Source organism: Aquirufa sp. A-Brett2-15D, assembly GCF_054558735.1.
Genome location: NZ_JBSKFT010000001.1, coordinates 173,015 through 288,357, shown reverse-complemented (window position 1 = coordinate 288,357; position 115,343 = coordinate 173,015). Strand labels below are relative to the sequence as shown.

The 115,343-nt window shown below is 38.2% G+C and carries 101 protein-coding genes, 1 tRNA gene and 2 other RNA genes (2 of these 104 running past the window's edge); 43 read left to right on the top strand and 61 right to left on the bottom strand.

From position 1 onward, the window contains the following. Both ACST14_RS01295 and ACST14_RS01290 read right to left on the bottom strand, forming a co-directional pair. Positions 1-2,774, bottom strand: the 5' portion of a protein-coding gene (locus ACST14_RS01295) for a SusC/RagA family TonB-linked outer membrane protein (protein WP_459459774.1). 253 nt of this gene lie to the left of the window's left edge; the window shows 2,774 of its 3,027 coding nt (coding positions 1-2,774); it begins with the start codon at positions 2,772-2,774; the stop codon falls past the left edge of the window. Between the two features lie 228 nt (positions 2,775-3,002). Further along, the gene (locus ACST14_RS01290; RefSeq protein ID WP_459459772.1) at positions 3,003-3,572 is read right to left on the bottom strand and encodes an RNA polymerase sigma factor; all 570 of its coding nucleotides are present in this window, start codon (positions 3,570-3,572) and stop codon (positions 3,003-3,005) included. 241 nt (positions 3,573-3,813) lie between these two features. Here ACST14_RS01290 and ACST14_RS01285 point away from each other — a divergent pair, with 241 nt between their 5' ends. Next, positions 3,814-5,211, top strand: a complete 1,398-nt coding sequence (locus ACST14_RS01285; protein WP_459459770.1) for an APC family permease — start codon at positions 3,814-3,816, stop codon at positions 5,209-5,211. On the opposite strand, the gene ACST14_RS01280 is transcribed toward ACST14_RS01285, so the two are convergent. The 10 genes from ACST14_RS01280 to ACST14_RS01235 all read right to left on the bottom strand — a co-directional run bounded on the left by ACST14_RS01280 (position 5,199) and on the right by ACST14_RS01235 (position 14,840). Continuing rightward, on the bottom strand, positions 5,199-6,101 hold the full coding sequence (locus ACST14_RS01280; RefSeq protein ID WP_459459768.1) for an alpha/beta hydrolase: 903 nt from the start codon (positions 6,099-6,101) through the stop codon (positions 5,199-5,201). The two genes, ACST14_RS01285 and ACST14_RS01280, sit on opposite strands and share 13 nt — an antisense overlap. Then, positions 6,098-7,012, bottom strand: a complete 915-nt coding sequence (locus ACST14_RS01275) for an EamA family transporter (RefSeq protein WP_459459766.1) — start codon at positions 7,010-7,012, stop codon at positions 6,098-6,100. Before ACST14_RS01275 ends, ACST14_RS01280 begins: the two co-directional genes overlap by 4 nt. Position 7,013: 1 nt before the next feature. Continuing rightward, positions 7,014-7,688, bottom strand: a complete 675-nt coding sequence (gene trmD, locus ACST14_RS01270; RefSeq protein WP_459461233.1) for a tRNA (guanosine(37)-N1)-methyltransferase TrmD — start codon at positions 7,686-7,688, stop codon at positions 7,014-7,016. Continuing rightward, positions 7,678-8,214 carry a ribosome maturation factor RimM gene (gene rimM, locus ACST14_RS01265; RefSeq protein WP_459459764.1) on the bottom strand — a complete coding sequence of 179 codons (537 nt, stop codon included), beginning with the start codon at positions 8,212-8,214 and terminating at the stop codon, positions 7,678-7,680. The genes trmD and rimM overlap by 11 nt, the downstream gene beginning before the upstream one ends. Positions 8,215-8,277: 63 nt before the next feature. Next, complete coding sequence (locus ACST14_RS01260) at positions 8,278-9,075, bottom strand: 30S ribosomal protein S16 (protein ID WP_459459762.1); 798 nt, start codon at positions 9,073-9,075, stop codon at positions 8,278-8,280. A gap of 90 nt (positions 9,076-9,165) precedes the next feature. Continuing rightward, an RNA gene (gene rnpB, locus ACST14_RS01255) (RNase P RNA component class A) lies at positions 9,166-9,522 on the bottom strand. A gap of 21 nt (positions 9,523-9,543) precedes the next feature. After that, positions 9,544-10,800 carry a DUF4403 family protein gene (locus ACST14_RS01250; protein WP_459459760.1) on the bottom strand — a complete coding sequence of 419 codons (1,257 nt, stop codon included), beginning with the start codon at positions 10,798-10,800 and terminating at the stop codon, positions 9,544-9,546. Between the two features lie 58 nt (positions 10,801-10,858). After that, complete coding sequence (gene fabG / locus ACST14_RS01245; RefSeq protein ID WP_459459758.1) at positions 10,859-11,605, bottom strand: 3-oxoacyl-[acyl-carrier-protein] reductase; 747 nt, start codon at positions 11,603-11,605, stop codon at positions 10,859-10,861. Between the two features lies 1 nt (position 11,606). Further along, positions 11,607-14,180 carry an ATP-dependent Clp protease ATP-binding subunit gene (locus ACST14_RS01240; protein ID WP_459459756.1) on the bottom strand — a complete coding sequence of 858 codons (2,574 nt, stop codon included), beginning with the start codon at positions 14,178-14,180 and terminating at the stop codon, positions 11,607-11,609. Between the two features lie 63 nt (positions 14,181-14,243). Beyond that, on the bottom strand, positions 14,244-14,840 hold the full coding sequence (locus ACST14_RS01235; protein WP_459459753.1) for a WbqC family protein: 597 nt from the start codon (positions 14,838-14,840) through the stop codon (positions 14,244-14,246). A gap of 51 nt (positions 14,841-14,891) precedes the next feature. On the opposite strand from ACST14_RS01235, the gene ACST14_RS01230 reads away from it, so the two are divergent. Beyond that, complete coding sequence (locus ACST14_RS01230) at positions 14,892-15,776, top strand: lysophospholipid acyltransferase family protein (RefSeq protein WP_459459751.1); 885 nt, start codon at positions 14,892-14,894, stop codon at positions 15,774-15,776. On the opposite strand, the gene ACST14_RS01225 is transcribed toward ACST14_RS01230, so the two are convergent. The 5 genes from ACST14_RS01225 to ACST14_RS01205 all read right to left on the bottom strand — a co-directional run bounded on the left by ACST14_RS01225 (position 15,773) and on the right by ACST14_RS01205 (position 19,835). Then, on the bottom strand, positions 15,773-16,396 hold the full coding sequence (locus ACST14_RS01225; protein WP_459459749.1) for an L-threonylcarbamoyladenylate synthase: 624 nt from the start codon (positions 16,394-16,396) through the stop codon (positions 15,773-15,775). The two genes, ACST14_RS01230 and ACST14_RS01225, sit on opposite strands and share 4 nt — an antisense overlap. A gap of 1 nt (position 16,397) precedes the next feature. After that, positions 16,398-17,228 carry a YihY/virulence factor BrkB family protein gene (locus ACST14_RS01220; protein ID WP_459459747.1) on the bottom strand — a complete coding sequence of 277 codons (831 nt, stop codon included), beginning with the start codon at positions 17,226-17,228 and terminating at the stop codon, positions 16,398-16,400. Between the two features lie 76 nt (positions 17,229-17,304). Continuing rightward, positions 17,305-17,718, bottom strand: a complete 414-nt coding sequence (locus tag ACST14_RS01215; RefSeq protein WP_459459745.1) for an acyl-CoA thioesterase — start codon at positions 17,716-17,718, stop codon at positions 17,305-17,307. A 1-nt stretch (position 17,719) separates the two neighbouring features. Continuing rightward, positions 17,720-18,754 (bottom strand): endolytic transglycosylase MltG, encoded by a 1,035-nt coding sequence (gene mltG, locus ACST14_RS01210; protein ID WP_459459743.1) that lies wholly within the window; start codon positions 18,752-18,754, stop codon positions 17,720-17,722. A 1-nt stretch (position 18,755) separates the two neighbouring features. Further along, positions 18,756-19,835, bottom strand: coding sequence for an Ldh family oxidoreductase (locus tag ACST14_RS01205; RefSeq protein WP_459459741.1), 1,080 nt, complete (start codon positions 19,833-19,835; stop codon positions 18,756-18,758). A gap of 90 nt (positions 19,836-19,925) precedes the next feature. Here ACST14_RS01205 and ACST14_RS01200 point away from each other — a divergent pair, with 90 nt between their 5' ends. The 3 genes from ACST14_RS01200 to ACST14_RS01190 are packed head-to-tail and all read left to right on the top strand — an operon-like array spanning position 19,926 to position 24,584. Continuing rightward, a complete protein-coding gene (locus ACST14_RS01200) occupies positions 19,926-21,485 on the top strand; it encodes an FMN-binding glutamate synthase family protein (RefSeq protein ID WP_459459739.1) in 1,560 nt (519 codons plus the stop codon). 1 nt (position 21,486) lies between these two features. Then, the gene (locus tag ACST14_RS01195) at positions 21,487-23,352 is read left to right on the top strand and encodes an ABC-F family ATP-binding cassette domain-containing protein (RefSeq protein WP_459459737.1); all 1,866 of its coding nucleotides are present in this window, start codon (positions 21,487-21,489) and stop codon (positions 23,350-23,352) included. Between the two features lie 5 nt (positions 23,353-23,357). Continuing rightward, positions 23,358-24,584: a type IX secretion system plug protein gene (locus ACST14_RS01190; RefSeq protein WP_459459735.1), complete on the top strand. Its 1,227-nt coding sequence runs from the start codon at positions 23,358-23,360 to the stop codon at positions 24,582-24,584. 16 nt (positions 24,585-24,600) lie between these two features. Here ACST14_RS01190 and ychF read toward each other — a convergent pair whose 3' ends face one another. Beyond that, positions 24,601-25,704, bottom strand: a complete 1,104-nt coding sequence (gene ychF / locus ACST14_RS01185; protein WP_459459733.1) for a redox-regulated ATPase YchF — start codon at positions 25,702-25,704, stop codon at positions 24,601-24,603. Between the two features lie 91 nt (positions 25,705-25,795). Then, positions 25,796-26,113 (bottom strand): DUF3276 family protein, encoded by a 318-nt coding sequence (locus ACST14_RS01180; RefSeq protein WP_459459731.1) that lies wholly within the window; start codon positions 26,111-26,113, stop codon positions 25,796-25,798. A gap of 153 nt (positions 26,114-26,266) precedes the next feature. Between ACST14_RS01180 and ACST14_RS01175 the strand changes: the two genes are divergently transcribed. After that, positions 26,267-26,800 carry a septal ring lytic transglycosylase RlpA family protein gene (locus tag ACST14_RS01175; protein ID WP_459459729.1) on the top strand — a complete coding sequence of 178 codons (534 nt, stop codon included), beginning with the start codon at positions 26,267-26,269 and terminating at the stop codon, positions 26,798-26,800. 2 nt (positions 26,801-26,802) lie between these two features. On the opposite strand, the gene ACST14_RS01170 is transcribed toward ACST14_RS01175, so the two are convergent. Then, positions 26,803-28,191, bottom strand: a complete 1,389-nt coding sequence (locus tag ACST14_RS01170) for a DUF4369 domain-containing protein (RefSeq protein ID WP_459459727.1) — start codon at positions 28,189-28,191, stop codon at positions 26,803-26,805. Positions 28,192-28,342: 151 nt separating this feature from the next. On the opposite strand from ACST14_RS01170, the gene ACST14_RS01165 reads away from it, so the two are divergent. Beyond that, positions 28,343-28,978 (top strand): YdcF family protein, encoded by a 636-nt coding sequence (locus tag ACST14_RS01165; protein ID WP_459459725.1) that lies wholly within the window; start codon positions 28,343-28,345, stop codon positions 28,976-28,978. Here ACST14_RS01165 and pfkA read toward each other — a convergent pair. Further along, entirely contained in the window at positions 28,975-29,949 is a 975-nt protein-coding gene (gene pfkA, locus ACST14_RS01160) for a 6-phosphofructokinase (protein WP_459459724.1), read from the bottom strand. The two genes, ACST14_RS01165 and pfkA, sit on opposite strands and share 4 nt — an antisense overlap. 137 nt (positions 29,950-30,086) lie before the next feature. Here pfkA and ACST14_RS01155 point away from each other — a divergent pair, with 137 nt between their 5' ends. Then, the gene (locus ACST14_RS01155; RefSeq protein WP_459459722.1) at positions 30,087-31,151 is read left to right on the top strand and encodes a M42 family metallopeptidase; all 1,065 of its coding nucleotides are present in this window, start codon (positions 30,087-30,089) and stop codon (positions 31,149-31,151) included. A gap of 130 nt (positions 31,152-31,281) precedes the next feature. Here ACST14_RS01155 and ACST14_RS01150 read toward each other — a convergent pair whose 3' ends face one another. The 6 genes from ACST14_RS01150 to rhaT form a co-directional block, all read right to left on the bottom strand. Then, positions 31,282-33,381 (bottom strand): S9 family peptidase, encoded by a 2,100-nt coding sequence (locus ACST14_RS01150; protein ID WP_459459720.1) that lies wholly within the window; start codon positions 33,379-33,381, stop codon positions 31,282-31,284. Positions 33,382-33,453: 72 nt separating this feature from the next. Further along, positions 33,454-34,524, bottom strand: a complete 1,071-nt coding sequence (gene leuB / locus ACST14_RS01145; protein ID WP_459461231.1) for a 3-isopropylmalate dehydrogenase — start codon at positions 34,522-34,524, stop codon at positions 33,454-33,456. Positions 34,525-34,538: 14 nt separating this feature from the next. Further along, on the bottom strand, positions 34,539-36,032 hold the full coding sequence (locus ACST14_RS01140; protein WP_459459718.1) for an alpha-isopropylmalate synthase regulatory domain-containing protein: 1,494 nt from the start codon (positions 36,030-36,032) through the stop codon (positions 34,539-34,541). A 25-nt stretch (positions 36,033-36,057) separates the two neighbouring features. Next, positions 36,058-36,648: a 3-isopropylmalate dehydratase small subunit gene (leuD, locus tag ACST14_RS01135; protein ID WP_459459716.1), complete on the bottom strand. Its 591-nt coding sequence runs from the start codon at positions 36,646-36,648 to the stop codon at positions 36,058-36,060. A gap of 21 nt (positions 36,649-36,669) precedes the next feature. Next, positions 36,670-38,073 (bottom strand): 3-isopropylmalate dehydratase large subunit, encoded by a 1,404-nt coding sequence (gene leuC / locus ACST14_RS01130; protein ID WP_459459714.1) that lies wholly within the window; start codon positions 38,071-38,073, stop codon positions 36,670-36,672. A 151-nt stretch (positions 38,074-38,224) separates the two neighbouring features. Then, positions 38,225-39,277, bottom strand: a complete 1,053-nt coding sequence (rhaT, locus tag ACST14_RS01125; RefSeq protein WP_459459712.1) for an L-rhamnose/proton symporter RhaT — start codon at positions 39,275-39,277, stop codon at positions 38,225-38,227. Positions 39,278-39,409: 132 nt separating this feature from the next. Between rhaT and ACST14_RS01120 the strand changes: the two genes are divergently transcribed. Then, positions 39,410-41,464 (top strand): c-type cytochrome, encoded by a 2,055-nt coding sequence (locus ACST14_RS01120; protein ID WP_459459710.1) that lies wholly within the window; start codon positions 39,410-39,412, stop codon positions 41,462-41,464. Here ACST14_RS01120 and ACST14_RS01115 read toward each other — a convergent pair whose 3' ends face one another. The 3 genes from ACST14_RS01115 to ACST14_RS01105 all read right to left on the bottom strand — a co-directional run bounded on the left by ACST14_RS01115 (position 41,465) and on the right by ACST14_RS01105 (position 43,402). Further along, a complete protein-coding gene (locus ACST14_RS01115; protein ID WP_459459708.1) occupies positions 41,465-41,980 on the bottom strand; it encodes a T9SS type A sorting domain-containing protein in 516 nt (171 codons plus the stop codon). A gap of 3 nt (positions 41,981-41,983) precedes the next feature. Next, on the bottom strand, positions 41,984-43,126 hold the full coding sequence (locus tag ACST14_RS01110) for a hypothetical protein (RefSeq protein ID WP_459459706.1): 1,143 nt from the start codon (positions 43,124-43,126) through the stop codon (positions 41,984-41,986). Between the two features lie 202 nt (positions 43,127-43,328). Beyond that, a tRNA-Ile gene (locus tag ACST14_RS01105) sits at positions 43,329-43,402 on the bottom strand. Between the two features lie 88 nt (positions 43,403-43,490). On the opposite strand from ACST14_RS01105, the gene ACST14_RS01100 reads away from it, so the two are divergent. The 5 genes from ACST14_RS01100 to ACST14_RS01080 are packed head-to-tail and all read left to right on the top strand — an operon-like array spanning position 43,491 to position 48,577. Continuing rightward, a complete protein-coding gene (locus tag ACST14_RS01100) occupies positions 43,491-44,735 on the top strand; it encodes an HD domain-containing protein (RefSeq protein WP_459459704.1) in 1,245 nt (414 codons plus the stop codon). 40 nt (positions 44,736-44,775) lie between these two features. After that, positions 44,776-45,783, top strand: coding sequence for a UDP-3-O-(3-hydroxymyristoyl)glucosamine N-acyltransferase (gene lpxD / locus ACST14_RS01095; RefSeq protein WP_459459702.1), 1,008 nt, complete (start codon positions 44,776-44,778; stop codon positions 45,781-45,783). A gap of 8 nt (positions 45,784-45,791) precedes the next feature. Next, on the top strand, positions 45,792-47,186 hold the full coding sequence (locus tag ACST14_RS01090; RefSeq protein ID WP_459459700.1) for a bifunctional UDP-3-O-[3-hydroxymyristoyl] N-acetylglucosamine deacetylase/3-hydroxyacyl-ACP dehydratase: 1,395 nt from the start codon (positions 45,792-45,794) through the stop codon (positions 47,184-47,186). A gap of 11 nt (positions 47,187-47,197) precedes the next feature. After that, the gene (lpxA, locus tag ACST14_RS01085; protein ID WP_459459698.1) at positions 47,198-47,968 is read left to right on the top strand and encodes an acyl-ACP--UDP-N-acetylglucosamine O-acyltransferase; all 771 of its coding nucleotides are present in this window, start codon (positions 47,198-47,200) and stop codon (positions 47,966-47,968) included. Positions 47,969-47,974: 6 nt separating this feature from the next. Continuing rightward, positions 47,975-48,577, top strand: a complete 603-nt coding sequence (locus ACST14_RS01080; protein ID WP_459459696.1) for an ABC transporter ATP-binding protein — start codon at positions 47,975-47,977, stop codon at positions 48,575-48,577. On the opposite strand, the gene ACST14_RS01075 is transcribed toward ACST14_RS01080, so the two are convergent. The 11 genes from ACST14_RS01075 to ACST14_RS01025 form a co-directional block, all read right to left on the bottom strand. Then, positions 48,570-49,259, bottom strand: coding sequence for an ABC transporter permease subunit (locus ACST14_RS01075; RefSeq protein WP_459459694.1), 690 nt, complete (start codon positions 49,257-49,259; stop codon positions 48,570-48,572). The two genes, ACST14_RS01080 and ACST14_RS01075, sit on opposite strands and share 8 nt — an antisense overlap. Position 49,260: 1 nt before the next feature. Continuing rightward, positions 49,261-49,806, bottom strand: coding sequence for a DUF4199 domain-containing protein (locus tag ACST14_RS01070; RefSeq protein WP_459459692.1), 546 nt, complete (start codon positions 49,804-49,806; stop codon positions 49,261-49,263). 2 nt (positions 49,807-49,808) lie between these two features. After that, entirely contained in the window at positions 49,809-50,330 is a 522-nt protein-coding gene (locus tag ACST14_RS01065; protein WP_459459690.1) for a hypothetical protein, read from the bottom strand. A 3-nt stretch (positions 50,331-50,333) separates the two neighbouring features. Beyond that, positions 50,334-51,611 carry a dihydroorotase gene (locus tag ACST14_RS01060; protein ID WP_459459688.1) on the bottom strand — a complete coding sequence of 426 codons (1,278 nt, stop codon included), beginning with the start codon at positions 51,609-51,611 and terminating at the stop codon, positions 50,334-50,336. Between the two features lie 44 nt (positions 51,612-51,655). After that, entirely contained in the window at positions 51,656-52,036 is a 381-nt protein-coding gene (gene gcvH / locus ACST14_RS01055; protein ID WP_459459686.1) for a glycine cleavage system protein GcvH, read from the bottom strand. A 60-nt stretch (positions 52,037-52,096) separates the two neighbouring features. Further along, a complete protein-coding gene (gene sov, locus ACST14_RS01050) occupies positions 52,097-58,969 on the bottom strand; it encodes a T9SS outer membrane translocon Sov/SprA (protein ID WP_459459684.1) in 6,873 nt (2,290 codons plus the stop codon). Between the two features lie 225 nt (positions 58,970-59,194). After that, a complete protein-coding gene (ruvA, locus tag ACST14_RS01045; protein WP_459459682.1) occupies positions 59,195-59,782 on the bottom strand; it encodes a Holliday junction branch migration protein RuvA in 588 nt (195 codons plus the stop codon). Between the two features lie 2 nt (positions 59,783-59,784). Continuing rightward, positions 59,785-61,110 carry a lytic transglycosylase domain-containing protein gene (locus ACST14_RS01040; protein ID WP_459459680.1) on the bottom strand — a complete coding sequence of 442 codons (1,326 nt, stop codon included), beginning with the start codon at positions 61,108-61,110 and terminating at the stop codon, positions 59,785-59,787. Then, positions 61,100-62,515 (bottom strand): Asp-tRNA(Asn)/Glu-tRNA(Gln) amidotransferase subunit GatA, encoded by a 1,416-nt coding sequence (gene gatA, locus ACST14_RS01035; RefSeq protein ID WP_459459678.1) that lies wholly within the window; start codon positions 62,513-62,515, stop codon positions 61,100-61,102. Before gatA ends, ACST14_RS01040 begins: the two co-directional genes overlap by 11 nt. 77 nt (positions 62,516-62,592) lie before the next feature. After that, on the bottom strand, positions 62,593-62,799 hold the full coding sequence (locus ACST14_RS01030) for a Sec-independent protein translocase subunit TatA/TatB (protein WP_201737841.1): 207 nt from the start codon (positions 62,797-62,799) through the stop codon (positions 62,593-62,595). 58 nt (positions 62,800-62,857) lie between these two features. Continuing rightward, on the bottom strand, positions 62,858-63,277 hold the full coding sequence (locus ACST14_RS01025; RefSeq protein ID WP_459459675.1) for a YkvA family protein: 420 nt from the start codon (positions 63,275-63,277) through the stop codon (positions 62,858-62,860). A gap of 97 nt (positions 63,278-63,374) precedes the next feature. Between ACST14_RS01025 and mdh the strand changes: the two genes are divergently transcribed. After that, positions 63,375-64,310 (top strand): malate dehydrogenase, encoded by a 936-nt coding sequence (mdh, locus tag ACST14_RS01020; RefSeq protein WP_459459673.1) that lies wholly within the window; start codon positions 63,375-63,377, stop codon positions 64,308-64,310. 106 nt (positions 64,311-64,416) lie between these two features. On the opposite strand, the gene ACST14_RS01015 is transcribed toward mdh, so the two are convergent. Continuing rightward, positions 64,417-65,652 (bottom strand): ABC transporter permease, encoded by a 1,236-nt coding sequence (locus ACST14_RS01015; protein ID WP_459459671.1) that lies wholly within the window; start codon positions 65,650-65,652, stop codon positions 64,417-64,419. 137 nt (positions 65,653-65,789) lie between these two features. Here ACST14_RS01015 and ACST14_RS01010 point away from each other — a divergent pair, with 137 nt between their 5' ends. Further along, on the top strand, positions 65,790-68,732 hold the full coding sequence (locus ACST14_RS01010; RefSeq protein WP_459459669.1) for an FAD-binding and (Fe-S)-binding domain-containing protein: 2,943 nt from the start codon (positions 65,790-65,792) through the stop codon (positions 68,730-68,732). Next, positions 68,729-69,025 carry a DUF4286 family protein gene (locus ACST14_RS01005; protein WP_459459667.1) on the top strand — a complete coding sequence of 99 codons (297 nt, stop codon included), beginning with the start codon at positions 68,729-68,731 and terminating at the stop codon, positions 69,023-69,025. The genes ACST14_RS01010 and ACST14_RS01005 overlap by 4 nt, the downstream gene beginning before the upstream one ends. A gap of 119 nt (positions 69,026-69,144) precedes the next feature. On the opposite strand, the gene ACST14_RS01000 is transcribed toward ACST14_RS01005, so the two are convergent. Beyond that, positions 69,145-69,831 (bottom strand): uracil-DNA glycosylase, encoded by a 687-nt coding sequence (locus ACST14_RS01000; protein ID WP_459459665.1) that lies wholly within the window; start codon positions 69,829-69,831, stop codon positions 69,145-69,147. 15 nt (positions 69,832-69,846) lie between these two features. On the opposite strand from ACST14_RS01000, the gene apaG reads away from it, so the two are divergent. Continuing rightward, positions 69,847-70,233 carry a Co2+/Mg2+ efflux protein ApaG gene (gene apaG, locus ACST14_RS00995; RefSeq protein WP_459459663.1) on the top strand — a complete coding sequence of 129 codons (387 nt, stop codon included), beginning with the start codon at positions 69,847-69,849 and terminating at the stop codon, positions 70,231-70,233. Beyond that, positions 70,233-70,601 (top strand): hypothetical protein, encoded by a 369-nt coding sequence (locus tag ACST14_RS00990; RefSeq protein WP_459459661.1) that lies wholly within the window; start codon positions 70,233-70,235, stop codon positions 70,599-70,601. Before apaG ends, ACST14_RS00990 begins: the two co-directional genes overlap by 1 nt. A 32-nt stretch (positions 70,602-70,633) precedes the next feature. On the opposite strand, the gene ACST14_RS00985 is transcribed toward ACST14_RS00990, so the two are convergent. After that, positions 70,634-72,469: a DEAD/DEAH box helicase gene (locus ACST14_RS00985; protein WP_459459659.1), complete on the bottom strand. Its 1,836-nt coding sequence runs from the start codon at positions 72,467-72,469 to the stop codon at positions 70,634-70,636. A 152-nt stretch (positions 72,470-72,621) separates the two neighbouring features. Continuing rightward, the gene (locus tag ACST14_RS00980) at positions 72,622-73,833 is read right to left on the bottom strand and encodes a hypothetical protein (RefSeq protein WP_459459658.1); all 1,212 of its coding nucleotides are present in this window, start codon (positions 73,831-73,833) and stop codon (positions 72,622-72,624) included. Positions 73,834-73,890: 57 nt separating this feature from the next. On the opposite strand from ACST14_RS00980, the gene hisB reads away from it, so the two are divergent. Continuing rightward, positions 73,891-75,003 carry a bifunctional histidinol-phosphatase/imidazoleglycerol-phosphate dehydratase HisB gene (hisB, locus tag ACST14_RS00975; protein WP_459459656.1) on the top strand — a complete coding sequence of 371 codons (1,113 nt, stop codon included), beginning with the start codon at positions 73,891-73,893 and terminating at the stop codon, positions 75,001-75,003. Positions 75,004-75,150: 147 nt separating this feature from the next. Here hisB and radC read toward each other — a convergent pair whose 3' ends face one another. Both radC and rpsT read right to left on the bottom strand, forming a co-directional pair. After that, a complete protein-coding gene (gene radC, locus ACST14_RS00970) occupies positions 75,151-75,825 on the bottom strand; it encodes a RadC family protein (protein WP_459459654.1) in 675 nt (224 codons plus the stop codon). Positions 75,826-75,899: 74 nt separating this feature from the next. Then, positions 75,900-76,157: a 30S ribosomal protein S20 gene (gene rpsT, locus ACST14_RS00965; protein WP_223130782.1), complete on the bottom strand. Its 258-nt coding sequence runs from the start codon at positions 76,155-76,157 to the stop codon at positions 75,900-75,902. Between the two features lie 51 nt (positions 76,158-76,208). Between rpsT and ACST14_RS00960 the strand changes: the two genes are divergently transcribed. Together ACST14_RS00960 and ACST14_RS00955 are read left to right on the top strand one after the other, a co-directional pair. Continuing rightward, entirely contained in the window at positions 76,209-77,093 is an 885-nt protein-coding gene (locus tag ACST14_RS00960; RefSeq protein ID WP_459459652.1) for a zinc dependent phospholipase C family protein, read from the top strand. Between the two features lie 18 nt (positions 77,094-77,111). Continuing rightward, positions 77,112-78,293 carry a class I SAM-dependent rRNA methyltransferase gene (locus ACST14_RS00955; RefSeq protein ID WP_459459650.1) on the top strand — a complete coding sequence of 394 codons (1,182 nt, stop codon included), beginning with the start codon at positions 77,112-77,114 and terminating at the stop codon, positions 78,291-78,293. Between the two features lie 32 nt (positions 78,294-78,325). On the opposite strand, the gene lepB is transcribed toward ACST14_RS00955, so the two are convergent. Genes lepB through ACST14_RS00930 form a run of 5 tightly spaced genes read right to left on the bottom strand, consistent with a single transcriptional unit; the run spans position 78,326 to position 82,501 of the window. Further along, positions 78,326-79,480: a signal peptidase I gene (gene lepB / locus ACST14_RS00950; RefSeq protein WP_459459648.1), complete on the bottom strand. Its 1,155-nt coding sequence runs from the start codon at positions 79,478-79,480 to the stop codon at positions 78,326-78,328. Position 79,481: 1 nt separating this feature from the next. After that, the gene (dapB, locus tag ACST14_RS00945; protein WP_459459646.1) at positions 79,482-80,195 is read right to left on the bottom strand and encodes a 4-hydroxy-tetrahydrodipicolinate reductase; all 714 of its coding nucleotides are present in this window, start codon (positions 80,193-80,195) and stop codon (positions 79,482-79,484) included. A 2-nt stretch (positions 80,196-80,197) separates the two neighbouring features. Next, positions 80,198-80,737 (bottom strand): DUF5683 domain-containing protein, encoded by a 540-nt coding sequence (locus tag ACST14_RS00940; RefSeq protein ID WP_459459644.1) that lies wholly within the window; start codon positions 80,735-80,737, stop codon positions 80,198-80,200. Positions 80,738-80,790: 53 nt separating this feature from the next. Continuing rightward, a complete protein-coding gene (locus tag ACST14_RS00935; RefSeq protein WP_459459642.1) occupies positions 80,791-81,711 on the bottom strand; it encodes a ParB/RepB/Spo0J family partition protein in 921 nt (306 codons plus the stop codon). 10 nt (positions 81,712-81,721) lie between these two features. After that, on the bottom strand, positions 81,722-82,501 hold the full coding sequence (locus ACST14_RS00930; RefSeq protein ID WP_459459641.1) for a ParA family protein: 780 nt from the start codon (positions 82,499-82,501) through the stop codon (positions 81,722-81,724). Between the two features lie 107 nt (positions 82,502-82,608). Between ACST14_RS00930 and ACST14_RS00925 the strand changes: the two genes are divergently transcribed. Together ACST14_RS00925 and ACST14_RS00920 are read left to right on the top strand one after the other, a co-directional pair. After that, entirely contained in the window at positions 82,609-84,195 is a 1,587-nt protein-coding gene (locus ACST14_RS00925) for a peptide MFS transporter (protein WP_459459640.1), read from the top strand. A gap of 3 nt (positions 84,196-84,198) precedes the next feature. Continuing rightward, positions 84,199-84,900, top strand: coding sequence for a VIT1/CCC1 transporter family protein (locus ACST14_RS00920; protein WP_459459639.1), 702 nt, complete (start codon positions 84,199-84,201; stop codon positions 84,898-84,900). On the opposite strand, the gene ggt is transcribed toward ACST14_RS00920, so the two are convergent. Then, positions 84,894-86,576 carry a gamma-glutamyltransferase gene (ggt, locus tag ACST14_RS00915; RefSeq protein ID WP_459459638.1) on the bottom strand — a complete coding sequence of 561 codons (1,683 nt, stop codon included), beginning with the start codon at positions 86,574-86,576 and terminating at the stop codon, positions 84,894-84,896. The genes ACST14_RS00920 and ggt overlap by 7 nt on opposite strands. 127 nt (positions 86,577-86,703) lie before the next feature. Between ggt and ACST14_RS00910 the strand changes: the two genes are divergently transcribed. Together ACST14_RS00910 and ACST14_RS00905 are read left to right on the top strand one after the other, a co-directional pair. Further along, positions 86,704-87,942, top strand: a complete 1,239-nt coding sequence (locus ACST14_RS00910; protein ID WP_459459637.1) for an aminotransferase class I/II-fold pyridoxal phosphate-dependent enzyme — start codon at positions 86,704-86,706, stop codon at positions 87,940-87,942. A 176-nt stretch (positions 87,943-88,118) separates the two neighbouring features. Next, a complete protein-coding gene (locus tag ACST14_RS00905; RefSeq protein ID WP_459459636.1) occupies positions 88,119-88,298 on the top strand; it encodes a histone H1 in 180 nt (59 codons plus the stop codon). Positions 88,299-88,358: 60 nt separating this feature from the next. Here ACST14_RS00905 and ACST14_RS00900 read toward each other — a convergent pair whose 3' ends face one another. After that, positions 88,359-88,763, bottom strand: a complete 405-nt coding sequence (locus ACST14_RS00900; protein ID WP_459459634.1) for a MaoC family dehydratase — start codon at positions 88,761-88,763, stop codon at positions 88,359-88,361. A 69-nt stretch (positions 88,764-88,832) separates the two neighbouring features. Between ACST14_RS00900 and ACST14_RS00895 the strand changes: the two genes are divergently transcribed. Together ACST14_RS00895 and dnaA are read left to right on the top strand one after the other, a co-directional pair. Then, positions 88,833-89,672: a diacylglycerol/lipid kinase family protein gene (locus tag ACST14_RS00895; RefSeq protein WP_459459632.1), complete on the top strand. Its 840-nt coding sequence runs from the start codon at positions 88,833-88,835 to the stop codon at positions 89,670-89,672. 271 nt (positions 89,673-89,943) lie between these two features. After that, positions 89,944-91,368 (top strand): chromosomal replication initiator protein DnaA, encoded by a 1,425-nt coding sequence (gene dnaA, locus ACST14_RS00890; protein ID WP_459459630.1) that lies wholly within the window; start codon positions 89,944-89,946, stop codon positions 91,366-91,368. A 50-nt stretch (positions 91,369-91,418) separates the two neighbouring features. Here dnaA and recA read toward each other — a convergent pair whose 3' ends face one another. Beyond that, a complete protein-coding gene (gene recA, locus ACST14_RS00885; protein ID WP_459459628.1) occupies positions 91,419-92,477 on the bottom strand; it encodes a recombinase RecA in 1,059 nt (352 codons plus the stop codon). A 126-nt stretch (positions 92,478-92,603) separates the two neighbouring features. On the opposite strand from recA, the gene ACST14_RS00880 reads away from it, so the two are divergent. Then, positions 92,604-93,395, top strand: coding sequence for a DUF3108 domain-containing protein (locus ACST14_RS00880; protein WP_459459626.1), 792 nt, complete (start codon positions 92,604-92,606; stop codon positions 93,393-93,395). On the opposite strand, the gene ACST14_RS00875 is transcribed toward ACST14_RS00880, so the two are convergent. Then, a complete protein-coding gene (locus ACST14_RS00875) occupies positions 93,371-94,660 on the bottom strand; it encodes a cryptochrome/photolyase family protein (RefSeq protein WP_459459624.1) in 1,290 nt (429 codons plus the stop codon). The two genes, ACST14_RS00880 and ACST14_RS00875, sit on opposite strands and share 25 nt — an antisense overlap. 120 nt (positions 94,661-94,780) lie before the next feature. Between ACST14_RS00875 and queA the strand changes: the two genes are divergently transcribed. The 5 genes from queA to ACST14_RS00850 all read left to right on the top strand — a co-directional run bounded on the left by queA (position 94,781) and on the right by ACST14_RS00850 (position 102,004). Beyond that, complete coding sequence (queA, locus tag ACST14_RS00870; protein ID WP_459459622.1) at positions 94,781-95,833, top strand: tRNA preQ1(34) S-adenosylmethionine ribosyltransferase-isomerase QueA; 1,053 nt, start codon at positions 94,781-94,783, stop codon at positions 95,831-95,833. Positions 95,834-95,853: 20 nt separating this feature from the next. After that, on the top strand, positions 95,854-96,519 hold the full coding sequence (locus ACST14_RS00865; protein WP_459459620.1) for a 2-C-methyl-D-erythritol 4-phosphate cytidylyltransferase: 666 nt from the start codon (positions 95,854-95,856) through the stop codon (positions 96,517-96,519). 2 nt (positions 96,520-96,521) lie between these two features. Beyond that, on the top strand, positions 96,522-98,897 hold the full coding sequence (locus tag ACST14_RS00860) for an efflux RND transporter permease subunit (RefSeq protein ID WP_459459618.1): 2,376 nt from the start codon (positions 96,522-96,524) through the stop codon (positions 98,895-98,897). Further along, positions 98,898-100,082: an MFS transporter gene (locus tag ACST14_RS00855; protein ID WP_459459616.1), complete on the top strand. Its 1,185-nt coding sequence runs from the start codon at positions 98,898-98,900 to the stop codon at positions 100,080-100,082. Positions 100,083-100,381: 299 nt separating this feature from the next. Beyond that, positions 100,382-102,004 carry an NADP-dependent glyceraldehyde-3-phosphate dehydrogenase gene (locus tag ACST14_RS00850; protein ID WP_459459615.1) on the top strand — a complete coding sequence of 541 codons (1,623 nt, stop codon included), beginning with the start codon at positions 100,382-100,384 and terminating at the stop codon, positions 102,002-102,004. 65 nt (positions 102,005-102,069) lie between these two features. Here the strand turns inward: ACST14_RS00850 and ACST14_RS00845 are convergent, their stop codons facing one another. Further along, on the bottom strand, positions 102,070-103,683 hold the full coding sequence (locus tag ACST14_RS00845) for an ABC-F family ATP-binding cassette domain-containing protein (protein ID WP_459459613.1): 1,614 nt from the start codon (positions 103,681-103,683) through the stop codon (positions 102,070-102,072). Positions 103,684-103,770: 87 nt separating this feature from the next. Between ACST14_RS00845 and ACST14_RS00840 the strand changes: the two genes are divergently transcribed. Both ACST14_RS00840 and coaD read left to right on the top strand, forming a co-directional pair. Continuing rightward, on the top strand, positions 103,771-104,376 hold the full coding sequence (locus ACST14_RS00840; protein ID WP_459459611.1) for a DUF3822 family protein: 606 nt from the start codon (positions 103,771-103,773) through the stop codon (positions 104,374-104,376). After that, positions 104,363-104,821 (top strand): pantetheine-phosphate adenylyltransferase, encoded by a 459-nt coding sequence (gene coaD, locus ACST14_RS00835; protein ID WP_459459609.1) that lies wholly within the window; start codon positions 104,363-104,365, stop codon positions 104,819-104,821. The genes ACST14_RS00840 and coaD overlap by 14 nt, the downstream gene beginning before the upstream one ends. On the opposite strand, the gene ACST14_RS00830 is transcribed toward coaD, so the two are convergent. Next, positions 104,813-105,490, bottom strand: coding sequence for an NUDIX hydrolase (locus tag ACST14_RS00830; protein WP_459459607.1), 678 nt, complete (start codon positions 105,488-105,490; stop codon positions 104,813-104,815). The genes coaD and ACST14_RS00830 overlap by 9 nt on opposite strands. Positions 105,491-105,582: 92 nt before the next feature. Here ACST14_RS00830 and pyrE point away from each other — a divergent pair, with 92 nt between their 5' ends. Next, positions 105,583-106,221, top strand: coding sequence for an orotate phosphoribosyltransferase (gene pyrE, locus ACST14_RS00825; RefSeq protein ID WP_459459605.1), 639 nt, complete (start codon positions 105,583-105,585; stop codon positions 106,219-106,221). Here the strand turns inward: pyrE and dprA are convergent, their stop codons facing one another. Then, entirely contained in the window at positions 106,222-107,289 is a 1,068-nt protein-coding gene (gene dprA, locus ACST14_RS00820; protein ID WP_459459603.1) for a DNA-processing protein DprA, read from the bottom strand. Between the two features lie 25 nt (positions 107,290-107,314). Beyond that, on the bottom strand, positions 107,315-107,677 hold the full coding sequence (locus ACST14_RS00815) for a MerR family transcriptional regulator (RefSeq protein ID WP_459459602.1): 363 nt from the start codon (positions 107,675-107,677) through the stop codon (positions 107,315-107,317). An 83-nt stretch (positions 107,678-107,760) separates the two neighbouring features. On the opposite strand from ACST14_RS00815, the gene alaS reads away from it, so the two are divergent. From alaS to ACST14_RS00795, 4 genes are read left to right on the top strand one after another with little or no spacing between them, the layout of a single operon-like run. Beyond that, entirely contained in the window at positions 107,761-110,385 is a 2,625-nt protein-coding gene (gene alaS / locus ACST14_RS00810) for an alanine--tRNA ligase (protein ID WP_459459600.1), read from the top strand. A 5-nt stretch (positions 110,386-110,390) separates the two neighbouring features. After that, positions 110,391-111,359 carry an aminodeoxychorismate synthase component I gene (locus ACST14_RS00805; protein WP_459459598.1) on the top strand — a complete coding sequence of 323 codons (969 nt, stop codon included), beginning with the start codon at positions 110,391-110,393 and terminating at the stop codon, positions 111,357-111,359. A 1-nt stretch (position 111,360) separates the two neighbouring features. Beyond that, a complete protein-coding gene (locus ACST14_RS00800; RefSeq protein ID WP_459459596.1) occupies positions 111,361-111,960 on the top strand; it encodes an aminotransferase class IV in 600 nt (199 codons plus the stop codon). An 8-nt stretch (positions 111,961-111,968) separates the two neighbouring features. Then, positions 111,969-113,399 carry an ATP-dependent DNA helicase gene (locus tag ACST14_RS00795; protein ID WP_459459594.1) on the top strand — a complete coding sequence of 477 codons (1,431 nt, stop codon included), beginning with the start codon at positions 111,969-111,971 and terminating at the stop codon, positions 113,397-113,399. On the opposite strand, the gene ald is transcribed toward ACST14_RS00795, so the two are convergent. Further along, the gene (ald, locus tag ACST14_RS00790) at positions 113,396-114,481 is read right to left on the bottom strand and encodes an alanine dehydrogenase (protein WP_459459592.1); all 1,086 of its coding nucleotides are present in this window, start codon (positions 114,479-114,481) and stop codon (positions 113,396-113,398) included. The two genes, ACST14_RS00795 and ald, sit on opposite strands and share 4 nt — an antisense overlap. Positions 114,482-114,686: 205 nt before the next feature. On the opposite strand from ald, the gene ACST14_RS00785 reads away from it, so the two are divergent. Both ACST14_RS00785 and ssrA read left to right on the top strand, forming a co-directional pair. Next, positions 114,687-115,157, top strand: a complete 471-nt coding sequence (locus ACST14_RS00785; RefSeq protein WP_459459590.1) for an Lrp/AsnC family transcriptional regulator — start codon at positions 114,687-114,689, stop codon at positions 115,155-115,157. 25 nt (positions 115,158-115,182) lie between these two features. Then, positions 115,183-115,343, top strand: a transfer-messenger RNA (tmRNA) gene (gene ssrA / locus ACST14_RS00780); it runs 208 nt beyond the window's last position.

The following is a 115,343-nucleotide window of genomic DNA, read 5'->3' as shown; positions in this document are numbered from 1 at the left end:
AATGAACCTTCAAAATAAGTTAAAGCACTACCATACTTAGGGAATTCCTGTGTAACAACTGGTTGAGGGAATTCATTCGTTGGATTATTAGGTGTCCAATAATTCAAATTCAAGTTATTATAACGACCAGCTAACTGATTAACGTTATCATGGAAACGGCTACGAATTAATTGGCCTACACGCGCAAAAATAAAGAAGGAAAGATCAAACCCTTTATAAGAGAAACGGTTAGTTAAACCGGCCGTAAAGGCTGGCACAGCAGAACCTAATATCTGACGATCATCCGCATTAATCTTACCATCGCCATTGAAGTCTTCTACTCTAATTTGACCCACTTTATCACCAAATGCCTTTGCAGCATCCGCTTCATTTGTTTGCCAGATTCCAATTTTCTTGTAATCGAAGAATACACTTAGTGGCTGACCAATAAAACGACCTGCACCCACATCATCTACTTTGCCGTTCGCAAGGGAAACAATTGATTCTCTATTGCGGTTGAAAATAAAATCAGATGTCCATTGGAATCCACCACGGTCCATATTAACTGTATTTATAGTTAATTCGATACCTGTATTTTGAGTCTCTCCTACGTTCGTTGTAAATCCACCAAAACCAATAGAGGTAGGAAGTGGCTGTGGAGCTAACAAATTAGTTGTGTTTGTTACATAGTATTCTGCAGAACCAGAAATTTTACCGCGGAAAAAGCTAAAATCTAAACCAACATTGGATGTTGTAGAAGTTTCCCAGCGTAAATCAGGGTTACCAATTGAATTAGGACGATAACCATAAGCAGCCGTATTATCCCAAGCATAAGCCGTACGACCTAACAAAGCTTGCGTTTGATAAGGCGTAATCGCTTGGTTACCAATGGCTCCCCAAGAAGCACGTAACTTCATTTGATCAATAGCAGAAATATTTTTGATAAATGGCTCTTCAGACATATTCCATCCTAAAGCGAATGAAGGGAAAATACCAAATTTCGTATTTGTACCAAAGCGAGATGAACCATCCATACGAACAGTAGCCGTAAATAAATACTTCTCTTTGTAATCGTAGTTAACACGACCCATGTAAGAAAGTAGCGTCCACTCAATCAAATCAGTATTTGCACCCGTAATTTGATTCGCATCACCTAAGCGATGATATAAAGCTGATTCAGCTGGAATACCATTTACCGAAATAGATGTACGCTCATCACGATCACGTTGAATAGATTGTAAACCTGTTAAATTCAAGTTATGAACATCTTTGAATTTCTTATTGTACGTTACGATATTCTCTAACGTCCAGTTAAACAAGAATTGCTCATTAATGCTACCTGTTGCATTACCACCACGGTTATTATTTGTAAAAGCCCCGATGAAACGACCAGCTCTACCTACTGTTAAATCTGGACCAAAGTTCACACGGTATTTTAAACCTTTCGCAATGTCCCACTCACCAAATAAGCTATTGAAAGTTCTGTAACGCTTATTATCATCCAGATTCGCCCCCGGAACTAATTCAGAAAATGGATTCGTACGTAAACCATCGTTTGTAGGTAAGAAAACTAAATTTCCATTTGCATCATAAGGTTCTCCTAATGGATTCTCCTGCATTGCACCCGCCAAATGATTTAAGTTTTCTCCATTACGAATCGAGTTAACGATTAAAGTTGATAAACCAATTTTGACTTTATCATTAAACTTATGATCTAAATTAACGCGGAATGTGTAACGAGAAAAATCCTGAGATTGAACAACACCAATATCTTGGAAGAAGTTACCCGAAATATTGAAAGTTGTCTTATCACTACCACCAGAAACGGAAACTTGGTGACTTTGAATAGCCCCCGTGCGCAACATCCCATCCACATAATCAGTTGAACGTCCTAAAGCCATACTGGCTAATTCACGTGGTTCGAAAATCTTTGCATCATCTGCAGGTGTAGCAGCTCCTAATGGATACTGACCTACTGCACGACGAGACTCGCGCTTATATTCAGCATACTGAGAACCGTTCATCACACCAATTTTTCCTAACTGTTGGTTAAAGCCATAATACGAATCTACCGAAACAACAGTTGCACCAGCCTTTCCACGCTTGGTCGAAATGATAACAACACCATTAGCTCCTCTTGAACCATAAATAGCTGTTGCAGACGCATCCTTTAATACCTCCATCGAAACAATGTCGTTCGGGTTGATATCATCGATACCACTTGATAATGGAATACCGTCCACTACATATAATGGATCATTGGATGCGTTGAATGAACGACGACCACGAATACGAATTTGTGGACCAGCCCCCGGCTTAGAACCCGGCTGAACTACGTCCACACCTGCTGCTCTACCTTGTAGGGCTTGACGCGCATTTGTGATAGGTAATTCCTGAATCTCTTTAGCTCCGACAGAAGAAATAGCTCCCGTCATTTGACTTTTCTTTTGCGTACCATAACCTACGACCACTACTTCTTGTAATGATTTCGTATCAGTACTTAAAGCCACATTAATTTGTGATTTAGATCCTACTGCTACTTCTTGTGAGTTAGATCCCACAGCAGAGAAAACTAAAACAGCAGAACTACCCACTGTGATTTTAAAGTTTCCATCCGCATCAGTTGTCGTTCCTTTAGAAGTTCCTTTAACTGATACACTTGCTCCTGGAATTCCAGAACCATCGTCAGATGACGTTACTTTACCTGAGACCGTCCGATCTTGGGCAAAAATTTGAATACTCAATAACAGCATTACACAGCTAAGGAGCACTTTAGAAAGTAATTTTTTTCTCATTGGGTTAAAAAATTAAGTTGTTTGCAAAGTCTTTTGTATCCTATCCCACAAGGCTTTGCATTCTTGATGAGATAATCTTAAGGGTTTAATTGGGTACTTATTTACTATTTTTAATCTCTTTATCCAGCTCATTCTTTTCGATAACATTTCAATCTTATTAAGATTCTATATGCCGAAAAGCAAAAATACTATACGATTTACTCAAATATTTCTTATAATTATTCAATATTAACAAGCATAAGCTTTTGAAGTCATGTGCTCTTTCATAACTCTGAGTGCCCCAAAAATCAAATTATAAACGGATTGCGTGTTAATTTTCATTTGCTCAGAAATTTGATCCGTATCCATATTTTCAAAATACTTCAAGGTAATCGCTTCTCTTTGACGCTTACTTAATTTACTTAAGCTTTGATACATCGTTTTATGAGACATATGCTCCTCTTCTACCATAACTAATTGTCTTTCGGGCGAAGGCATATCTTCCATAAATTGATATTGGTAAAGATCATGGTGATTTTGATTCTTTAATTGTGATTCTAAAGAGCGAATAATCTTTCGTTTAATAGAAGCCATCAAATAAAATTTTACACTTGTCGTAGGCCCAAGACTTGCATGATTCTTCCAAATCTCTACAAACAAATCATGTAAGCTATCTTTAATCAAATCTTTATCACTAGTAATCCCCATACAGTAAGTATAAAGAGGTTGAACAAAATGGGAATATAAAATGGTAAACGCTTGTTGATCACCAGATCTAAACTGATCCCAAACCTCTACTTCATTAATGGACTTCTTCATAAATTTGATCTAAAATTGTACAATAGTATTATCTTTTATAAATACGGATATACTACTCGAGTAATATAAAAGAATATTGTATAAAATATTGAAGAAAATATTAAATTATTTCCCGTAAACGTTTACGGAAACGTTTACATTTTAAAAAAGTTTAAAAGACATCGAGTAAATCAGAAATTTAAATCGTTTCTTTGAACAAATGCTGAAAATCAAGAATTGCATTTAATCAATATATACCTCTATGAATAAAAAATTAAATACCCTAGATGCCTCGATGTTAGTGATGGGGTCTATGATCGGCTCCGGTATCTTTTTAGTAAGTTCAGAAGTCGCAAGATCTGTGGGCTCCCCTATTTATTGGATTGGCACTTGGCTATTAACAGCTTTTTTAACCATTACAGGTGCTTATGCCTACGGAAAACTTAGTTCAGTTTTCCCTAAAACAGGTGGACAATATATCTATTTGAAAGAGTCTTATAATCCATTAACTGGGTTTTTATTCGGTTGGACGACCTTTTTAGTTATACAAACTGGTACAATAGCTGCAGTAGCTGTTGCGTTTGCACGTTATGCAGGATTTATTTTTCCTGGGATTTTAAATGATACTCCATTGATTGGTGATTTTATCACTACCCAGCAAATCTTAGCTGCCTCACTAATTGCTTTATTGACTTATGTGAATAGCAGAGGGGTACAATTTGCTTCTTTAGTGCAGAATATATTTACTATTACTAAAATCGGAGCCATCATCATACTGATCATAATAGGATTGTATGTCGGAGTTCAAAATGAATGGATTCACTTCGAAGGTTTCTTTGCCAAACCATTTACAGTGGATGCAGCTACCAATACCACACACGCGATCGGGGGATGGGAATTAATCTCTTTGTTTGGTGTAGCAATGATAGGGCCCTTATTTTCCTCTTCAGCTTGGAATAATGTCACCTTTGCTAGTGCGGATTTTGAAGATCCTAAGAAAACCATTGCTAAAGGATTAGTATATGGTTCTGCCTTAGTTTGCTTATTATATTTTTTAACTAATATGGCCTATTTAAGCATTCTACCATTACAAGGGGAAGCTGACGGAATCAATTCGTATGCCCGAGGTATTATGTTTGCCACACAAGATCGTCTGGGTGCTGCTGCTTTGGAAACCGTATTAGGTGGAATCGGAGCACTAGTAATGGCTGTATTTATTATGATTTCCACTTTTGGATGTAATAATGGAATCATTTTAGCCGGAGGACGTTTATTTCAAGCGATGGCAAATGATCGCTTATTCTTTAAGAAAGCAGCAGATACAAATGATAAAGATGTTCCGGTCTATTCTTTAGGAATTCAAGGGATTTGGGCTATCCTGTTGTGCTTCTCCGGATCTTATGGAGCACTCTTAGACTTTACGGTGTTTGCGATCTTGATTTTCTACTTCTTAACCGTAGCCTCTGTTTTCAAAACTAGAATCATGCAAAATGAATTACCACTTTTACAGAAGTTGTTATTTAGCGGATACCTAGTATTACTTGTAGGTATCGCTGGAAACCTTTTATGGGTAAAAACCATTTCCTCTTCCATTGGACTAGGAATCGTACTTTTAGGTATTCCGTTTTACTATGTCATGAAGAAAACTCAAAGCAATTGATTTGCTTTCATCCACGTAATTAGACGATCGAACCACAAGTCCCCACTTGTGGTTTTATTGTTTAGTCCAAAACCGTGACCACCTTTTGCGTACACGTGTAAATCAACCGGTACTTTATTAGCCGTTAATTTCTCCGCATACAATAAAGAGTTTTTTAATGGAACCGCATTATCATCAGCGGCGTGAACAATAAAAGCTTTTGGAGTTTGAGCAGTAACCTGCTCTTCATTAGAGAATAAGGCTAAATCTTCTTCTGAAGGATTCTTACCTAAGAGACTTTGAGAACTTCCTCCATGTCCAAAAGGTCTGAAAGAAATAACAGGATATAATAAAATAGAGAAGTCTGGTCTCAGATTAGCACCCGCCTGAATGCCCGTATAATCTTTATTAAAATGGGTTGACGCCGTTGCCGCTAAATGCCCTCCAGCTGAGAAGCCCATAATACCCACTTTGGCAGGATCAACATTCCATTTAACTGCATTCTTACGAACCAAAGCAATAGCTGATTGTGCATCCTGGAGGGGAGCATACTTCTTTTCAATTTGAGCTGAATCTTCAGGTAAACGATAATATAGCACCAAAGCAGAAACACCAATTTCATTAAATTTAGCCGCAATATCATAACCTTCATGCGATGAGGCGAGAATTCGGTAACCGCCACCTGGACAAATCACCACGCAAGCTCGAGGCTCCTTTGCGCTAGACGCAGGAAAGAATCGATAAGTAGGAATTGTTACCTTGTAGATGCGTTCTATTCCATCAGCACCTTTTACAGCTGTTTGCCTATTTGCCATTCCTTTATAATTCGGAATACCAGCAGAATACAAGGGAAGAAAATCTTGAGCCATAATAGGTGAGGCTAACAATAAAAAGAGAATAAATTTTTTCATGAGGTTGAGGTCTTTTCAGTAGTAATTAACAAGACAGCAGATAAAATCAAACTACTTGCGAACAACAATATACTACTTAAAGACTCCCCTAGAATAATATTACCCAAAAACAACGCAATTATTGGATTCACATACGTATAAGTGCTGACAAGAGTAGCATCCAAAACTTTAGATAGATATCCAAATAATCCAAAACCAACCATCGAACCAATTAAGGCTAAATAAGCAAAAACAGCTATCGCTTTAAAAGGCAAATTAACCAGAACGACTTTCTCTAAATCCCCTTGTGAAAAAGAAATTAAAAGTAAAATAAGACCTCCAGTTAACATTTGAATAGCACAAACTTGCGTAAAATGATACGCATTAGCTTTTGTAAATTGAATATAAAAGACGCCCAAGTTCCAGGCCACCACCGCTATTAAAAGAAATCCCATTCCACGGTAAAAGTCAATTTCTCTACCTGGAATTGCTAGATTTTTTTGAGAGGCCAGTAGTATAATTCCGACAAAGCCTATAAGCGTCCCAATCAACTTACGCTTACTGGGTTCTCTGCCAGAAATCCAGAAAAATAGCACTAAAAGTAAGGGGCCAAAAGCCATGAAAACAGAAGATAAACCAGAGGGAATTGTTTGGCCAGCTAGCGCCATAAAACCGTTTCCGAATGTAATAAGTAAGACCCCTGCTATCAGATGTACTTTCCAATGCTCAAGAGGCAATTTCTTCCAATGTCCACCTAAAATAGACCAAAGTAGAAATAAACCACCGGCTACTAAATTACGAGAAAATGAAATGACCAGTGGTGGAACAAATTCTAACAGGATTCGAACACTCAGAAAGGTACTACCCCAAATAAGATAAAGGCCCCCAAGCGCTAAAATAGTTACCAACGATATAGCGTCTTTCTTACTCATTTTAGTCTAATAAATCGGGTCTTCTTGCCTGCGTACGCATAACGGCTTGCTCATGTCGCCAATCTTCAATCTTTTTTTCATGTCCCGATAATAAAACATCGGGCACATTCATGCCATCAAAACTGGCAGGGCGCGTATAGACAGGTGGAGCTAATAATCCATCTTGAAATGAATCAGTCAAAGCGGAGCTTTCGTCACCAATAGCGCCCGGTATTAATCGTATAATGGCATCTGCCGTAACAGCAGCAGCTAATTCGCCACCAGATAACACATAGTCTCCAATAGAAATCTCTTTCGTCACATACTTTTCACGAATGCGCTCATCGATTCCTTTATAATGACCACAAATAAATAAAAGGTTTTCGCCCAAACTCAATTGATTCACTAAACTTTGTTTTAATACGATTCCGTCGGGGCTAAAATAAATGATCTCCTCATAGACCCTTTCACCTTTTAATGTCTCAATACATTTAGCTAAAGGCTCCACCGCCATCACCATCCCTGCTCCCCCACCAAATGGATAATCATCTATCTGCTTATGCTTCTTTTCTGAATAATCGTGTAGATCATGAAATACTACTTCAACTAATCCGGCTTTAGCCGCACGCGCGCAAATAGAATGCTCAAAAAAGCTATTCATTAAAGCTGGAACTACCGAAATAATATCAATCCGCATCATTCTCTGTATAAACTTCTAATAATCCATCCGGCAAAATACTATGTACTATTTGATTCTTTTTATCCACTTTAGGAATAATCGCATCGATTAGTGGGATTAATACTTCATGATTTTGGTAAATCATCACCACCACATCCTGAGCTCCAGTACTATAAATCTCTTTCACCGTACCTAATGTACCTAAATTAGCATCAACTACCTGATATCCAACCACTTCATGGTAAAAATACTGATCATCTTTCAGTGTAGGCAAAGCTGAGACGGGTAAAAATACTTTTAAGCCAACAAAGTCCTTTGTCGCATCTAAACTAGATATACCCTCGAGGGTAATTAAGTTTAAATTATCTCGAATCTGGATGTCTTCCACAAAATAAGGAACCATTTCATTGCCTTGTTGCAAGAATATGGCATCCAGATCTTCGTAGTCATACGGATCATCAACATCTAAATAAAGATGAAAAGCTCCCTTTAATCCATGTGGTTTAGAAAGGGTGCCTAATTCGAAATATTCTGTCTTTGCCATAGGTACAAAAAAAATCATACAAACTTGAGAACAAATTTGTATGATTTTACTTAAATCTAAAAATTATTCTGCTGCTGGAGCTTCTTCTGCTGCTTCTTCTGCTGCTGGAGCTTCCTCAACTGCAACTTCTTCAACTGCAACTTCCGCTACTGGAGCTTCTTCAACTGCAACTTCCGCTACTGGAGCTTCTTCAACTGCAACTTCCGCTACTGGAGCTTCTTCAACTGCAACCTCCGCTACTGGAGCTTCTTCAACTGCAACCTCCGCTACTGGAGCTTCTTCAACTACTGCTTCTACTGCTGCAGGAGCCTCAGCTACTACATCGTCAATTTCTACACCTGTTGCTTCTTCCTCCGCTTCGTTGATAGCTTCTACTACGCTAGCTACTAATGCTTCTTCAGCTACTTTATTTTTCGCAGCAATATTATCTGCACGAGTATTAGATACTTTAGCCTCAGCTTCTAAACGAGCCGCTTTAGACTTCGCTTTCGACTGTTGTAAAGTAGATGATTTCGTCTGAATCTTAACTTCTTTCTCTGCTTTCCATGCTTCGAACTTCGCATCTGCTTGTTCTTGCGTGATAGCACCTTTGTTCACACCTACTTGTAAGTGTTTTGCATACATGATTCCTTTATAAGAAAGGATAGCACGAACAGTGTCAGTAGGCTGAGCACCTTTCAATACCCATTGGATTGCTTGTTTCTCGTTTAAAACGACAGTTGCTGGGTTGGTGTTAGGATTGTATGTTCCGATTTTTTCTACAAAACGTCCGTCACGTGGTGCACGAGCATCCGCAACTACAACATCGAACATTGCTAACTTCTTGCGTCCGCGACGCGCTAATCTGATTTTAACAGCCATTATACATGGGTTTATGAGGGATCTCGTCCCTCGGGTTTATAAATAGTCTGCAAAATTAAGCTTTTTTGCAGTCATATCAAAAAAAGAAATAGAGAAAATAAACCGATAAGCCGAATTCTGTCGATAGTTACCCACCGTCCTATCATTTATCTTCGATAAACATCACTGTTTATCTGTAGCAATCTACCCACTAGCATCGGACGAGCCACCCTTTTGCCTTACGGCAGCTAGCCTATTTGATCTTGCAACGTGTGAGGTTTACCTATGCCTGATTTGTCACCAAACCAGCGGTGGGCTCTTACCCCACCTTTTCACCCTTACCCCGAAAGGCGGTTATTTTCTGTGGCACTTGCTGTAGAATCCGAAGACTCCCCTTCCAGTTAGGAAGCACACTGCTCTATGTTGTTCGGACTTTCCTCTTTAAAAAGCGATAGGATAGTCTATTTTCTCTGCGACAAAGGTAGGATTTTATTTGGCCAAAGACCAATTTCCCTCAAATGCACCTTCAATTAACACTGAACTCGTATCAAAATAAATCTTTTGAAAATGAACACGACCATTCTTAGCTAGCGAAATAGAACTAGGTAAACGCTGTAAAATTTGAGAAGGCTGAAAACGAAACGCAGCAGCTTGTGCCTGCATTTTTTGTTGAATTTTACGCTTAAATAGAGAAGCAGGGAATGACAATCCTTCCATTCGAGTTTCTTTCAATTGGAAGCCTAGCGAATTGTCAGGATAGAGTACAAAATCAAAATCCACCTCTATTCGAGACGATTTACCTTTAAATTGACTTAATTGAAAACGTAAACCTGAAGATTGAAACGTAAAATCGCCTTTGCCTTTCAATTGAGGATTGGAAGCCCTCATTAATTCCATTAATTCTGGACCAGATAATTGAAATTGAAAAGGAAGACTTGGCTTGCCTACGGTAGGTAAATCTCTCACGGGAATAAATAAAGGAACCTTATTCATTTTACCTGCACTGACCTTGAAGCCGCCTGAATACCTTAATTGACCCTTTATACTTGTTTGGTCAAATGATAAATCGCGCATATCTAGCGCTGAGCCAGCATGAGGTTCTATCCGATAGCCATCAGGAGAATCAGTAAAAAAGGATTGAAATAAAAATGGTTTGGTGACGGTGGCAGTAATTTTAGTATTTAGTTGATTCTGCAATAGGGATAAAATGTCCATCTTTTTTTGACTCAATAACTGATCCACCACGGTGGTCACATTAACAGGAAATCCCAACACCTTGACCGACGGTTTCTGTATCCATTGGTAATCATAGGCCACCTCTTTTATTTGCAAGGAACTCAAACTCGATAAATTCCATTTTAATTGAACCTTCATGGCTAAATCACCCGTAATCGTTCCTGCAGAAATACCGGCAATGGCTGGTTTTGCTTGTAGACGAATGGGTAACGATAAATTTATTTGTTCTTTATTCATCGTTTGCATCGAAATAGGTGCAATCAACCTAACGTCTAATGGGAAATCAACAACTGCGGAAGCCTCTTCGTTAGAATACAAAACCGAACCTGCCTTAAGTTGACTCAAAGTAAATAAACTATCAAAAGAGAGCGAGAAATCGATAGTGGTTAGGCCTGGCTTTATAGCAGGAAAGCGATCCACATAAACCGACTTCTGACTAATAACAGCCGGAGCAATTGTTTTAGAACAAGAGACGAATAAAACAGCTAGGAAAAAAAGTAAAATCCTCATAAATAAATAGGCCTCAATCTTAAACTTTAAGACTGAGGCCGTGTGTGTTATAAAAAGACTAGGTTAATAAACCACCATTCACTGAGATAACTTGTCCTGTGACATAAGAACTCATATCAGAGCCTAAAAACAAGCAAACATCAGCCACTTCAGTTGCCTGACCCCCTCTTTTCATCGGAATGGCTTTTGTCCACTCTTCGATAGCGGCCTCATTTAATTCCTCTGTCATCTCCGTCTCAATAAAACCTGGAGCGATGGCATTACAACGGATATTACGGGAGCCTAATTCAAGAGCTATTGATTTAGTAAAACCAATAATTCCAGCCTTAGAAGCCGCATAATTTGATTGCCCTGCATTTCCTTTAATTCCTACGATAGAGGTCATATTGATGATAGAGCCTGATCTTGCTTTCATCATCGGTTTGGTTACCGCTTTCGTTAAATTGAAAATAGATTTCAAATTCACCCGAATAACTTCATCCCATTGCTCCTCTGACATACGCATTAATAAACCATCTCGCGTAATTCCGGCATTATTAATTAAAATATCAATAGTACCAAAATCAGCTAAAACGTCCTCTACTAATTTCTCCGATTCTGAATAGGACGAGGCATCTGAACGATAACCCTTAGCAACAATACCAAAAGCACCTAATTCTTTTTCTAATGCTTGACCCTTTTCAACAGATGATAAATAGGTAAATGCAACGTTTGCGCCAGCTTTGGCAAAAGTAGTCGCGATAGCCCGACCGATACCTCGAGAGGCACCCGTCACTAAAACGACCTTATTTTGTACTAAAGACATATTATTTTTTTTGTTTAGCTACTGCTTTTCTTGTTTTTCTAGCCAAAGTCAAGACATCAGCTCCCTCCTCAAAATCAGCTAAAATATATTCCCCATCGGCTAAAGCACCTTTCAATATCTCTTCTGCCAAAGCATCTTCTAAATATTTCTGAATCGCTCTATTCAAAGGTCTAGCTCCATATTGAGGATCATAGCCCTTTTCAGCCATAAAGTCTTTCGCTTTTTCCGTTAATTCCACCTCAAAACCTAGATTAACTAAACGAGTTTTTAACTTCGTTAACATTAAATCAATTATCTGGTGAATCGCAGGACGTTCTAATGAATTAAATACGATTATATCATCTAAACGGTTAATAAACTCAGGCGCAAAAGCCTTTTTCAATGCATTTTGAATAGTCGTTTTCGCATATTCATCTAAATTATCCACCTTCGATTTAGTAGAGAATCCAATACCAGAACCAAAATCCTTCAAATCACGCGCCCCAATATTAGACGTCATAATGATAATCGTATTTCTGAAATCAACTCGACGGCCTAGACCATCTGTTAAAATACCATCATCTAAAACTTGAAGCAATAAATTGAATACATCAGGATGAGCCTTCTCAATCTCATCTAATAAAACCACGGCATAAGGCTTGCGGCGAATTTTCTCCGTTAATTGTCCACCTTCTTCATAACCCACATAGCCCGGAGGCGCTCCTACTAAGCGCGATACACTGAATTTCTCCATGTATTCACTCATGTCAATACGCACTAAAGCATCCTCTTTATCGAATAAATAAGTAGCTAATACTTTGGCCATCTCCGTCTTACCTACACCTGTAGGGCCTAAAAAGATGAATGAACCAATCGGCTTTTTCGGATCCTTTAAACCTACACGCGTACGCTGAATAGCTTTTACTAATTTTTTAATGGCGTCCGTTTGACCAATAACTTGCTTCGCAAGCTCATCCTCCATTTGCAAGAGCTTCTCCCCTTCTTTTGCAGCCACCCGATTAACTGGGATACCTGTCATTTGGGCGATAACCTCTGCTACGTGTTCTTCCGTCACAGTAAACTTCTGCTTCTTCGAATCTTCCTCCCAAGCAGCCTTTGATTGCTCTAATTGATCAATTAATTTCTTCTCACGATCTCTTAATTGAGCCGCTTCTTCATATTTCTGAGATTTAACCACTTGGTTCTTCTCTTTCTTTACAATCTCTATTTGAGCCTCTAAAGCAACTATATCTTCTGGGACATTGATATTAGAAATGTGCACGCGAGCACCCACTTCATCTAACACATCTATCGCTTTATCTGGCAAGAAACGATCTGAAATATAGCGATCAGATAATTTAACTGATGATATGATAGACTCATCCGTATAAATTACATGGTGGTGATCTTCGTACTTATCTTTGATATTATGTAAGATTTCAATCGTTTCATCGACAGTAGTTGCATCTACCATAACCGTTTGAAAACGACGAGCTAAAGCGCCATCTTTTTCGATATACTGACGGTATTCGTCTAAAGTCGTAGCACCGATAACTTGAATGTCCCCACGAGCTAAAGCGGGCTTGAACATATTGGAAGCATCTAATGATCCAGAAGCACCACCAGCACCTACAATCGTATGCAATTCGTCAATAAAAAGAATTACGTCCGTCGATTTTTCTAATTCATTCATCACCGCTTTCATTCGCTCCTCGAATTGACCACGGTATTTAGTACCTGCCACTAAAGAAGCAATATCTAGGGTAACGACTCTTTTACCAAAAAGAACTCGGGATACTTTTTTCTGGACAATACGCAAAGCTAAACCTTCCGCAATGGCCGTTTTACCCACACCGGGTTCTCCAATTAATATCGGATTATTTTTCTTACGACGTGACAAAATTTGTGCTACGCGTTCGATTTCTTTTTCACGACCTACAATCGGATCTAACTTGCCATTTTCAGCTATCTTAGTCAGATCACGTCCAAAGTTATCTAAAACAGGAGTTTTACTTTTTTCGCCTGGTTTCGTTCCTGTCGTGCTACCCGAACTTGTGCCGCCTGTAGAACCAGAACCTGCACTATATAAACGAGAATCATCGTCGTTATCATCTGTATCTGAACCAGCTTTAGGATTAGAGCCTTGACCATTTCCGGATTGAAATTCTACCATTTCTTTAATTAAATCATAGTAAACTTGGTATTTCTCTAAAACTTGAGTTGCCACATTATCTTCATCCCGTAAAACAGCCATCAATAAATGATCTGTCTCCACCACATTCGTCTTAAAGTATTTCGCTTCTAAATAAGTTAAGCGCAATACTTTTTCGGCCTGCTTTGTTAAAGGGATATTTAACATGTTTTCCCGATCAAAAGTCGAACGCGTAGTAGAAGCAGTGGAATGTTCAATGCTTTGGCGTAATGAATCCAAAGAAACACCGGAACGTAATAATAAATCGATCCCAGGACCTTGTCCATCCCGAATCATTCCTAACATCAAGTGCTCGGTACCGATATAATCGTGACCTAAACGTAATGCCTCTTCTCTCGCTAGCGAGATGACTTCCTTCACTTTATTCGAAAATTTAGCCTCCATATCGTTCTATTTATTAAAACCATTTAGATGATTCAACCATTTGAACACCTAAATTGTTCCTTTTTATTTTAAAAAAGTCAATGACTCTTTTCCGTAATTCATTAATAAATCAATTACAGACAAATTAGGGACAAATTCAGCCCCAAAACATTGTCTATACGGTCTATTTGAATAGATTAATCGCTCTGACGAATCTTTTTTTGCACTAATTAAATTGTAAGCACTTTTGCCATTAAATAAGTTAAACTCCTGTGTAACACTATATTCTAAAGGCGAATCAACTATTCGATAAATAAATGTTAAGAGATCAATATTTAAATCTACTAAAAAAAACCTTTTTTTCGCAAAGATTTGACTTAAATATGGCTCAAAAAATTCGTAGTAGGGAGCATTACCATAAGCTGCTTGAATAGCACCCTGATGTTGTTTAACCCAATTTTGGGAATAATCAATCTTCGTATCTTTCGTTTTAATTTTTTCGCCAGAGAGGTGAATAACCGGAACAGTCAAACGCTCTACCCCATTTGCCCCCAAAATCATACAACGATTACGGTAAGTTTGTTTAGGAAAATTCTCCTCTACTTCAAAAACCAAGGACGGATTCTGAAGTAAAAGCGTCATATATTCTAAACTAGGCAAATAATGGGTCTCAATGTGCATTCCCAAAAATTAATCGGATATTTGTACAATTAAAGAACAAAGATAATAAGAATGAAAGCGTCTCCCCTGTTTCTGTACAAACTATTTGGAAGATTACCTCTACCTGTACTTTACGGTTTCGCCTCCTTTTTAGCTTTTTTATTCTATTATATCATTCCATACCGGAGAAAAGTCATTCAAAGTAATTTAAAGAATTCATTCCCGAATGCTACTGAAAAGGAGTTAAGCAAGCTTATCTATCAATTCTATGGCTATTTAACTGATCAATTAGTAGAGTTTTTCAAAGGTGTCTCTATTACAAAAGATGACATGCTAGACCGTTTTGAGATCAAAAACGAAGATATAGTGACAGATTTTATTAAAAAAGGTGTTCCAGTCATTTTAGTAGCTGGACATCAAGGCAATTGGGAATGGGGTATCCACCGATTAGCTTTGAGTAAGAATCCGCATGATGTTATTTACCAAAAACTGAATAATCCCACTTTTAATGAATTCACCAAACAAGTTAGATCACGTTTTGGTCATGTGGTATTACTAGAAAAAAGAGAATCTGTCTTATTAACTCGAGAACGAAAAGATATTCCTCGCGTTATCTGTTTAGCATCTGATCAAGCGCCTCAAAAACCAGAATCGGCTTATTGGACAACATTTTTACACCAAGAAACCGCCTTCTTTACGGGCATGGAACGCTTCGCAAGAGACTATCAATATCCTGTCGTATTTGCTGAAGTAATACGAAAGAAAAGAGGTAATTATACCATGACCTATGAATTATTAGCGAACGTTCCTTTTGACGATTTAGCCCCAGGCGAAATTATTGAACGTTTTGCCCGTAGATTAGAGAAATCAATTAATGCGTATCCAGAACAATATTTATGGTCACACCGACGCTGGAAGCATACAAAGCCGGATAAATTAAGCCTTAAATGGTCTTAATTAAAGGCTGAACAATCACCCGCACCTTCCCGAATAACATCAAATTCATCGTCTTTAATTTCAATGACGCTAGATGGACTATATCCGCCTATTCCGCCATCAAGGACAAAATCGACCGCATGACCCATTCGTTCAAAAATCAAAGTAGGATCGGTATAATCTTCCACCTCTAATCCTTCCTGAGGCAAAGAAGTAGTCAATAAAGGAAAACCCAATAGTTCTACTATCGAAAGTATCGGTTCGTATTCTGGTATGCGAATTCCGACCGTTTTTTTACCTTGAGCTAAAATAGAGGGAACTTTAGAACTAGCAGGCAAGACAAAAGTGTAAGCACCTGGCAAGTATCTTTTTAATGTTTTAAAGGCAAAATCAGAGACTTTAGCATAATTAGCTATCGAACTTAAGTCAGCACAAATAAAAGAGAAGCGATTCTTAGATGCCTGAATACCTTTGATTTCACAAATCCGAGAGACCGCTTTCGTCGAATTAATATGACAGCCTAAAGCATACATAGTATCCGTTCTAAAGATAATAACGGCATCCTTCACTAAAGCTTTAACAATCCCTTCCAGGCTAGATTGGCTATTATTTTTATCATACAGTCGAATCAATTCTGCCATCTTATTCAAAGAAATAATCTGTTTCGGCGTCTTCTTTTTCTTCTTTTACCTGATCAATACTCGCATTTATTTCAAACCCTACTAAAAGAATTAAGGCGATAAAATAAAGCCAAACCATCAAAGCAATCAAAGATCCTATCGAACCATAAACTTTATTATAACTCGCAAAATTGACTAAATAATAGGAGAAAATATTAGTCACTAAAATGGTTAAAATAGAGGCAGTAATAGAACCCGCATTAAAAAATTTCCATCGTTTCGTAATGGCAGGGGCATAATAATATATAATCGAAATGGTCAAAAAGAAAATGGCAAATAATAAGAAGTAGGTCAAAATATTCAACATGTAAAAATTGAAATCATAATCAATCAAACCCTTCCCTTTCAAATACCCAATCACTAATTTTCCTACGATAAAAACCGAAAATGCCGTAATAAGAACGAAAGTCAACAAAAAATTCAAAGAGACGGCAATCAAACGCTCTCTAATTATACCTCTATTCTCCTTCGTTCTATACGTTAAATTAAAGGAACGAATCAAGGCTTGAATTCCACTAGTAGAGGCATATAGCGCAAATAAGAAACCAAAAGACAATACTCCACCTGATTTCTTTCGAATCAAATCAAGCAGTAATTCGCTGAAATCCTGTTGTAGATTTTTAGGGATAGATGACTTTAAAAAACTGACCATCTTGATATCAAAATTATCTACCGGTATATAGGCTAATAAAGAGAATAAAAAAATGATGGTAGGAAATACCGCTAGCGTAAAATTATAGGCCACAGCAGCAGCCCGAACATCAATATCAAAATGAAATATCTTTTTATACAAAATCGACAGAATTCTGACTAGGACATAATGTTCTTCGCAGTCTTTCCAAAATAATTGTATTTCCCTCGATACCCTTCTAATCATCGTTCTTATGTTTTAAAATGGCTGAAATTAACCACACGGGCGCCTTCACAACCTTTTTACTTGCTAAATCCATAAAAACCAAAGTCGTCCTACCCTCATGCAGCAATTGCTCGGATTGATTATAAATTCTGTATTCAAATTCAATTCGAGCAGAAGGCATTTTTAGTAAGGAACAATCGACACGCAATAAATCATCATACAGTGCCGGCGCATGGAATTTAGAATAATTCTCATAGACTGGAAGTCCAATTCCAGCATCCTCTAAAACCTTATAACTTACATTAATATGACGCAAAGTTTCTACTCGAGCAATTTCATAAAAACGCGCATAGTTTCCATAATAGACATAGCCCATTTGGTCCGTATCCGCATAACAAACTCGATAAAACACACTATGTTTTAGCATTCTAATGGATGTTACGTTTATCTAATGCTTTCTGGTAATTAGCTGCATTCTCCCTATGCTCCGCATAAGTAACAGCAAAAGCATGGTTTTCAGAAAAATCTTCCTTGGCGCAGAAATAGAGAAACTGGTGACGCTCTAAATTTAACACTTTGTCTATCACGTCTGATGATACAATTGAGATAGGTCCTGGAGGAAGACCCGTATTTCGGTAAGTATTATAAGGGGAATTTAAAGCGGTGTACTTACCTGTCACCCGCTTAATTGTAAAATCCTTCCAAGCAAATACCACCGTAGGATCAGCCTGTAAAGGCATTTTTACCTGCAGTCTATTCCAATAAACACCAGCTACACGAGACTGCTCCTTTGAATTCTTCGATTCACCGTAAACGATACTTGCTAAAATAGATACCTCCACCGGTGTTAAACCTAATTTCTCCGCTTGTGATTTTCTCTTAGATGTCCAAAACTTCACATAAGCCTTGTTCATTTTTTCCAAAAACTCCGGAAATGAAGTCGTCCAATTAACCTCATAGGTATTAGGTACGAAAATAGCAGGACTAGTTTCAGCATTAAATCCCCATTGTTGCATTAATTCCGATGAATCTAAAACCGCATAGATAGCAGCTGAATCATAAGCCGTCTGATGTGCTATACGACCAGCCATGTCTTCTTTAAGTCGAAAATTGTTTATTACCACTTTATAGGCATCCTGACGACCATTTCTTAATTTCCGCAACAACTCCCAGTTACCCATTTCACTATGAATGATATAACGACCTGGGCGGACTTTTTCGGGGTAGTTTAGGACTTTGGCCAAAAAACGGAAACTCAATTGATCCCTTACCAAATCGTGTTTCTTTAAGGTGTCTAGCACAGATTCATACGTAGCCTTTTCTGGAATAAATAATTCAAAAGGTTGCTTCGCCTCAACTCTAAAATTAGGTGTTTTAAAAACCTGCCATACATAATAGGAAAACATGGCAGATACCAGACTAAATAATAAAATAAAAATCTTTAATTTCTTATTCAAAACCATATTAATCAATTTTAAAATCTAAAGTAAAACGCGTGGCTAACGATTTTAAATCTTCTACCACTGGGAGTAATAAAGGAATTCCTTCCACTCGACGAATGGCCTCTAATTCACGCTCTGGATCACCTGGGATCAAGACTTGCTTACCTTCTACGGCTTCTGCAGATCTAAATCTACGAATCCATTTGTCCATATCTCTCGTAAAATCTTCGGCAGGCCGAAAAGCATCAACCCGCATCGCCCCTAAAAAATGTCCTGTACCATTACCCACCGTTTCACCTGCTTGCATAAAGCCTGCTGTTGCAAATGGGGGTACCCAGGGCCCAAAATTAGCACCAGATAAAACGCCAGATAAAATATCCACAATAGCTCCTAAACCATACCCTTTATGCGATCCATGTTCTCTATCTCCTCCTAATGGCAATAAAGCTCCCCCATTTTTAATGGCAAATGCATCATTACAAGGATCTCCATTCACATCCTGAACCCATCCATCTGGAGTATTCAATCCTTTTCTTTGTAAAATCTCCAATTTGCCGTAGGCAACCGCTGTGGAAGCAAAATCTGCTACAAAAGCTGGCTCCTCATACGCTGGAATTGCCACAGCAATCGGATTAGTGCCTAATAACTTCTCTTTAGAAAAAGTAGGTGTAACTAATGGCGCAGCGTGCGTCATTGCCCAACCGATCATTTGGGAAGGCAAAGCTTTCATTGCATGGTAGCCAGCAATGCCAAAGTGATTTGAATTCTGAACTGCTACCCAACCTGTTCCAGCTAAAGCCGCTTTTTCGCAAGCAATTTCCATGGCTTTAGGTGCCACTACTAAACCTAAACCGCGATCGCCATCTAAAGTCGCTGTAGACGGAGTTTCGTGAAGTATTTTAATTTGTGGTTTAGTGTTTAATCTGCCCAAATCAAAAAGTCGAACATATCCGACTAAGCGAGCTACTCCATGGGAATCAATTCCTCTCGCATCAGCAGAAACTAATACATCGGACGCTAAAGCAGCATCTTGTTCGCTACAACCTATGGCTGTAAAAACAGAGGCTACATATTTTTTCAATAAATAATAATCTGCTTGCATAGTATAAACTAAACCACAAAGATAATTAGAACAATTGGTAATAATATTGATAAAAGACACCTAAATTTGAATCACATTTCATCACAAATTATGAACTTATTAACTTCAGTTTGGTTTTGGCTAGCATTGATTATTGTTCTAGTCATTATTCGCGATATATTTCTTCAAAAAAGTCACACTATATCGCATAATTTCCCAATCGTAGGACATTTAAGGTATTGGCTTGAGACCATTGGGCCTGAATTAAGGCAATACATTGTGGCAAATAATCGAGAAGAATTGCCTTTTAATAGGCAAGAACGCTCCTGGATTTATGCATCATCGAAGAATGAAAATAATTTACAAGGCTTTGGGACAGATCAAGATTTTAGCGCTCCTGGTTATATATTTATTAAAAATGCCATGATGGGTTTTAATCCATCGGCTGATCATCTTTTTTCTAAAAATCCCGGAGTTTTACCAGCTGCGAAGGTTATTGGTTTATATCATCAAAGAGCAAAACCATTTCGCCCCTATTCCGTAATTAATATTTCAGGTATGAGTTATGGTTCTTTATCTGCCAAAGCCATCGAATCATTAAATAAGGGTGCTCTTATAGCCGGTTGTTACCATAATACAGGAGAAGGATCCTTGTCTCCTTACCACCAAAATGGGGCAGATGTGATGTTAAATATAGGTACGGCCTATTTTGGTGTGAGAGAACTTGATGGCCGTTTTTCGATGGAAAAACTAAAACAAAAAGTAAATGAAAACCCTTACATCAAAGCTATTGAATTAAAATTATCACAAGGTGCGAAACCAGGTAAGGGTGGTATGTTGCCTAAATCTAAAATCAACAAAGAAATTGCAGAAATACGTAATATCCCCATGGATAGGGATGCCATGTCCCCTGCTTTTCATTCTGAATTTTCAAATGTTCCAGAAATGGTTGATTTCATCGAAGCTATGGCAACTGAAACGGGTTTACCTGTAGGTGTAAAATCAGCCATCGGAAAATTAGAACAATGGGAAGAGCTGGCAGCCTACATGGAAAAAAATGAAAAAGGACCAGATTTCATTACCATAGATGGAGGAGAAGGCGGTACAGGCGCAGCTCCCCATGCTTTTGCTGATCACGTTTCCATGCCATTTACTTTTGCCTTTGCCAAGATTTACCAAATATTTCAGCGCCATAATCTAACAGATAAAATCTTTTTCATTGCTTCTGGTAAATTAGGTTTCCCTGAGAAAGCCTTGATGGCTTTTGCGATGGGTGCAGATAGTATTCATATCGCTCGTGAAGCCATGATGTCAATTGGATGTATTCAAGCACAAAAATGCCATACAAATCATTGCCCTACGGGTATTGCCACTTCCAATAAATGGCTTCAAGCTGGAATCGATGTAACTCTTAAAAGTGAGCGCTATTACCGGTATCACTACACATTGGTGAAAGAAATTGCGGAGATTACACATGCTTGTGGGTACGAACACCCTAGTCAAATGACTATGGATGACATTGAATGGTCCATGGGAGATAATAATCGAACGATGGCTTTATCCAAGGCTTTGGGCTATACAAAAACAGAGACTACCTATGCTGGCTTAGAAGAATTAGTCAAATGTCCGTATTTAGGTGGTCTAAATGCAAGAAAACGGCTATCTTTGTAAAATGTTATCAATATCTAATTTAAACTTCTATTTCGGAAGTCGCGCTTTGTACGAAGGCGCAAATTTACACATCAAGCCTAAGACTAAAATCGGTTTAATCGGTGCTAACGGTACGGGTAAATCAACTTTATTACGTCTCATTTCAGGAGAATATACCCCAGATGGCGGAACCATTTCAAAATCTGGTGGTTGTACCATCGGCTTTTTAAATCAGGATTTATTGTCTTATCAAACAGACGATAGCATCCTAAATGTAGCCATGCAGGCTTTTGAAAGGCAATTAGAGTTGCAACATGAAATTGATAAGGTACTTCATAAAATGGAAACAAATTATGAAGACAAAGACATTGATTTATTAGCTAAACTTCAAGAGGATTTTGAGCGATTAGATGGTTATACCATTCAATCACGAACAGAAGAGATTCTGGAAGGTTTAGGATTTAGCACGGAAGATTTAAGCCGTCCATTAAAATTATTTTCTGGAGGATGGCGCATGCGGGTTATGCTAGCTAAACTTTTATTACAAAAGCCAGCCCTACTCCTGCTTGATGAGCCCACTAACCACTTGGACTTACCTTCCATCGAATGGGTAGAAAAATATATTCACGATTATGAGGGTTCCATTGTGGTGGTTTCCCACGATCGTTACTTCTTAGATAGAACGATTGATAGTATTGCTGAAGTTTCTGGTGCAAAAATAACCTTGTATCCAGGCAATTATTCCTTCTACATGGAGGAAAAAGCGTTGCGAAATGAAATTCAAAAAGGAGCTTTTGAAAATCAGCAATCACAGATTCGTCAGACGGAGAAATTTATTCAGCGTTTTAAGGCCAAAGCCTCAAAAGCAAAACAGGTGCAATCTCGCGTTAAAGCACTAGACCGCATCGATATGATTGATGAAGTTGTTGATGAAAAAGCGAAGGTGAATTTCAAATTTAACTTTGGTACAGAACCGGGTCGATTTATCTTATTTTTAGAACATATTTCGAAGGCCTTTGGTGAGAAGGTTATCTTAAAGAATACCTCAGCTACAATTAATAGAGGCGATAAAATTGCGTTAATCGGTGCAAATGGAAAAGGTAAATCCACCCTACTTCGAATTATTTCAGGAACTGAAAAAATACAAGGAGAAAGACGCACAGGACATAATGTGATTGAATCCTTCTTTGCACAGCATCAATTAGAGAGTTTAACCGTAGAAAATTCCTTGATAGATGAACTAAAGGGGACTGGTACGGCTAAAACAGAAATGGAATTACGTTCAGTATTAGGTTGTTTCTTATTCTCAGGTGAGGAAGTATTCAAAAAGATTAAAGTCCTTTCCGGAGGCGAAAAATCCCGCGTTGCTTTAGCTAAAGTATTAATCTCCGAAGCTAACTTCCTTTTACTCGATGAGCCTACCAATCACTTGGATATGCAGTCGGTTAATATCTTAATTCAAGCATTACAACAATACGAAGGCACCTACGTGGTCGTATCCCACGATCGTTATTTTGTGAGTAATATTGCGAACAAGATTTGGTATATAGAAGATCACGAGATTAAGGAATATCCTGGATCATTCGATGAATACGAAACATGGATGGCTACAAAGGAATCAGCAAAGCCAGCAGTCGTAAAGTCTACCGCTAAGCCTAAAGCGGAATTAGCTCCCGTAGAGGCAAAAAGCCCTAATCAAGCCAAACAAATTGAAAAATTAGAGGCTGAAATAATAGAGATAGAAAATAGTATTTCGGCTATTGAATTACAGATGGTGGAATTAGCGAATCAAGCTGATTATGCGGGCTTAAAAACTTTAGAAGAATCGATGGCTGCTGAAAAGGAAAAATTAGCTGCTACCACAGCCTCCTGGGAAGCATTAATCTAAACCACATGAAGACCTATTTTTCGCTTTTGCTGATTTTAAGTCTTCCTTTTTGTGCAGATAGCCAAATACAGTCAAGGATTCACCATCCAGCTATAAAGACCGTATTCATTCAAAATGAAAGTGCTTTTCAGCATCCAAATGTCGTTTTAAATAGAGGGTCTGAAAGCAAATCAAGTCTTCAATTTGATGATTTAGGGTTAAATTATCCGAACTATTATTTTAGATTAATTCACTGCCAAGCGGATTGGAAACCGTCATCTTTAGCAGAAATAGAATATTTACAAGATTTCAATGATTTCCCACTTAGAAATCCAGAATCCTCACTAGGAACTAAAGTCCCATATCTTCATTATTCTGTCCCTATTCCAACCGTAAAAGTAAGTGGTAATTATATTGCCATGGTATATAACAAACGGAATAAGCGTGATACGGTACTTTCCGTACGCTTCTCTGTAGCTGAGCAGATCATACAACTACAAACTCAATTCTCCTTTGCTAGGACAAATGCTTTGCGCCCAAGTCACCAAAGCATTAATTTTAAGTTAAACATCCCTCCTAACCTAAACTTCACAGGTGATGATCAACTTCATATTGAAGTTCGCCAAAACCATCAGTCCGAAAATCTGTTACTGAAATTACCAGCAGGACAATATAATAGCCAAGAAAACAGCCTTGTCTTTCCTTTCTTTAATCAAGAAAATGCATTCGCAGGTTCTAATGAATTCAGACTCATAGATCTTAGAAGTTCCCAACAAAAACTATCATTTGTAGAACATATTGAAACTGCTGAAAAAATAAACCGAATTAGCACGCAGCTAGAACAAGCGCAAGGAATGTTTCCTTATGTACAGAGAAATGACTTAAATGGATCCTACGTTATCGAATCATATGAAAATCGCGATAATCCCTTGCAGGCTGATTATGTTCAATGTACTTTTCGATTAAAACCTGTAGATACGACAGATGAAATTTATGTGGTGGGCGGATTTAATGAGTTTAAGATGTCCTCCGTTTTACTATTAAACAAGGAGACCGGCTACCTTGAAAATACACAAACTTTGAAGCAGGGAATTTATAATTACCAGTTCAAAAGCAAAAATCCCTCTAACGTGACATTAGAGGGAAATTATTCTCAAACAGAAAATATATACGAGTTACTTATTTACTATCAAAAGCCAGGTACTAGGTACGATTCGCTCGTAGGGTATACAACAGTGATCAGTGGGCAGTAGACAGTGGGCAGTTATGCTAGACGTTGAAGCGGAAGTGCATGATGTCACCATCAGAAACCGTATAATCTTTGCCTTCCACACTTAATTTTCCTGCCTCTTTACAACCGGCTTCCGTTTTATATGCCACATAATCGGCTAATTTTATCACTTCTGCGCGAATAAATCCTCGCTCGAAATCGGTGTGAATAACACCTGCCGCAGCTGGCGCTTTCCAACCCTTTTGAATCGTCCAAGCTCTGACCTCTTGCACTCCTGCAGTGAAATAGGTAATCAGATTTAATAAATGATAAGAACTACGAATTAATTTACTTAATCCAGATTCTTTTAGGCCGTATTCCTCTAAGAACATAGCGCGATCATCCATATCTTCCATCTCTGCGATTTGGGCCTCTAAGGCTGCACAAACAACCACCACTTCCGCATTCTCTGCTGCCACATTCGCTTTTAATGCGTCCACATATTCATTTCCTCCTGCTGAAATGGATGCTTCATCCACGTTAGCCACATAAATCACGGGCTTATCAGTTAATAAATATAAATCTCCAATAGCTGCCATACGAAGATCTTCGTCCATAACAACCGTACGAGCCGAATTGCCTTTTTCTAAAGTGACTTTAAATTGCAACAACGCAGCTAATTCAGCCTTCGCTTTCGCATCCCCTGCCTTTGCAGCCCTTTCAGTCTTAGATATCTTTTTATCTATTGATTCTAAATCCTTAATTTGAAGTTCAAAATCAATGATTTCTTTATCACTTACTGGATTTACTCGTCCTTCCACGTGAATAATATTTTCATCTTCAAAACAACGTACTACGTGAATGATAGCATCCACTTCTCTAATATTAGCTAAAAATTTATTTCCCAAACCTGCTCCCGTAGAAGCTCCCTTCACTAATCCAGCTATATCTGTGAACTCAATTACGGTAGGTAAAATACGATTAGGCTTAACTAATTCAGCTAAAATATTTAAACGATCATCTGGTACCGTAACAATACCCACATTGGGTTCTATCGTACAAAACGGATAATTTGCTGCTTCTGCTTTATTAGAAGAAATAGCACTAAACAAAGTTGATTTACCTACATTAGGCAATCCGACGATTCCACAAGTTAATCCCATAGTTATTTTAAAAATGAAAGGACAAAAGTACGGCTAAAAATCAAAAAGCCCCTGATTTCTCAGAGGCTTTTTCAAATAATTTAGATAAGAACTATTCCCATTTTAAATCAGTCCCACCAAACTCATCTTCATCACGATTAAAAGAGGTAAAATCAACGTCTGGCATTAATTCTGTCTTCACATGATTAACTGCCTCATTCAAACCCTCTATAAATTTATCGAAATCCTCTTTGTATAAAAACATCTTGTGTTTTTCATACACGACACCATCTTCTTTTTGATGACGACGACTTTCTGTTATGGTAATGTAATAATCTTGAGAACGGGTTGACTTTACATCAAAAAAATATGTCCGCTTTCCTGCCCGAATACGTTTAGAAAATAATTCTTCTCTATCTCTTTCTTCCACTAGTATATAAATTATGGTTTCACAATTTGTAAATCTACTATTTATTCTGATTCACTCAAAAAAAATCAAAAAATTTAAGCAAAGCAGCTCAAACCCTACATTTTTTTATCCCGATTTAAAACTACACCTTTAAAATCTCAACGTGTTTTGTGAATGATAAAATCACCTATTTTACTACTATTTCTGACACTATTTTTACCTTTATTAACTAAAGGGCAAGATTTAGGATATGAAAAAGTAGGGATTGCCTCTTTTTATGCTAACTCATTTTATGGCAAAAAAACGGCCAGCGGTGAACGGTTAAACAAAACAGCATTAACAGCTGCACATAAAAAATTCCCATTTAATACCTTAGTGGAAGTAACTAATCTAGCAAGTCGCAAAAGCGTTATCGTACGAATAAATGATAGAGGGCCTTATCTAAAAGGAAGAGTAATTGATTTATCAGAGGCAGCAGCAAAAAAATTAAACCTGAAGAAAATAGGACTTGTAAAAGTTAAGATCAAGATCGTTGGATTCGAGAATGAATTAATGCTTATCCCTTACCAAAAACTTTCACTGGAGAGTAATCCTAAGTTTAGCAGAAATTACTACCAAGAGTCCCGTCTAAAATACAAGACTCATTACAAAATGAAGAAGAACGTAAAAAACAAAAAGTATATCAATAAAAAGTATAACAAACGATAGACTTATTTACGCTTATTCTCTACATATTGAATAAAATCCTTCAAATTTTCCACAGAAATACGCTTACCCACAATTTTCTTTTGCTGATCTAATACATAGACTATCGGCGTAGAATAAACATCGAAAGTATTCTTAAAATCGGTGTAATATTCATCTTTACCTGTTGTGGGATTCGTATGTATATCTATCCCATTGATCCAAGAACTAATTTTAAATTCCTTTATAAAATTCTTCCAAGCTTGTTTATCGCGCACAATGGAACTGGCCACTACACCTATATTTTTAGATTTAAAATAATCATTTAAGGCAAACAACTTCGGAGTCTCTTCCTTGCAGTGGCTGCAATCTGGATCATAAATAAAGACAATGGTGTATTTAAAGGGCAAAGTCGCTATATTTAATTCCTTCCCAGAAACATCGGTTAAACTCATCTTAGGAAAAGGTTTTCCAATCAATAAAGGCTTAATAATTGCTACCCTTTCTTTCATCCGTCGAACTGTACTCGAATCCCATAAAGCTGGTTCTCCGATATAATATTTCTCAGCCAAATGTACGAAAGCTCCTTCTGTGCCTAAAATGGGATTATTCTCGTAGGTACTTGCAATTTTGTAAATGATGTACCGACGAATATCGGTATCCTTTGCTTTGGCCAAAATAAAATCAGATTCCCTTGCAATCGAATCAGGATCCTGAACGACTAAATCCTTAAAAAACCGTTCTAATTTTCTTTGCAAAAAAGGCGTCCTGACCATTCGCTCATCGGTTAAATCTAAACCATCAAAGTAATGTTTCTTATAATACTGGTACTGATACAGTTGCATTTTAGTAGTATCCGCTTTTGATTTTAAAGAACCTGTATACACAGGAATTTCAGGGTCAAAAGATGATTCAATTAACTTAGTCACAAACAATCCGGAATTTTCGGACTTCCATATATTTTGAAAAGCTTGAATTTCTTTATTTAAAATTTGCTTCTGAACAGGAGCTAAATTAGGTTGATTTATTGCGGTGTATAAATCATTCATCTTACGTTGAAAAGCATAAAATGCGGTATTTTCGGAGGAATTAACGAAAGAGATGGATTTTAAAATATCGGTAGTATCAAGTGAAAAAGAAAAATTAGCTTCCTCCAAAACCACATCGATATACTTAGATTTGAGAAACGATATCAGGTATAAACCTTTAGGTAATGACTCATTGCCTTTAAATTGAAATTCACCTAATTCGTTAGCCATTACTGTGTCTTTAATGACTTGTTGGTTATAACCAAAATAATGAGCTAAATACACTTCCGATTTAGACAAACCGGTAATTTTTCCCTTAATATCGTACTGTGCAAACGAACACGTACCGAATAATAAAATAAAAAGAAGAGAACCGACTACTTTCATAAGATTAGAATAAATTTGTATTAACACATTCAAATTTACAATGTTTTTTATCCTTTCTAAAATACTTGACTTTTTACTTCAACCAATTTGCTGGATATTTATCCTACTTGGCTTTGCTTACTTTAGTCGCTTTTCAAAACGATTTATTGCTATGAGCATAGCTATGTTATTACTATTCAGTAATGGCTGGTTCGTTAATCAATGCTATTTAGCCTATGAAAGCCCGCAAACCAACTTAAATAAGCCCTATCAATGGTGTATTATCTTAGGGGGTGGAATGATGCGCGCTGGAAATGGATATCGCACAGGAGAAACCGCAGATCGATTTATTCAACCGCTATTATTATATAAACAAGGAAAAGTTAAGCGACTATTAATTACGGGAGGGAACGTAAATATCAAAGGTTTAAAAGTTGATGCAACTAAAGAAAGTAAAAAAGTAAAAGAAGTATTAATCGCCATGGGCGTAAATGAAAAAGATATTTTTTTAGAGGAAAATGCCAGAAATACACATGAAAATGCAGTGAATACAAAGAAAATGCTTCAACCTTATTTGAGTGAACGAATGGTTTTAGTTACCTCTGCCATGCATATGCCTAGGGCAAAAGCCTGCTACACTAAGGAAGGTTTCCTCATCGACGAATTCCCTGCTGATATAAAGAAAAAGGATACCTATTCGGGTATCCTTGATCGAATTATTCCTGAAGAAAGAAATCTGACTAAGTTCGCTGAATTAATCAGAGAAATCGCGGGTTATGTTATTTATAAGATCGTAGGTTTTGCCTAAGTAGACAAAATTTCTACCATCCGAATTAAATCTTCTGAAACGGGCTTTTTCTTAGTAATCGTATCATGGAATGGGGTATAAATTAATTGATTATTCACAACACCCGCCATCACGTTTTTCTCACCACGTAATAAACCTTCGAGAGCGCCTAAGCCTAGTCTACTAGCCAAAATACGATCAGATGCGGTAGGTATTCCACCACGTTGAATATGTCCTAAAGTGGTCACACGAATATCTAAATTTTCGCCCATCTTGTCTTTGATTTTCTTAGCTATGATTTGGGCATTACCTTCTTCATCCCCTTCCGCTACAATCACAATAGAAGACGATTTTTTCTTATCAAATCCTTTTTGAAGAATAGCTGTCACTTCATCCACTGACGTCAAATTCTCTGGAATCATAACAGACTCCGCACCGCCTGCAATAGCGCATTGTATCGCAATATAGCCAGAATCACGGCCCATTACTTCGATAAAAAAAACACGATCATGCGAATCTGCTGTGTCCCGGATTTTATCCACTGCATCTAGGGCGGTGTTAACCGCTGTATCAAAACCAATGGTATAATCTGTTCCGAATAAATCATTATCAATAGTACCTGGAGCACCTACAGTAGGAATTTTAAATTCATTATAAAAAATCTCCGCACCGGTAAATGTACCATTACCCCCTATCGCCACTAATCCTTCAATACCTAATTCTTGTAATTTATCGTATGCTTTTAGGCGACCTTCTGTGGTCATGAATTCCTTAGAACGAGCAGATTTCAGAATAGTGCCACCACGTTGAATAATATTACTAACAGATTGAGAGTTTAAAGGAATAATATCCCCTTTAATCATACCATTATATCCACGTACAATTCCAAAGACTTCAACCTCATGGTAAGCAGCCCCCCGAACAATCGCGCGAATACATGCATTCATTCCCGGCGCATCTCCACCTGATGTAAATACAGCTATTTTCTTCATCTCTTGTAAATTAAATTTTCTTAGACCTCTTAATCATTCAAAAATACAATCTTTCTGTCTTTTTACCTTCCTTTTTACTATTTAAAAAGCAATAAAAACGTAAATTTGGGAAGATCAAATTAAATTTTATTCCGCATATGAACGCAAATGAATTTTTATACGCTTATTTAAATAACGCATCCCCTACTGGATTTGAGGCAAGTGGCCAAAAAATTTGGTTAGATTATATTCAACCTTTCATCGACGAAAAAATCATAGATACCTATGGTACTGCCGTAGGGGTTATAAATCCAGGTCAACCTTACAAGGTTGTTATCGAGGCGCATGCGGATGAAATTTCTTGGTTTGTCAATTATATTGATGATAATGGTTATTTATTCTTACGCCGAAATGGTGGTTCGGATGCCTTAATTGCTCCGTCTATGCGAGCTAATATTCATACGAAAGATAAAGTGGTGAAAGGTATTTTTGGATGGCCTGCTATTCATGTGCGTGATATTGCCAAAGACAAAGCACCAGCCATCGCTGACATCTTCATCGACTGTGGGGCGGCAAATAAAAAGGAAGTAGAAGAAATGGGAATCCACGTAGGAACGGTAGTTACGTTTGAAGATGGGTTAATGGAATTAAACGGCAAATACTTAGTAGGTCGTGCTTTAGATAATCGCATCGGTGGTTATATGATCGCGGAGGTGGCTCGAAGATTAAAAGAGAATAAAGTAAAATTACCTTTTACTCTTTACGTGGTCAATTCTGTTCAAGAAGAAATAGGCTTGCGTGGTGCTGAAATGATCGTTCGTCGATTAAAACCGGATTTGGCATTCATTACTGATGTTACCCACGACACGCAATCCCCTATGTATAATAAGAAAACACAAGGCGATATGTCCTGTGGTAAGGGTCCCGTTATTTGTTACGGACCAGCGGTACAGAATAATGTGCGCGATTTCATCATCGATGTAGCGCAAGAAAATAAGATTGAGTTCCAAAGACAAGCCGTATCTCGTTCCACCGGCACAGACACCGATTCGTTTGCCTATGCAACGGAAGGTGTTGCTTCGGCATTAATCAGCTTACCTTTGAAATATATGCATACCACCGTTGAGACCATTGCAAAGGATGATATGAATGCGGTGATTGATTTGATTTATCAGTGTTTGTTGAAGTTGAAGGGTGGGGAGGATTGGCGTTATTTTAATTAAAAACGGTTTAAATTGTGCTACGCAATAATTTATAACCGTGATTTAATTAAAATCCTCTGTGAAAGAAACAAAAAAAGTGAGCAATGCTCCCTTTTTTTGTTATCCAACTTTATTCTTTGTGCTTTATGCTTTATTCTTTCAATTTAAGATAGCGAGAGAAAAACTCATACGTCCTTAGCATCTGATCAATTCGCTGGCGGTTATTGCCTGAGCGAGTTAATTCGTGCGTTCCGCCAGGATGACGCACATATTCTACATCACGACCAAGTACTTTAAGACTTTTATAGAGCATCTCTCCTTGAATGACACCTGTGCGTAAATCATTCTCGCCATGAAAGATGAGAAGAGGTGTTTTGATATTTTGGACATAGGAATAAGGTGATTCTCTATCTAGAATTGCTTTAGTGGATTTCTCCCACGGATAACCACCAAAATAATTAGGAACCAAACGCCAAGCATTACCTTCGCCCATAAAGGTCGTTAATTCGTATACACCTCTTTGGGCACAAGCTACTTTGAAGCGGTTTGTATGGCCTACAATCCAAGCCACTAGATAACCAGCATAAGAACCACCCGTTACAGCTAGTTGTGTCGTATCTGCCCATCCTTCAGAAATTGTTAAATCCATAGCTTTCATCACATCGGATGTAGGACCAGCTCCCCAGTCTTTTACATTAGAGGCTAAAAAATCAGATCCATAACCACCTGAACCACGTGGATTCGCGTAAACTACGCCCATTCCTTTTGCCGCATAATATTGGAATTCATGCCACATACTCGCCTCGCCTGTTCCCCACATGGCAGAAGGTCCACCGTGAATCTCTAAAACAAGCGGGTATTTCTGACCTGCTATGTATTCAGCGGGTTTCATCACCCAATAATCGACTATTTGACCTTTGGCATTCGTAAAAGTATGTTTAGTAGGACGAACAATACTTTTCGAAGCTAACCATCCTGAATTTAATGTTGTAAAGGTTCTAACTGAATCCGCAGATTGCTGGTAAATTTCAGAGGGATTTTCGATCCCAGTTTTGGCATAAATAAATCCATTATTAATGATATCAAACCCTAAAATACCTGTGGTATTATCTGTTATTTGCTTCACTTGTTTTGAAACTAGGTCAAAAGCATACAATGGAGCCGCCCCTTGATTTTGAGCAGTAAAATAGAGTTTAGTCTCATCTGCAGACCATCTCACTTGCGTGATAACGCGATCCATTGGAACCTTAATAAGTAAAGCGGGATTTGTAAGCGATATTATTTGTAAGGAGGCATTTTGAACCCCTGTAGATTTAGCTTCTTGAAAAGCTAACCATTTTTCTGAGGGAGATAAGGTTAAATTAGACATCCGGTATCCACCTTTTTGGTAAACAACTTTTGACCCAAAACCAATATAAGAATCCAACACTTTGTCTGGATGCGCTACTGAATCAGCGGGAATAATTGCATAAATCCCTTTACTTGAAATTTCAAAATCCGACCAACGCTGAAAAGGGTTATTAACTAATTCCGGCTTTCCGTTTAGGCTCGTTTTGAATAAAGCCGGCAAAGGTAATTCAGAGGTAGTCGTGCTTTCTTCTTGAAAATTCAACCGATTAATGACTTTTGCTTTCTTATCCACCTCATTTTGAACTAAATAGGCACGAACTTCATCGATGGATCCGTTTGGATTAGATTTTGTTTTTTTTGAAACGCCAGAAAGCATAGGTTTCTCTAATGTCCAGGAAGGCGCTAAACCTCTCTTATTATAAACGGAATCAGCTAAAAATTCCTTAACCGTAAACGAGGATTGAAAAAAGATTTCTTTACCTGAGGCAGACCACATGGGATTGGATACCGAAAATGGTAAACTTGTTATGGCTTGGGGCTCCCCTCCTGCTAGATCTAGCACATATACCTGAGATTTTGAACCCATATCTCGCGTAAAGCTAATTTTAGTTCCATCAGGATTCCAAGATGGAGATGAAATCGAATTTTTGCCCGCTGTTAATGCGCGCGTTTCTCCTGTGGAAAGATTTCCTAGATGCAGGTGCGTTTGATAGACAAAGTCCCCTTTTTTATCTGGATCATCCACAATGGAGCTCACCGTATAAAGAAATTGTGTACCTGACGGTGAGACGAGTGGTTTGCCAGCCGTTTTAATTTGGAGTAAATCGGTGACTAGGATTTTCTCTTTGGGACTTTGGCAAAAAACAGTAAAAGAGATAAGTAATAAGAATACGTGTTTCATAGAGGAAATATCTAGGTAAAAAAAATGCTCAGTATCCGAAGACGCTGAGCATAAAAATACGAGTTAATTCGATTAAATCAATTTCAAAATCTCTTCACCGATTGCATCAGTACCTAAAATCATTGATTTATCTGTAGACGCATCAGCGATATCACCAGTTCGGTAACCTTTCTTTAAAACTTGGTCCACCGCATTAATAACCACTTCGGATTCCGCTTTCATTCCAAAAGAAATATCTAATAAAAGGGCAACTGATAATACAGAGGCCATCGGATTAGCTATACCTTTACCCGTAATATCGTGTGCTGAACCGTGAATAGGCTCATAAACCCCTGTTCCATCACCGATAGAAGCAGAAGCTAACATACCCATAGAACCTGCAATTTGAGAGGCCTCATCAGTTAATATATCACCAAATAAATTCGCTGTCACCACTACGTCAAAACGTTTCGGATCTTTAATCAATAACATGGCTGTCGTATCCACGAACTGGTATTCCACTGTTACATCTGTATATTCTAAAGCAAGTTTCTGAATCTCTTCTCGCCATAAACGAGATGATTCTAACACGTTCGCCTTATCGACAGAAACTAAATGCTTTTTACGTGTACGCGCTGCTTCGAAAGCTTTGCGACCGATACGCTCCACTTCAAACCGGCTATATTCCGCTACGTCATAAGCCGTATCACCATTATTCTTACGTCCTTTCTCACCAAAATAAATATCCCCTGTCAGTTCACGGAAGAATAAAATATCTGCTCCTCTTAAAATCTCTTCTTTAATACTAGAGGCACTTAATAACTCATCAAATAATTTAATCGGACGTAAATTCGCATATAGACCTAATTCCTTACGCATTTTCAATAAACCTTGTTCTGGACGAACTTTAGCCGAAGGATCATTATCGTATTTAGGGTGACCTACGGCACCGAATAAAACGGCATCTGAGGCTTTCATCTTTGCCAAAGTCTCAGCTGGCAATGGATCCCCCGTTGCTTCGATAGCGACGTGACCAATTAATGCTTCATCATACGTAAATTCGTGACCAAATTTAGCCGCAATTTTCTCTAATACTTTTTTACCTACTTCTGTTACCTCTTGACCAATTCCATCACCTGGAACAATTAAAATATGCTTCTTCACCATTATTATTTTTATTAAATCAAATTCAACATTTTTTTAGTGGCTTTGATTGCTGACACGGTTTGGTCAGAATCTAAACCTCTTGTAATTAATTCTTTTCCTGCATCCGACCACGTAATAATCGTCTCACAAAGGGCATCAGAATCCCCTCCTGGTGGAATTCGCACAGCATAATCCTTTAGAAGAGGTAAAATCTTACCATGCTTCTCAAAAATTATTCCTAACGCTTTCATAAAAGCATCGTATTGACCATCGCCTTGCGCGTGCTCTTCAAAAATTTCGCCATTAATCGAAATTTTCAAGGTAACAGACGGACGTAAATCTTTAGAATGCGTTAAAACATAATTCAATACTTGAACACGCTCTTCTATCGCATTACTATCTAATACATCCGAAATGATGTAAGGAAGATCATTTTGAGTAACAACCTCTTTGCGATCCCCTAATTCAATAATACGTTGGGTAACCTTCTTTAAATCTTCATCAGATAATTGGATCCCTAATGCCGCTAAATTATTTTCAATATTCGCTTTCCCAGACGTTTTACCTAAAGCATATTTTCGCTCTCTGCCAAAACGCTCCGGCATCAAATCATTGTGGTATAAATTATTCTTTTTGTCTCCATCCGCATGAATACCAGCAGTTTGGGTAAACACATTTTCTCCTACCACCGGCTTATTTACCGGAATGCGGAAACCGGAAAAGGTTTCCACTAATTTACTTACCCGGTACAAGGACTTCTCGCAAACGGAGGTCTTCACATCCGTCTGGTAATCATTTAATACAGCTATTACACTGGCTAAAGGAGCATTTCCAGCTCTCTCACCCATTCCATTAACAGTTAAGTGTAAGCCATGAGCTCCACAACGCACTGCTTCTAAGGCATTAGCCGTTGCTAAATCGTAATCATTATGCGCATGAAAATCAAAATGTGTTTGGGGATAACGAGTAATTAATTGCTTTATAAAAACGCAAACCTCATAAGGAGTTAATATTCCCAACGTATCAGGCAATAAAACACGCTCAATAGGTTGAGTAACTAAAAAATCCAGGTATTGAAAAACATAGTCTGCGCTATTACGCATTCCATTACTCCAATCCTCTAAGTAGACATTAACTGATAATCCGTTTAATTTTGCTAGGGAGATGGTCTCTTCAATTTCTTTAAAATGCTGCTCAGGGGTTTTCTTTAATTGGTGTTTGAGGTGATTTAAAGAACCTTTGGTCAATAAATTCATCACCTTAGCTCCCGCATCTAACATCCATTGTACTGAGGTTCCTCCATCCACAAAGGTCAAAACTTCTACTTTATCGAGAAATCCATTTGCGCTCGCCCAGGAAGTAATTTTTTTAACCGCCTGAAACTCACCCTCAGAAACACGTGCTGAGGCAATCTCAATGCGATCGACCTTTAATTCAGTCAACAGCAATTGAGCAATAGTTAGCTTTTCGGAAGCTGAAAACGATACTCCGCTGGTTTGTTCCCCATCGCGAAGGGTCGTATCCATTATTTCTATGTGACGTTTCAAATGATTAGCGGTTTACAGCAAATGCACTGATTTCTGATTTCATGGCTTGCAAATAATCAATATCATCGAAACCATTCAATAAGTTATTTTTCTTGTATCCGTTAATGGCAAAATTCTCAAATGCCCCAGTAGTAACAATCGTAATTTTTTGATCGGGTAAGCTAACTTCTAATTCAGCCTTGGGATCCGCTTCAATCGCAGTGAATATCTCATGTAAAAACTCAGGACTAACCTGAACGGGAAGAACACCTACATTAATAGCATTTCCCCGGAAAATATCCGCGAAGAAAGAAGATACAACGCAACGAAATCCGTAATCATAAATAGCCCAAGCCGCGTGCTCACGAGAAGAACCAGAACCAAAGTTCTTGCCTCCCACTAAAATCTTACCTGAATAAATCGGATTATTTAAAATGAAGTCAGCCTTAGGTGCATCATTCTTATCATAACGCCAGTCTCTAAACAAATTATCTCCAAAACCCGTACGCTCAGTCGCTTTCAAGAAACGAGCTGGAATGATTTGATCTGTATCCACATTCTCAATTGGAAGAGGTACTGCGGAACTTTTTACTACATTAAAACTATCGTAAGCCATATTGCTTTTATTTATTCGATCTTATAAAAATTCTCTTGGGTCAGTTACCACACCCGTAATCGCAGCCGCCGCAGCGACTAAAGGACTAGCTAATAAAGTACGAGAACCCGGGCCTTGACGACCTTCAAAATTACGATTAGACGTACTCACTGCATATTTACCTGCCGGTATTTTATCATCATTCATCGCTAAACAAGCCGAACAACCTGGCTGACGTAAAGCAAATCCTGCTTCAGTTAATATATCGTAAATACCTTCTTCTCTAATCTGCGCTTCTACCACATGAGATCCTGGAACTACCCAAGCCGTTACATGTTCTGCTTTCTTGCGACCTTTTACAATCGAAGCAAAGGCACGGAAGTCTTCAATACGTCCATTTGTACAAGAACCGATAAATACATAATCCACTTTTTTACCGATCATTGAATCGTTTTGAGCAAAGCCCATATATTCTAATGACTTTTCATAAGTAGCTACGCCACCCTCTACATCATCCGCATTCGGAATATGTTGAGAAATTCCCATACCCATACCTGGGTTCGTTCCGTAGGTAATCATCGGTTCAATATCAGATGCTAAAAAGGTGATTTCCTCATCAAATGAAGCACCTGCGTCTGTTTTCAATGTTTTCCAATAGGTTAATTGATTATCCCAATCAGCGCCTTTAGGAGCTAATTCACGACCATCGATGTAATCAAATGTGGTTTGGTCAGGAGCAATCATTCCACCCCGAGCACCCATCTCAATACTTAAGTTACAAACCGTCATGCGACCTTCCATAGACATTTTTTCAAAAACATCCCCTGCATATTCTACGAAATAACCCGTAGCACCTGAAGTCGATAATTTTGAAATAATGTATAAAGCCACATCCTTAGGCGTAACTCCTTTTCCTAACACCCCATTCACGTTTATACGCATTTTCAAAGGCTTAGGCTGCATAATACATTGTGAAGAAAGTACCATCTCCACTTCTGAAGTACCTATTCCAAAAGCAATAGCGCCAAAAGCACCGTGCGTAGACGTGTGTGAATCACCGCAAACAATCGTCATACCAGGTAGGGTAATACCATTTTCTGGTCCTACCACGTGAACAATACCATTCTTCGGATTACCTAAACCCCAGTGAGAAATACCATACTTCGCCGTATTTTTTTCCAATTGCAAAAGTTGATTCGCAGACAGCGGATCTTCTACTGGCAAATGTTGGTTAATAGTGGGCGTATTATGATCCGCTGTCGCAAAAGTGCGTTCTGGAGATAAAACACCAATACCACGTGTTAATAGACCTAAAAAGGCAACAGGGGAAGTCACTTCATGAATAAAATGACGGTCAATAAAGAAAACATCTGGACCATCAGCAATTTTACGAATGACATGTGAATCCCATACTTTATCAAATAAGGTGGAAGGGGAATTGCTCATTATATACTAGAATTTAAAAGCGCTTTAATTATAATTAAGCTACAAAAATCGCGTTTTTTTTGCAAAAATGCAAAGCAAATACCCTGTTAAATGGGAATTTTGCCAAATAAAATAGAGATAAAAGGAATACGTGCGAAATAAAAACGAAGGCTTATTTAATCGAATTACCAATTCCTACAATAATCACAGAAATTAATATAACCGCAATTCCTCCCATAACTGTTCTCATCGTCTTCGATGATACACCTTTCCATTCCTTGAAGTAAAGCCCCCAGAAATTAGACGTTATGATAATGGTCGCCATATGAAGAATCCAGGAACTAGCCCCATTGCCTAATTTACTTTCGCCCATTCCATAAAAAAAGAATTGAAGAAACCAGGTGGTGCCTGCCACTGCGGCAAATAGGTAATTCATTCGAAGTGGAGCTTTTGCATTTAAATAATCACCAAAGGATTTATTGGCAAAATTCAGGTACATGCAATAAACGAAATTTGTTAAAAAGCCACCCCAAAGAACCACGATGAAAATGACATTATTTTGAAACAACGGATCACAACCTTTAGCTACCGCAACATCTGCCATATCCTTTCCGGCTTCGATACCAAAATTAAAACAGGCAGAACATAAACCAGAGATGATGGCAACAAGTAAACCTTTTGTTAAATTAAATTCCTTTATCGTTTCTTGTTTCTGCTCTTGCGATAATTCGCTCTCTTTCATCATACCAGCCTTTCCGCAGAGAAAAATGCCAAATACACAAACTAAAATCCCCAATAATACCACTTGACCACCCGTACTTCCAGCAATTTGCGAAATCGTATCTCCGTCCACACCAGCTAATTCTCGATAGATAGGTGGCACTAAAGCACCGAAAATACTACACAAACTTAGAGCAATGGACATACCTAATGACATCCCTAAATAACGCATGGCTAAACCAAAAGTCAAGCCACCGATCCCCCACAATACGCCAAATACAAAGGTCCAAAAAAACGTATCTGAATCAATGGTTTGAATAATATTCATAAAATCAGGAATGGTCAACCATGCTGCTAAAATAGGCACAATTAACCACGAAAAAACCCCACCCACTATCCAGGCACTCTCCCAAGACCATACTTGAATCTTCCGATAAGGAATATAAAAACTACCTGAAGCAAATCCACCCAAGGAGTGAAAGAAAAGACCTAAAATCGAACCCATTTTTTATAGATTAATTGTAAATGTATAAGAAGCCCTACGTAGGGTTTGAAATCCCTAATAGAACAAATAATTTCATTTTGATAAGGATTAGAGCTAAAATCACACTAAACTAGCATTATAAATTGAATAATTATGTATAAAAGACTACTCTTCTTAGCTATAATCGCCCTTGCTTTCTCCTCATCAGAAGATTGGTCCGAATATTTAGGCGGAGCCGACCGAAACCATTATTCAACGCTCACACAAATTAATCCCAGCAATGTGGATCAATTAAAGGTGGCATGGGAATACAGTTTACCTGATTCGGGTCAAATGCAAGTCAATCCACTCATCGTCAAAGGAATCCTCTACGGAGTTAGTGCTTCAGTTCAGGCATTTGCATTAGATGCGTCTTCGGGTCGCGAAATTTGGCGATTTGGTGATCCAGTAAAAAACTGGTCCAGCACATCGAGAGGGGTTAGTTTTTGGACAAATGGAATTGAGAAACGAATCTTATATACGGCAGGACCTAATCTTTGGGCTTTGAATGCGGAGACGGGAAAACCGATTGCCAGTTTTGGAAATCAAGGTAAAATTGATCTTCACCTAGGTTTACCTAAGATAGCCGCTACTAAATTTATTATTTCTAATACACCAGGTACGATCTATCATAACTTAATTATTATGCCTGTACGCTTATCAGAAGGAGCAGATGCTGCACCTGGAGATATACGCGCTTTTGATGTAATCACTGGCAAATTAGTTTGGACTTTCCACACCATACCTTATCCAGGGGAGTCAGGATATGCTACTTGGCCAAAGGATGCGTACAAAAATACCCATACCGGAGCCGCTAATAATTGGGCAGGCATGGCTGTAGATAATGAAAAAGGTATTCTTTTTGTACCTACAGGTTCAGCCGGATATGATTTTTATGGTGGAAATAGAAAAGGAACTAATTTGTATTCAAATTGTCTGCTTGCCTTAGACGCGAAAACAGGTAAGCGATTATGGCATTTCCAAACCACTCACCATGATTTATGGGATCGTGATTTACCTGCGCCACCTAATTTAATTACGGTGACTCACCAAGGAAAAAAGATCTCAGCCGTGGCGCAAATAAGCAAACAGGGTTTTGTCTTTCTTTTTGACCGTAAAAGCGGAAAACCTCTTTTTCCTATCCTAGAGAAAAAAGTTTCTGCATCCACACTAAAAGGAGAAAAAGCTTGGTTAACACAACCTTATCCTACCCTACCTAAACCCTACGCAAGATTATCTTCCGAAATTGGATTGAATGACATTTCCCCTTACGCTGAGAATAGAGATGAATTAGTAAGTACGCTCGCTTTAGTAAATAAGGATTGGCATGCTGCACCTTCAGAAAAGGGAAATCTTATTTTACCTGGATATGATGGTGGCGGAGAATGGGGAGGCGCCGCTGCTGATCCGAATGGAATATTATACGTTAATAGTAACGAAATGGGCTGGATTCAAACCATGGTTCCGTCTGCACTTGTCAATAATCCAGCAGCTAAAGCTTATCAAAGCAATTGCATTTCTTGTCATGGTACAGACAAAAAGGGTAATCCATTAAGTGGATATCCTTCGCTTGTGGATATTTCTTCCAGAAAGTCGAGAACCTATATTCAACAAATCATCAACAATGGTAAAGGGATGATGCCCGGGTTTAGCCACCTCTCTTCAGCTGAAAAAGAAAATATTTTGACGTATATCTTAAATGAAGTTCCTAAAGAAATATCCGCCACTAAAACAAAAGGGTATCAACCCCCTTATCAGATGACAGGGTATAATAAATTCCTTGATTCCAAAGGCCTACCCGCCTTATCTCCACCTTGGGGAACGCTTAATGCCATTGATTTAAATACGGGAAAATACCTTTGGAAAATACCATTTGGAGATGAACCTGCACTGGCTCAAAAAGGAATAACCGGAACGGGGGCTGAAAATTATGGTGGACCTATAATTACTGCTAGTGGATTACTAATTATAGGGGCGGCAAAAGACGGTAAATTACGATTCTATGAAAGTAAAACAGGAAAGCTGCTACGGGCTATACAATTACCAGCAGCAGCTTTCGCGACACCATCCACCTATTTAGTGAATGGAAAACAATTTATTGTCATCGCCTGTGGAGGAACAAAATTAGGAACTCCCAAAGGCAATAAATACGTAGCTTTTAGCCTTTAATTACTCTTTTACAATCGTGGTTGCAAATGGCTTTCCTGAAGAGATTACGTGCAACACATATTTGCCTACCCGAATACCAGAGAAATCACTAAATACAATTTCTTTAATCGGAGCCTCATAAGTGTGCTGAAATATAACTGACCCTAATTGATCATAAATAGCCACAAATGTAGGTTTTGTACTAGGTACAGAAAAACCAATAGTTAATTTATCAACAAATGGATTAGGAAAAGCGGTATAAGTAATCGGATTCTCTTCTTGTACATTCAATTTAATGCCAGATGCTGCAATACTGCGAGCTAATAAAGATGGTTGCTTAAAACCTTGGCGAACTACAACACCACCAGAAGAAGATGTACCGGTAACGGCACTTTGCTGCCCGATGATTTGGGAATAATATTTACCCTCCACTACCGTGGTAGCACCACCAGCTCCAATTGATGAACTAATCACTTTTTGTGAGAAGGCTAACGTAGAAAAACCAAGCATAATGAATGCAAATAGAACACTTTTCATAATTTATTTTTTTAATGTAAGAATAAACTCTTTTACACTTTTACCTTCAAATTCCGCAAAATAAAAAGCAAAATCTTCTGCACAATCGAATCCTGATTCCTTGAACAAATTTTGCAAACAAGATTTTTGCAAACAACCTTGCTTTATCAAATTCTTGGCAAATTGAACACGCAGGCGATTCATTTCATCGGTGAAGTTAGTGAAAAGATAAAGTTCAAAAAAATCATGCAAAACCTTTTTATCGATTTGGACTAATTCCCCGAATTGATGCAAAGTCAATTTCGGGTTCAAAAACGGTTTGTCAAAAATATAAATAGCATTAATAGCTTGATCCATCTTATAATAAAACTCTTCCTGAGGATGCAAAAACCGCTTAAATCGCTCTGCATTTAAATAGATAACCTGAGGAAATAGGTACAAGGTGCAAACCATCACCATATAGGCAAGTAAGGAGATAAACTTTATCTCCGCAGGGTGATTCAAAAATGAATATCCCCGAGTATTTTCTAACCACACTCCCAAAAACACCGAACTCATCCCAACAAAAACTACTAATTGAAGTAACAGAAAAATAAATAACCACTTCCCTGCATTAATGACTTGATAAAAATAAACCTCATTTTTCCTTAAATAGCGAATACCCCAGACCGTATAAAATGTCAACAATAAGGGTCGGATTAGATACAAATGAGCTGCATTAAAAACGAAACCTAATTGAAAAGAGAATATAGACGTCCAATCACTAAATACTTGCCTTACAACTCCTACTTTATAGGCATAAGGAGATAAATAATACGGAATCGTATCTAGAAATACGAGTATAAAAGGAATAAAATGCCAAAAATCAGACCACCCTATTTTCGTATTTCCACTTCTCAAACTTCGTAAATAAAAGTAGATCAGCGGACCAATTAAAAAGTAGATAGAGGAAAAATTTCCATATAACAAGACCGTAAATAAAAGACTATGCCCTAAGGACATCGAATAAATGGTCAAACAATAAATCCCAGAAATAAAAAAAAGAATAGCTAAATAGATATTCGGATTAGCGAATAAGGTACCCCTAGATTTCAGGAAAATGATCGAAGGTGTCATAAAGCTAGTAAATAGCGTCATGACGAAAATCGATTGAAAAAGAAACAGCATTATTAAGTGGTTAGTTATAATTGTAATGTACAAAATAATACGGAATGAAAAACTAAATGCTATATATATTGAGCTGTAAAGATGCTAAAACAAAATTTACGCGCTTTGGGAAAATTAGTAAGTCCTGATTTTAAAAGGCAGTCGAGCATATTTGCTTAAAAAAAAACCATACTCCCTTATCAAGAGTATGGTAAAAAAAGAGTGGACCAGCATGGGCTCGAACCATGGACCCCCTGATTATGAGTCAGATGCTCTAACCAACTGAGCTACAAGTCCGCATTGTACATCCTATAAAAGGAATTCAATGTGACACAAAATTAAGGAATACTAACCTTTTTAGCTAAATTTCGGAAAAGAATATCCTATGTTCCAGACTAAAATAATTAATGACCCGATTTATGGTTTTATCAAAATCAATAATCCATTAATTCTTGAACTTATTGATCATCCTTATTTTCAGCGACTTAAACGTATAAAACAGTTAGGGCTAGCTGAATTTGTTTATCCTGGCGCACATCATACACGATTTCATCATGCCTTAGGTGCCATGCACTTAATGGATCAAGCATTAGACAATCTAAAAGCAAAGGGCTATCCTATTTCAACTGAAGAGCGAGAAGGAGCAGAAATCGCTATTTTATTACATGATATTGGTCATGGGCCATTTTCGCATGTATTAGAATATACGTTGCTGAACGAGGTAAAACACGAAGATGTATCAACTCTTTTGATGGCCAAATTAAATCAACATTTTTCTGGCCGCCTGCGTTTAGCCATCGAAATATTTGAAAATAAATATCCCCGCAAATTCTTCCATCAATTAGTATCCTCACAATTAGATGTAGATCGCTTAGACTACTTGAGTAGAGATTCCTTCTACACGGGGGTAAGAGAAGGATTTATCGGTTCTGAGCGGCTCTTAAGCATGATGGATTTGAATAACGAACAATTAGTCATCGAGGAAAAGGGGATTTATTCCACCGAAAACTTTCTGATGGCTAGGCGTTTAATGTACTGGCAAGTCTATTTACATAAAACAGCCATTGCAGCTGAAACGATGTTGATTCAAATTTTACGACGAGCTAAATATTTATTTTCAGAAGGCCAAAAGCTTCCCTGCTCAGGCCCACTAAAAACCTTTTTAAAAGGCACCTATACCTGGGACGAATTTTCTAAGAATGAGAGTTTACTTATAGCCTTTACTGAATTAGATGACCACGATGTTTGGGCAGCTATTAAAGAGTGGAAAAATGCAAGTGATAAAATACTAAAGCATTTATGTACTCACTTTTTGGCCAGAAAATTATTCACCTGCAAATTAGGCTCTCAGCCACTTCCTAAAGCAAAAAGAGTCGAAATAGAAGAAAACATCAAACGTGAATACGGCATTACGGATGAAGAACTATCCTATTTTGTGGTAGAAGGCTCCACTTCAAACGCCGCCTATGTACAGGGCGATAACACGATCAAAATGGTCGACAAACAAGGTCATGTGGTCGAGTTACTTGAAGCATCCGATTTACCGACCATACAAGCATTAAGTAAGATTGTAAAAAAATACTATTTTTGTTGTCCAAAGAGCGTATATTTGCAAGGAGAATTGAGCTAAAGGAAATTCTTTTAGCCCTTATTAAACATCGTTTGACCGAATGAAATTTACTGTTGATCAAATAGCCCAATTAATTCAAGGAACAGTAGATGGTGATGGTTCAGCTAGTATTACGGCGTTTAATAAAATTGAAGATGGACAGGAAGGTAGTATATCCTTTCTTGCTAACCCTAAATATGAGTCGTTTTTATACCTATCCAAGGCAACGGCCATCATTATAGCTACTGATTTAATCTTAAAAGAAAAGCCTCTAGCTACCTTAATCAAGGTAAAAGATCCTTACTCCGCATTCACTATTCTACTTCAGAAATACCAAGAATTTACAAGTATAAAAGAAGTTGGTATCCAACAACCTACTTTTGTCGCATCTACGGCTAAAACCGGTTTAGATTTATATTTAGGACCTTTTTCAAGCATTGGATCAGAGTCATGCATAGGCAACAATACGTACATTGCCGCTCATGTAACGATAGGTAACAAAGTTAGTATTGGCAATAATTGTGTGATTTATCCCGGTGTGGTTATTTATAACGATACGATTATTGGAGACAATTGTACGCTTCACGCTAATGCAGTCATTGGATCTGATGGTTTTGGGTTTGCTCCACAAGCAGACGGAACCTTCACTACCATTCCTCAATTAGGAAATGTCGTGTTAGAAGACGGAGTTAGTGTGGGTGCAAATACGACCATTGATAGAGCAACCATGGGTTCCACTCTGATTAAAAAGGGTGTTAAAATTGATAATTTAGTTCAAATAGCTCACAATGTAGAAATTGGAGCAAATACGGCCATTGCCGCACAAACGGGCGTTTCAGGATCTACTAAAATAGGCAAAAATTGTTTAATTGGTGGGCAAGTAGGAGTAGCAGGACATATTACTGTAGCAGATAAAACCATAGTTACCGCTCAATCAGGGGTAACTAAAACGGTCCGCAAAGAAGGACAAATATTAGGTGGGACACCGGCCTCCCCTAATAGCGAATATTTGAAACGTAATGCTTTATTACGTCAATTACCGGACTTATTAAAACGATTAGAATCTTAATATCGCGTATGAACAATAAGCAACATACTATTACCAATGCTGTATCCCTATCTGGAATAGGTTTACATACTGGCGTAGTTGCCAATATGACATTTTTACCTGCTCCTGCTAACCATGGGATCAAATTTCAGCGTGTTGATTTACCAGGTCAACCAATAGCAGATGCGGATGTAGACTATGTAGTAGACACATCGCGCGGAACAACAATTGAGCATAATGGCGCCCGTATTAACACTGTTGAACACGTTTTAGCGGCACTCGTGGGTCTTGAAGTAGATAATATCCTCATTCAATTAGATGGCCCAGAACCTCCTATCATGGATGGAAGTTCCATCAAATTCGTAGAAGCACTAAAAGACGCTGTTTTAGTAGAACAAGATGCGCACCGCAAATTCTTTGAAATTACAGAGGAAGTTCGATTCAAGGATTTAGAAAATGGAATTGAACTTGCGGCATTACCTCTGAATGACTACCGTATAGCGGTAATGGTGGATTATAATTCCAAATTTCTAACAAGCCAACACGCTAATCTGAGCCATGTGTCTCAATTTGAAAAAGATTTTTCTATGTGCAGAACATTCTGTTTTGTGCATGAAATAGAAGTATTATATAAGGCTGGATTAATTAAAGGTGGTGATTTAAATAATGCTATCGTTATAGCTGATAAAGATTATTCTGAAGCAGAATTAGCTCATTTATCGGATGTTTTGGGGAAACCTAAAATCTCTGTTTCTAAAGAAGCTGGGATACTTAATAATACCAATTTGCATTTCAGCAATGAGATGGCACGCCACAAATTATTAGATTTAATGGGGGATTTAGCCTTAGTAGGGCGTCCTATTAAAGCTCAAATCTTAGCGTCACGTCCTGGTCATGCTTCTAATATAGAATTAGCCAGAAAAATTAAGAAGTTGATGTTAGAAGCAGAGAAAAATAAAGTACCTGTTTATGACCCCAAGCAGCCTCCTATATTTTCTCACGAACGCGTATATGAATTATTGCCGCATCGCTATCCTTTCCAAATGATTGATAAAATCATTTATTTAGATGATAATAGTGTGGTGGGGGTAAAAAATGTCACCATGAACGAAAATTACTTCATGGGTCACTTCCCTAACAATCCCGTCATGCCAGGGGTTATGCAAATAGAAGCCATGGCACAAACAGGTGGAATTCTCGTATTGAGTTCAGTAGATGATCCAGAAAACTATTGGCCCTATCTAGTAGGTATTGAAAATTGCCGTTTTAGAAGAAGTGTCATACCTGGGGATACCATTATCTTTAAATGTGAACTTCAAGCCCCTATTCGTAGAGGTATTGCAAAAATGACTGGTAAGGCTTATGTCGCTGGTGTTGTAGTTTGTGAGGCAGAAATGACTGCCAGTTTAGTGCGTAAGTCCTAAGTTTAAAATGTATGATTCATCAGTTAACACATATTGATTCGAACGCTAAAATCGGTGCTAATGTTAGTATCGAGGCATTCACGTCTATTCATGCCGATGTAGAAATTGGTGAAGGGACCTGGATCGGATCAAACGTAACCATATATCCTGGAGCGCGTATTGGTAAAAATGTACGTATTTTTCCAGGAGCAGTTATTTCAGCTATTCCTCAAGATTTAAAATTTGGCGGAGAAACAACCACCGCTGAAATCGGCGATAATTCAACCATTAGAGAGTGTGTAACGATTAATCGAGGTACATCCGATAAATTAAAAACTGTAATAGGCAAAAACTGTCTAATTATGGCTTATGTACACATAGCACATGATTGTGTAATAGGCGACCATTGTATTATTGCTAATTCAGTTCAAATGGCTGGGCATGTGACTGTGGGAGAATTTGCCATTATTGGCGGGTCTTCGGCTATTCACCAATTTGCGACTATTGGTCAACATGTAATGATCTCGGGAGGTTCTTTGGTTAGAAAAGATGTTCCACCGTTTACAAAATCCGGACGAGAGCCCTTAAGTTATGCGGGAATTAATTCAGTAGGATTGCGTCGTCGTAATTATACGGATGACCAAATAAATATCATTCAAGAAGCCTATCGTTATTTATATTTGAGAGGATTAAATACAAATACGGCATTAGAAGAAATAGAAGCACAATTACCGAATACTCCTGAACGAAATGAGATTCTCAACTTTGTTAAGAATTCAGAACGAGGTATCATGAAAGGCTAATAAAGTATGGAAATTCTTGTTCATAACCTTTCCAAAAAGTTCAGACAAGAATTTGTCATTCGCGAATTCAGCTACAGCTTTCAATCAGGCAAATCTTACGCTCTTACTGGACCTAACGGATCAGGAAAATCTACTTTACTTCAATTGATTGCCCAGTTTACGCTTCCTAATAAAGGTAAGGTAGAAATGGTAGGGATAGATCCTGAATTAGCCTACTCTCAAATCACCTATGCTGCTCCCTATGTAGAATTGATTGAAGAGTACACCTTAACAGAACACCTTCATATTCTCATTAAAAACAACTACCTCCCAGCAACTATATCTATCGATTTCCTGGAGGAATATATTGATTTGGAGCCGGGTCGAGCTAAATTAATAAAGAATTATTCTTCCGGAATGCGCCAAAAAATCAAGTTAGGTTTTGCCTTATTATCTGAAAGACCTGTTTTACTGCTGGATGAACCCACCACTAATTTTGACGAACAAGCTAAACAATGGTTCTTTGACCGATTAAGTAATCAACGCAATAAACTAATTATCATCGCTTCGAATGAAGGCCGTGAAATCGACTTCTGTACAGAGAAGATTGCTCTGGTTGATTTTAAATAATTAAGCGTAAACGAATTCTAATACTCGCCATAAGCAGTAGAAAAAATCCTAAGAAGAAAACTAGATCACTGAAGCTCAAAAGCCCCATGCTCATTCGATTGTAATGTGAGTATAGATCTAAAGAATCAATTCCCAATTCTCTGGCCCCTTGCCAAAAGACGAAATTCAAAACTAGCCCTAAAATAAAGGCGACAGGCTGCTTCTTAGTTAAACTCGAAGCTAATACCCCAAAACCCACAAAACACAGTATTAAAAGAAATAAAGCTATATATCCTCCTAAAATCAAGGATGAATCAAAATTGCTTTTAGGAAAACCGAACACCGCTACTGTTTGAACAAATAATAAACTAGGCAATAAGGTCAATACAATGATAAAAATTAGCGCTAGTAATTTAGCTGATAAAATTTGACCCAATGAAATGGGAAGAGATCTTAGCATTTGAAACGTTCCTCGATCTACTTCATCAGAAAAACTATTCATCGTTAAAGCAGGAACAAACAACAAAAAGAACCAGGGACTAAGATCAAAGAACACCGTTAACTCCGCAAATCCATAGTCTAAAACATTTCCATCAATTACCCAGACATATACTCCCATTAAAACAAAAAAAGACGAAATAGTCCCCCAACCCATCCAAGAGCTAAAAAAGGCTAGTACATCTTTTTTAAAAAGGGCAAACATCTTATTCGAAGATAGGTTTCTCTCGTTTAACGACAGCGGCTATGATTAGACCTAAAAGAAAATTGAAAATTAGACTTGTAATTACTACAACAACGAATTGAACTCCTGGATTCATGAATAGACTAGTTACTTCTTCTGCGCTCTGAATTTGACTAGCACTGAGCCCTTGATCTTCCATCCGCTCTCTAGCTAAATCTAGTTGACGTTGCATAACTGTATTATCAATAAACTGGATATAAATATAATTAAATGCCCCAGCAACTAATCCACTAATTACCCCAGATAAAGTGGCTAATCCTAAACCTTGTCCGTAGCTAATAAATCCTTCATTTTGCTCTCTATATTCACGTAAACACAGAAATAATACAGTTACTGATAATAGTAAAGACCAAATCCCAGAAATCCAACCAACGGATTCTTGAAAATCCTCAGCCCAACCCATCACATTCACAAGAGTAGAAAAGAGAAAACTTAATAGACCATAAATAAAGCCATATTTCAAGGCAATGATAGATGATGAGGCAGTTGATTCTGTCGAATTTTCCATAGCTATTTTTTGTAGTAAAGTGAAATTAACAAATTAGGTATAAAACCTAGTGCAATTTTTTGAGAAAAATCATCTTTAGCAATGCTGTACGCGTCAATTGATTTAATGCCCGCATGCAAACTATTATAGTATTCTCCACCTTCTTGACTAACAATGACTTCTTTGAAGGAATTTAATTCTACTAAACTTTGCTGTATGTAGGCATCTAGCATTTGTAATCCTGCTTGAGATTGAAAAAAATAGTACACGAAAAATGCACTAAATAAAGCTGTAATCACTATTAAAATATATTGAAGGGCAAAGTAAACTAAAAAATGCTTCTTTTCACCCTCGTGATTCTGTGGAAATTTAGAGACATACCACCATTGAAAAAAAAGTAAAAAGGCGAAAGAGGGCGCTTTTTTACCTCCTATGGGTATAATTCCAAAAGACTGCAAGACAAAGCCATAAGCCACTAGCAATACTACGAATAGCAACGCGAATAGAATAAATCGGCCTATTTCCGAAAACCAGTTATTAACCATTGTTTAATTTAATCCGTGATATACGCCTGCCACTTTATAGTGGAATGAATGACCTATGAATATGGAATTCTTCGATTTAGAGACGATAGAATTAGACTCGTAAACGTGACCCTCTTTTTTAATAATCATTCCCTTAACCACTTCTCCAACTTTTAATTCTGGTTGCTGTATTCCTAAAAAAGCGGCCGAATTATGCGATATATAGTTATCCAATTTATCTAATCCTTGACTTTTAGCTTCCGAGATAAACGCAATGGCTAAAGTTTCTAACCCGATAGTCCCGAAGGCAGCTTGATCAAACTCTAGTTCCTTATTCTCTACCTCTTGAGGATGGTGGTCAGAAACTACGGATTGAATGATTCCTTCTTTTAATCCTTTCCATAAGGCTAATCGATCTTGCTGCGTGCGAAGCGGTGGATTCACTTTTTTCAGTGTATCGAAATCTGCTAATGCATCTTCCGTGAATAATAACGAATGCACTGCCACATCAGCTGTGACGGGCAATCCAGCTTTTTGAGCCTTAGCTATCAATTTTACCGATTCAGCCGTAGATATACAAGAGAAATGTAGTGAGAAGGCAGCATTTGCTAAACCAAAGGAATGTTGCATCACGTAGGCCAGTAGATCTAGATCACGTTTCAGGTGCATTGTTTCAGCTAAAACAGGGATACCCTTCAAACCTAATAATGTGCTTTGTAAACCTTCGTGAATCTGTCCAAACAAGGATAATCCACTCACATCAGGTCGTGAAATAACCTTCACCGGAAGCGGTTGTAAATACTGAAGGCATTTTAACATTAAGTCCGTGTCTTGCAAAGATCCTGCCCCATGGCTAAACCAAGAGGCCCCAGCCTGATGCAAGTCCATCAAATCACTAAAATTCTCAGCCTTATTGTCTAAAGTTAGCGGTGCAGCGGGGAAACAAGCTAATCCTGTCCCAGCCATTTTTTGTGCTATGTATTGAATTGCTTCAGGTTGTTGAGGCACTGGATCTCCAGTAGGCAATAGTAAAAAGTCTAAAACTCCACCTTTCCAGGCAGCAGCCTGTAAGCTAGCCCAATCTTCCTTGTTTTCACCACCTGGCAACGTATGATGGACACGTAGATCGACAACGGAAGGAAACCAGTGTAGCTCATCGCTAGCTATAATTTGATCAGCATCTGCTTTAATCGAAGATTCAATAGAAATCCAACGACCATTCTCAGCTAATAAATCCATCTTCTTCCCGTAATGGGTGGAACGACTGTCTTGAATTAAAATCTGTTTGAATAAGATCCGCATTTTTTTTGGCTTATTTAAAAACCCTGATTAACAGGGTTTTTAAATCAATGTCCGATAAAGGATTTATATGTTTCCACATCCATCAATTGGGATAAATCACCCGCATCTGCGGCCTTCATTTTTACTACCCATCCATCACCATAAGGATCAGAATTAATCAATTCAGGACTGTTATTTAAAGCTGTATTAAATTCTACTATTTCTCCAGCGATAGGTAAGAACAAATCTGAAACCGTTTTCACCGCTTCAACCGTGCCAAAAACACCATCTTTCGAGATGTTTTGTCCTACTGTCTCCACTTCTACAAAAACAATATCACCTAGCTCACCTTGAGCAAAATCTGTAATACCAATGATAGCGACATCGCCATCTAATTTAATCCACTCGTGCTCTTGAGTATATTTTAATTCACTTGGAAAATTCATATCATATTTATTTGCCTACAAAGGTCACTAAATTCTTGATTTTTTGCAAACGATTTTAGATTATTCGCTTAAACTATACCGTATTTGGAAACCTCCTGCCACTGTAGAACGATAGAATGAATTAGAAACGAGCGGATTATTCATCATCTTATCGAAATAAGCTGTTACGGTTAATTTATTATTCACATTATAACTTAATTGAGGGCGGAATTGGAAATTGACAAATCCTTGGGTAACAATCGTCTCCGCATCTAATTTACGCTGCAGCGTCCGCGTATCCCGAATCGTTAAATTCATATTAAAGCGCAAATCATTAGGCAAGCGTACAGCTCTACCATTGATTTTAAACGGAATAAGCATATTCGCTTTGGTAAATCCAATGGCTACCGTTAAATCCTTATTAGCTAATTCAGCTACTTGGGAGTTCGCTAGATTTAAACCTACATTCCGATCTTGATTATATTCTAAACGCAAAGAGATCTTACTTTTAGTCACGGCATTTACACCAATTAAGGGAGAAAATCTCTCCACAAAAGAGATCGTACTCATTACATAAACAGGTATCAAGGTATTAGTCACCGGATCAAAACGCGATGAAAGCGGATACAATAAACTATTCAAAGATAGGTTCATGTAATCCGTTGCGAATTGACCATATTCTAAAGATGAAACAAAATTCCCTACATTATAAGTACTTGAATACATATGAGAAATGGTAAAGGAGGCAAACTTATTCTTTATGCCTGGAAATAAATTCATACCATTATAGTCCACTTTCCAATTAGGTAAAGGAATATCATAAAAAGGTGAATACTTGACACTAGTAGCCGAAACGCCCGAATAAGCAGCAAAGAAAGCCGGAATCAAAACATCCTGGGAATTCTGATTATAGGTTCCAACCTCTGTCGGTTTAGCCCTATTTAAACGAGATAAGAGTACCGAACGATTTGATCTAAATTCTTCAAAAACTGCTTCCGGACTCGAAAAGGCTGTCATGAAGGACAAAAAGGACATCGAATAATTACCAGAACGAATCGGACTTTGAGATGTAAATGGACCATTTGGCTGCTCGGGTCGGAAGAATTCCTGGTAATTATCCCCGCGGTTATAATTACCATCCACCTGTATCCGTAAATCTTTTGTAGGTTCTAACTGGGTAGAATAACTTAATTTCTGTGTTCGCAACTGTGTGAATGGCGTGTTTTGAACTGTACTTTTAGTAAGCCAACCATTTTCCGCCGATCTAAATCGAATGCCGCCGTCCTGTCCCCCACTGACAAAGTCAAAACCAGGTGCTGAATTAATCGCATTCATTCCTAATATTCCAGGATTAGGCATAAAACCAGGTAATGTCGTCGATTCATTAATTGAATAGTTAACCTGAATACCTCGTAAAGTAAGAAGTAAACGAGTGACTGATTTCAATGCATTATTTGCCGGAATGACAATATCTTCATCATCTCCAGGGTTTCTAGCCACGTTTTTTCCAAAAGATCGAGGACTATTCGCCCAGCGCAATGCCTTCACCCGATTGTACAAAGCCACAAAGTCAATTTTTCCGTTGATTGCTTGCTCCCGCGTATTTTTAATAATATTTCCAAAAGGTAAACCAAGAGAATCTCGAATATCGAAGGAATTAGCAAAATAGTTATAGCCTACGCGATGCGTATAATCTGCATTCATCCAATCTGTTAATACCGATTTTTGTAGAGGCAATCGCCAAACCATCCCCGCCTGTTGATCGAAACTTCTAGCTCTACCTAAAGCTCGCAAACTAATCATAACAGAGTCCCGCTTTTCTTGCGTATCTAAATCACCAATAGGTTCATCAATGATGGAATTCACTTGCGCATTATAATTTAACACTACACTCTTTGTTAAATTCCAATTCAAGGCATATTGGCGATTAAAGAACCAATATTTCTCAAATTGTGGAGCCACCCCTAAGGTAGTAAACTCGGAATTTCGCATTTGCGTTTTGATAAAACTACGATCCATATCTAATCGAACTAGCAGGGAAGATGGCACTAGATTTAGATTAAAATCCTTTATCAATTCAAACGAGGCTTTCTTGAAAGGTTCGAGATAACGCGAGGAACTCGTAAAAGCATACAAAACACTTCCTTTATGACTCAATTGATTGTATTCGGCGATAAGTGGACTAGTCCGAATCATTTCGGAGAAGGCATAAGAAAAGGTGAAATTCGAGAAATCCCATGGATACGAATTCTTCGATAGCGCATTGCGGGACTTCTTTACATTCGAAAAGTTAAACCCTTTTCGCTCCGTATTGTCTTCCACTAAAGTAAGATACGATTGCTTTTTTGTCTCTGAACTAAACTTTTGAATCGAATTTCTTAAGAAAATATCTGGATCAAACGGATCAAATTCAGGAGAAATATTTCGTCTGTCATATGTGATAAAGAAAGGTATTTTAAAACCCCAATTCTTAGGCAACAGCTTATCTAAATTTAAGTTGGCTGTAATACCATATTCCAAATTATTTTCGCGACTACGTTCCGAAATTTTGGCCTGAACCCCTCCAAAACCATAATTCTTAAAGCTTCCGTTCATCTGGATGGTTCCTAAATCAGCCAGCTTCAAACCTAATCTTCCAATAGCCGCTTCCCCAGAGGTCTGATCAAAACCAGACGCTCGTAATTCATTCACCCATATACAGAAAGATTTATTCGTCGTACTCGTATTTCTAACACCGATCATCGTTACCATGGTGGCGCTTTGATCAGGACGACCCATTACGGTAATTTTATACGTCTTCCCTGTTGAACTTGTCACTTGCATCGTAAAGCGTTCTTGCAAACTCTTACCTTGCTTGTCCCGCTCCGTCTTTACTTGTTTTACTAAATCAAACTCAATATCAAACTCATTTTCCATTGGCCAAACTTCCGTATCTAAGCTTTGGCCTTTCTGAGTCTGAGTTAATCCTGAATTCTCTATTTCATAGTAATTATCCGTCAAATCCGTTCCTATACGTAAGAAAGCACTCACCTGTCCATTAATTGCATCCTGACTTTGCATCGAAACAAACATCTTTAATCGCTTGTAATTAATGAAATCAAAAAGCGTGTTTTTAAAGACGGCCCTAGCATCCCCAGCTCGTAAATTATCCACACATAAGCTCATTGACTGTTCATTCAATCGAGCATTATTAATGGTGGTAATATCCTGATCTCGAACAAAACCTGGAGGAACCACATAAGGTATAGCAGTCTCTCCTTTATTTGCAGGACCATTTTCTTCAATATTTACACTAGAAACGCGGAACTTTGCATCATACGGTTCAGGCAAATCTTGTCCACTTCGTTTATCTAATTCCCCTATAAATTTTCGGTAACTATATCCTGATAATTGAAGTTGAGCAAAACGTAAAACCACTGGTTCTTGAAATTCTTTCAGCACCATTCGCATAAATCGAATCGACTTAAATGAATTAATTTCTCCAGCTGGAGTTTTATAAATCCGTTTGTCTTTGATGGGAATACGGAATAAATACCAATTCACTCCACCTTCCGTTATCTTATCTACCACAAATCCATTACCTATTTGAAGGCTGCTCGGTTTTAAATCTACCTCATATTCAAAATAAGCCTCATTATCGTTAACCGTATTATCATTATTCAAATCTTCGCGATCCGGTAACATACTATTCGCCTCTGTAAAATTAGTATTTGATGGATTCGCCGTAGTAGGGCTATTATTTTCCATTCCCAAGTAATTCTTATAGCGTTGAATAAGTGATTCCGTACTATTGAATTTTTGATTTAAATAATAATCAAAATCATCGCCCGCCGGATCAGTTAGGATTTTTGCCAAAGCAGACGCATCCGTTACCCTTCCCTTTATTTGGTCCAAATAGGCCTTAAAATAAGTCGTTTCAGTTAGTGCATTTGCATCATCTGATTTATTAGGTAAGCCATCTAAACCAATATCCTGCTTCTCTCTACCAGCTGAATTATCAAACGCATTAATCACAAATTGACGAGACGGCGCTAATCCCCAATCCGTTGTCTCTACATTTTTACCAGCTCCAGAGGTAATTTTATCCCCAGCAGGAATACCATTTTCAAAGTTAGAGTACCCATCTGGAATGAAGTCCTCTGAAACATCGCCCAGGTGGAAAATTAATTTACCTCCCGTCTCATTATTTTTATTGAATAGTCCATCCCGAATTTTCCCTGCTTCACCTCCGATAAATGGGTCCATTAACCAAAACTCGATTTGCTCCACGTTCGCATTATCAAAATCCGTATCAGAGCTTATAGCACGTGTAATAGCCCCAAAATTAGAGGCAGGTGTAGGTAATAAACCTGTAGTAGAAAGATTGGTATTAAAATTATATATTCCTCTTTCGGAGGGGAAATAGGCTACATCTAAGACACCAATAGGTAAATTAGTGATGTTATTTGCAAAATCTTTATTAGGAAACAGCCCTTTAGGCGTAACTACTCTTTCGTAAGCATAAGCATTTACTTTCGTGGGATCTAATCCCGGCACATCTAATGCAAATCCACCCTGACCATAAATACTCGCATCCACCGTATAGGCAGCTATTTTAGCACGATTAAATCCAGCTGCTAATTTACTCCCAGTTAATATATACGATTTAGGCGTAGCACCCGATTTCCACAAAGTAGACTGAGAGCTCAAATTGTAAATGACACGCGCAGCCTCAAAATCATCTATGAATGCATTACCTTGAACACGGTCATTTACATTCGGAATTAGTTTAGCAAATTCGCCCTGAAAATCAATGACCGAAGTTTCTTTAGTAGAAATCAAAGGTAGCCTATCTAAAAAACGCGTAATTCCCTGCGAATTTTGCAAAATACTGGCGTCAAAACCAATTAAGGTATTATTAACCGGCTCATTCCCCATCGCTACTCTTCGGAAGAAAGCAGGGGGACTTTCAGACATATTTTGAATGGTCGCACCTAAATGAACATTCTTACCCAAATTATAATCTAAACGTGTCCCTAATAAGGTTCGAATTTGATTAGAGAATAAATCAGGCTTTTCATAACAAACCTTAATTTCTCTACCAGAACTAAAGACTCCTTCATTAATGATTTTTACTCTGCCCGATTGTGGTTCCACAATATAATCCGTTCCAGCCGCTAAAGATTGCCCACCAGCCGTTACAGTAACCGATTTTGCTTCCACCCCAAAAGGCAAAGAGATATCTCCACCAGAGCCCGACTGAAAAGATCCTTTGATAAAAAACTTATTTTTAGTCGTTAATTGAGCGGCATCCATTTGTGTTCCAGTGTACAGCCTATCAAATACATACTTATCCACTAAATTCGTCTCCGATGAAGTGAACTTTGCTCTTAGATTATTCCCAAAAGGCTCTAAAACAGGGAAAATAATTTTTCCATTTTTGGAATCAATCGTCACATCTTCAATGTAGTCAAAGTTCCCATCAGGCTGCGGATCACCAGCAAAATTCAATTTATCTAAACCTAAAACCTTGACTAAAGGGATATCTTTAAAGTTCGTTCCTTCAATCAAATTACTGTTATCAATCCCAGTCGCATCATCTTTATAGACAATTCGCAATTGAAAATTTTGCTTCGTTAATGCAGACGTATTTAATGAATAAATATTCTTCATCATTAAATCCCACATAGGGTGAGGTTTGCCTGTTGTTAAAGAATTCAGATTATTTCGAATCGTACTCGACTTTAACATTTTAAGAATCAAAACCTCATCATCTTGACGTGCCTGGTAATCTTCGGTCAACTCCCCTACTTTATATTTACGTCCATTAAGCGTGTATTCATAGGAAACAGCTAAAACCTCATCATTACGAAGTGGCGCTACTAAAGAAATATAACCTAATTGTGAATTAAACTTAAATTCTCTATCTGTTAAGCGCTTTGCCCCTTTTAAGACATCAAAATCCGTTCCTCGTTTCAGATTATAGGTCGTCTCTAATCGATCTGTGGCCTCATTAGATTTCCGCAAATTAGGGTCAGCCACTAGTTTTGCATACATCCCATTCGCTTTATTATCTACTGGACTTGATGGAATAATGGGCTGAACTAGTGGATTAGAATTATTATAGGGACTAGCTTCTCCCAAATCATATAAGGAGACTAAATTTCGAAGCGTTTCTGTACTTTGCGTACGGTTCGTTACATAAACTTCAACCCTAGTTACCGTGATGCCACTTGAAATAACGGGAAGATTTTTAAGCGCTCTTTCATAATTCGTACGGAAGTACGATGATAAGAAGAAGTGCTTATTTTCATCGTATTGATCCACTCGAACTTCAAAATTTTTACCCTGCGTTCCTCCTTTTAGTGTTATGCAATCCTGTTTAGAACGTTGTTGAGCGGCTACGACGGTCATGTCTAAAGCTCCAAAACGCAATAAAGTCTTCACCCCAAACAAATTTTGAACACCTGGAATTAATTGAGAATTCAAAGTCCAGGAGGTATTTCCTACTTCAATATTTTGGAGAATATCCTCTTCCTGAGTCTTCCAATTTAGTTTTAATTGATTCTGAAAATTAAAACTAGCCTTCGTGTCGAAATTGACATTTAAATTCAGCTTATCACCGATTTTACCCTGAAAGTTAATCTGAGCCTGCTCATTAAAGAAAAGATTTCCCACGTACCTTAATTGAACGGGAATAGCAGGATTGTCTACAAATTGCCCCATATAACCGACATCTAAAAGAAGTGAGCCGTTGGGTTTAAACGAAACCTCAGTTCCTCCAAATATCCGATCAATAGCCGGAGGTAATTCAATTTTAGGAAATAAGCCTCGAGACTTTAAATTACTACTGCCATCTAAACTTTTTGAATACGATTGCCAAAAGCTCCGATTGACATCCCGGTTTTGTATTTGATTAAATGACTTAAAATCCGACACTTCTGCAGCTCCAGTGGCATCTTTTTGGATAACCATCTTTGAATCTGATTCAAAGGAATAAGTGGGACTCGATTTTTTTGAATAAATGGAAAAAGGAGATTTCCCGAGATTTCGATTTGATTTTTTTAAAGATAACCTCGGTTTTTTACCTGATTTTGAGACTGAATCGACTTGAGCTACACTTGAAAAAGACAACATCATTCCTATCCCTACATAAAAGGGCAAAAAAAAGGACCACAATTGTCTTTTACCTATACTCAACTATCTCAAGGCTAATTTGATTAAATTTTCAACAGTCGCATCCGGATTAGATTTGAGTATGGTTTCCAAACTCTTTTCGGCAGCCATACGCGGAATACCCAAGGTAACTAAGGCAGCTAGGGCCTCTTGCTTATGACCAAAATTCGAATCATGAGACGCTATTCCTGCCTCTACAAATAAGGCGTCTTTCTTACACTTATCTTTCAATTCTAAGATAACCCGTTGTGCAGATTTTGATCCTATTCCTTTAATGGATTGTATCAAAGCTATATTTTCATTCATAATAGCAGAACGAATCTCATTCGAAGAAAAGGACGACAACATCACTAATGCCGTACTTAATCCAATACCTGAAACAGAAATCAAATCAAGAAATAACAGTTTTTCATCCATCGAATGGAATCCAACAAGCGTATGTGAATCCTCTTTCACTTGCAAATGAGTGAACAGCTTACAACTTTCTTCCCCATCAGCTAAAGCGGCATAAGTTTGAAGAGAGATTTTCACCTCATAACCCACCCCATTCACATCGATAATTACATGTGCTCGATCTTTGTGAGCTAATTTACCTTTCAAATAAGCTATCATAATTACCTGCGTTTACGGCGTTTTTTAGATGTACTTTTTTTCTTTGTTTGCTTTTTTCTACTTGAATATTTATTGCGCTTGGATGATTTCTTCTTTATATAAGGTTTATTAGATACTATTTTATAATAATAAAGAAGTTGTCCAGTTTTTAACTTACTTCCTTTAATCCGATTTGTTCTTTTTAAAACGGCTAAAGACACTCTCAATTTCTTAGCTACAAGAGACAAATTTTCTCCTTTCTTTACCCGATAAGAGAAACGCTTTGAAGATGAAACAGATTTTCCCTCTATTAACTCCTGATTATCAAGTGAATCTGCTAAATCATCATCATCCTGTTTTACTGATTTACTATCAAATCGGGAAGAATCCATAATTCTTTCCCTATTCTGAGTAAAATAGTTAAACTTACTTTTGGGAATATGAAGACTAACATTTTGAGTATTTTTCGGCAAAAAATGAGATAAAATATGAGGATTTAGCTTTTTAAGGGTATCTAATGAAAAACCTGTTAATTTGGTAAGAATGGATAGATTCAAATAACCGCTTACCATAATTGAATCTTTAGGTATTTCTATCATCCAATTTTCTGGTTGAATAGAATGATCCCAATGAAAATTCATCATATAGTTCATAGCAATAAACTGAGGAACATAAGCTCTTGTTTCCTTAGGAAGGCAAGCATAAATTCCCCAAAAATCACTAGCGCCACATTTTCTAATAGCTCTTTTTACATTGCCGGGCCCAGTATTATATGCGGCTAATGCTAAATGCCAATCTCCAAAAATGGTATATAGCTGTTTTAAATATTTACACGCTGCTTCTGTTGCACGTTCAGCATCAAAGCGTTCATCAACATATTGATCTACTCTTAACCCAAATCCACCACGAGCTGTAGAAGGCATAAATTGCCATAAACCCCCTGCACCTTTGTTTGAAATAGCTTTATTCTCTAGCCCCGACTCAATTAGTGATAAATATTTTAATTCATCCGGAAGATCATATTTCTTTAAATATTTTTCATAAATAGGAAAATATACATCCTTTCTTTCCAACATTTTTTTTGTAAAACTTGCCTTTCGAAAAGCAAAAATTTCTACAAATTGATGAGTAACAAAATTATAATTTAGAGGAATCTCGTTTTCTAATTTAGTCAAACGATCTTTAATTAAACTTGGATCAATTTTTAAACTAGTGGGACTGCCTTGATCTACTTTAGCTAATGAATCTATTTGCTTAAAATCATAAGCAGGCTGATATGCTCCAGTTATCTGACCTTTAGCAATCAGAGAAAATAAAAAGCAAAAAAGAAGAATGATTTTATGTCTCATATGCGTAAATTTTTTCACCTAAATCTAACATCTTATCCTCTTGAAAAGGATACGTCATTAATTGAAAACCCATCGGTAATCCGGTGGAATCAACTCCCATCGGAATAGATAGCCCTGGAATACCGGCCACATTAGCCTGAACAGTAAAAAGATCACCTAAATACATTTGAATTGGATCTAAAGTCTTTTCTCCTAAACGATAGGCAGTGGAGGACGTCGTAGGAGATATAATAAAATCATAATCTGATAAAATCGCTAACGTTTTATCTTGAATTAATCGCCGCACTTTTTGGGCTTTAGTATAATATGCATCGTAATAATCTGCACTTAATACGAAAGTCCCTAACATAATACGTCTCTTCACTTCTTCGCCAAAACCCTCTTGTCGGGTTCTTTTGTAGAGTTGCATCAAATCAACAGGATTAGCTGTACGATGACCAAATTTTACGCCATCAAACCGGGCTAAGTTTGAACTCGATTCAGCCGTTGTTAATACATAATAAGTGGGCAATAATTGATCTATATAAGGAAAATCAACCCCTTCCACTGAATAACCAATATTGATTAAATGAGCTACCTTCTTTTCAAAAGCAGCCTTTATCGCTGGCTGCAAACTAGCATGTTCCACCACTTCCTTGATATAGGCTATTCGCTTTTTATCAGAATTAGGAGTAGGAATTTGGGCTACCAACGTACTATCCTGCCCATCATCCCCTTTGATTATATCCAATACTAATCGAGCATCCGACACATGGTTTGCAATAGGCCCAATCGTATCAAAAGAAGACGCATAGGCGATTAAACCCCAACGAGAGACCAATCCATAGGTTGGTTTTAAACCTATAACACCACAAAAAGCAGCTGGCATACGAATCGATCCACCTGTATCCGTTCCTAATGAAACTTGACACATGCCAGCCTGAACAGCCACGGCAGATCCGCCTGAACTTCCTCCAGCTACATAAGCTTGATTAGCAAAGTTCAATACAGGACCAAAAGCAGAATTCTCATTCGTACTCCCCATTCCAAACTCATCACAGTTTTGGCGACCTATGATAATGGCATCTTCATCCAATAAACGCTGAACCGCCGTAGCTGAGAATGTTGATTTGAAAGAATTCAAAATTTTACTACCAGCCTGAGAACCGTGACCTTGATAGCATAATAAATCCTTTATCCCCACCACCAAACCTGCTAAGCGTCCTGCCGTACCCGCTTTTAATTTAGCATCTACTACCAGAGCCATCGCCTTTGCCTCACCTTCATATACTTCTAAAAAAGCATTCAATGCTTTATTATGGATATGAATTTGATCTAAATGGCTTTGAACAATAGTGGAAACCGAAAGCTCACCCGCTAACAATTTCTCCCTGATCTTCACATAGGGTTGACTCGTATAACTCATTAAAAAGGGGAATCTTTATAAACACAAAAGCATAGTTGAATTTCTTCAACTATGCAGATATATAGTAGTAGAGTGACTTATTCTTTCGTATCGTCTAACTCTTTGTTGATCTGATCTTTTACATCATTTTTCGCATTTTGAAACTCGCGAATACCTTTACCCAGGCCTTTCATTAATTCTGGAAGTTTCTTTCCTCCAAAAAACAATAATATTAATAAACCAATAAGTAGCATTTCGCCACCGCCAAGGCTGTTTAAAAACAATAATATGCTTGCAGTCATCATAACGTGTTTTGTCTAAATTTTCGTAAATATATTTAAAAAAGGTTAATTATTCGTGTATTTAAAGATGTTTTTCAAACTCATCCAGCTCCTCTTTGATCGCTTTTCCTACCCAAACTACAATCGCTAAATCATCCGCAAAACCTACAAGAGGTAAAAAGTCTGGAATAAAGTCAAAGGGCATCACAAAATAAAGTAAAGCGGCAGTAATTTTAACTAACGTAATCAAAGGCAATTTCGTATAATTACCTTGTACATAAGCCTTAACCAATGCACTAAAAAGAATTATATACCGGTTCAATAACCTAACTACCGTTAAATTAGTACTAGCAGCCGTTTCTTGCACCTTTTTTAAGGCCCCTTTTAATAGTGTTAATAACCCTAATTTATTTTCAGAAAAAAGTAACTCACTCCTTTCCATGGCTTCTTTAAAAAATCGGGAATCGACAATTTGCTTAACCCAGCTTCCTGAAGGTGACATAATTATTTATATTAATGCTTAAATATAATGAAATGATTTAAGGATTTGTCGTATTTTTGTATCGTTTTTTGAATCAGTTGAACCAAAAATTTTTATAATGAAAATCACAGTAGTAGGAGCAGGTGCAGTAGGAGCAACTTGTGCTGACAACATTGCTAGAAAAGAATTAGCAGATGAATTAGTTTTATTAGATATCAAAGAAGGTATCGCAGAAGGTAAAACATTAGATATGTATCAAACAGCCAGTCTATTAGGCTTTGACACAACCTTAATCGGGTCGACTAATGATTATACTAAGACTGCTAACTCGGATGTTGTTGTGATTACTTCTGGACTTCCACGTAAGCCTGGTATGACTCGTGAGGAGTTAATCGGCGTAAATGCGGGTATTGTAAAAAGTGTAGTTGAAAATATTTTAAAACATTCGAAGAATCCGATTATCGTGATCATCTCTAACCCGATGGATACAATGACTTATTTAACAAATTCGATTGCAGGATTAGATAAGCACCGCATCATTGGTATGGGTGGTACTTTGGATTCAGCTCGTTTCAAATGTTATTTAGCAAAAGCAATGGATGTGTCTATTAACGATATCTCGGGTACCGTCATTGGTGGGCACGGAGATACGACAATGATTCCTTTAAAGCGTTTAGCTACTTATAATGGAGTTCCTGTCGCTCAATTCTTAGATGATTCCACTTTGGATAAGGTAGTAGCTGACACTATGGTAGGTGGAGCAACTTTAACCGGCTTATTAGGAACCTCTGCGTGGTATGCACCGGGTGCTGCAGGAGCGGCTTTAGTAGAAGCAATCGTTCGTGATGAAAAGAAAATTATGGCATGTTGTGTTCCTTTAGAAGGAGAATATGGCCAAAAAGATATCTGCCTAGGAGTTCCTGTTGTTTTAGGCAAGAATGGTTGGGAGAAAATCGTAGACTATAAATTAACTGCAGACGAACAAGCTGCTTTCAATAAATCAGCTGACGCTGTTCGTAATATGAACGCTGTTTTAGAGACATTATCTCTGTAAGTTGAACTAAATTTCAAAAGGCCTCTCCTATTCGTTTAGGAGAGGCCTTTTTTTATGCGAATATATAACAGTAGTCAGTAGCCTGTGGACAGTGGCCTGTGATAATTTATTTAGATCGAATGGCGATCACAGGATCCATTTTAGCGGCAACCCAAGCAGGTATAATTCCCGAAAGAATACCAATAAAGCTAGAGATAAATAATCCAGTAAAAATGTTTTTCATAGAAAGCACAAGTGGTAGGGCATCTTGCGGTATGAGCGTGAGTAAGACGACTAATCCTATACCCACTACACCACCAATTAAGCTTAAGAACACTGCCTCAAAAAGAAATTGGAAAAGAATGAAATAATTTTTCGCTCCAAGCGATTTTTGAATACCAATAATATTAGTCCGTTCTTTAACAGACACGAACATAATATTTGCGATACCAAACCCTCCTACCAATAAGGAGAAACCAGCAATCAAGGCTCCAGCCACATTTAAAGCAGCAAAAATTCCATCAAAAAATTGATTCAGACCATCTAGGCGATTAACCGAAAAATTAGCTTCTTGTTTTGGTTTAATGGAACGTAATGAACGCATTAGGCCAGTAACCTCTCCTTCTAAATTCTCTTGACCTAGATCATCATCCATAGCCTTAATAGCAATGTCGGGTGCCGGTTTATCTTTTTGAAATACAGCTGAGAAAGTAGAATAAGGAATAAAAACTTTTTCATCTGGTGTACCACCAAAACCAAGCATATCATTTCCCTTCTTCTCAATTATACCAATAACCAAAAATTTGATACCATTTAATTTAATTTGATCCCCTACGATGGCTTGCAGGTTTTCAGAAACTTTGGAACCAATAATAACCACATTTAGGGCATTTTCAGACTCAATAGGCAGAAAATACCGACCAAATTGTACTGGAACACTCGTAATTTGATTGTAATCATAACTAGCACCCGTCATATTAACATCCATACTAGAACTTCCTTGAGAAGCAGAGGCAGAACGACCATTATCAATAATAGCGATGGCTTTAGCCGATTTTAGATTGTCTTTCAAAAACTGGAACTCCGTATATTTCATCTCTGGGCGATTCAAGTATTTCCACCAAGGATAATTATTTTGCATAATCCAGGGCCATTTCCCCACATACAAAACACCAGAACCGGCAAAGGAATCAATCTCTGAACGAATATTCTTATTCAAGGAGTCCACCGCAGTGAAAACTGCTACAATGGCGAAAATCCCCACACTTACGCCCAATAATGACAAAGTCGTTCTTAAAATATTAGACCGCAATGCCTGGTAGGCAAAAATTAAACTCTCGTAAACTTGAATTAAAAACTTCATAGGATTTTGCTCGAGATCAAATTTAAAAAATTAATCACTAGAAATACGTTACCTTTTTATGAACAGAGCGTATAAACTTTGAATGGCAATATGAAGGTAAGATTGGATTTCGTAAATTCACTTTTCCTTTAGGAATTATGAGCTGGAGCAATTACGAAGTACGTTTGTTAAAGGACCATTTTGAAGGTCAATTGTTTTTTGACGAGAGCCAACCCTCGCAGATTGCCAAGCGTATTTATGCTACAGATGCATCCGTTTACGAAGTAAAACCAGCTGCAGTGGCTATTCCGGCTTCTTCGAAAGATATCAAAAGACTCATACTCTTTGCAGCTCAAACCAAGACAAGTTTAATTCCCCGAGGCGCAGGAACTTCCTTAGCTGGGCAAGTGGTGGGGGATGGAATTGTAATGGAAATTTCGTCCGCTTTAGGAAAAGTTATTTCATTAAACAGAAAAGAAAAAAGTGTTTGGATAGAACCTGGAATAGTTCGGGATGATTTAAATAAACACCTCGCATCGGCTGATTTGTTTTTTGGCCCAGAAACCTCTACTGCAAATCGGGCACTTTTAGGTGGAATGCTCGGGAATAATAGTTGTGGATTACACAGTATTGTGTGGGGAAATGTGCGAGATCATATCTTAGAAACACGTGCATTTTTATCTGACGGCACTGAAATTCATACGCATCCCCTAACTGACGAAGAATTTTACCATAAAACGACGCTTCAAAATTTAGAAGGAAAGATCTACCGAGAAATTCACCGTATGTTGAATAATCCGGAAATCCAGAGGTTGATAAAGGATAAATTCCCTAAAAAATCGATTACAAGACGAAATACAGGATATGCCTTAGATGCGCTTGTAGAAATGCAGCCTTTTTCGGAAAATGGGGAACTATTTAATTTATCTAAATTAATCGCAGGTTCAGAAGGCACATTGGCTGTGGTACATTCCATGAAATTGAACTTGATCGATCTTCCTGAGCCAGAAGTAGCCCTAGTTTGCATCCATTGCACTAGCTTACAAGAATCCTTGCAGGTAAATATCGAGGCATTAAAACATCCCATTCTTGCATCGGAATTAGTGGATGACTATATTCTATCTTTCACAGAAGGTCATCCGAATTTCGAAAAAGACCGAGGATTCATAGAAGGAAAGCCGGCGGCCATCTTATTGGTTGAATTACGCGGTACTGATCACCAGGATCTTGAAAACAAGGTTTCCACGCTGATTCAATCATGTAAAAAACAAAAATTAGGCTACGCTTACCCTACCTTGTGGGGAAATGATATTAATAAAGGTTGGGACATTCGAAAAGCCGGATTAGGTCTAATTCGGAATCTTGAGGGAGACACCCAGCCGGTTAATTTAATTGAAGATTGCGCGGTAGACCCTTCGGACCTACCTGCTTATATCGCGGAAATACAACAATTATTAGAAAAACACCAGACTAAAGCAGCCTATTATGCACATGCTGGAGCTGGAGAATTACATATTGAGCCGTTTATTAATTTGAAAAGTGAAGAAGGAATCAAGCTTTTTAGAACCTTATTGACTGAAACGGTAGAAATACTAAAGAAATACAATGGCTCTTTGAGTGGGGAACACGGGGATGGTCGTTTACGTGGAGAATTTATTCCTGAACTTATGGGACCTGATGTTTATGAACTTTTTAAAGAGATAAAGCAGGTCTTTGACCCTCATAATCTTTTCAATAAAGGAAAAATAACGGAAACTCCAGCGATGGATACCTCCTTGCGAATCAGAGATACAAATGTAATTGAACCATCCTATTTCTTCGATTATGGTGTTTGGAAAAACCCCTTAGGGTTAGCTGAAAAATGTTCCGGATCAGGGGATTGCAAAAAAACAGCCCTAAGCGGAGGGACGATGTGCCCTAGTTATATGGCCACTTTACAAGAAAAGGATTCTACTAGAGCGCGTGCCAATATGCTAAGGCAATTATTGAACTCTCCTAAAGAAGAGACATTTACAAATCCTGCCCTGCACGAAATCCTTGATTTATGCTTATCCTGTAAAGGTTGTCAAACAGAATGTCCATCGGGAGTGGATATGGGGAAATTAAAAGCAGAAACTTTACAACAATCGTATTTGCAAAATGGGGTTCCTATTCGCACTAAATTAATCGGCCACTTCCCTACGCTGCAACGATATGCAAGCTATGTGGCTCCTTTTTATAATTTTTTGGTGGAATTCCCCCTTACCTCTTCGTTGATTAAGTTTGCGATGGGCTTCTCTTTTGAAAGAAGCTTACCAGCCGTTCAATTCACTAGTTTAGAATCATGGTTTCATCGTTATTCGAAGAAGAATCCACAAAATGACTTTAAGAATGGCCTGGTTTACCTTTTTGCAGATGAATTTACAAATCACAACGAGGTACCATTAGGCCAAAAAACAATAAGGCTTTTAAATAAATTAGGCTATGGTGTCGAAATTCCTTTGGGAATCATATCAGGCCGAAGCTTTATTTCTAAAGGCATGCTGGTAGAGGCGAAAGCATTAGCTAACGCCAATGTTGAAAAATTAACCGATTTAATTTCGGCAGATCATCCACTTATCGGAATCGAACCCAGCGCACTCTTAACTTTTCGGGATGAAATACCTGCCTTAGTGGACCCAGAAAAACGGGCGGATGCAGAAAAATTAAAACCCCATTGCCTATTAATCGATGAATTTATAGCGCGCGAATTTAAATCAGGTAAAATTTCTTCCGATTCTTTCCATGGAAAACAGCAGAAAATTCTTTTACATGGCCATTGCCATCAAAAGTCCATTGCAGGGTTAACATCGACACGTATTGCCTTAACAATACCATCTCAATACGAAGTGGAATTATTACCAACAGGATGTTGTGGTATGGCGGGGTCTTTTGGCTATGAAAAGAAACATTATAAATTATCGCAACAAATAGCTAACCTCGTATTATTCCCTCGTTTACTTGACAAGCCAATTAAAAGCATCATCGCTAGTAACGGAACCTCTTGTCGACATCAAATCAAAGATGGTATCGAGCAAACAGGATTCCATACGGCAGAAATTCTCTATAACGCCCTAAAATGATACAATATAATATTTCACTATTCTTCGAACCTAGTATTACTGATTCCGCATTGCGAGCATTAAAAACAGTCTTAATGCCTGAAATAGAGAAGCAGGACTTCGTTGAACAAATCCATTTATTCGAAATCACTTCCCATCAAGAGCCCGACTCATCTGGTTTTTCTTTGCAATGTTGGTTGCCTACATTTGAAGAATCGCATCAAGAATATATCGAAGGAATTGTATCAGGATTTTTCCAAAAAGAATTTGCGAATCAGTTTGTGTATTTTTCGAGTCAGCTGAAAAGGGTGTAGACAGTGGGCAGTGGTCAGTGGGCAGTGGACAGTGGACAGTGAAAGTAGAGAATTCACCATTTACCATTCACCATTTACCATTCACCATTTACCATTCACTATTTACCATTTCGATATTCTCACGCCCAATCAATCGCTTCTTGACCACTAGCCACCAGATATTCATTGATTTTCGAAAAAGGTTTCGTGCCAAAAAATCCACCTCTATTAGCCGATAAAGGTGATGGATGAGCCGCTTGAATCACGAAATGTTTCTGAGAATCAATGTGTTTGGCTAATTTTTGGGCGTATGCACCCCATAAAACAAAAACGACTGCTTCTTTTTGTTGACTTAGTTGACTGATTACCTCTTCTGTAAACTTCTCCCAGCCTTTTTTTGCGTGAGAACCGGGTTCACCGGAGCGAACAGTTAAGACCGTGTTTAACAATAACACTCCTTGATTTGCCCAAGGGCTTAAGTCCCCACTTAAGCGAATCAATTTCAGGTCATTAAATATCTCTTTATAGATATTCCGAAGTGAAGGAGGCAAGGGGAAATTTTTAGGGACTGAAAATGATAAACCCTGAGCCTGCCCCACTCCGTGGTAGGGGTCTTGTCCAATAATCACTACTTTAGTTTTTTGAAAAGAACTATGTTGGAAGGCTGAGAAAATGAACTTAGCCGGAGGAAAGATCTCATGAGTGGCGATTTCGGTATCGAGAAACAGAATTAATTCTTGAAAATAAATAGCTGAAAGCGATGAATTCAACACCATTTTCCAATCATTATTCAAAGAATCAGCTAATTTTACGTTGATATTACTCATTTTACCATTTATAGGATGACAGAAGCATATTCAAACGGGTTTTTAGTTACAGTAGACACCACTCATCTACCAGAATTTGAATTGAATCCGCCTTATAAACACTTTTTCTCCTACCAAATTACAATCAAAAATTTGAGTAATCAACCAGGGCAATTAGTTAGTCGTTTTTGGGAGATCGTAGATGGCATTGGTTCTAAAGAAACTGTCAATGGCCTGGGTGTCGTGGGACAACAACCCATCATCGAAATAGGTAATTCATTTACCTACACATCAGGTTGCCCTTTAATCTCTTCGATTGGAAAAATGAGTGGACATTATGTATTCCTTAATCTAGAGAATCAGGCAACTTTTAAAGTGGAAATCCCTCCTTTTGAACTTATCCCCGCTTTTCACTTAAATTAATGAATCGGCTGCAATTTTTTTTTAAGGCACAAACGGCGCATGGTTTGCATTCTCCGTCTATCTATGCTTTATATGTCGAATTATTAAACCCCTATTTGAAAGGGGAGCTATCCTACCTAGAATTAAATGAGGCTTTATCATTTCGATATCCAGCCTATTCAATTTATGAAGTACAGGAAAATTTTAATCCTGCCAAAATCGATGAAAATACACTCCTTCTTCTAAGAAATCCTTACGAAAAGGAAGATTTTTGGAATGCCTTAAAAATACATCCAAAGGTGATTCAAACGGTGGATCTGTTTAAATTAGGCTTGGTATTTTTCAAACCCATTTGTCCTAAACAAAACTTTTACTTACGAAAGATGTAATAAAAAAGGGGCTCTAACTGAGCCCCTTTTACTTATTTTTCTGCTTTCGCAATTTCGACATTCACTCGCTTGCCCTTGATTTGAGCTCCACCCATTTTGTCTATTACAACGTTAGCGTATTCTTTCGGAACATCCACAAAAGTGTGTTTGTTTTCGATCTGAATTTGACCTAATACATTTCCTGGAATTCCAGATTCTCCAGCGAAGGCTCCTACGATATTCGAAGGAGAGATCTTCTCGTTAAATCCAATGTTAACCACTAAACGTACCATGTTTTCATCTGACTTGTAAGGCTTGCCTTCACGATCTACACGTGGACCACGAGGAGCAGCATTACGATCACCACCTCTTTCGAAGCGACCACCGCGATCACCACCACGATCACCGCCACGGTCACCAGCTCTTTCGAAGCGACCACCACCGCGACGATCTCCGCCACGGTCTCCTCCGCCCCAGCGATCACCGCCACCGCCTCTTTCGAAACGACCACCGCCACCGCCGCGTTCGTCACGACCATATTTGCGTGAGCTACGTTCCATATCGCCTTCGAGATTCTCATCACCGAATTCGTTCTTCACGACACCCATATTCATCTTCACTAACGCAGCCACCACTTGCTCCACAGTGAAGCCAGCATGTTGGAAATTAGGTAATGCATCATCGAATAACTCTAAACCACCTTCAGCGATTGTAGCACCTACTCGATCAATAAACATCCCCTTCTTTACTCCCACTACGTCAGAGAAAGTAGGTATAACACCTTTATCAATCTTCACTTTCGTATAGTTCATGATTTCGCGCAAGCGATTGCGCTCAGCACCTACCACTAGAGTGAAAGCCTTTCCTGATTTACCGGCACGACCTGTACGACCGATACGGTGTACATAATATTCTTCATCTAAAGGAATATCATAATTGATTACGGCATCTAAATTATCTACGTCTAAACCACGCGCAGCCACATCTGTAGCCACTAAATAACTCACATTTCCAGAACGGAAACGATTCATCACTTGGGTACGTTGAGATTGACGCAAATCACCGTGTAATCCTTCTGCTGCATAACCACGCAACACCAATTCTTCCACCACTTCATCCACTCGCTTCTTTTGGTTACAGAAAATCAACACTAATTTCAACGAATAGAAATCGATTAAACGTGTCGTCACTTCCATTTTCGCACGACCTTTCACATCATAGTATAATTGCTCGATGTTCACATTCGTGATTTCGTTCTTAACCACTTTAACTAACTGAGGATTGGTCAAATAACGATTAGTCAAAGCCATTATCGGCTTAGACATCGTTGCTGAGAACAAGACTGTCTGACGCTCATTTGGAATTTCTTCCAAAATACTTTCGATATCCTCACGGAAACCCATATCTAACATCTCATCTGCCTCATCTAAAACGACCATTGATGCTTGATTTAATTTCAATGCACGACGCTCGATTAAGTCGATTACACGACCTGGAGTACCTACTACGATGTTAGCCCCTGCTTTCAAGGACTTAATTTGACGATCGATAGAATCTCCACCGTAAACCGTCGTCACCCAAACACCCTTAGTAAACTTAGACAACTTCTTCATTTCCTCAGAAACTTGAACCGCTAATTCACGCGTAGGACATAAGATGATTGCTTGAACATACTTCTCAAAAGGAACTATATGCTCAATCATCGGAATACCGAAGGCTGCTGTTTTACCAGTACCTGTCTGCGCTTGTCCGATGACATCACGACCTTCCATCACGAAAGGAATTGCTTCTGATTGGATGGGAGAAGCAAACTCAAAGCCCATTTCTTTCACTGCTTCTTGGATTCCTTCCGACAATGGAAGGGAATCGAAGCGAATTTTTTCACTCATTTGATATATTTTAATTACGATGCCCGAACACATCCGTAATTTAACTCCTGCCGATAGCCTTTGAAAAAAGGAAAAAGAGAGTTCCTGCGGATGTATTTAATAAACAAAGCACAAAAGTACCGCTTATTAAATTAGAAACCTATGAAATTGTACTATTTTAATGAAGAACGCTTTTTAAAGCGGAAAATGATTTGATTATTCAAGGAATTAGGTAGAGTTGCAATGGTAATTCTTTTGGGATTTAGGCCCTCACCTACTAGTCGATTTTTGACTACATAAGCATGCTCTTTTGCCAGAACAACCCCTTTATCAGAAGCCACTTGAATCTGAACATCTACCTCTTTAAATTTATTCATCCCATCGACGATTCGCTTGAACAAATACGTCTTAGGAGAAGATAATAATTCAGTTTTTTCACTAAAATCTAGTTCGGTACATGTCAGATCTAGAGGTGTGGTAACCGTTGAATCTGATGCATAGGCATGAAAAGCAACCACAATTGACTCTTTAGGAACTTCAAATGGAGTACCACCTGGCCAAACCAAGGTAACAAGCGAATCACTCTTTGTCTTTGCAGAATCTAATACGGCTTTCGTTAAACTATCATTCAGTTTATTTAAGCTATCAATAGGGATGATTTGATCAGTTTCCTCTTTTTCTGCAACTACCTCCTCTTTACGTAAACCAAAAAACAAGGCAATACCGACCACTAAAATACCCAATATAACACCAGCTATTAACTTATAATTTCGTGCCGAATTATTATCAGAAGGCGAATAGGGCTCATCATTTACAGTAGAATCACCTTTAAAGACATCTTTTAAGACTAAGACATCGATTAAAACCACCTGAATCTTAGCCGGAGCTAAAGCATAAAAATCATTTTTAACAGGTTGATAATAATCACCAAAAGATTTGAAATCACGTAAAGCATCATAATCAAACTCTTTCAAACGATAACCGTATAACGCAAAACTCAAGGTTAGCCCCTTGATAATTGTTGAACTTTTAGCCCCTAACTGACTTCCTAATAAGGTAGCAATAGCACTTTTTTTATCTGGCAATAAAATGCCCATCATTCCTTCGCCGTAACGATACATCAGTTCATAATCCGGCATCCCATTTCCTGAACTCAATAATTTAGCTACATCCTCTTTAGGAGCAGATTTAGCCAACATAAAATTGTAAAGGGCGTTAAAACGAATTCTATTCCGAAATAATTTAAGTACGCTACCTAACACGACAGCCTCAAAGGCAGGAATCAATTCTGTCACCTTTTCCTGCTTCTCTGTACAGAGATCAGCTAAACGCTTAGCAAAAAACGCTTTTTCTTCGGGTGTAACTAGTGCAAAAACCTGGCTCATATGGATTATTTCTAGCTCAAAATTACCTTATTTTTTTTATTTGCTTACCTTTGTCAGATGAAAAAGGTGTTATTTATTGACAGAGATGGGACTTTAATTGAAGAACCCCAAATAGACCAGCAAGTAGATAGCTTTGAAAAGTTAGCTTTCCTGCCAGAGGTAATCTCTAATCTTAAGAAAATCACGACCATTAGTGAGTATCATTTAGTAATGGTAACTAATCAGGATGGCTTAGGGACCGATTCTTTCCCGGAAGAAACGTTTTGGCCGGTGCATCAAAAAATGCTCGACATCTTTGCCTCTGAAGGTATCATCTTCGAACAAATTCACATCGACCCCAGTTTTGCACATGAAAATAAACCGACCCGCAAACCAGGTATCGGTATGCTGGGAGAATATTTTACAAAGGAATATGATTTACCAAATTCGTATGTGATCGGTGATCGCTTAACAGATATTGAATTAGCTAAGAATTTAGGTGCTAAAGGCATTCTACTAGGTGATCTTGAAATACCCCAAGATTTGCAAGCGTTTACCGCTCTGCAGTGTTCCAATTGGAATGAGATACACGAATTCTTCTTGTTACCGGAAAGACGTGTTCTACACGAGCGTAACACCAACGAAACTAAGATATCGATCGAATTAAATTTAGATGGGAAAGGACTTGCTAAAAATGAAAGTGGTGTAGGCTTTTTCGATCACATGTTAGACCAAATAGCGAAGCACGGAAATCTAGATTTAGCTGTAAAAGTAGCAGGGGATCTTCACATCGATGAACACCATACCATCGAGGACACTGGAATTGCCCTAGGTGAGGCATTTGCCATAGCTTTAGGAAATAAAAAAGGAATCGAACGTTATGGCTTTTTATTGCCCATGGATGATTGTTTAGCCCAAGTGGCGATTGATTTTTCAGGTCGAAATTGGCTAGTTTGGGACGCAACTTTTAAGCGCGAAATGATAGGCGAAATGCCCACAGAGATGTTTTTTCACTTCTTTAAATCATTTTCAGACGGGGCTAAATGCAATTTAAATATTCAAGCGACTGGAGATAATGAACACCATAAAATCGAGGCAATTTTTAAAGCTTTTGCTAAAGCCATTAAAATAGCGGTGAATCGTGATCGAAAAAATTTAGATTCTTTGCCTAGCACCAAAGGACTTCTTTAAAATTTTTCGTAAATTTGCATCATTAAACAACAATACAATGGGATATTCAGGAGCAGCGTTTTTTATCATCTTACTTGCCATTTCAACAGCAGTAGGTGTTAAACTTCAACAGATCTATAAAGAGAGAGGAAAATAATCCCCTCTCTTTTAGTTTAATTTTCCTTCGTCTGCAAAACTATAAAATGTAGTTGCTCCCACGATGAGGTGATCCACCACATCGATATCAAATATCTTTCCAGCCGCTACTACCTGATTTGTTAATTCAATATCTGATCTACTAGGCCTCATCTGATTACTAGGGTGATTATGCGCTAAAATAATGGAGGATGTTAATCGCTCTAGCGCAGACTTATAGAGCAAACGAATATCGACCGTTGTACCAGAAACTCCTCCAATACTCAACTTTTCTGCTAAAACAACAGTAGAAGCTCTATTTAAGTGAAATACCCAAAACTCTTCTCGAATCAAATCCGATAGATAGGGCTTAATTAAGCTGTAAGCATCCATCGAATTCCGAATGACTAGTTTAGTGCTAGACTCAAAAATCTGTCTCCTGCGGCCTAGTTCTAGGGACGCAACAAGTAAGGCCGCCTTAGCCGGGCCAATGCCTTTTAATTTCTTGAAATCGAATGAATTATAACGTGCTAAAACAGACAGATCACCCTCCACTGAATTAATCAGTTCTTGAGCTAATTCAGAAGCCGAATGATCTGCAAATCCAGAACTAATAATAAGGGTCAAGATTTCGACCAATGATAATTCCCCTGCTCCTAATCGAGCTAATTTTTCTCGAGGCAAATCCTCTTTCTTGACAATTTTCATGCAAGAAAGGTAAGCCATATAAACGAATAAACCCCTCTTGTTGAGGGGTTTATCACTATCTTGATTATCTAAAACTAGGCAGCTACTTTGTTCACTAACTTAGCTAATTTAGATTTTTGATTTGCAGCTTTATTCTTATGGATGATGTTTTTCTTAGCTAATTTATCTAAAGACGAAGAAACTTGCTTGAAAAGCTCAACCACCACAGATTTATCAGTCGTCAATCTCAATTTCTTGATTAATGTACGAGTAGACTTGTGTTGGTAACGATTACGTAAACGCTTTGCTTCGTTAGAACGGATACGCTTTAGTGCTGATTTATGATTTGCCATCTGTTAAATAAAATTCTCTTTTTACAAAATTGAAATGCAAAAGTAACTAAAATGAATATAATTAACAAGACTAAACACAAAATTTATCTATTAATACTTGTCAGTCTAGTCGCTCAGGCAGGAAAAAGTACTAATTGGGGATTTTTTGGCCATCGGAAAATCAATTTATTGGCTATATACACCTTGCCATCACCTCTACATTCCTTTTACCGCAGACATGCAAAAGAATTACAAGAAATGGCTGTCTTACCAGATTCCAGGCGATACATCTTAGACGAAGAAGCAGCAAGGCATTATATCGACCTAGATAAATATAAAATTGATCAAGTCAGTTTTAGCTCCTGGGAACAAATGTTGCGTCATACACCCGAAGATTCCCTGCGAAAACACGGAATCGTACCCTGGCATATTCCCATCGTTTATAAACGGCTTGTTTCCGCTTTTATCAAAAAAGATAGTCTTCAAATCGTTAAACTTTCAGCAGAACTAGGCCATTATGTCGCTGATGCTCACGTTCCATTGCATACAAGTTCTAATTATGATGGCCAAAAAACAGGTCAAGGCGGCCTTCACAGCTTTTGGGAATCACGCATTCCTGAACTTTTAGGAAACAAATTAGACCAATTCAGCGGACCTGCCACCTATGTTCCCCATGTTCAGCAATCGAGTTGGACCTGGGTTTTAGCATCCCATAAGCAATTGAATGACCTGTTCAAAATTGCATCTCAGGTAAGTGCCTCACTTAAAGAGGGGGAGAAATATAGTTTTGAACAAAAGGGGCAATCCCTAGTGAAAATCCAAAGCATAAAATACAGCCTAGCGTACCATAAAGCACTAAATCATCAAATCGAAACGCGATTTACGGCAGCGGTGAAACACGTAGGTGACCTTTGGTACTCTGCTTGGTTAGAAGCAGGCCAACCATCTTTCGAATAAATTTTGCAATTTTGCAAAATGAACTCGAATCCTTTTATTCAATTAAAACCGGGGAAAGACGCACCGGTTAAACGTTTTCACCCTTGGATATTTTCAGGAGCCATCGCAAAACAAAGTCCAAATCTTCAAGATGGGGATTGGGTAATTGTCTATAGCTCAAGAGAAGAATTTTTAGGAACGGGTCACTTCCATAACGGTAGTATTGCCGTAAAAATCATCTCGTTTCAGGCAATTGATTCGAAGAGTGAATTTTGGGAAAAACGAATCCAGAACGCCTGGGACTTACGATCCTTATTACCATTAGATAAAACAAATGCGTTTCGATTGATACATGGAGAGGGTGATGGCTGCCCTGGATTAATCATGGATTTGTACAAAGATGTGCTCGTTTTTCAAGCTCATACCATCGGTATGCACCGCGATCGCGATGAAATTATAGAAGCTATTAAGAAAGTATTAGGTAAGAAAATTAAAGCGATTTATGATAAAAGTCGTGAAACGCTTCCTACAGAATATGCCCAAAACTGCACTAATGGTTTTGTATGGGGTGAGGTTGCCGTTCCATATACCATTAAAGAAAATGGCCTATCCTTTTCCATAAACTGGATCACCGGACAAAAAACGGGATTCTTCATTGATCAAAGAGAAAACAGAGCCTTATTAGCAAAATATGCAAAAGGAAAATCAGTTCTAAATACCTTCTGCTATTCAGGGGGATTCTCTTTGTATGCATTAGAAGCGGGGGCCTCATCTGTCATTTCTTTAGACGCATCAGCAAAGGCGATCGATTTAGTGACGGCTAACATCGAATTAAATAAAATGCAAGGATTACATCATGAAGCCATCGTAGGTGAAACCCTACCCTATTTAAAGGCGAATGAAGACGAATTTGACATTATTGTGTTAGACCCACCTGCCTTCGCAAAATCAATGAATGCAAAGCACAAAGCCTTACAAGGTTATCAAAAAATCAATGAGCTTGCTTTACGAAAAATCAAGAAGAACGGACTACTGTTCACTTATTCTTGTTCTCAGGTAATCACACGAGATTTATTCTACAATATGCTGGTAGCGGCAGGAATAGCCGTAGGAAGAGAAATCCAAGTAATACACCAGATGACCCAATCCCCTGATCACCCGATTAACTTATTTCATCCGGAGAGTAATTACCTGAAGGGATTTGTACTTAAAGTACTTTAATAAAAAAGGCAGCTCGTGAGCTGCTTTTTTTATTAATCAACAAATCTGAAAAGTCGATTCCAACGAATCTTATTCAGAGAGAATAGACTCTTATTAGGATCAAGCGACATCCAAACAAAGAATGCCTTACCTACAATATGATCTGATGGAACAAAGCCCCAAAAGCGAGAATCCGCTGAATTGTGGCGATTATCCCCCATCATGAAATAATAATCCTGTTTAAAGGTATAAGAAGTGATCGCTTTGCCTTCAATAGAAATTAGGTAGCCAGCAATTTTAACGTCCTTATTCCCTTCATATTTCTGAATAGTCTCTCCATAGACAGCCACATTTTCTGGAGTCATAGGAACAGTCAATCCTTTTGCAGGCACCTTTAATGGGCCATAAAAATCACGATTCCATTTAAATAAAGTGGTGTCGTGAGGAAAAATATCAATAAAAGTCACCCCTTTAGGATCCTTAAATAAATTCGTATCAAATGATTTTTTAAATGGCAATGCTTGAATTTCCTCCATCATTGCTTTAGAAGTATTCAATTTATATCCCCAAAGTACATTTTGGGAATCTGGCTCCGCTAATGGCAACCAATCTGCTGAATCATAACTCGCATCTGGAGAATTACGGATACCGTATTCCTCAAAAAATTTCTCCTCTAAATTCTCCTTCGACTTCATAAAGATGGGATGTTGCATCCGAACTGGATTCTCCATCGCCTTCCCATTTACAACCACTTGCTGATCGCGCACCTCTAAAACATCCCCAGGAGTGGCCACACAGCGCTTTACATAAAAGGTACGTAAATCAACCGGCGCATCTCCATCTTCCTCATAATTAGGCACATTAAATACCACGGCATCCCCTTGTTTCACTGAAGAAAATCCAGGAAGACGATAAATAGGTAGATTTAACCAACGCAAATAGGATGGAATATCGGTAAACCAAATCTTCTGATGCGTCAATGGCAATTGCAATGGTGTTTTAGGAGTTCGAACCCCATAATGTAATTTACTTACGAACAGGAAGTCGCCCACCATCAGAGAACTTTCCATCGATGGCGTCGGAATGGTATAGGCTTCAAAAACAAAAAAGCGAATTAAGGTGGCTGCTACTACTGCAAATGCCACTGAATCAAGCCATTCTCTGAAAGCTGATTTTTGTTTTTTAGGGGTTTCTTTTGTTTCCTTCATCTTATTTTAACATATCATCCATACCTAGGACTCCTTTTTTATCTTTAACCCACTCCGCCGCAATCACAGCTCCTAAGGCAAAACCTTCGCGACTGAAGGCCTCGTGAGTTATTTCGATCTGATCTACTTTAGAAATATATTTGACGGAATGAGTTCCCGGCTTAGTGGACTCACGCTGCGACCAAATCGCTACTTCATTCGCCTCAGGTATCTCATTATTTACCCATTTGTCTTTAGACGCATAAGCACCTATAATACCTTCAGCAATCGTAATAGCTGTTCCACTAGGGGAATCCTTTTTTTCCACATGGTGAATCTCATTCGTATAAATATCGTATTCTTTATGCGGAGACATCAATTGTGCCATCATTTTATTCAAACGGAAAAACAAATTCACTCCAATCGAATAATTAGACGCATAAAAAAAAGTGGATTGCTTTTCCTTCGTCAAAGCCTCAATCTCTGCTTTCTTTTCTAACCAACCTGTGGTTCCGCAAACGACTGGAATTTGTTTATTTATGCAAGTCAAGATGTTTGCATAAGCGGATGCAGGATTAGAAAATTCGATCGCTACATCTACCTCCGTAGCTGTCAAAGCAGCTAAATCAGCTTGATTATCGACATCTATTTTTGCTATAATTTCATGACCACGACCTAACGCTAAACGCTCGATTTCTTTGCCCATTTTACCATAACCGATTAATACAATCTTCATCTTTATTTAAAATTAAATGATAAGGTGAGTCCGGATACCAAACTTTGGGAAAAAGGCTGGTAATCTAGTGTCGGTTTCACTTTAAGGCTTATATCATCTGAAACATCAAAAGTCTTCAAATGAGCACTCACATTCGCATCCACCACATTAAGCGTCCATGCTAATACCATACCAATGAAAGTATAGTCTCTATTTCTGCGATAACCATCGGTTAAACGCTTTAATTGATTCACATCTAAATCCCGTATCGTGCCATCCTCGTAAGGTACTGCCACCGTGGTAGGAGGAACATACTTAGGGTCATCTGGATGAGTAGAAACTTGGTAATAAAAATCTCTATATTTCGTATATCGAACATCATTCCAATTAGCGATCATTCCTAAAGAGACGAAAGCACCGGCCACTAAAGGTAACTTCCAATACTGCCGATTATACAATTGCCCCCAACCCGGAATCATCAACGATTTCAAAGTTGCTTGCCGTGGAATTATCTTATAAGGTTTAACTACAGGCTTAATTGCTAAACTATCCTTCAAATCCATAGAGGATAAGCTAAATGGCAGTAACAAAACTAAAAGCAAGTACCTAAAGTACATTATTGAACTTTGTTAAGAATGGTTAATAACTCTTCCTTCGATTTAAAACTTAATTTAATCTCCCCTTCTCCCTTTTCATTCATCTTTAGGGAAACTGGAGCTTTAAAAAAAGATTTAAGCGTTGCCTGCCATTCCTGTAAATCTTGGGCAGAAACTGTAGTAATCGAGGCTTGAGAAGTAGGAGTATCTATATGGCCAGATTGGCGAACCGCATCTTCTAAACGGCGTACGGACCAATCCTCAGCCATTGCTTTAAGGAATAAGGTATTCTGTAAAGTAGAATCATCTAAAGACACCAGACAACGCGCGTGGCCCATCGACATTTTATTATCACGGATAGCTATTTGTATGTGCGGTGGCAATTTAAGCAAGCGCATATAATTCGTCACTGTCGAACGATTTTTACCTACACGAGCGCCTAAATCCTCTTGTTTCAGATCGCATTCATCCATTAATCGCTTATAAGAGAGAGCAATTTCAATCGCATTCAGGTTTTCACGTTGAATATTTTCGATTAAGGCCATCTCGATCATCTGTTGATCATCGGCTGTACGAACAAAGGCAGGAATAGTATTCAATCCAGCCATTTTAGTGGCCTGGAAACGACGTTCACCTGAAATTATTTGGTATTTTTTGGCAGAAATCCTACGAACCGTTATAGGCTGAATAATTCCTTGAACTCGAATAGATTCCGTTAATTCTTGTAATGCTTCTGGAGCAAAATATTCCCTAGGCTGGAATGGGTTTGTTTCAATTAAGTCTAAAGCAATTTCATCCATCAAGTTCACTCCTTCTAGACTTCCTGCGAAATCAGATGGATGACGAGACTGGAAGCCACCACCATCAGAATCCTCTAATAGGGCACCTAATCCTCTACCTAAACCCGTTCTTTTCTTTGAATTTTCTTGTTTTGCACTCATATATCTTTACCTAGATAGTCACCAATAAACCATTTTTGCGAATAATTTCCTTCGCTAAATTTAAATAACTAATCGCCCCTTTACTGTCTGCATCATGTAAGATTGCAGGAACTCCAAAACTAGGCGATTCTGTCAGACGAACATTGCGGGGAATAATTGTCTCAAAGACCATATTTTTAAAGTGAGAATTTACCTCATTTACCACTTGATTCGATAAGCGTAAACGCAAATCGTACATAGTTAATAAAATACCCTCTATCACTAAGGACGTATTCAAACGAGATTGAATTATCTTGATCGTATTCAATAATTTTCCTAGACCTTCTAGCGCATAATATTCGCATTGCACCGGAATAATTACTGAATCCGCTGCCGTAAGGCTATTTATCGTAATTAGTCCCAAAGAAGGGGAGCAATCCATGATAATAAAATCATAGGAATCTTTTACCGCCTCTAGCGCATCTTTCATCTTGCGTTCCCGGTTATTTAGATTGATCATTTCAATCTCTGCACCCACTAAATCGATGTGCGAAGGAATGATATCTAAAAAGGGAACTTCGGTAGGTAAAATACTTTCCTGTACACTGGAAAGACCCACCATACATTCGTAAATGCTATTTTTTACCTCTTTCGGATTAAACCCTAACCCAGAGGTAGAATTAGCCTGTGGATCTGCATCAATCAATAAGGTTTTAAACTCAAAAGCAGCTAAACTAGCAGCTAAATTAATGGCTGTTGTTGTTTTCCCTACTCCTCCCTTTTGATTTGCAATTGCGATTGTTTTGCCCATAGGATATTAAACGAAATGAATTGACAATATTACAAAAAAGGTTTCACATCTGTCTCGAAATTAAATTACATTATTGTATCTTAACATCATAATTTCTGCAAACCTCTATGTCAACAAACAGTACATCTCACCCTAAAGGACTTTACTTTCTTTATTCCACGGAAATGTGGGAGCGTTTCAACTTTTATGGAATGCGTGCGATTCTATCCCTATTTTTAGTAAGCGCCCTTTCTTTTAAACAAGATGAAGCAGCCATCCTTTACGGAGGCTTTTTAGGACTTAGCTATTTAACTCCCATGTTAGGTGGCTACGTTTCAGATCGCTATATCGGAAATCGAAACAGCATCATAGGCGGGGGCTTTGCCATGGCCATCGGACAATTATTACTCTTCTCTTCTGCCAGCAGTTTTACCACAGATGTCCATTTAGCTACTAATTTAATGTGGGGGGGCTTACTTTTCTTGATTTTAGGAAACGGCTTCTTTAAGCCAAATATTTCATCGATGGTAGGTCAATTATATGCTAAAGGGGATAATCGTTTAGACGCAGCTTTCACCATTTTTTATATGGGTATTAATACCGGAGCGATGTTAGGGATGTTAGTTTGCCCGTGGTTAGGGGATGTAAAAGTGGATGGAGTAAGGGTAATCGAAGCATTCAAATGGGGCTTTCTAGCAGCTGGAGGTGCTATGCTAATCGGAACCATTTTATTTGCCCTACTAAAAGGAGTGTTTTTAAAAGCACCTGATGGGAGTGATATAGGTTTAGCCCCTACTTTCAGTAATAATAAAAACAACAGTGCTGAAACGGAAAAGGCAGAATTCTCCACTCAGTCAATTATCATATCAAGTGTATTATTTATTGGTTTAATTATTGTCTTTCATTATTTATTCATCACTGAGGTCGCCAATCCAATTAAAGACTGGATTTATCCCGTCATTTATTCTTCAGGTGTTAGTCTAGCCTTTCTAATTTTAAGAGATAAGACTTTGACTGCAGTGGAAAGAGATCGAATTTGGGTGATGTATTTTGTGGCCTTCTTTGTTATTTTCTTTTGGGCGGCTTATGAACAAGCGGGCTCCTCCTTGACATTTATTGCGGATCAACAGACGGATTTGAATTTCTTTGGGATACAACTACCTCCTAGTTCTGTCCAAAACGCTAACTCCTTTTTTATTATCATTTTAGCTTTTCCTTTTTCTTGGTTTTGGATTCGCCTTTCGAAAAAGGGAATTGAACCTAATTCACCTGGTAAGCAAGCCATAGGATTATTACTTTTAGCGATTGGTTATTTAATTATCGCTATGAAAGTGAAAGATTTAGGATCAGATAAGTTAGGGGTGATATGGTTATTCATTATGTATTTATTTCATACCATGGGTGAACTTAGCTTATCTCCTATCGGTTTATCCCTTGTTTCTAAATTAGCTCCTAAGCGCTTCTCCTCCTTATTAATGGGGGTTTGGTTTTTAGCCAATGCGGCGGGATATGCCTTAGCAGGAACTCTGGGAGCTTTATTGCCTCCAGCAACTGCTGTAGTAGGCCAAACGGTTTTCCCTAGTTTCTTAGGCTATGAGATCAAAAATCTCTATGATTTCTTCCTATTATTTGTCATAATGGCAGGTATTGCCTCTGTCATTTTGTTTGGCCTAGCAAATGGTCCTTTAAAAAGAATGATGCACGGCATCCGATAATTTATGAATACACACGATCATCATTTACACGAAAAACATTTAAAGAGTTCTGATTTCATTAGAGACATCGTGATCGGTATGTCCGATGGCCTAACCGTACCATTTGCCTTAGCGGCAGGTCTTTCTGGCGCTGTCTCATCCGCGAATATTGTTACGACAGCTGGTATAGCTGAAATTGTTGCGGGATCTATTGCGATGGGTTTAGGAGGTTTTTTAGCTGGCCAAACAGAACAAGAACACTACGAGTCAGAATTGAAGAAGGAATATGAGGAAGTAGAACGCGTGCCGGAAAGAGAAAAACAAGAAATCAGGGATGTATTCGAAGATTATGGCTTGAGTCCAGAAGCGCAAGAAATCGTAGTGGAATGTATTTCAAAAGATAAAGATAAGTGGGTAGATTTTATGATGCGTTTTGAATTAGGCCTAGAACGACCTAATCCCAATCGCGCTCGAAATTCTGCCTTAACTATCGGACTTTCCTATATAGTGGGAGGCTTCATTCCGCTTCTTCCCTATTTTTATGTGGATAAACCAGAAGAAGGACTGATTTATTCTGCAGAGGTAACCTTGCTAGCTTTAATGTTTTTTGGCTATTTCAAAAGCAAAGTAACAGGCCAAAACCCCATCATCGGTTCTCTGAAAGTAACGTCCATCGGTGCAGCCGCTGCAGCAGCTGCCTATTTTGTGGCTTCCTTATTTCAATAAGCAGAGACCGAATCATCCCCACGAGAATCTGCACCACCTTGCAGGTTTCCGTTAGGTAATACCAAAATTCCTTCCACTAGGCCAATAGCTGAAACGGGGGAAAAAGTATAGCCTTTTGCCTTTAAACGCTCTTGTTGTGCCTCTGAAAAACGGGCTGGTTCTGCCGTAATTTTATCCGGCATCCATTGGTGGTGAAAGCGGGGGTATTCTACGGCTTGCTGCATATTCATCCCCATTTCTAGGGTATTCAATACCACTTGAAATACACTAGTAATGATGGTTGCCCCTCCTGGTGTTCCCACAACCATCTTTAATTGTCCATTTTCTTCCACAATCGTAGGGGTCATACTGGAAAGCATACGCTTATTGGGTTGAATTTCATTCGCCTTTGAACCGATTAAGCCATAGAGATTAGGAGAACCTGCTTTGGCCGAAAAATCATCCATCTCATCATTTAATAAAAAACCGGCGCCACCTACGAAAACCTTGCTTCCGTATGAATTATTCAACGTAGTTGTGATGGAAACGGCATTCCCCTCCCCATCAACAATACTGTAATGAGTTGTCTCTGGACTTTCATAGCCTGGAAAAGCACCAGCCAGAATGTCTGAACTTTTAGATGCCTGATTAAAATTCATTTTACCCATTCGAGAGGCAGTATATACCGGATCAATTAATTCATTCACCGGAACTTTGACAAAATCAGGATCCCCTAACCATTTCGAACGATCAGCATATACGCGTCTCTCAGCTTCCGCCATCACCTGAAAGGTAGAATCAGAGTTTGGACCCCATTGATGAAGCGAATAAGGCGCCACCATCTGCAATAATTGAGCTAAAGCAACTCCTCCGCTACTCGGTGGCGGCATTCCAATAATCTGATAGTTCTTGTATTTACTTTTAATAGGCGCTCGCCAAACCGCTTGATAATTCTTCAAATCCTTTTTAGAGATCAGGCCATTTTTAGCTTTCATCTCCTTGACAATCAAACGGGCTGTTTGGCCAGCATAAAAACCTTTCGATTTCTTCTTCAAAATTACATCTAAAGTAGCAGCTAAATCAGCCTGAACTAAAAGATCACCGGCTTTCCATTCTTTTCCTTCTTCTGATAACAAGTAGTTCTTTCCTACATTTTCCTTCAAAAACTCTACTCGTTGGCGATTCAAACCTCTGGCCTCTCTCTCCGTTAATAGCAAACCCTTTCTGGCTAAATCAACTGCAGGCTGCAAAAGTACCTCCCACGGTAATTTTCCTAGTTTATCATGCATTTCTTGCATCCCAGCAACCGTTCCTGGCACACCTACTGAAAAAATACCCGTCATGCTTTTGCCTGGAATAATTTTACCATTTGCATCTAAGTACATATCTCTATTAGCAGCAGCTGGCGCTTTCTCTCGATAATCTAAAGCCTTAACATTTCCTGATTTATCTCGGTAGACTAAAAATCCTCCACCACCAATATTACCAGCGGAAGGATGACAAACAGCCAAAGCAAAATTAACTGCTACCGCCGCATCAATCGCATTTCCTCCTTTTTTCAAAATAGCCAAACCTATTTCAGAGGCGACCGGATGAGTGGAAACCACCATTCCCTGCTTTCCTTCTACTAAGGGTTTAATCGTATTTTGTGCAGAAATAAAAAATGGAAGAATTAAAAGAAGAAAAAACTTATGCATAGGTAGTTCGGTTTCAAATGAAATGTCAAATTAATAGAAATCGATGATTTTAGAACATTGCGTTAATAAAAATATAATTTAACTTTGTAATTATTTAAAGATTATTTAATTAAACAAGATACTAATAGTGGATATTTTCGAGAAGGTAGTTAATAACATGGGGCCAATTGGTGCACATGCACATTATTCCCATCATTATTTTTCATTCCCCAAGTTAACAGGAGAATTAGGTCCTAGAATGACTTTCATGGGAAAAGAAATGTTAAACTGGTCTTTAAATAATTATTTAGGACTAGCGAATCATCCAGAAGTTAGAAAAGCAGATGCGGATGCAGCCGCTAAATACGGCTTAGCTTACCCAATGGGAGCTCGTATGATGTCTGGTAATACAGACGAGCACGAAGAATTCGAGCGTCAATTAGCTGAATTTGTTGGAAAAGAAGATGCTTTCTTGTTAAACTACGGTTATCAAGGAGTCATGTCCCTAGTCGAATGCATGGTCGATCACAAAGATGTAATCGTATATGATGCGGAATCACACGCCTGCCTAATCGATGGAATTCGTCTGCATAAAGCTAAAATGGGTAAATACTATAAGTTTAATCACAATGATATGGATTCATTGCGTAAGAACTTAGAACGTGCTACAAAAATCACCAATGAAACGGGTGGAGGTATTTTAGTTATTACAGAAGGCGTATTCGGTATGTCTGGTAAGGTGGGAGCACTTGATAAAATCGTGGAAATGAAGAAAGATTTCAATTTCCGTTTATTAGTGGATGACGCTCACGGATTTGGCACGATGGGTGATAAAGGAAAAGGTGTGGGTGAATTCTTGAATTGCACAGAAGGTATAGACTTATATTTTTCTACGTTCGCTAAATCGATGGCCGCCATTGGTGCTTTCGTCGCTGCTCCTAAGGAAATCATCATGTATTTAAAATACAATATGCGTTCTCAAACTTATGCAAAAGCATTACCTATGCCATTTGTTATCGGTGGAATGAAACGCCTAGAGTTAATTAAGAAGCATCCTGAATTAAGAGAAAAATTGTGGGCTAATGTTCGCGCATTGCAAAAAGGCCTACAAGATAAAGGTTTTGATATAGGTGAAACGCAATCCCCCGTGACTCCCGTTTTTCTACACGGTGATTATGATATTACAGCTGTAACGAAATTAGTTCGAGACTTACGCGAAAACATGGGAATTTTCTGCAGCATTGTGGTTTACCCAGTTGTTCCTAAGGGCCAAATCATGTTAAGAATCATTCCTACCTCATCTCATAATTTAGCGGATATTGAATATACGTGTGATTGTTTTGCGGAGGTTCAAGAAAGATTGAAATCAGGCTATTACGCGCAATAATTGATTGATTAAACGGCTTTAAAGAAGAAAATTGTATTTTTTTGTATTTTTTTTCTGTTTTTTCTTGAATTTAATTTGCACAGAACAAGTTTTTTATTAAATTTCGCTTATTAATGCACTTTAGAGGGCATAAAGACAATCTAATATTATTTACACAACCTAAAAAACAATTTATCATGAGTAGATTTGCACAAGTGAAGGACTTAATTTTATCTTTAGAAGGAGATTTCGAAAAATTCTACGATAAAGGAAATCAAGCAGCTGGTACTCGCGTAAGAGGAGGTTTACAACAAATGAAGACTTTAGCACAAGAAATTCGTACTGAAGTTCAAAACAAGAAAAACTCAGGAAAATAATTTTTCCACCTCTTGAAGAAAAAAGCCCGATATAAATCGGGCTTTTTTTATGCTTAATTATTAAAAAAGATCCGCATGCATGGCTGAAGCCATTCCATCGACCATTATTTTTCCTCGTTCTAATTCAAATACTTGCGTAGAAATCTCGGCCGTATGCTTAGCAGGGTTCGTGCTTATAATTTCAAATCTAGCCTTATAGGTATTTTCCACAAAGAGGGGGCGCTTAAATTCTGACACCTGCTTTAAATATACACTACCCTCTCCAGGAAACTCCATTCCCATAACTTTAGAAAATACACTAGCGATTAAGGCACCATGAATAATAGGTTTCTTAAAGGGAGTTGAAGCTGCATAAGCTTCGTCCCAATGTAAGGGGTTAAAATCCCCTGATATTTTACAGAAATCATTTACTTGTTCCTGTGTAAACGAGAATTCGATCTCATACGAGTTTCCAACTTCTAACATAGATTGATCATTTTTAGTAAAATTAAACCAAAATTTGATTCTATTTTTGTGGAAATTTAAATTAATCACATGATTCACTTTATTCTTAACCCTAATTCCGGAACCAATTCTCCGCAAAGAAGGGCACGAATAGTAGCAAATCTACGGGCAATACCTAATTCGAAGGTTTGGATAACAGAACATGTGAATCATGCCTCAGTTTTAACTAAGCAAGCCGTTAACGAAGGTGCAAAGAAAATCATAGCGATAGGTGGTGATGGAACTATTAATGAAGTTGCATCGTCCTTAATATATAGTTCCATCCCACTAGGAATAATTCCCATGGGGTCTGGCAATGGACTAGCGAGGCATTTAGGAATCCCATTGAGCTTCACAAAGGCATTAGATCGAGCCATCAATGGCCAGCAGATTACAATCGATGCGGGCAAATGGAATGATCGACCCTTCTTTTGTACGGCAGGACTAGGTTTCGATGCCTATGTCGCATCCCATTTTGCTTCCAGAGGTAAAAGAGGTTTTCTGAATTATATATATTCAAGTCTGGTTTTACTTTTTAAATATAAGCCCATTAGTATAAAAGAATTTGGCCCCGTTTTTTCCTTTACCGTAGCTAATGCAAATCAGTTTGGAAATAATGCCTACATATCCCCAAACTCTGACCTTCAAGATGGATTATTAGAGGTCATTCGTGTAAAACCAAGCAATCTTTTCCATATTATCTTTCTTGGAATAAGTCTATTTTCAAAGAAACTGCATCTAAACAGTCGAAGCGAGGTTTCAACAGTAACCTCACTCACTTTTCATACAACCATAGGTATCCCATACCACTTAGACGGAGAAAGTTTATTAATTGAAAATGAAAAAAATTTGGTCTCCATTTTACCGTCTAGCCTACTAGTTGTAAAATAATTTTCTTATACTTTTTCAAGGAAAAGAATGAATTAAGCACACTAAATTTGAACAATTTTTAGAAGCAAATTTTTAGCCATTTTTTTTCGAAAAAAAACTGGATTTATTTTTGTTTTCAAATTTGGAACGACATCTTATTTTACTATTTTTGTCTCCCCGCTTAAGAAAAAACTATTCGTTTTTCTTATTAAGAACCAGTAGAACTTATAAATAATTTAAACCAGGTGAATCCCTAAAAATTCACCCATACAACCGTTCGACCAATATATTAATGCAAATCGAAGTTAGAGACTTGTGGAACCAATGCCTGAATATCATCAAAAATGATATATCGGAACAAAGTTTCGCAACTTGGTTTGCCCCCATCGTCCCGCTTAAATTCTCAAACAATACTTTAACCATTCAAGTACCCTCTCAATTCTTCTACGAATGGCTGGAGGAGAAGCATGTTTCAGACCTTAGAAAGGCAATTGATGTCACAATAGGTCGTCAGGGAATGTTAGAGTATTCCATTGTCATCGACAAGGGTGATCGCAAGAATCCACCTATTACTTTTAACCTCCCTCCTACTAATCAAGCTCAAAATCAAACAGATAAGGCGCATAACTTTCCGAACCCTGCGAAGAGCCCATTTGAGCTAAAAAACTTAGATTCCTTAGAATTAGATTCTTATTTAATTCCAAAATATACTTTTGATAAATTTATCGAAGGGGACTGCAATCGTTTAGGTAGAGCTGCCGGCATGGCAGTAGCTAATAAGCCTGGATTAACTGCATTCAATCCCCTTATGATTTATGGTGGAGTGGGCTTAGGAAAAACACACTTAATTCAAGCCATCGGTAATCAAATTAAAGACTGCTTTCCAGATAAATTTGTTCTTTACGTTTCTACTGAAAAGTTTACTAATCAATTTGTGAATGCCATCCGAAATAATTCAATCGAGGCCTTTACTAACTTCTACTTACAAGTGGATGTGTTGATTATAGACGATGTGCAATTCTTATCAGGAAAAGAAAAAACACAAGAGACATTCTTTAATATCTTTAATCACCTACACCAATCAGGAAAGCAAATCATTCTTTCGTCTGACCGCGCTCCTAGAGATCTGGCAGGAATGGAAGATCGTTTATTATCTCGATTCAAATGGGGTTTAACGGCTGATTTGCAGCAACCTGATTTTGAGACAAGAATTGCCATCATACAAAAGAAATTACAGGAAGACGGTATTCAAATAGATTTTGATGTATTAGAATATCTAGCACATTCCATTCAAACTAATGTTCGTGAATTAGAAGGAGTCATTATTTCATTAATGGCGCAAGCATCACTTACACGAAAAGAAATTGACCTTGAATTAGCAAAGTCGACTTTGAAGAGTATTGTAAATGAGCAAGAGAAAGAATTAAGTGTTGAGAGCATTTTAGATGTGGTGACAAATCATTTCGATGTTGATTTAGATACGCTTCGTGGCAAATGCCGTAAGAAAGAGAATGTATTTCCTCGTCAAATCGCAATGTACATGCTTAAAGAGCTTACAAATCTTCCACTCAAATCCATTGGCTATCATTTCGGAGGACGAGATCACAGCACGGTTATACATGCTGTTCAAGCAGTATCTGAAGCAATGGAAACGGACAAAACCGTCGAAAAAACGATACGAAATTTATTTACCCGATTTAATCTAAAGGGTGTTTAATAAAAAAGAGGCAAAAAATAATTTTTGCCTCTTTTTTTATCTAATTGGTGCTATTCTGCAATAACCTCTTTATCTAGTAAAGGACTATCATCCACTTTCACCTTGGCTTTAATCTTCGCTTCTAGTTCATCCATTAATTCCGGATTATCTTTGATAAGATCTTTCACCGCATCACGACCTTGACCTAAGCGGTTTCCATTATAAGAGAACCAAGAGCCTGACTTATCAATTACTTCTAAATCAACACCCAAATCTAGAATTTCTCCAGCCTTAGAAATACCTTCCCCATACATGATATCGAATTCTACCACTTTAAAGGGAGGTGCTAACTTATTCTTCACCACTTTCACACGAGTTCTATTTCCGGTAATGGAATCTGGACTTTCCTTAATTTGACCTGCACGACGAATATCTAAACGAACTGAGGCATAGAATTTCAACGCATTACCACCGGTTGTAGTTTCTGGTGATCCAAACATGACACCAATTTTATCACGTAATTGATTAATAAAGACGCAGCAACAGCCCGTCTTATTGATCGTACCTGTTAATTTACGTAAGGCTTGTGACATCAAACGAGCTTGAAGACCCATTTTAGAATCCCCCATCTCCCCTTCAATTTCCGCTTTAGGAACTAAAGCAGCCACCGAGTCAATAACAATAATATCAATAGCACCAGATGAAATTAGATGCTCCGCAATTTCAAGAGCTTGCTCACCATTATCTGGTTGTGAGATCAATAAATTTTCACAATCAATCCCTAATTTCTCCGCATAAGCACGATCAAAAGCATGTTCAGCATCAACAAAAGCAGCTAGACCACCCGCTTTCTGAGCTTCAGCAATCATGTGCAAGGTTAAGGTTGTTTTACCAGAAGACTCAGGACCATAAATCTCCACCACGCGTCCTCTAGGCACACCACCTATCCCTAAGGCTAAGTCTAATCCTAAAGACCCTGTTGAGATAACAGGAACGTCCATTACTTTACTATCTGATAGACGCATAACGGTACCTTTCCCGTAAGCTTTATCTAATTTTTCCAGAGTAGTTTGTAAAGCTTTTAACTTTTCAGCCGCTAGGCCTTGTGCATCACTAGCTTGTTTCGCCATTTTCGTTTTTTATCTAAAAATTTAAGGGGCAATCGAGTATATTTGTTTTATCGTTTGGCCTATACAAAAATAGAAAATTGCCTCTAATTTTTTATACAAACAATTGATAATATATTACGCTTTGGCATGAAATATCAGACTCTTGTTATTTTTCTATTCATATGTCCATTTTTGAGCCTTTACGCTCAAGAAAATAGTCCTTTAGTAGCCGGAGAAAATTTAAAATACCGGATACACTTAGGTTTTATTAATGCCGCGGAAGCTACTATCAAAAGTAGTGCTGGAACGAGTCAAAATGGGGATCGATCGCTGCGTAAAGTAGAAATTGATGGAAAAACAACGGGTGTAATCGAATTATTTAGCCCTTTACGTGATTACTGGTCAGCTTTAATCGATACCCAAACCTTATTGCCAGTCAAAACAGAAATGCGCAAACGAGAGGGACGCTATAGAAAAGAGGAAACGGTAATCTATCAAATGGATAAAGGATTTGCTCGTATCACGTCCCCACAGAATAAGCCAGTAACGACGACAATGGCAGGACCTAAAGATCTTTTAGACCTAATTTCCGCTTATTATTTTTTACGCAGTAAACCCGTTTCTGACAAAAAACCCGGCTCACGCTGGTCAGCACAAGTTTTAGTGGATAGCAAAATTTATGAGATAGTTCTAGTGGTTAAATCCAAGGAGATTATCGAAACAGAAGCGGGGAAAAAACCAAGTATAAAAACGAACATTCTATTGCCTAAAAACAATCTATTCAAAGACGAAGATGCCATCCGACTTTGGATAAGTGATGATGAATACCAAGTGCCTTTGAAAATTCAAGTCAATTTGAAAATCGGTTACTTGAGCATTGACTTAATCGATTACAGCATTTTAGGAAAGAAAATCTATTTCCCTAAAGCCTCTTTATAAGCCGCTAAAACCCGGGCGCGCGCAAATTCATGAATCACTATAGGGGCAGGATAAGTAAATTCTTGTAATTCAGGAACCCATTTTTTGATGTAGGCTAAAGATTGATCAAACTTCTGCGCCTGCAAAGTCGGATTAAATACACGGAAATAAGGTGCTGCATCACAGCCACAGCCTGCCGCCCATTGCCAGCCACCATTGTTCGCGGCAAAATCAAAATCCAATAATTTTTCAGCGAAGTAAGCTTCACCCCAACGCCAATCAATCAATAAATGCTTCACTAAAAAACTAGCCACTATCATCCTGACTCTGTTATGCATAAAACCCGTTTCATTCAACTCCCGCATCCCAGCATCTACTATCGGATAACCGGTCTTGCCACTACACCATGCCTTAAATTCCACTTCGTTATTACGCCAGTTCATGCGATCATATTCTTTCCTAAAGGAGTGACCTGCGGAAATATGAGGGAAATGATGAAGAATATTAAAATAAAAATCACGCCAAATTAGCTCATTCAACCAAACCTCCGATTTGCCTAGAGCTCTGCGAACTAAAGAACGAATGGAAACCGTACCAAAGCGTAAATGAACCGAGAGTCTGGATGTTCCTGGTTTGGCAGGAAAATCACGGTCCTGAGCATAGGACTTAATCAAATCATCCTGCACTGAATTCTCAGGAAAAGATAATCCTGAGGGTTGGAATCCGATTTCTGATAAAGTAGGTACCTTAAACGTATCAGACACATAATTTGAAAGGGACGACGATGGATATTCCGGCAAATTAGTTTCAGCTAAGAGTGCTTTCCACTTTCTTGAATAGGGCGTAAAAACAGTATAGGGTGTTCCTGCGCCTGATAGTACTTCGTCTTTTTCAAAAACAACTTGATCTTTAAAGGTGCGAAAATCAATCCCCTTCTCCTTTGCTAGGTCTTTAATACTTGCATCCCGTTCTAAACCATAGCGCTCGTAATCATGATTCGTATAAATGCTGACAACATCCCATTGATTAAAAATCTCCGTAAAAATAGCTAAAGGCTTACCGTGCCTAACACACAAATGACCACCTACAGCCACATTAAGCTTTGAAATAGCTTGATGTAAAAACTCGACTCGACTATCAGATGTAGAGGGCAAGCGATCGAGAATCTGGGTATCAAAGATAAAGAGAGGGAGAACTGGGACTTCGGAGGACAAAGCTTGGAATAATCCATGATTGTCTTCTACTCTTAAATCCCGTCTAAACCAAAAAATGGAAACTTTTTTCATACTCTATGTATCTTAAAGGGCTAAACTACGTAGATTCTATATTGTTTCAAAGATTTACCTTGACAAGCCCCCCTTCAATATGGTATATTTGTAAATTATAAAAATTCAACCCCTCTGAGAATGAAATTATCTGAATTCAGATTTGATTTACCCCAAAATTTAATTGCCCTTAATCCTACTGAGAATCGCGAAGATGCGCGCATGATGGTGATTAACCGTAAGAATAAGACGATTGAACATAAGAAATTCACAGATATCATTGATTATTTTGGCGAAGGTGATGTACTGGTAACAAACAATACAAAGGTTTTTCCTGCTCGTTTATACGGAAACAAAGAGAAAACGGGTGCTCAAATCGAGGTATTTTTATTGAGAGAACTAAATAGAGAACACCGTCTTTGGGACGTATTAGTAGATCCTGCACGTAAAATCCGCGTAGGTAATAAATTATATTTCGGCGATTCAGATTTAGTCGCAGAGGTAATAGATAATACCACTTCACGTGGCCGTACCATTCGTTTCTTATATGATGGGGATCACGAGGCATTAATGCAGACTATCCACGAATTAGGAGAAACACCCCTTCCAGACGAGATTCGTTTAAAAAGAGCGGCGACAGAAGATGATCGTGAGCGTTTCCAAACTATTTATGCTGAGCACGTAGGTGCTGTGGCAGCTCCTACAGCGGGTTTACACTTTTCTAAAATTGTGATGAAGCGCATGGAGTTAAATGGAGCTCAATTCACGCCGATTACGTTGCACGTGGGTTTAGGTACATTCCGCCATGTAGATGTGGAGGATTTGACCAAACACAAAACAGATTCAGAACACTTTATGATCGATAATTCAACTTGCAATTTTGTAAATGAAGCGATCGACAATAAAAAAATGGTATTAGCCATAGGAACCACGGTAATGAAGGCCTTGGAATCGTCTGTTTCTGCTAGCGGTCACTTAAAACCGATCAATAGCTGGACAGATAAGTTCATCTTCCCTCCTTACGAATTTAAAATTCCTACGGCTTTATTAACGAATTTCCATTTACCAGAATCGATCCTATTAATGATGGCATCGGCTTTTGGTGGACATGAATTAATCACGGAAGCATACAAACAAGCCATCAAAGAGAAATACCGTTTCTTCTCCTATGGTGATGTAATGTTAATCATCTAATAGAATTAATCGGGTTTGCTTTGAAAAAATATGCCATAATTGTCGCAGGGGGCTCCGGTCAGCGTATGCTAAGTGCGATCCCTAAACAATTTTTGCTTTTGCAGGGCAAACCCGTTTTATATCATACCATTTCTGCTTTTTATCGAGCAGATCCGCAGACGGAAATAATCGTCGTCTTGCCCAGAGATCAATTTGACTTTTGGAATTCATTGATCAGCGATTTGCCTATTATTGCCCACCGCTTAGTCGAAGGAGGTAATTCTCGCTTCCAAAGCAGTGGAAATGCAATTCAAACCATCGAAGATGACGGATTAGTGGCCATTCACGACGGCGTTAGACCATTAATAGATCCGGAATTAATTACAAAAGGATTTCAATCAGCAATAGAAAATGGTAATGCCGTATTAGCCGTTGCCTCTAAAGATTCCGTTCGTATTTTAACTGCGGATAATTCGCGCTACGAGCATTTAAATAGGGAGTCTATTCGATTGATTCAAACACCCCAAATATTCGCTTTAAGAGACTTGAATGAAGCTTTTAAACAAGCGTATTCGGAGGAATTTACAGATGATGCCCGAGTGGTAGAATCTATTGGAATAAAAATAAACCTAGTAGAAGGATCTTATAAAAATATCAAAATCACCACACCGGAGGATTTACTATTAGCTGAGGTCTTAATGAAATAAGTATGAAAAACGCTTGGAATTGGATTGCAAGAAGTATCCTTCAGTATAAATTCCCCTTATTAGGATTTATCCTATTGCTAACCCTTGGTTTGGGTTATAAAGCCAGCCAAATCCAACTCAGTTACGAATTAGCCAAAATTCTTCCTAAGTCAGACGAGCGTTTTCAACTCTATGAAGGATTCAAAAAGAAATACGGTGAAGATGGGGCCGTGATGGTAATAGCGGTTGAAAATGAGCAACTATTCAGCCCTGCAGAATTCAAAGCATGGCGCGATTTAACTACTGCCGTTAAAAAGCAGCCAGGGATTAAGAATGTCTTATCGCTTTCTACTTTACCGGAATTGTACATCGATTCGACGGAGAAAAAATTCAAGACAAGGAATTTACTAGATTCTTCTTTAGTACTGACTCCTGAAAATCTAAGTCAATTTAAGTCCCGATTAAACGATTTACCGATCTATAAAAACTTCCTTTATACGGAAGACTTAAAGACGCACCTCCTGTTAATTACCCTAGACCAAAAAGTGATTAATGATAAAGGGAGAATCACATTAGTTAAAAATATCAAAACTTTAGGCGAACAATACCAAGTCAAAATGAAGCATACTGTTCATATGACCGGTATGCCATTTATCAGAACGGAATATACTTCCCAGGTTACGAAGGAATTAGGCTTGTTTTTAGGATTAGCGATTTTAGTTACCTCCTTGATTTTGTTGTTCTTTTTCCGCTCGTTTCAAGTGGTTTTCTTTGCGAATGTCGTCGTTCTAGTGGGAATTATTGCCTCGTTAGCCACGATTGTATTCTTTGGATTTAAAATCACCTTATTGTCCGGATTGATTCCTCCGCTTATCGTTGTTATCGGGGTTCCTAATGTTATTTTCTTATTGAATAAATACCATGAGACGTACTTGTCGGGTAAAACGAAAGAAGAATCTTTAATTGAAAGTGCATCCAAGGTAGGCAGAACCTTATTTTTAGCGAACCTAACTACTTCGATTGGTTTCGGTGTTTTTGCTTTTACAGGATCCGCGTTACTGGTTGAATTTGGAATCGTTGCGGCTTTGAATGTGATGATTACCTTCATTATTTCGCTGGTACTTATTCCCATATTCTTTAGTTTCTTAGCTCCCCCGCAAAAGAAAGACTTAGCTCATTTTGAATCTGTTCGGGTGAATAAATTTTTAAATCGCGTGGATGTTTGGGTATTGCACCACCGGAAATTTATTTATGGTTTTATCTCTATCATTTTAGTGGTTTCGGTTTATGGTTTGACCAAAATTCAAGCAGTGGGTTATATTGTAGATGATTTACCTCGAGATAATGCCATTTATTCCGATTTGAAATTTGTAGAGAATCGATTTAAGGGGGTGATGCCATTTGAGATTAATATCGATGCATTTGAAAAGGGGCGAGCGCTGAGCCCGGAACTTTTGGCCAAAATCAAAAGAACCGAAAAATTACTCGCAAAATACCCAGAATTCACCCAAGGTCTTTCCATTCTAACAGCCACTAAATACTTGTATCAAGTCTACCGTGGAGGGGATCCTAAATACTTCACCTTACCTGGAATCGATGAATTAGCTAAATTAAAGGACTTTCAGTCCAGTTTAAATGGCAATAAAAATAATTTATTCGCTGGCTTCATCGATAAAGACAATCGATTCACTCGAATTAGTTTCCAAATGCAAGATGCCGGAACCGTGCGTACCAGAGTCTTATTCGACGAAATACAACCCAAGATTGACAGCATCTTTAGAACTGATATCGAAACAGGCGAATTGTTAGCTAAAGGCGATAAAAAAGGGTATCAAGCTGATGTAACTGGTAATTCAGTCATTTATGCTTTCCAAACCGAGTATTTACAAGTCAATCTTATCGAAAGTACGATTACTGCCATCATCCTAATTTGTATTTTGATGGCACTGCTTTTTAGATCTTGGAAAATGGTTTTGATCTCGACCCTACCCAGTTTAATTCCCTTGATTATTACGGCGGGTTTAATGGGATATTTTGGAATTGCACTCAAGCCTAGTACTATCTTGATTTTCTCCATTGCCTTCGGTATTTCAAGTGATGGAACCATTTATTTCCTCACCCGTTACAAAGAAGAATGGGCTAAAAATAATCAAAACATACAGAAAGCCGTCCAAACCACCATTTTGAAAACGGGGGTTTCCATGTTCTATACGGCGATGATTCTATTTTTTGGCTTTTTTATCTTTACCGCATCCACTTTCAAAGGAACCCAGGCATTAGGCATCTTAGTCTCCGTTACGCTTTTAATGGCCATGATTTGTAATTTAATCTTACTTCCGGCATTCTTATTAGGATTAAATAAAAAGGACGTGTCGACCATATTTGAGGAGGATTTATAAATGACACCAGCCAAACCGTCACTCTATACCCTGCCTTTCTTTTTACTTTGTTTAAGTAACTTTTTGTTTTCGGCTAGCTTTTCGATGATTATACCCGAATTGCCTGATTATTTAGCCAGTTTAGGGGGAAAAGAATACATCGGCTATACAATAGCTTTATTTACGCTAGCAGCAGGATTCTCGCGTCCATTCTCCGGAAAATTAACCGATCACGTAGGCAGAATACCCATCATGGCTTTCGGTTCCCTAGTTTGCTTTATCTGTGGTGGATTATATCCATTAATGCATACGGTACAAGGATTTTTATTCCTACGCTTCATTCATGGCATGTCAACTGGTACGAAACCGACGGCGACGGCTGCCTACGTTTCAGATGTCATTCCGGAAGACCGTAGAGGGGAAGCACAAGGTGGACTAGGCATATTTACAGCCACGGGAATGTCTATTGGGCCAGCAATTGGCAGTTTCTTAGCTGCTGAATATGGCATAGACCAAATGTTCTATATATCGTCTGTTTTTGCTTTAGCCTCTATCATCATCCTGAGTAGAATGAAGGAAACATTGCCTAAGGCGATGAAATCACGGTTCAGCCTTTCTTTGTTTAGAATTGGATGGAAAGATGTCTTTGAGCCTAAAATCGTTCCCGTTTTTTGGATTATGTTATTCGTTTCTTTTTCCGCAGGTGCCATGATTACCCTCATTCCGGATACCTCTAAAATTTTAGGCTGGAACAATAAGGGATTATATTTTACGATTTATACCATTTCATCTATTCTAATTCGCCTCTTCTTCTCCAAAGCATCGGATAAATATGGTCGTATTCCGGTATTAATTTTTGGGTGCTTTATGCTAAGTGTATCGATGTTTTTATTAGTTTTCACCCTAAATTCTTATCTATTTATTGCATCGGCCATTATTTATGGCATTGCGTGGGGCTTTACTACGCCTACTTTAGCTGCCTGGACAAATGATTTAGGTGATAAGAATCACATGGGACGTGCAATGGCCACCATGTATATTGCATTAGAAGCGGGGATTGGTTTAGGAGCCTATATTTCGGGAGCCGTTTATCAAGGTGTAGCGAGTCAAATTCCTATTCCTTTTTTAATTGCAGCTCTTTTAGCTTTGTTAGCTTTTCTATTATTATTGAAACAAAAAAGAAATTGGACGACGTATGGAATTTAGCGAATACTTGACTCAAAAAAATATTTGTTCTACCAGCTTTTCAGCAGGTGAGCCCGCTTTGTTTCAAAGTTGGACAAAAGCATTTTCGCTCCAACATCCATCCAGTTTTACAGAACAAAACAAGTTCATTATCAATAAAATACGCAGAAAATATCCTCTAAAAAAGGAGTAATTTTTGACAATTACCGGCTTTATATTTGTAAATAACCGGAAAAACATGGTACTATTTAAACATTTGATTCCATCAATTAGTTTAAAAGAACATATTATGGAAATTTGTAAAAATTAAAAGCAAGATAATGCCCGATAACAATCTACAGAATTTATTTCCTGTCTCAGGTCAAATCCCGAAAGAGTACGATTTAACGCAACCCATTGAACAAAAAGAATATTTAGTCAACGGAGAGATGCGTCAATGGAAAGGCAAAACGCAAGACGTTTGGTCACCTATCTACATAAAAACAGATAAAGGTTTCGAACAAAAACGAATCGGCTCCTATCCTATCACGGATGCAGCAGATGCGATGGAAGTTTTATATGCTGGCGTAAAAGCCTATTCCAATGGTCGTGGCGAATGGCCTTCGATGACCGTTTCGCAAAGAATCGAATGTGTGGAGAAATTCACCAAAAAAATGGTTCAAAAGCGAGATGAAGTGGTGAAATTATTGATGTGGGAAATTGGTAAATCCTTAGGCGATTCTCAAAAAGAATTTGATCGTACAGTTCAATACATCTACGATACCATCGGTGCATTAAAAGATATTGACCGTACTTCCTCTACTTTCTTAATCGAAGAAGGAATTATCGGACAAGTAAGACGCTCCCCTTTAGGTGTGGTACTTTGTATGGGACCATTCAATTATCCATTGAATGAAACCTTTACCACCCTTATTCCAGCCCTAATTATGGGTAATATCGTCTTATTCAAACCACCGAAACACGGTACTTTATTACACTACCCTTTATTAGAGGCATTTAAAGATTCCTTCCCTGCAGGTGTTATCAATACACTTTACGGTCGTGGAAATTCGATCATTCCTCAATTAATGGAATCAGGTAAAATCGATGTATTAACTTTAATTGGTTCTTCTAAAGTAGCCGATAAACTAAAGAAGATGCACCCGAAAGTAAACCGCTTACGTGCCATTTTAGGTTTGGACGCAAAAAATGCAGCGATCGTAACTGAAAGTGCCGATTTAGATTCAGCTATCAATGAGTGTTTATTAGGCTCTCTTTCATTTAATGGACAACGTTGTACAGCTATAAAAGTCATTTTTGTTCATAAATCTTTAGCGGATAAGTTCAATGAAGGTTTAGCGAAGAAAATTGAAGCTTTGAAATTAGGCATGATGTGGGAACCAGGAGTTCAAATCACACCGCTTCCAGAGCCTAATAAACCTGCTTATTTAACAGAATTAATCGAAGATGCGAAATTGCATGGCGCTAAAGTGATGAACGAACATGGTGGAGAGAACTTCAAATCCATTTTCTTCCCTGCCTTGTTATTCCCTGTCAATAGCAAAATGAAAGTTTGGCATGAGGAGCAATTTGGGCCAGTGGTTCCAGTTGTTCCATTCGAAAGCTTAGATGAACCGATTGATTATCTCCAAGAGTCATCTCATGGTCAGCAAGTGGCTATTTTTGGAACTGATGTAAATCAAATCTCCGAATTGATCGATGCAACGGTAAATCAAGTTTCTCGTGTGAACATTAATGCACAATGTCAACGTGGACCGGATTCCTTCCCTTTCACAGGCCGTAAGGACTCTGCTGAAGGAACTTTATCCGTAACCGCTGCCTTACGTTCCTTCTCGATTCGTACGGTCGTAGCGACGAAAGCAACACAATCGAATAAAGATATCGTGAATGCGATAGTAGAGAATCAACAATCGAACTTCTTGTCGACACGTTTTATCTTGTAATCTGTCGATTTCGATACATAAAAAAAGGCCAGCGCTTTCGTGCTGGCCTTTTTTATTATTTCTTATTACAGAGCGGCTCTCAGAGCTTTCACGGATGAATCTGTGATAAACTCATCATAAGTCATTAGTTTATCCAATTGCCCTTTAGAACCGATTTCAATCACTCTATTGGCCACCGTATCCGTTAACTGGTGATCATGGCAAGTAAATAACATCGTTCCTGGGAATTCAATCATTCCATTATTCAACGCAGTGATGGATTCTAAGTCCAAGTGATTTGTAGGCTCATCGAAAAGTAACACATTCGCTCCCGATAACATCATACGAGAGAACATGCAACGTTGCTTTTCCCCTCCAGAGATTACCGTACATTTTTTCAATGCCTCATCACCAGAAAAAAGCATACGTCCCAGGAATCCACGAATGAAACTTTCATCCTTTTCCACCGAATATTGACGTAACCAATCCACTAAATTCATGGAATCATCTTCGAAATATTTCGCATTATCATTAGGCAAATAAGTCTGAGTGGTAGTTACACCCCACTTAAATTCACCTGTATAGTTCGTGTTTTCACCTGCGAGAATATCTAATAATGCGGTGATGGCTAAGGATTCCTTAGCTAATAAGGCTATTTTATCTCCTTTATTGATAGTGAAGGAAAGGTTCGTAAATAAAGGGACACCATCAGCCGTTTTAGCAGATAATTTATCCACACTTAATAATTGGTCACCTGCTTCTCTCTCCGGTTTGAAATTAATGAAAGGATATTTTCTAGAGGATGGTTTAATATCATCCACTTGCAATTTATCTAACATTTTCTGGCGTGAAGTCGCTTGCTTCGACTTCGCTACGTTTGCTGAGAATCGACGGATAAATTCTTCTAATTCTTTCCGTTTTTCGTCCGTCTTTTTGTTCTGATCTGTCCGTTGACGAGCAGCTAATTGAGATGATTCATACCAGAAAGTATAAGTACCTCCAAACAATTGGATTTTGCTAAAATCAAGGTCAGCAATGTGTGTACACACATTATCTAAGAAGTGACGATCGTGAGATACGACAATTACCGTATTTTTGAAATTCATCAAATATCCCTCTAACCAAAGAATCGAATCAATATCCAAGTTATTCGTAGGCTCATCCAATAATAAAATATCAGGGTTGCCAAAAAGTGCTTGAGCTAATAAAACTTTCACCTTATCAGAACCATTTAAATCCTTCAAAAGTGTAAAATGTAAGTCTTCTTTAACCCCCAAACCACTTAACAATGATCCCGCTTCTGATTCCGCTTCCCAACCATTTAACTCCGCAAATTCCGCTTCTAAATCAGCTGCCTTATTTCCGTCCGCTTCTGTGAAATCCTCTTTTAAATAAATCGCATCCTTCTCTAACATAATGTCATAAAGACGCTTATTGCCCATGATCACCGTTTGCAATACCTCTACTTCCTCAAATTCGAAGTGATTTTGTTTCAAAATAGACATACGCTCACCAGGATTCATTGAAACTGAACCTGTTTGAGAATCAATTTCTCCTGATAATATTTTCAAAAAAGTTGATTTACCCGCGCCATTAGCACCGATCAAACCATAACAGTTACCTTCAGTAAACTTGATATTAACTTCTTCAAAAAGGACTCTTTTCCCAAAACGAAGGGACACATTAGATGCTTGCAACATAGGAGCTGGATTAAATAGGGTGCAAAATTACTAATTTTGGCTTCGATTATCATATTTTTTTTGCAATTTCGAAGCGAAATAAAGACTATGTATCCCATAAATTCGTCTGATACCTTACAACTCCGACTCCACTCGGATAATTTTCGGGAGCAATTAGTAGCTCAGCCGAAGAAGGATCCGCGTATAGCCTCCGTTCAGATTGAAATTTCAAATGAATATTTCCTCTTAATTCCGCTAAGCTATGACTCCCCTACCTATCGTTTAGGTTTTTTAGAGAAAGCCTTAGGCGAACATGCTATCGTAGGAAAAGAAATTCAGATACAGACTATTCCTACAGAAGACGCGAATTTAGTGTTTTTAGTTCCCAGTGATTGGAAAGACCTAATTTCGGCTCATTTTCCTTACGCTAAAATTGAATATACACATACTGTAGCTACTTGTTTGCAAAAAAAAGACCAGCAATTAACGGTAAATGTCCAAGGGAATTTAGCCTTTGCCAGTTTATACCAAGCCAATAAATTACAATTAGCGAATGTTTTCCCATTCGAATCTTCAATCGAACTAGCTTTCTACTTACAATCCATTCGAGATGCGTTCTCTTTAAATTGGACTTTGTTTCCGCCCATCTTAGTGGCCGGATCTGAAGAAATTTCAGACGCATCCCTTTATCAAATCCCCTATGTCCAATCCTAAAAAAGCATTTTTCCCAGGGTCATTTGATCCATTTACGAAAGGACACGAGGATATTGTGTTGAGAGCTTTGGCTTTATTTGATGAAGTGATTATAGGTATTGGTCAAAACTCGAATAAATCCCGCTACTTTCCTTTGGAAAAAATGGAAGAATATATTCTGAAAACATTTGAAGGAAAACCAGTTAGTGTAGTTACTTACCAAAACCTAACCGCTAACGTGGCACATGAATATGGCGCTAAATTTATCATTAGAGGTTTACGCAACACGACTGATTTTGAATATGAAAACTCAATTTCTCAGGTGAATAGACACATTCACAACGATTTAGAAACTGTTTTCTTAATAACATCGCCTCATTTAGCCCCTATCAGCTCTACGATTATTCGCGATTTACATCGTTACGGTAGTCCGGTAGATCAATACTTACCCTATACCTTAGATTAATTTAGATTTTTCGATTACATATCGAATGGAGGAATAGGTATTAGTCAATGCCTGTATTTGCTGTTTTTCATTCATCCACTCTACCTTTTCGATACCTTCTTCTGCCTGTGGAATTAGCATTCCTGTGAAATTTGTATGCATGGCATACCAGCGCGTTTTCTTCAAAACCAGCTTATTTTTGTGCGTATATGTGTGGTAGGTGGTACAAATTTTATTTCCTAGATCAGCTTTGACATTGCACTCCTCTTCTACTTCCCGGACAGCTGCTGTTTCGAACTTTTCGTTCTTTTCTAATTTACCTTTTGGCAAATCCCATTTACCTAATCGATACATCCATAAAACGTCTTGCTTCTGGTTAACGACAACGCCCCCAGCGGCTTCCACCAGCTGATAAAGCTTTATAATTCTTTGCTTATAAATCTTACGGTCTTCTGCAACAATATAAAGTGCATGAAAATGAATACCTGATTTCGCATGTAGATTCATTAGCATTTTTTCAACCTGATCAATACTAGCATTTATAATACAGGTATGACCACTGAAATTCTCCACCTTCAGAGGAGATAAACGAGCATCGATAACTAAATCAAAGTCCACTTTGGATGGTATTTCGCCCAATTCCTTCTTCTTCACAATTCTGATCGGTCGATCATCAATAAAAATTACCATCTGTTCATTTTTCTGACGCAAAATTAGAATTAAATAGTGAAAGATAAACTGAATAAATTATTTTTGTAAATATAAAATCAGAAACGACCCTTATGCAAAATTTGACTATTCCTCAAGAAGTTGCCCAACACCTTTTAAAGATCCAAGCTATTCAATTAAGACCGGATCAACCATTTACTTGGGCATCTGGATGGAACTCTCCTATTTATTGCGATAACCGTGTTTCTCTTTCCTTTCCAGAAGTTCGTACCTATATAAAAAACTGCCTTTCAGCTGCTGTAAAAGCTTATTTCCCAGAGGCGAATATCATTGCCGGCGTTGCAACCGCCGGAATTGCACAAGGCGCATTAGTAGCCGAATACCTAGACTTACCTTTTTGTTATGTTCGTCCTGAGCCTAAAAAACACGGGATGGGAAATCAAATTGAGGGCAAAGTAGAAAAGGGTCAAAAAGTGGTTCTAATTGAAGACCTTATTTCAACGGGTGGTAGTTCTCTAAAAGCCGCAGATGCATTAAAAGAAGCAGGTGTAGAAGTGCTAGGTATGGTTGCCATTTTTACTTATGGTTTCGAAATAGCCGCTGAAAATTTCAAAAATCACGACATTCCATTATATACGTTAAGTGACTATAATGCTTTAATTGAGGAAGCTGTCAAACTCGATTATGTCACAGAAACTCAATTATTAACTTTGCAAGATTGGAGAATTTCTCCCAGTACTTGGCGAAAATAATCAGGCAAGCATATAGCCGTCCCCCACAGTCGACTGAATCATTCCCATTAGTTCTAAGTTTAAGAGAATTAGGGACAAATCCTCTTGCCTAATTTCTGAACGATTCACTAGTTCATTAAACGATATATTACCTTCTCGATGCAAAAAGGAAAGAATAGCTGATTCGTGCAAAGTAAATAGCTTTTGGATTAGCGCTGGGTTTAAGGCTAACATATCTTTAGCCTGTGCCCAATTAAGTTCCATCATCAAATCTTCCCAAGAAGTGAAAATGATGGCTTTTTGATTTCGAATTAAATGATTGCATCCTTTTGAAAATGGTCTGTTTAAGCTACCCGGTACCGCAAATACCGTCCGATTATAGTTATAAGCATAATCAGCTGTGATCAAAGCGCCGCCTTTCTCGGCTGCTTCCACGATTACTGTAGCATCTGAAATGCCAGCAATTATACGATTACGTACTGGGAAATGATAGGACGCTGGAGGAATTTGAGGAGCATACTCAGAAAGCAAAGCCCCATTATGTATAATTGCGTTTACATAGGCCCCATTTTCCGGAGGATAGATGTGTCTAAAACCACCTGCTAAAACCGCAATGGTAGGAATTTGATAATCAAGGCAAGCTTTATGCAAGGCAATATCAATTCCTCTGGCAAATCCACTGACTAAGATTACTTGATCCTTTATGGCAGCTTGCACAAGGTCATGGGTTACCTTTTTCCCTACATCACTTGCGTGACGAGTTCCTACCACGGCCACTATTCGATGGTCATTCAAATCAATATTCCCTTTTTTAAATAAAATCAAGGGGGCATCATATAAATCTTTTAATCGCTGGGGATAAGCCGGGTCTTCGAAATAGAGTATTTCGACTTGATCTGCCTGACAAATTTGGAAAGTTTTCTCAGCCTCCTGTAACACATCTCTTGCCTGAGCGCGATACATTGCTAATTGGAAAATATCAGGAAGGTAGGGATAAAGGGAGGCTAGTTTTTTGCCTTTAACAGGGCCTACCTCCGAAAGGTAGGATAAGGCGATTTGGTAGACTTTTAGTGGCTTAGTGGTTTGCATCGGATTAATTTTCCGAAACCTACGCTTATTCTAATTCTAAATCAGCCTTCATCCCTTGTAAAAAATCACGAATATCAGTTAACTGATTAATGATGTTTTGATTAGGATTTTTTTCTTTGCCGCGAATATTCAACGCTTGCCTAGCTCCTTCGATTGTCAAGCCTCGTTCGTTGATCAAATTCACCAAAACCTTGATTTTCTCAATGTCTTGTGGGGTGTATTTGCGAATTCCTGAACCTGCCCGCTTGGGTGATAAATGAGGGAATTGAGTCTCCCAATAGCGAATCTTAGAAGTATTCACTTTAAAAATAGCTGCGACCTCAGAAATTGAATAATATTGCTTGCTTAATTCCATCAATAATTTTAAACCCAAAATGGGCTTCTTCAAAAAATAGACTTAATTTTGTGATTCCATTTAACATGGCACCTAAGTAAAACTACAAAGGTTCCATTCATTTTACAATAAAACGCATGACCTCTTCTGAGATACGTCAACAATTTTTGGATTTTTTTCAATCAAAAGGCCATTTAATTGTTCCTTCAGCTCCTTTGGTGGCAAAAAATGACCCTACCCTATTGTTTAACAATTCGGGTATGGCTCAATTCAAAGATTTCTTTTTAGGAAACGGAACTCCTCCCTCGAAAAGAATTGCTGATACGCAAAAATGCTTACGTGTTTCAGGAAAACATAATGACCTAGAGGATGTAGGATTTGATACGTACCATCACACGATGTTCGAGATGTTAGGGAACTGGTCTTTTGGAGACTATTTCAAACAAGAGGCACTAACCTGGTCATGGGAATTATTAACAGAGGTATTTAAGTTGCCAAAAGACCGCATTTATGTGTCGGTTTTTGAAGGAGATAAGAAAGATGGTGTTCCATTTGATCAAGAGGCATTCGATATTTGGAAGGCTATCGTGGGAGAAGATCGGATCATCTTTGGAAATAAAAAAGATAATTTCTGGGAAATGGGCGAAACGGGGCCATGCGGTCCTTGTTCAGAAATTCATATTGACCTTAGAAATCAAGACGAAGTAGATACCATTCCTGGTAAAAACTTAGTAAATGCGGATCACCCACAAGTGGTGGAAATTTGGAATAACGTATTCATGCAGTTTGAGCGTATGGCAGATGGTTCTTTAGTGCCACTTCCTAATAAGCATGTGGATACGGGAATGGGTTTTGAACGTCTTTGTATGGCGATTCAAGGAAAGCAATCGAATTACGATACGGATGTTTTCCAAGGAACAATTCAATACATTGCTGCCAAAAGTGGCAAAAAATATGGGGACGAAAAATGGGCAGATATTGCCATGCGGGTTATCGCTGACCACATTCGTGCTATCGCTTTTTGTATTGCCGATGGGCAATTGCCTTCGAATAATAAAGCTGGATATGTAATTCGTCGTATTTTACGCCGTGCTGTTCGCTATGGTTATACGTATTTGGACTTCAAAGAACCTTTCTTACACTTATTAATTCCAGGTCTTTCACAACAATTTAAAGGGGTGTTTGATGAATTAATCTCACAAGAAGCCTTTGTTGCAAAAGTGATTTATGAAGAAGAGGTTTCATTCCTTCGCACTTTATCTACGGGATTAATTCGCTTAGATAAATTAATGGAAGATTGTTCTGGTCAAATATTGTCTGGTGACGATGTTTTTGAATTAAATGATACCTATGGTTTCCCCATCGATTTGACAGCCTTAATCGCACGCGAAAAAGGATTAGATATCGATGAACCAGGATTCTTAGCAGCGCTTAAATTACAAAAAGAGCGTTCCCGAAAGGATGCGGGTGCTAGTGCAGAAGATTGGGTGATCGTAAACGAAGGGGATGAAGTGAGTTTCATCGGTTATGATTCAAATGAATCTGATACTCAAGTTTTAAAATACCAGAAGATTCAAAATAAGGCAGGCGTACAATACAAGGTAGTGCTTGAAACTACACCTTTCTATGCTGAATCCGGTGGTCAGGTAGGAGATTCGGGGGTTTTGGTTTTCGCTAAATCAGGCATTTCAATTCCTATCATCGATACCAAGAAAGAAAACGATTTGATCGTTCATATCGTTTCGGACGCACGCATTGAAAGTTTAGCGGCTGAACCCGTTAAAGCTAGCATAGCTACCCTGCGCCGTCGTGCTATTACGCATCACCACAGTTCAACTCACTTAATGCAAGCGGCATTACAAGAAGTGCTAGGAAAGCATGTGGCTCAAAAAGGTAGTTTAGTTAACGAAGATTTATTACGTTTTGACTTCTCTCATTTCCAAAAAGTGACAGACGAAGAAATTAAACAAATCGAGAAGATAGTTAATGCCAAAATCGCAGAGAATATTCCTCTTTTAGAGGAGCGAAACGTTCCAATTGCTCAGGCAAAAGACAAAGGGGCTATGGCACTTTTTGGCGAAAAATACGGTGATTTTGTTCGGGTAATTACCTTCGATAAGAACTTCTCTGTCGAACTATGTGGTGGTACGCATGTGACATCCACAGGTGAAATTGGTTTATTCAAGATTACATCTGAAAGTTCAGTTGCTACGGGTGTTCGTCGTATTGAAGCGATTACTTCACAAAAGGCTTATGAATTATTAAGTGAACAAGAGGCTCTCTTAAGCGAAATAAATGACTTATTAAAGGCTCCCAAAGACCTGGCTAAGGCTGTTGCAAACTTAATTGAGAGCAATTCAAGCTTACAGAAAACGGTGGCAGCTTATCAACAGAAGGAAGTTGCTGGACTCAAGGGCCAATTAGTAAAGGAAATTGTTGCTGGATCCATTCAATCCATTGTTAAGCAAGTGCAAGTTCCTACAGCTGATGCTTTGAAGAATTTAGCTTTTGATTTACAGGAAAATCAGGAGAATTTGTTTGTTCTTTTAGCTGCTGAAATTGAAGGTAAAGCAAGTTTAGCGATCTCCATCTCTAAAGCCTTAGTAGATAGTAAAGGCTTAGATGCGGGCAAAATAATCCGCGAATTAGCGAAGGAAGTTCAAGGTGGTGGAGGTGGACAACCCTTCTTAGCCACTGCAGGAGGGCAAAATCCTGCTGGAATCCCTAAATTATTGAGTTTAGCGGCTACTTATATCGCTTAAATTTTATGCAAGAGCCGCCTTTTTCTCCCTTTGAACAGGTAGCCCAGCAAATGGACCTTTGGGGTGAAAAGGGAATTCCTTTTGTCTTTTTAGTCGATTATTCCTTAGAGAATGCGTGGGCTGGATCTTTAGAGGAGGCGGCTGAATTAGGCTTTAGCTTTGAATTTGATTCAGCAGGACTACATTCAGAATCTATTTTCTTTAGCAAAAAGCCCATTTCGTTTCCGGATTATTCCGAAAAATTCCAACAGGTACAAGCAGGTTTAAAAAGAGGGGATTCTTTTCTGCTCAATTTAACGGCAGAAACAGCTATTGAAACGCCTCTCTCCTTAGAAGACATCTTTCAAAGAGCTGATGCTCCCTATAAAATTCTAGTTCAGGATTATTTCACCTCCTTTTCACCGGAGACCTTTATTCAAATTAATGGAAATGAAATCGCCTCCTTTCCCATGAAAGGAACGCTGGAAGTAAGTGATGGACTTTCTGAAGCTAGCTTACAGAACGACCCTAAAGAGAAAGCAGAACATGCGACAATAGTGGATTTGATTCGGAATGATATAAGCAAAGTCGCCTATCCCATTCAGGTGGAAAAATACCAATACGTCGAAAAGGTAAAAACGAATACGGGGGAACTTTGGCAGATGTCCTCTAAAATTACGGGAAAGCTTATGCCAAAATTTGAAGGAAAATTCGGCTCCATCTTAAAAGAATTATTACCAGCAGGTTCTATTACTGGCGCTCCTAAAAAAGCTACGATGCAATTAATCGCAAAAATAGAAGCGTATGAGCGAGGATTTTATACCGGAATAATGGGTAAATTTGATGGAAATAGCTTTAATTCTGGCGTCCTAATTCGTTTTATAGAGAAAGGGAAAGATGGCCTTCTTTTTAAAAGTGGCGGTGGTATTACCGTTTTTTCTGAAGCCACGAAAGAGTACGATGAATTAATCCAAAAAGTATATCTCCCCTTTTAATATGTTCTCCTTCTTAGAAACGATTTGCGTACATAATGGCCAAGCTCAACACCTCGATTTCCACCAAATGCGGATAAACGAGACGTTTGACCAATTTTTCCCAGAATGGGAACCTTTCGATGTGGCAGAACTGGTAGCAGAGCAAGAATTACCTACGGAGGGAACACATCGACTACGAATCACCTACCAAGAAGATCCAGAAACAATCGAGATTTTTCCATACGAAAAAAAAGAAATCAAACGTTTTGCCTTAGTGGACACGGGCGAGATTGATTATGGCTTAAAATGGGCTGAAAGAGGCTTTTTTCAAACCTTTTTAGCCTCTCATCCGGAAGCCGACGAAGTGATTTTTGTGAAAGATGGAAAGGTGCAAGATTGTACGGTAGCGAATTTGGCCTTCTTAAAAGAGGGGATTTGGTATACACCAGAAGACCCGTTACACTGGGGAACTACACGTGCCCGATTAATTATCGAAGAAGAAGTGGAAGAAACTGATATTTTAGTGGAAGAATTAGCCACCTACGAGCGCGTATGTTTGATCAATGTGTTTAGAACGCTATCACTTGAAAACTCCCTTTCTGTAGCGGAATCTATTTTGTAAATTGAATCATGAGTACTGAAAAAAGCCCAAGCTTTTTATTGCACCAAAAATTTCCTTTTGAACCTACCCCTTCTCAGGCGCAGCTGTTTCAAAAGTTAAGTGGATTTGTGCTCAACAAGGACGAATGGGCGGCACTTACCTTTATTATCAAGGGTTATGCTGGAACGGGAAAAACGACCGTTATTTCGACCTTGATTAAAATATTACCTGCTTTTGGCTATAAAACACAATTAATTGCACCTACAGGACGAGCGGCGAAAGTAATGGCTAATTATGCCAAGAAAAAAGCGAGTACTATCCATAAAAAAATCTACCGCCAAGTAAGTAATCCCAATTCTGGAGCACTCAGTTTTCAACGGATGAATAATTATGCCACCAATACGGTATTTATTGTGGATGAGGCGTCGATGATAACGGATGAATCAGATTTTGGCACTAACAGTTTATTAACCGATTTAATTGAATACGTATTTACAAATCCTGAAAATGGGCATACCGGAAATAAGTTAATATTTGTGGGTGATACCGCCCAATTACCTCCCGTGGGTAAAAGCCTTTCACCTGCCCTTTCGAAGGATTATATCGCATCCGAATTCCACATGGAAGTGTTAGATCATGAATTGACTGATGTCATGCGACAAGACCAGGATTCGGGTATATTATACAATGCCACTTTATTAAGGCAATTGCTTTTAGCGAATTCCACGGCGATCCAGTTTAATACCAAATCATTTAAAGACATCTTCCGGATGACCGGCGAAAAGATGGAGGATGGGATGCATTATGCCTATAAGAAATTTGGCAAAGAAGAAACCATTTTGCTAACGCGTTCGAATAAAAGTGCCGTTCAATTAAATGAATTCGTTAGAAGAACGATCCTATACCAAGAAGATGAAATTTCTAGCGGGGATTTATTAATGATCGTTCGTAATAATTATCACTGGTTAGACGAAGATTCACCAGCGGGATTTTTAGCCAATGGAGATTTTGTGGAGATGATGAAAATCAAACGCGAAGAGGAAATGCATGGTCAGCGTTTCTTAGATGTCACTTTACGCTTATGCGATTATGATGATCACCCGCCTATCGAAGCTAAAATCTTGTTAGAAACGCTTCATTCGACCGAATCTGCCTTAGGTAAAGAAGCAAACAAAAAATTATATGATTCCGTTTGTGCCGATTACGCAGATATACCTAAGAAAAAAGAACGAACCGAAGCCATTAGAAAAGATCCCTATTTGAACGCTTTGCAAGTTAAATTTGCTTATGCCTTAACTGTTCACAAATCTCAGGGTGGTCAATGGTCTGCCGTTTTTGTGGATCAAGGTTACTTAAAAGAAGATCAAATCGACGCAGAATATTTACGCTGGTTGTATACGGCTATAACACGGGCAAGTCATGAAATCTTCTTAGTGAACTTTCACGAACGTTTTTTCTAAAGATTAAACGTAGCTGCGACTCCTGCATGGAATAATTTACCATCGTAAATCGTCAATCCCTTTTTAAGTGCTTCATTTTGAATACAAGCCTCAGTCCATCCTAGATTAGCTAAAAGAAGCACATAAGGCAAGGTCGCTTGTGTTAAGGCCAAAGTGGACGTCTGCGGAACAGCTCCTGGCATATTGGCTACGCAATAATGTACGATTCCATCAATTTCAAAGATCGGATTTTCATGCGTCGTAGGCTTGCAGGTTTCAATGCAACCCCCTTGATCCACAGCCACATCCACTAGGACAGTTCCCGGTGACATTCTCTTAAGATCATCGCGCTTGATTAAATGAGGAGCTTTGGCTCCATGTAATAATACCGCACCTACGACTAAATCAACTATTGGTAATGCTTCTTGAATGGCATAGGAAGTCGAGAATTGCGTAACTACATTAGCTGGCATCACCTCATCTAAATAGCGCAGACGAGCTAAATTCGTATCCATAATAGTAACATTGGCTCCTAAACCTGCAGCCATCTTAGCCGCCTGAGTTCCTACTACTCCTCCACCTAGAATTAATACATTAGCTGGTTTTACCCCTGGAACGCCTCCTAATAATTTACCTTTACCCCCTTGTGGTTTTCCTAGATAAAAAGCACCCACTTGAATGGCCATTCGACCCGCTACTTCAGACATAGGAGTCAATAAGGGCAAACTACGATCGGCTAATTCCACCGTCTCATAGGCAATACAAACAGAATTAGAGGCTATCATGGCTTCTGTTAACTCTCTTGAGGCAGCGAAATGGAAATAGGTAAATAAAATTTGGTTGCGTTTTATAAGCGGAAATTCAGAGGCTAAAGGCTCTTTCACCTTCACAATCATCTCCGCAATCGCATATATTTCAGCGGCTGTGCTTAAAATAGAAGCACCAGCAGCTTTGTATTGTGCATCAGACAATCCAGATCCTTCACCAGCCGCAGCTTGAACATATACTTGATGTCCATTAGCAGTTAAACCTTGGACACCTGCCGGAGTTAAGCCTACCCTGAATTCCTGCACTTTAATTTCCTTAGGTACACCGATGATCATAATAATAGGTTTTAAAAAGAAAGGCCACCGAAAAAAATCCGCTGGCCTCTACCTTTTGATGAAGTATAATACATCACAAATATAATTAAGACAATAAATTATCTTGCATATTACCTATAAATAAGTAATATTTACTTCATAATTATACTTTAACAGGAATTATTATTAAATCATCCGATTAAACAACCCAAATTCCGAAAACTTTATGGCAAAAAATACCGGCTTAGACGATTTAGACTTAAGAATCCTACAAATCATTCAGAATGATAGCCAAAAAACCTTAAAAGAGATCTCAGAGCAAGTAAATCTATCCCTTAGCCCTACGCATGATAGAATAAAACGCATGGAATCAGATGGTTACATTCAGGGATATGTAGCTTTATTGAATAGAAAAAAACTAAATCTAGGCCTACTTGTCCACTGTCAGGTGACATTAGAGAAACAAAACAGAAAAAACTTTAGAGAATTCGAAGAGGCCATTCTTGCCTTTCCGGAAGTAACGTCCTGCCATTTAGTTTCCGGGAATTTTGATTATTATTTAAATGTAGTAAGCGCAGACGTAGAAAGTTATAATCATTTTTACCAGGGAAAATTAGCGGTATTACCCTCTGTCGCGCACATTAGTACCTTGTTTGTGATGGATGAAATAAAACAAACTACGGCATTGCCCGTGTAAATTTTGTATCTTTGTATTTCTATTTGGGATCGACCGGTTTTGACAGCTTATGTAGTCCGGTTGTAAGCACGTCGGGAGTTGTAGGCATTTCCTGTTTAAAAAACCTTCAAATTATAGCTGGCAATACTTCGTATGCCATGGCTGCTTAGTCTGATAGACTAACCAATTGCCATCGTTCAGCCCTGT

Bases quoted from the DNA above. Each gene is read 5' to 3' on its own strand.
- ACST14_RS01290 (WP_459459772.1), bottom strand. From the start codon at position 3,572: ATGAAGAAGTCCATTAATGAAGTAGAGGTTTGGGATCAGTTTAGATCT.
- ACST14_RS01285 (WP_459459770.1), top strand. From the start codon at position 3,814: ATGAATAAAAAATTAAATACCCTAGATGCCTCGATGTTAGTGATGGGG.
- ACST14_RS01280 (WP_459459768.1), bottom strand. From the start codon at position 6,101: ATGAAAAAATTTATTCTCTTTTTATTGTTAGCCTCACCTATTATGGCT.
- ACST14_RS01275 (WP_459459766.1), bottom strand. From the start codon at position 7,012: ATGAGTAAGAAAGACGCTATATCGTTGGTAACTATTTTAGCGCTTGGG.
- trmD (WP_459461233.1), bottom strand. From the start codon at position 7,688: ATGCGGATTGATATTATTTCGGTAGTTCCAGCTTTAATGAATAGCTTT.
- rimM (WP_459459764.1), bottom strand. From the start codon at position 8,214: ATGGCAAAGACAGAATATTTCGAATTAGGCACCCTTTCTAAACCACAT.
- ACST14_RS01260 (WP_459459762.1), bottom strand. From the start codon at position 9,075: ATGGCTGTTAAAATCAGATTAGCGCGTCGCGGACGCAAGAAGTTAGCA.
- ACST14_RS01250 (WP_459459760.1), bottom strand. From the start codon at position 10,800: ATGAGGATTTTACTTTTTTTCCTAGCTGTTTTATTCGTCTCTTGTTCT.
- fabG (WP_459459758.1), bottom strand. From the start codon at position 11,605: ATGTCTTTAGTACAAAATAAGGTCGTTTTAGTGACGGGTGCCTCTCGA.
- ACST14_RS01240 (WP_459459756.1), bottom strand. From the start codon at position 14,180: ATGGAGGCTAAATTTTCGAATAAAGTGAAGGAAGTCATCTCGCTAGCG.
- ACST14_RS01235 (WP_459459753.1), bottom strand. From the start codon at position 14,840: ATGCACATTGAGACCCATTATTTGCCTAGTTTAGAATATATGACGCTT.
- ACST14_RS01230 (WP_459459751.1), top strand. From the start codon at position 14,892: ATGAAAGCGTCTCCCCTGTTTCTGTACAAACTATTTGGAAGATTACCT.
- ACST14_RS01225 (WP_459459749.1), bottom strand. From the start codon at position 16,396: ATGGCAGAATTGATTCGACTGTATGATAAAAATAATAGCCAATCTAGC.
- ACST14_RS01215 (WP_459459745.1), bottom strand. From the start codon at position 17,718: ATGCTAAAACATAGTGTGTTTTATCGAGTTTGTTATGCGGATACGGAC.
- mltG (WP_459459743.1), bottom strand. From the start codon at position 18,754: ATGGTTTTGAATAAGAAATTAAAGATTTTTATTTTATTATTTAGTCTG.
- ACST14_RS01205 (WP_459459741.1), bottom strand. From the start codon at position 19,835: ATGCAAGCAGATTATTATTTATTGAAAAAATATGTAGCCTCTGTTTTT.
- ACST14_RS01200 (WP_459459739.1), top strand. From the start codon at position 19,926: ATGAACTTATTAACTTCAGTTTGGTTTTGGCTAGCATTGATTATTGTT.
- ACST14_RS01195 (WP_459459737.1), top strand. From the start codon at position 21,487: ATGTTATCAATATCTAATTTAAACTTCTATTTCGGAAGTCGCGCTTTG.
- ACST14_RS01190 (WP_459459735.1), top strand. From the start codon at position 23,358: ATGAAGACCTATTTTTCGCTTTTGCTGATTTTAAGTCTTCCTTTTTGT.
- ychF (WP_459459733.1), bottom strand. From the start codon at position 25,704: ATGGGATTAACTTGTGGAATCGTCGGATTGCCTAATGTAGGTAAATCA.
- ACST14_RS01175 (WP_459459729.1), top strand. From the start codon at position 26,267: ATGATAAAATCACCTATTTTACTACTATTTCTGACACTATTTTTACCT.
- ACST14_RS01170 (WP_459459727.1), bottom strand. From the start codon at position 28,191: ATGAAAGTAGTCGGTTCTCTTCTTTTTATTTTATTATTCGGTACGTGT.
- ACST14_RS01165 (WP_459459725.1), top strand. From the start codon at position 28,343: ATGAGCATAGCTATGTTATTACTATTCAGTAATGGCTGGTTCGTTAAT.
- pfkA (WP_459459724.1), bottom strand. From the start codon at position 29,949: ATGAAGAAAATAGCTGTATTTACATCAGGTGGAGATGCGCCGGGAATG.
- ACST14_RS01155 (WP_459459722.1), top strand. From the start codon at position 30,087: ATGAACGCAAATGAATTTTTATACGCTTATTTAAATAACGCATCCCCT.
- ACST14_RS01150 (WP_459459720.1), bottom strand. From the start codon at position 33,381: ATGAAACACGTATTCTTATTACTTATCTCTTTTACTGTTTTTTGCCAA.
- ACST14_RS01140 (WP_459459718.1), bottom strand. From the start codon at position 36,032: ATGGATACGACCCTTCGCGATGGGGAACAAACCAGCGGAGTATCGTTT.
- leuD (WP_459459716.1), bottom strand. From the start codon at position 36,648: ATGGCTTACGATAGTTTTAATGTAGTAAAAAGTTCCGCAGTACCTCTT.
- leuC (WP_459459714.1), bottom strand. From the start codon at position 38,073: ATGAGCAATTCCCCTTCCACCTTATTTGATAAAGTATGGGATTCACAT.
- rhaT (WP_459459712.1), bottom strand. From the start codon at position 39,277: ATGGGTTCGATTTTAGGTCTTTTCTTTCACTCCTTGGGTGGATTTGCT.
- ACST14_RS01120 (WP_459459710.1), top strand. From the start codon at position 39,410: ATGTATAAAAGACTACTCTTCTTAGCTATAATCGCCCTTGCTTTCTCC.
- ACST14_RS01115 (WP_459459708.1), bottom strand. From the start codon at position 41,980: ATGAAAAGTGTTCTATTTGCATTCATTATGCTTGGTTTTTCTACGTTA.
- ACST14_RS01110 (WP_459459706.1), bottom strand. From the start codon at position 43,126: ATGCTGTTTCTTTTTCAATCGATTTTCGTCATGACGCTATTTACTAGC.
- ACST14_RS01100 (WP_459459704.1), top strand. From the start codon at position 43,491: ATGTTCCAGACTAAAATAATTAATGACCCGATTTATGGTTTTATCAAA.
- lpxD (WP_459459702.1), top strand. From the start codon at position 44,776: ATGAAATTTACTGTTGATCAAATAGCCCAATTAATTCAAGGAACAGTA.
- ACST14_RS01090 (WP_459459700.1), top strand. From the start codon at position 45,792: ATGAACAATAAGCAACATACTATTACCAATGCTGTATCCCTATCTGGA.
- lpxA (WP_459459698.1), top strand. From the start codon at position 47,198: ATGATTCATCAGTTAACACATATTGATTCGAACGCTAAAATCGGTGCT.
- ACST14_RS01080 (WP_459459696.1), top strand. From the start codon at position 47,975: ATGGAAATTCTTGTTCATAACCTTTCCAAAAAGTTCAGACAAGAATTT.
- ACST14_RS01075 (WP_459459694.1), bottom strand. From the start codon at position 49,259: ATGTTTGCCCTTTTTAAAAAAGATGTACTAGCCTTTTTTAGCTCTTGG.
- ACST14_RS01070 (WP_459459692.1), bottom strand. From the start codon at position 49,806: ATGGAAAATTCGACAGAATCAACTGCCTCATCATCTATCATTGCCTTG.
- ACST14_RS01065 (WP_459459690.1), bottom strand. From the start codon at position 50,330: ATGGTTAATAACTGGTTTTCGGAAATAGGCCGATTTATTCTATTCGCG.
- ACST14_RS01060 (WP_459459688.1), bottom strand. From the start codon at position 51,611: ATGCGGATCTTATTCAAACAGATTTTAATTCAAGACAGTCGTTCCACC.
- gcvH (WP_459459686.1), bottom strand. From the start codon at position 52,036: ATGAATTTTCCAAGTGAATTAAAATATACTCAAGAGCACGAGTGGATT.
- sov (WP_459459684.1), bottom strand. From the start codon at position 58,969: ATGGTTATCCAAAAAGATGCCACTGGAGCTGCAGAAGTGTCGGATTTT.
- ruvA (WP_459459682.1), bottom strand. From the start codon at position 59,782: ATGATAGCTTATTTGAAAGGTAAATTAGCTCACAAAGATCGAGCACAT.
- ACST14_RS01040 (WP_459459680.1), bottom strand. From the start codon at position 61,110: ATGAGACATAAAATCATTCTTCTTTTTTGCTTTTTATTTTCTCTGATT.
- gatA (WP_459459678.1), bottom strand. From the start codon at position 62,515: ATGAGTTATACGAGTCAACCCTATGTGAAGATCAGGGAGAAATTGTTA.
- ACST14_RS01030 (WP_201737841.1), bottom strand. From the start codon at position 62,799: ATGATGACTGCAAGCATATTATTGTTTTTAAACAGCCTTGGCGGTGGC.
- ACST14_RS01025 (WP_459459675.1), bottom strand. From the start codon at position 63,277: ATGTCACCTTCAGGAAGCTGGGTTAAGCAAATTGTCGATTCCCGATTT.
- mdh (WP_459459673.1), top strand. From the start codon at position 63,375: ATGAAAATCACAGTAGTAGGAGCAGGTGCAGTAGGAGCAACTTGTGCT.
- ACST14_RS01015 (WP_459459671.1), bottom strand. From the start codon at position 65,652: ATGAAGTTTTTAATTCAAGTTTACGAGAGTTTAATTTTTGCCTACCAG.
- ACST14_RS01010 (WP_459459669.1), top strand. From the start codon at position 65,790: ATGAGCTGGAGCAATTACGAAGTACGTTTGTTAAAGGACCATTTTGAA.
- ACST14_RS01005 (WP_459459667.1), top strand. From the start codon at position 68,729: ATGATACAATATAATATTTCACTATTCTTCGAACCTAGTATTACTGAT.
- ACST14_RS01000 (WP_459459665.1), bottom strand. From the start codon at position 69,831: ATGAGTAATATCAACGTAAAATTAGCTGATTCTTTGAATAATGATTGG.
- apaG (WP_459459663.1), top strand. From the start codon at position 69,847: ATGACAGAAGCATATTCAAACGGGTTTTTAGTTACAGTAGACACCACT.
- ACST14_RS00990 (WP_459459661.1), top strand. From the start codon at position 70,233: ATGAATCGGCTGCAATTTTTTTTTAAGGCACAAACGGCGCATGGTTTG.
- ACST14_RS00985 (WP_459459659.1), bottom strand. From the start codon at position 72,469: ATGAGTGAAAAAATTCGCTTCGATTCCCTTCCATTGTCGGAAGGAATC.
- ACST14_RS00980 (WP_459459658.1), bottom strand. From the start codon at position 73,833: ATGAGCCAGGTTTTTGCACTAGTTACACCCGAAGAAAAAGCGTTTTTT.
- hisB (WP_459459656.1), top strand. From the start codon at position 73,891: ATGAAAAAGGTGTTATTTATTGACAGAGATGGGACTTTAATTGAAGAA.
- radC (WP_459459654.1), bottom strand. From the start codon at position 75,825: ATGAAAATTGTCAAGAAAGAGGATTTGCCTCGAGAAAAATTAGCTCGA.
- rpsT (WP_223130782.1), bottom strand. From the start codon at position 76,157: ATGGCAAATCATAAATCAGCACTAAAGCGTATCCGTTCTAACGAAGCA.
- ACST14_RS00960 (WP_459459652.1), top strand. From the start codon at position 76,209: ATGAATATAATTAACAAGACTAAACACAAAATTTATCTATTAATACTT.
- ACST14_RS00955 (WP_459459650.1), top strand. From the start codon at position 77,112: ATGAACTCGAATCCTTTTATTCAATTAAAACCGGGGAAAGACGCACCG.
- lepB (WP_459459648.1), bottom strand. From the start codon at position 79,480: ATGAAGGAAACAAAAGAAACCCCTAAAAAACAAAAATCAGCTTTCAGA.
- dapB (WP_459459646.1), bottom strand. From the start codon at position 80,195: ATGAAGATTGTATTAATCGGTTATGGTAAAATGGGCAAAGAAATCGAG.
- ACST14_RS00940 (WP_459459644.1), bottom strand. From the start codon at position 80,737: ATGGATTTGAAGGATAGTTTAGCAATTAAGCCTGTAGTTAAACCTTAT.
- ACST14_RS00935 (WP_459459642.1), bottom strand. From the start codon at position 81,711: ATGAGTGCAAAACAAGAAAATTCAAAGAAAAGAACGGGTTTAGGTAGA.
- ACST14_RS00930 (WP_459459641.1), bottom strand. From the start codon at position 82,501: ATGGGCAAAACAATCGCAATTGCAAATCAAAAGGGAGGAGTAGGGAAA.
- ACST14_RS00925 (WP_459459640.1), top strand. From the start codon at position 82,609: ATGTCAACAAACAGTACATCTCACCCTAAAGGACTTTACTTTCTTTAT.
- ACST14_RS00920 (WP_459459639.1), top strand. From the start codon at position 84,199: ATGAATACACACGATCATCATTTACACGAAAAACATTTAAAGAGTTCT.
- ggt (WP_459459638.1), bottom strand. From the start codon at position 86,576: ATGCATAAGTTTTTTCTTCTTTTAATTCTTCCATTTTTTATTTCTGCA.
- ACST14_RS00905 (WP_459459636.1), top strand. From the start codon at position 88,119: ATGAGTAGATTTGCACAAGTGAAGGACTTAATTTTATCTTTAGAAGGA.
- ACST14_RS00900 (WP_459459634.1), bottom strand. From the start codon at position 88,763: ATGTTAGAAGTTGGAAACTCGTATGAGATCGAATTCTCGTTTACACAG.
- ACST14_RS00895 (WP_459459632.1), top strand. From the start codon at position 88,833: ATGATTCACTTTATTCTTAACCCTAATTCCGGAACCAATTCTCCGCAA.
- dnaA (WP_459459630.1), top strand. From the start codon at position 89,944: ATGCAAATCGAAGTTAGAGACTTGTGGAACCAATGCCTGAATATCATC.
- recA (WP_459459628.1), bottom strand. From the start codon at position 92,477: ATGGCGAAACAAGCTAGTGATGCACAAGGCCTAGCGGCTGAAAAGTTA.
- ACST14_RS00880 (WP_459459626.1), top strand. From the start codon at position 92,604: ATGAAATATCAGACTCTTGTTATTTTTCTATTCATATGTCCATTTTTG.
- ACST14_RS00875 (WP_459459624.1), bottom strand. From the start codon at position 94,660: ATGAAAAAAGTTTCCATTTTTTGGTTTAGACGGGATTTAAGAGTAGAA.
- queA (WP_459459622.1), top strand. From the start codon at position 94,781: ATGAAATTATCTGAATTCAGATTTGATTTACCCCAAAATTTAATTGCC.
- ACST14_RS00860 (WP_459459618.1), top strand. From the start codon at position 96,522: ATGAAAAACGCTTGGAATTGGATTGCAAGAAGTATCCTTCAGTATAAA.
- ACST14_RS00855 (WP_459459616.1), top strand. From the start codon at position 98,898: ATGACACCAGCCAAACCGTCACTCTATACCCTGCCTTTCTTTTTACTT.
- ACST14_RS00850 (WP_459459615.1), top strand. From the start codon at position 100,382: ATGCCCGATAACAATCTACAGAATTTATTTCCTGTCTCAGGTCAAATC.
- ACST14_RS00845 (WP_459459613.1), bottom strand. From the start codon at position 103,683: ATGTTGCAAGCATCTAATGTGTCCCTTCGTTTTGGGAAAAGAGTCCTT.
- ACST14_RS00840 (WP_459459611.1), top strand. From the start codon at position 103,771: ATGTATCCCATAAATTCGTCTGATACCTTACAACTCCGACTCCACTCG.
- coaD (WP_459459609.1), top strand. From the start codon at position 104,363: ATGTCCAATCCTAAAAAAGCATTTTTCCCAGGGTCATTTGATCCATTT.
- ACST14_RS00830 (WP_459459607.1), bottom strand. From the start codon at position 105,490: ATGGTAATTTTTATTGATGATCGACCGATCAGAATTGTGAAGAAGAAG.
- pyrE (WP_459459605.1), top strand. From the start codon at position 105,583: ATGCAAAATTTGACTATTCCTCAAGAAGTTGCCCAACACCTTTTAAAG.
- dprA (WP_459459603.1), bottom strand. From the start codon at position 107,289: ATGCAAACCACTAAGCCACTAAAAGTCTACCAAATCGCCTTATCCTAC.
- alaS (WP_459459600.1), top strand. From the start codon at position 107,761: ATGACCTCTTCTGAGATACGTCAACAATTTTTGGATTTTTTTCAATCA.
- ACST14_RS00805 (WP_459459598.1), top strand. From the start codon at position 110,391: ATGCAAGAGCCGCCTTTTTCTCCCTTTGAACAGGTAGCCCAGCAAATG.
- ACST14_RS00800 (WP_459459596.1), top strand. From the start codon at position 111,361: ATGTTCTCCTTCTTAGAAACGATTTGCGTACATAATGGCCAAGCTCAA.
- ACST14_RS00795 (WP_459459594.1), top strand. From the start codon at position 111,969: ATGAGTACTGAAAAAAGCCCAAGCTTTTTATTGCACCAAAAATTTCCT.
- ald (WP_459459592.1), bottom strand. From the start codon at position 114,481: ATGATCATCGGTGTACCTAAGGAAATTAAAGTGCAGGAATTCAGGGTA.
- ACST14_RS00785 (WP_459459590.1), top strand. From the start codon at position 114,687: ATGGCAAAAAATACCGGCTTAGACGATTTAGACTTAAGAATCCTACAA.